Below are 97,360 nucleotides of genomic sequence, written 5' to 3'. Positions count from 1 at the left end.
CCTGTCCGGTTCTTCCTGGCAACACCAGGGAGAACCGGACAGGCGCTCTACTTCGCGGAAGCTGGTCAGTGGTGGGCTACCACCTGGATGTGGAGCAGGCCCAGGGCCGCGGCCACCGCCTGCGGGTCCTCGACCATGCTCATGTGGCCGGCACCCGGCACCAGCGTCAGGGCGGCGTCGCCCGCCGAGAGACCGAACGGCGCCGCTGCCGCCCGCACCATGTGCTCGGCGTCGGCCAGCGGCGTGATGGCGTCCTCCGCGCCCACCACGACGGCGACCGGCGCGTCGAAGCGCTTGAGCACCGCCGTCCGGTCGGGGCGGGACGCCATGGCCCGCTGCGCCCACGCGACGCCCGCGGGCGACTGCGCCCGGATCCACGAGTCCAGCACGGGGAACAGGTGCCGCCGCCTCTCGGTGCTCGTGGCGCCGACCAGGGCGGCAGGCATGCTGAGCACCGCGTCCACCGTCTGGCTCGCGTCGGCGGCTGCGGCGATCCGCAGGCGCTTGGCGCGCGCCTCCTCGGTATCGGCGGTCGACTTGGTGTCGACGAGCCCCAGACCGGCGACGAACCCCGGGTGCCGCTCGGCCAGGGCGAGGGCCACGTACCCGCCCATCGAGTGCCCGACCACCACGGCGTTGCCCTCGCCCGCCTCGACCATGGTCCGGTAGACGCTGTCGGCCGCGTGCTCGATGCTCGGCGGGTACCCGTCCAGGTCGCTGTGCCCGGCCCCCGGCAGGTCGACGGCGATGGCCCGGATGCCCGGCGGCAGGCACTCCGCGCAGGCCGCCCACATCCGGTGGTCGAGCGGGAAGCCGTGCAGGAGCACGAGCGGCAGGCCGCCACCGTCGTGCAGGGTGAAGGTGGCCAGTCTCGCGGTGGCTTGTGAGGTCATCGTCGTCCTCCTGTGGTGGGTGCTGTAGTGGTGAGGCCGCTCAAGAGGCGCCCAGCGGTCCGTCCCAGTGCGTCGGCAGCGGAAGCGGGTGGCCGGGCAGGACGTGGGCGACGATCTCGTTCAGCGCGCGGGCGACCGCCGGTTCCCCGACCCACAGGTGCTTCGCCCCGTCGACGCCGATCACCTCTGCCTGCGGGACGCGCGCGAAGCGGCGGCGGGCCTCGTCGGGCCGGAGGTAGTCGTCGAGCTCGGGCACCAGGACGACGAGCGGCTTGCCGAACGCGGCCCAGCGGTCCAGGTCCTCGTCGGTCGCGCGGTGCAGCGGCGGCGACAGGAGGATGGCGCCCTCGACGCTCGGGTCGGCGCCGTGCTTGAGGACCAGCTCCGTGCCGAACGACCAGCCGACCAGCCATGGTCGGGGCAGCCCGCGGAACTCCGCCAGCTCGATCGCGGCCGCGACGTCGTACTTCTCGGCGTCGCCGCCGTCGAACGTGCCCTCGCTCGTGCCACGCGGGGAGGAGGTGCCGCGCGTGTTGAACCGCAGGACGGCGAGGTCGGCCAGCGCGGGCAGGCGCCAGGCCGCCTTGCGGTACACGTGGGAGTCCATGAATCCGCCATGCGTGGGCAGCGGGTGGAACGTCAGCAGGCTGGCCGCCGGTTCGCGGGCCTCGGGCAGCGCGAGCTCACCGACAAGGGCGAGGCCGTCGGCGGTGTGCAGCTCGACGTCCTCCCGCTGCGCGGGCAGGACGGTGAGCGAACGGATCTGGTGGGGCTCGGCTTCAGTGGTCATCGACCCCATTGTCTCCCTCACCTTCGTTGTGAGCGACGGGCGGTCAGCGCAGGTTGGCCCGTCGCTGCCAGCAGCTGGTGTGCCAGTGCCGACGGCCGTCCAGCCCGGCCTCGGGTCCGCCGAGCGCGTCCGTCTGCCACGCCACGACGTGCGCCGTTCCCGGCGTGACCTCCTGGCGGCAGGCCGGGCAGACGTAGGTCTTGTCGGACGAGCGGATCCGCTGCACCACCCACTCGCCGTCGGCCGCGGACTCGCTGCGGCGGCCGCCCGTTGCCCGGTCCACGTCGAGAGGGACGTGGTCCGCGGCATAGGGACGCTTGCTGGAGCGACGATTCGACGGCATGGCAACTATTCTCCCGCAGGGCAGAACGGGCGGCTCGATCCTGCCCGAAAACAGCGTGCAGTGCGCACCACACTGCCTGGGAGCCGCACCCATGTCGGCCCGCTAGAGTGTGGCGGTCCCCAGCAAGGCGCAAACCCTACCGAAGGATTACTCGTGAAGCACCGCACCACTGCCGGCCTGGCAGCCGTCGCGCTGGCATCCATCGCGCTCACCGGCTGCGCAAGCAGCGACAGCGGAGACGGCAGCGCTGCCGCCTCCGACGGAAACGTCTGCGAGGTGACTCCGGCCGCCGCGCCGTCGCCCGCGCCGAGCCCGTCCGAGGCGGACGTCAAGGCCGTCGAGGGGATCGAGGTCGCGGGCCCGGTCGGCAAGGAGCCGAAGGTCACCTTCAAGGCGCCGATCAAGGTCACCAGCCCGACGTCCCGCGTGGTCTCCGAGGGCACCGGCGAGGAGCTCACCGAGGGCGCCCAGGCGACCATCAACTACGTGGTGATCGCGGGCAAGGACGGCTCGACGAGCGGCTCCACCTGGGAGACCAAGAAGCCCGAGTCGTTCACGCTCGGCGACCCGCAGTACGACCTCCTCAACGACCGCCTGATCGGCCAGAAGGTCGGCACGCGCATCGTCATGGCGAGCACCGCCATGGACCAGACCATCCAGGTCACGATGGTGGAGGTCTCCGCGGTCAAGGAGATCCCTACGCGTGCCGAGGGCACCGCCGTGGAGCCGAAGGAGGGCCTGCCCGCCGTCGAGCTCACCGACGACGGCCAGCCGACCGTCACGATCCCGAAGAACTTCAAGGCGCCCACCGACCTGGTGGTCCAGCCCCTCATCGAGGGTGACGGCGCCAAGGTGACCAAGGACCAGACGGTCACCGTCCAGTACGCGGGCTGCCTGCTCGACGGCACGTCGTTCGACTCCTCGTGGAGCCGCGGCACCCCGACGTCGTTCCCGCTCAACGGCGTGATCCCCGGCTGGACCAACGGCATCGCCGGTCAGAAGGTCGGCAGCCAGGTGCTGCTCGTCATCCCGGCCGACCAGGCCTACGGCGACCAGGAGCAGAACGGCATTCCCGCGAACTCGACCCTCGTGTTCGTGGTCGACGTCCTCGAGGCCAAGGCCGCCTGATCCTTCCCCGTCGGCCCGTCCACGGGCCGGCGCGAGATCTCACGCACGTAATGTGCGCATCGCCGTAGATCACGGCACAGACGTGGCGGGCACCCGAGCCGGGTGCCCGCCATTTCTCGTAGTGTCTTCCCATGACGTCGACAGAACTGCCCGCCGCTGAGTCCGCTCCTGTTCCGGAGCGTGAGGTACTCACCTGGGAGACCTTCCCCGTCGCGGTGCGCGACCTGGCCCATAAGGTGGTGGACAGCGGGTTCGTGCCCGAGGTCGTGGTCGCCGTCGCGCGGGGCGGCCTCGTCCCGGGCGGTGCCATGGCGTACGCGCTCGGCACCAAGGGCGTGGGCACGTTGAACGTCGAGTTCTACACGGACATCGGCAAGACGCTCGACGACCCGCGCGTGCTGCCGCCGCTCATGGACACATCCGACCTCCCCGGCGCCAAGGTCCTCGTGGTGGACGACGTCGCCGACTCCGGCCGCACCCTGGCCCTGGTCATGGACCTGCTGGAGAAGAAGGGTGCCGAGGCCCGCTCCGCCGTGCTCTACACCAAGCCGCGCACGATCATCCAGCCCGACTACTCGTGGAAGGACACCGACCTGTGGATCACCTTCCCGTGGTCCGCCGAGCCGCCGGTGACGGGCGCGAGGTCGATCGACGCATGAACCGCTGAGCACCGGCGTGCACGGTCGGGCCCACGAGTGGCGACGTCGACCTCGCGGCACGGGCGCTCCTCGGCGACCAGGAGCTTCACCATCTCGCTCGCCGCGTACGCGGCGAGGCGGCGCTCATCGCTGCGCACGCCCAGACCGCGAGCTAGCGCTCAACAGTTCTTCATCCGGTCCGCCCCTTCCGGTTCGTAGCCTTACGCCGTAAGGTCGCCTTACGTCGTAAGGTTCACGAGAGGGAAGCCATGAACACGCCCACGCTGCACCCACGCACGGCACGAACGACCGGTCTGCTCTACCTGGCGGTCGCCGTCCTCGCCATCCCGGGGTTCCTGATCATCCGCCCGATGCTGTTCGATCCCGATAGCCCGGCAGCAACGCTCGCCCACCTGATCGAGAACGAGTCGGTCGCGCGCCTGGGGATCGGCCTGGAGCTCGCGCTCGTCGCAGTCCAGGCACTGGTCGCCCTGTGGTTCTACCGCCTGTTCCACCGTGTCGACGCGTTCGCGGCTGCAGCACTGGCCGCGTTCGGCCTGGTCAACGCGGTAGCGATTCTCGCCAGCGCGGCGTGTCTGGGTGCGGCGCTGGACACCGCCCTCGCGCCACCGTCCGCCGATGCCGCCGGCGGAACGCAGCTCCTGTATGTGCTCGGCGGCAGCTTCTGGGACGTCGGCTCGCTGTTCTTCGGGCTGTGGCTGATCCCGATGGGTGTCCTCGCCCTGCGATCGGGTCTGCCGCGCGCACTCGGCTGGATCCTGGTGTCCGGCGGTGTCGGGTACATCGCCGGCGGCTTCCTCACCTACCTGGCGCCTGCTGCCACGCCGGTCGCGGAGGCGCTCCCGTTCCTCGCCACCATCGGCGAGATCTGGATGATCGGCTGGCTGCTGTGGTACTCGTTCCGGGGACCCAGGAGTCACACGGCTCCGACGAGCTCGGGCAGCGCGTCGTCCTTGGCGTAGATGGGGATTACGTCGAGGTCTGCCGCGCGGCGAGCGTTCGCCCTTGCTCTTACTTCTCAGGGATCAGCCGCCACTGCTGGTGCCCACCACCGTTGTGGTCCCACTGGTCGAGAACGGTGCCGTCCGCCGTGGACGCGCCCGGTACCTCCAGCACCCGTTGGCTCAGCCGGTTGGTGAGCAGAGAGTACCCACCGCCAACCGGCGTGACAGCCCAGTGCTGCTGGTGGACGTTCGCGTCCCCCCAGATGTTCATGGTTCCGCCGTTCACCCGGGACCGGCCGCCGACCTCCAGCAGCTTGCCGCTGTTCTGGTCACGGATCTTGAAGTACCCGTCCCCGGTGGAGACGAAGAGCCACTTCTGGTTCGCGCGGTTCAACCACGGCCACTGCTGCACCGGGGTGTTGTTGGCCGTCCCGGAAGACAGGACGTCGAGCACCTTGCCACTACTCCTCGACTCGATGCGGTAGACGGTGTTCGCCACAGGGAAACGCGAGATCAACTGGGGACGGGCGCTCCGACCCCCGATGTGCACGCCGTTGATGTTGACGTACCCACCGGTGGCGGCCGTGACGTGGACGCGCACGAAGCCGACGTTCCGGTTGGTCCACTCGGCGAGCTTGAGCCGGCCGTCCGCGGCCCAGTTCACGGTGGCCACCGTGGTGAAGGTGACGCCGTCGGTGCTGGTGGCGATCGTGGCCGCGGTGATATCGCCGTCGGTGGAGTTGGTGCGGTTCCACTGCTTCGGCAGGTATTCGAGCGTGGAGACGTTGCTCCACACCCCGCCGAGGTCGATCGTGATCGCCTGCGGCAGCGTGCGACCGCCGCCCCAGGTCGACCAGCACGTCTCGAGGTCGCGGTCGCTGCGGTTGTCGATCGCGTTGTACGCGAACTCGCCGGGGTTGTAGGACGAGGCGTAGGCCGCCACCGCGTTCACCGGCCATTCGACCCGCAGCGGCTGGGCGGGCAGCGGCGGGCGCGAGGTGTTCGGGCTCCACGCCGCGCCGACCTCCGCCAGCCGGTCGACGATGTTGGGGTCCAACCTGCCGCTGCGGTTGGGCGGGCAGTTCAACAGGTGCGAGGTGTACTTCGGCTCCAAGTCCCTGAGGTCGGCCACGATGGCGTCCACGCTGCGCGGTGCCTCCGTCGGCGTGTGCGGGTGCCAGAACCAACCTCGGCTGATCGTCTCGCCCTGGATGCCCGCGAACGTGTTCCCCGCCGGCGCTCGGATGCCCAACGGGGCCTCGAAGTAGATCGCGTCGCCGAGCCAGGGCTGTGCCAGGGCGCCGTGGTCGACCAGCACGCAGTTCGGTTGCAGCGACTTCACCAGGTTGCGGACCTCCTGGTAGGAGATCTGCTGCTGGCCCATCTGCCAGGCATAGCCGTCGGTGACGAACACGTCGATCGTGCCGTAGTTCGTCAGCAGCTCGCGGATCTGACCGAGCACCACGGTCATGTCGCCCGGCTCGATGGCCTGGTACGGGTCGCTGACGTGACCGCCGTACGCCTGGATGGTGTGCGTGCGGTCCCAGACCGAGTAGTACAGCCCGACCCGTAGGCCTTTGGCGCGAAACGCGTCGACGTACTGGCGCACGATGTCCTGCTTGTAGCCCGAGTAGGCCACGTTCTGCGTGCCGAACGCCGTGGGCCACAAAGAGAAGCCGTCGTGGTGCTTGGTGGTGAGCACGCCGTAGCTCATCTTCGCGGCGGCAGCGGCCGCCGCCCACTGCGCGCAGTCCACGGACGGCGGCGCGAACTTCAACGGGCTCTGGCCACCCGCCGCCCACTCCTCGTCGGTGAACGTGCCGAGGTTGAAGTGGTTGAACATGCCGAACCGCAGGTCTACCAGTTTCGACAGGTCGGTCTGAGTGTCCGCCGCCCAAGCCTGCGGCGAGTGCCCAGTCAAACCGGGTACCGCGGCCGAGGTCGCTGCGATACCGGTGGCCGCCAGGAAACCCCGGCGCGACCATCCCGATGTGTGTGCCATGTTGCCACCGCCCTTATGAGGTGACGCGGTGGAAGGTCCACCGCTGGTTGGAGCCGCCGGTGTCGCGGTACTGGATCAGCGCGACACCGTCGGCCGTGCTGCCCCCGCTGACGTCGAGGACCTTGCCGCTGTGGCGGTTGACCACGAGGAACACGCCATCACCCTGCGGACGCAGCTGCCACTGCTGGCTCGCCCGGCCGTCGGCGGTCGTCTGCACGACCGCCGCGCCGTCCGCCGTCGAGGACCCCGCCACGTCGAGCACCTTGCCGCTGCCGACGCAGGTGATGGTGTGATAGCCGTCCGCCGTGGACTGGAAGGCCCATTGCTGGTTCGGTCGGCCGGTGTCGGGCCACTGGATCACGGTGGCGCCGTCCGCCTTGGACGAGCCGGAGACGTCGGCGACGTTGCCGCTGCGCACGCTGACGCAGGTGTAGGCCCTGGTGGGTGTGATCGTGTACTGCACCGAGTCGACGTCGACGTAGCCGGTGCCGTTCGGGTTGTAGGTGTAGACGCCGACCCGGTCACCGCGGTAGCCGCCCCAGGTGAGCTGGTAGGTGCCGCCGAACGAGGTGAACGCGTTCCCGTCGAGGCTGTAGGAGAACCGGCTGACTCCGTTGCCGTCCCACGAGGTGCGCAGCCATACGGCGTCCTGCGTGATCGCCGGACCGTTGGTCAGGCTGCCGCCGACGTTGAGCGCGATCGTGGTGGTGGTCCCGGAGCGCCGGACACCCAGCCCGGCGTAGGTCGCCGCGTAGTGGCACAGCCCGGCGTGCTGACCATCGGTGAGCCCGGCCAGCTCGAGGCGGACGGTGACCGTCGCTCCGCCCGCAGTGCGCAGCACCCGCTGGGTGAGCGTGTTCCCGGCCTTGGTCAGGTTGTTCGCCGCCAGCGGTGCGAATGCCTTCAATCGCAGGTAGCCGGGTCGTTCGGTGAGCGACCACCGGTCCGCGCGCGGCTGGTAGTGCCACTCCCACTGCGGCTTCAGGCGGGTGTCGGTGAACAGGTCGCTGGTCACCACCTGGGGCAGTGCGTCGACCGGCAGACCGGGCGTGCCGCCGGCGGGCACACGGCCCGTCCACACCATGTTGCCGACGCCGTCCGCGCCCACCTCACCCAGGATCGGCCAGCCGTCCACCCAGGTCACGGGCAGCAGGGACAGCACGCGCCCCTCCCAGCCACCGTGGCCGTGGTGGGTCACGAAGTGCCAGCCGCCGTCGGGAGCCTGCACCAGCCCGCCCTGGTTGGGCTCCCGGTCCACCGAGGTGTTGACGTGCAGCAGCTGCCTGGTCTCGAACGGGCCGTAGAGGCTGGAGCCGCGGTTCATCATGAGCACGCGGCCCTCGGACTTCACCTCGCTGAAGAGGTGGTAGTACGTGCCGTCGATCTTGTACAGCTTGTTCGCCTCGCTGCCCGGCGACTGATGGATGACGGTGGACGGGCCGTCGAGCGACCTCCCGTCCGCGGACAGCTTGTACAGGTGCACCTTGTAGGCGTCCGCGTAGTGCGTGGTGACCAGGTAGCCCTGGCCGTCGTCCTCCCAGAACGGGCAGACGTCGTTCCAGCCGCTGGTCCGCCAGATCGCGTGCAACGGCTCCCACGGCCCGGTCGGCGACGGGGCCGAGGTCATGAAGAAGCCCTCGTCAGGCGTGTTGAAGTACACCCAGTACCGCCCCGCGTGGTGGCGGATGGACCCGGCCCACACGCCACGGCCGTAGCGGTTCATCCGGTCCCAGTTCAGCTCCGGCCCGATGCGGGTGACATCGTCGACCGCGCCGCCGAGCGTCCGCCAGCTGACCAGGTCCTTGGAGTGCAGGACGGCCATGCCGGGCGAGTAGCCGAACGTGCTGGTGATGCCGTAGTAGTCGGAGCCCACCCGGATGCAGTCCCAGTCGCTGAGGTCGGCCGGGATGATCGGGTTGACGTAGGTGCCGTCACCCTGGTCACCCCAGGTGCCGGCCGGAGGTACGGCGGCCGCCGCCGTGCTCGGTGGCAGCAGGCCCGGCAGTAGAAGCGCCCCTGTGCCGACCGCGGCGAGACTGCCGAGCTGTCGTCTGGTGATGTCCACGATTCTCCCTACGCCGGGAAGGGCACGCTGGAGAAGGCGTCCAGCGCACACACCGTGTTGGTGGACGCCGCGTTCTTGGTGCCCTTGCACACGACCTTGATCGTGTGCGGCCCGGCGGGCAGGTCCGTCTTGCGGAACAGCGCGACCTGCTTCGTCACGGAGGGCGCGTAGGCGTCGATGTCGGCCTGGACGAGCGTGCCGTCGAGGTAGACGTCGACCTTGCCCATGTTGGGCTGCTTCATGCTCACGTACTGGACGCCGGCACCCGTGAACGTGTACTCGGCGGAGTTGCCCGCCTGGGTGGTGTAGCGCTCCGAGCCGTGGAAGTCCTTGGTGTCGTTCCAGCTCCTCCACGTGCCGGTGTAGGTCACGCGGGCGTCCTTGTCGTCGGCGTGGGTCCAGGACTGCCGGACGACCGACGTCGACTCCGCGGACCGGTTGCCCTGGGCGTCCACGACGTACAGCTTGTAGTCGCCGGGCGACTCCGGGATCGCGATGGAGGTCGCGGTGCCGCCAGCTCTGGTCATCGTGGGGCCGGCGGTGAAGCTGGTCGTGCCCGCGGGGGCCAGCCAGATCGTCCTGCTGGCGTCGCCGGTGCTCCTGATCGGGATCGACCACGCGCCGGCGTCGTTGAATGTGCTGGCCGGCAGTACCCAGTCCGGGGTGGTCGCTCGGTTGCCGGGCAGGATGTCCCGGTACGCCGCCTCGAGGCCGGCGTTCACGGTGATCTGGTATGCCGCCGTCGGCCAGACGTTGTCCGGGTAGACGCGTACGTCCTGGATGGTGCTGTTCGGCACGTTCTTGTTGGCGATCTTGCCGACCGTGGCGTACGTGTTGGTGATGTTCAGGTCGTGCTGGCGTCCCCAGGTGCCCGAGTTGATCGTGTACGCCACGTCCGGCGACAGGTTCAGCACGTTGTCGTGGTGGTTGATGAACGCCGAGCCCTCGTCGGGGTGCATCCCGTACTTGTGCCCGGCGGGGACGCCCTGGAGGTAGTTGTTGCTGATGGTGGTGCCGGGCTGGCTGCCAAGCGTGTAGATGGGCGCCGAGTCGTTCATTCGCTGCATCGTGTCGACGATCTGGTTGTAGCTGATGTCGTTGTTCCTGGCCGTCGTGGTCGGCTCGTTCGGCACTATGGAGTTCGCCGAGCCGTCGAAGTTCCACCAGCCCCACCCGAGCGTGACGCCGTTCCACGGCGCCTTCTCGATCAGGTTGTGCCGCACGGACAGCGTGTCGACGAAGTAGGCCGAGATCGGGCTGCTGCCGTTGAACAGCACCGCGCTGTCGTGAAGGTAGTTGTTCGTGATCTCGATGTTCTTGCAGACGCCCTCGGCCGAGGCGGGGTACTTCTCGTTGTTCGTGCTGGTGTGGTCCCCGATGTAGATGTGCTGCGGATGCCCGACGTTCACCGCCGACCCGGCGATGTCGTTCGTGTAGTTGCCGATCAGCTTCGAGTCCCGCACGTCGTTGTTCAGGGTGATGCCGTCGGCGCCCGCGTGCTGCACCTTGTTGCGCTCCAGCACGATGCCGTCCGCGTTCTCGAGCCGGACGATGCCGGGCGGCAGCTCGATGTTGCGGTAGAAGTACGCGTGGAAGTTCTTCCTCCCGTAGACGAGGTCGCCGCCGTTGCCCTGCTGGGCCTGCTTGAAGGATGAACCGGCCACGTCGAACAGGTTCCAGTCCGAGTGCTGGACCGTGATGCCGCTGAAGGTCAGGTTGCGAACGTGGCTCGAGGTCGACGTGCCGGCGATCTTGAGCACCGTGGCCACGTTGTTCGGCGCCCAGACTGACGCGGTCGCCATGTTCTCGGAGTCGGCCTTGTAGTAGTAGACCGTCTTGCTGGTCCGGTCGAAGAAGAACTCGCCTGGGGTGTCCAGGAACTCGTAGGCGTTCATGATCTTCTGGCTACCGGTTGCCTGGAAGTCGCCGTTGTACGCGCCCTGGGCGATGGCCGCGCCGGGCTGCTGGAACAGCGCGACACGGTTGGCGCCGTCAGAGCTCGTGGTGATCTGCCGGACGCCCACGATGGCCGTGGTCCACGTCGTCGCCGTCTCGATCTCGACGTCGCTCTGGTTCGTCGCGATCGCGGGCAGGTCGGACAGGCTGTACTTGGACCCGTCGCACTCCGAACCGGACTCCCACGCCCACGGGGCCTGCCCGGCGGTGATGGTGTAGGTGCCGTAGCAGCCGGCCGAGGTGATCGTCTTGGACGCCATGGACGCGCGCTTGTCGTTGACATAGAGCGCACGGAGCTTGTTGGCGCGGTTGAGCGGGGCCTTCCAGATGTTCCCGCTGTGCTGCGTCCACCCGGTCACCTGGACGCCACCGTTCAGGACCGGCGTCTCACCGGGGTAGGCGGAGTAGAGCACCCGGTGGCCGTTCGTGCCCGAATCGCCCGGTCCGAACTCGATGGTGCTCGTCACGGGGTAGTTCCCGCCGCGCAGGTACACCTGGATGTCGCCGGTCATGCTCGAGCTGACCGTGCGGACCACGTCCCGCGCGCGCTGCACCGTCCGGAACGGCGCGGCGATCGTGCCGGGGTTGGAGTCGTTGCCGGACGGCGAGACGTAGTAGGTCGCCTGGGGGGCGGCTGTCGCCGACTGTGCGGACCCCCCGAGGAAGAGCGCGAACAACGTCAACGCCAGCAACGACGACAGCGTCCGCCTGAACGATGACAATATCCGCCTGGCACGAAAGAGCGAAGCCATTACCGGTTCCTCTCGTGAATCTCCATTGATTCGGGCAGCAACCGCGACCGCGGGTGTCATCTGGGGAGAGCGCGTTGGGCCGACGGCGGCGCACTTAACATAGGACATATCACACGTGTCGTCAATGGTGACCCGTCGGCGACATGTCGCAAACGTCCTCCATCTCCGGCTCCTGTGCTCGTGGGGAGCCGGCACGCGAAGAGGCCCGGATCCGCAGTGGCTCGAGCCCTGCGCGGCTGCGGCCAAGGGGACGCCATCGAGCCTCGGGGGACAGATTCAGAGGGTGGCTAGCAAGTGGCTGCCCGTCACGAAGTGGTAGCCACGGAGCGTCAGGGTGCTCAGGATCTCGGGTACTACGGCCACCGATGTGGGGTTGGTGTCGTGCATCAGGATGACGGCGTTGGGCTCGGCGTTGGAGATGGCGGTCCGCGCGACCTTGGCGGCGTCGCGGGACTTCCAGTCCTCGGTGTCCACGTCCCACAGAACGGGCGAGAGCCAGGGCTGACGGCGACCCGGTCCGCGGGGCGGTCGTCTTCAAGGCCGCTACCCCGGGCAGCGCCGTCGTACCGGGGTCGGACGCTCAGGCGTCATCGTGCCGCCGGCCGGCTACCTGCGGGGTGTCCGTAACGTCTGCAGCCGTCACGGGATCGTCTTCATCGCCGATGAGAGGTCGGAGGCCTGCGACCAGATCGCGCCGTCGTAGTAGCTGTACCAGCGGCCGGAGGTGGGGTAGCAGTCGGAGCCTACGGTGACGGAGTCGGCGTCGCGCTTGAGCACTACCTCACGGGTGTCGCAGTTGTTGCCCTGGCTGATCCAGTGCGGGAAGAGGTCGCGGGAGTAGCCGGTCATCGACTCCTCCGTGCGGACGGTCAACGCGTTGAGCTCGGACTGTGCGGTGGCCTTGGACGGCGTCCCGGGCGGCAAAGCACCGGCGGGCGGTGCGGCGACGAGCGCCACGGCGGCGAACAGCAGCAGCGCGACGACGGCGGCGAGCAGGCCGCGCAGCGGGATTCTCTCGAGAGCGTCATGGGTGAACCACGGTCGCCAACCGGGCATGAACGGTTCATACTCCACGGAGCGCCCTGGTCCACGGGGAAGGAGTTGGCTGCGCCCCGGTCAGGGCAGCCCGTTGAGCGCCTTCACGAAGAATGCGTCGAGCTTCGGGCCGAGCAAGACGAGCGTGGCGACGATCGCCAACGCAACGAAGCCGGCGAGGAAGGCGTACTCGACAGCGGTCGCACCCCGGTCCTTCTTCTGGCCGTGGGAGCGGTCCATGAGTACATGGAGTGTGGTCATGAGGACAGCAGCAGCACGAGGCATCATGGCGGGTTCCTGGCGGTCGGCGCTCCAAGGCCGGAGCGGTTCTGGTGGCTGCGATCTGCATCCAAGAACGACAGTATGGCAAACATGCGCCATGCGCAATCTTCACCCCCAGGCATTATTGCTTATTGTGCAGTCCTGGCTGCCGGACCACCAAGCGCGCCAGGCCCCGCCACACACCCCGCAAAGATCGCCGCCGGGCAGGTCGGGCGCCCGGGAGGCTATCCACATGCCAGGCATGTTATGCCCTCCCCACGCCTCGAAAGGCGCGCAGTGGCAGACCTCGATGGCGCGCCGAACAAAATCCGGTCGGCGGACCACCCCGCGCTCCCGTGTCAGGTGCGCATATGCCACCTGACAACTCCGAAAGGCCATTCCTGTCCATCTCCGACCTCCTATGTCTCTGGAAGTCGGCACGCAAAGAGGCCCGGCACCGCGGGTTTCCGCGGTTCCGGGCCTCTGGTCTGCCGCTACGGGCGACGGGGGGTCAGAAGTCCCAGTCGTCGTCCTCGGTCTCCACGGCCTTGCCGATCACGTACGACGAGCCGGACCCCGAGAAGAAGTCGTGGTTCTCGTCCGCGTTCGGCGACAGCGCCGCGAGGATGGCCGGGTTGACGTCGGTGTCCTCCTTGGGGAACAACGCCTCGTAGCCCAGGTTCATCAGGGCCTTGTTGCCGTTGTACCGCAGGAACTTCTTGACGTCCTCGGTCAGCCCCAGCTCGCCGTACAGCGAGTCGGTGTACTCCACCTCGTTCTCGTACAGCTCGAAGAGCAGGTCGAACGTGTACGCCTTGAGGTCGTCCTGCTCGGGCTGCGTCAGCTGCGCGAGGCCCTTCTGGTACTTGTAGCCGATGTAGTACCCGTGCACCGCCTCGTCACGGATGATGAGGCGGATCAGGTCGGCGGTGTTCGTGAGCTTCGCCCGCGAGGACCAGTACATCGGCGCGTAGAAGCCGGAGTAGAACAGGAACGACTCGAGCATCGTCGAGGCGACCTTGCGCTTCAGCGGGTCGTCGCCCCGGTAGTAGTCGAGGACGATCTCCGCCTTCTTCTGCAGGTTCGCGTTGTTCTCGGACCACTCGAACGCGTTGTCGATCTCCGGCGTGGACAGCAGCGTGGAGAAGATCGAGGAGTAGCTCTTCGCGTGCACGCTCTCCATGAAGGCGATGTTGGTGTACACCGCCTCCTCGTGCGGGGTGAGCGCGTCGGGGATCAGCGACACCGCTCCGACCGTGCCCTGGATGGTGTCCAGGAGGGTCAGCCCGGTGAACACCCGCGAGGTCATGGTCTTCTCGTGCGCCGAGAGGGTGTTCCACGACTGGATGTCGTTGGAGACCGGGACCTTCTCGGGCAGCCAGAAGTTACCGACGAGACGGTCCCAGACCTCGAGGTCCTTCTCGTCCTCGAGGCGGTTCCAGTTGATCGCTGTCACGCGATCGATGAGCTTGAGCTTCCCTGTGGGCGACATCTTCGTTCTTCTTCCGATGTACGACGGCGGCTGCGGCCGGGCTGATCATGGTCGGTGCGGGCGCGCCAGGACAGGCGCCGCCTTAATGCTCTAGAGCATGCAGCTTACGCAGTTGTCCACCTCAGTGCCCTCCAGGGCGAGCTGGCGCAACCGGATGTAGTACAGGGTCTTGATGCCCTTGCGCCACGCGTAGATCTGCGCCTTGTTCACGTCACGCGTGGTCACCGTGTCCGGGAAGAACAGGGTCAGCGAGAGGCCCTGGTCCACGTGCTGCGTCGCCGCGGCGTACGTGTCGATGATCTTCTCGTACCCGATCTCGTACGCGTCCTGGTAGTAGTCCAGGTTGTCGTTCGTCATGTACGGCGCCGGGTAGTAGACGCGGCCGAGCTTGCCTTCCTTGCGGATCTCGATCTTGGCCGGGACCGGGTGGATCGACGACGTCGAGTTGTTGATGTAGCTGATCGAACCCGTGGGCGGCACGGCCTGAAGGTTCTGGTTGTAGATGCCGTGCTCCATGACCGAGGCCTTGAGCGCGCGCCAGTCGTCCTGCGTCGGGATCGCCACGCCGGCGGCGGCGAAGAGGCGCGCGACGCGCTCCGTGGCCGGCTTCCACTCCTGCTCGACGTACTTGTCGAAGTACTCGCCGGTGGCGTACTTCGAGTCCTCGAACCCACCGAACTTCTTCTTGCGCTCGATCGACAGGCGGTTGGACGCCGCGATCGCGTGGTAGGCCACGGTGTAGAAGTAGATGTTCGTGAAGTCGACGCCCTCGTCCGAGCCGTAGTAGATGCGCTCGCGGGCGAGGTAGCCGTGCAGGTTCATCTGGCCAAGGCCGATGGCGTGCCCCTGGTCGTTGGCCAGCTTGATCGACGGGACCGACTCGATCGACGTCTGGTCGCTCACCGCGGTCAGCGCGCGGATCGCGGTGTCGATGGTGCGGCCGAAGTCCGGCGAGTCCATCGCCTTGGCGATGTTCAGCGAGCCCAGGTTGCAGGAGATGTCCCGGCCGACCTGGTCGTACGAGAGGTCCTCGTTGAACGTCGACGGGGTCGAGACCTGCAGGATCTCGGAGCACAGGTTCGAGTGCGTGATGCGGCCCTTGATCGGGTTCGCCGCGTTCACCGTGTCCTCGAACATGATGTACGGGTAGCCGGACTCGAACTGCAGCTCCGCGAGCGTCTGGAAGAAGTCGCGCGCGCTGATCGTGGTCTTGCGGATGCGGTCGTCGGCCACGAGCTCGTCGTACTTCTCCGAGATGGAGATGTCGGCGAACGGCTTGCCGTAGACGCGCTCGACGTCGTACGGGCTGAACAGGTGCATGTCCGCGTTCTTCTTGGCCAGCTCGAACGTGATGTCCGGGATGACGACGCCGAGCGAGAGCGTCTTGATGCGGATCTTCTCGTCCGCGTTCTCGCGCTTGGTGTCGAGGAACCGCATGATGTCGGGGTGGTGCGCGTGCAGGTACACCGCACCGGCACCCTGGCGCGCGCCGAGCTGGTTCGCGTAGGAGAAGGAGTCCTCCAGGAGCTTCATCACGGGGATGACGCCCGACGACTGGTTCTCGATGTGCTTGATCGGCGCGCCGTGCTCGCGGATGTTGCTCAGGAGCAGCGCCACACCGCCGCCGCGCTTGGAGAGCTGCAGCGCGGAGTTGATGCCGCGCGCGATCGACTCCATGTTGTCCTCGATGCGCAGCAGGAAGCAGGACACGGGCTCACCGCGCTGCGCCTTGCCGACGTTGAGGAAGGTCGGCGTCGCCGGCTGGAACCGCCCGGAGATGACCTCCTCGACGATGTCGCGCGCCGTCTGCTCGTCGCCGTCGGCCAGGCCGAGCGCGACCATGGCGACGCGGTCCTCGAAGTGCTCCAGGTACTTCTTGCCGTCGAACGTCTTGAGCGTGTACGAGGTGTAGTACTTGAAGGCGCCCAGGAAGGTCTCGAAGCGGAACTTCTTCGAGTACGCGAGCTGGAACAGCTCCTTGACGAACGCGCCGGAGTACTTCGCCAGCACGGTGGGGTCGTAGTACTTGGCCTCGACGAGGTGCTCGAGCTTCGCCTCGAGCGACTCGAAGTCGACGGTGTTCGGGTTCACGTGCTGCAGGAAGTACTGGCGGGCCGCCTCGCGGTCCTTCTCGAACTGGATCTTCCCGTCCGGCCCGTACAGGTTCAGCATGGCGTTGAGCGAGTGGTAGTCCATCTGGATGCTCTCCAGGGGGATCTCGCTCAGGCCCTCAGTCAGGCTGACAGGCTCAGTGGTTGTTGCTGCCAAAATCGTCCCAATCCGTTGCGGACGCGCGCGACGTCCTGCGCGGTACCCAGTAGTTCGAAGGCGTAGAGGTACGGGACATCGCACTTCGCAGCGATGATGTCCCCGGTGATGCAGTACGCAGCCCCGAAGTTGGTGTTCCCCGCGGCGATGACGCCGCGGACGAGCGACCGGTTGTGTTCGTCGTTGAGGAACTTCCTCACCTGCCGCGGGACGGCCCCGCCCTCGTTGCCGCCACCGTAGGTGGGGGCCATGAGGACGTAGGGCTCGTCCACGCGCAGGAAGCCGTCGGCCGGGCGCAGCGGGATCCTGTGCACCGACATCCCCAGCTCTTCGAGTGCGAGCTTCTGGACGAACCGGTGCGTGTTCTCCGACACGCTGGAGAAGTAGACGAGAGAACCCACGTCACGCCTCCTTGCCGACGTTGCTGTCCTGCAGGTCAGGCCGAGGTGGCCTGCAGCGCGGCGACCGCGCTGATCTGGTCGGGGCGAAAGCCTGACCAGTGAGTGTCACCGGCTACGACGACCGGCGCCTGGAGGTATCCGAGACCGCGAACCATCTCGAGCGCCTCGGCGTCCTGCGTGATGTCGACGACCGTGTACTCGACACCCTTGCGATCCAGTGCCCGGTACGTCGCGTCGCACTGGACGCATGCCGGCTTGCTGTAGACCGTGACGCTCATGTCCGCCTCCTCTGACCTCGAAGGACACCCGTGAAATTGCACCGGTGTGCTTTGTTTGCGGGTCTGCGTCTCCCGCTGCACCAAACACTACACCTGGTGTCTGACATTCGCTCGCCTACGACATGTTGTGGTTGAGGGCGAACGAACCACCCTGCCAATCAGATATCGAAACCGCCCGAGACGCTCATGGACCATGCTCCCACGAGCCTCTGACACTGCCTGGGAGGCGGCGTGCCGCGGTTCGCGGGCGCCGTCGGGAGGGCCGCGCCGGGCGCCAGAAAGTGCACCTCACGCGCCCCCGAGAGCGTCCGCGAGACCCGAAAAGTGATCTGAGTCAGCGGCGTGTCGCGACGCTTGGGCGTGTCCCGCCGGACACCCGTCGGACACCCGCCCGTCACCCAGCGGAGCCCGGGCGGTGCCAGCCTCGCCGGTCGACTCCGCCGGGCACGGCCGTGGCCGGATCGTACGGCGCGCGCGTGAAGTGGAAGGTGCCTACGTCCAGCGCGGGGGCCCCGTCCCCGGCGTCGCGCACCTCGAACCGCTCCCCCAGCCAGTAGCCGCCCTCGACGCCGCGCAGCTCGCCTCCGACGTCGTCGAAGACGGTGCCGCGGCCGCCGTCAGGGGACCGCAGATCGACGCGGCCCGCCGCGTCGACGCTCACGGTGTGCGGGAACGGCCCCCAGTACCAGGTGCCGGTGATCGCGCCCCGCCCGACGGCGTCGCCCGACCCGCGGAGCGGCAGCAGCACAGGTGGCGCGGCACCCTGCAAGGCCGCGAGCAGAGCGGCCCCACCGCCGATCCCGTGCGTCGACGAGCCGCAGACCGCCACGACGTCGCCCGTCGCGGCGTCCGCCCGGAGATCCGCGGTGAAGCCCGGCACCGACCCGCCGTGGCCGATCGTGCGCACCGTGCCGTCCTGGCGCACGCGCACGCCCAGACCGTGGGCGGTGGGCCACGGCCCGCCGGCCGGCCCGGCGTCGTCGACGACCACGCGCGGGACGGCCATCTGGCGGCGCAGGGCGAGCGGGAGCACCGCCTCACCGGCGTCGCGGTCGGCCTCGCCGCCCACGAGCCACATGCCGAACCGCACCAGGTCCGAGGGGGTGGACCACACCTCGCCGGCGGGCCCCGCCGCCCGGTACTCGGCCACGGGCTCGTGGTGTACCAGGTCCGCGTGCGGGTGGACCGCGTACCCCGTGACGTGCGGGCCTACGGGTACGCGGCCGGTGGCCGTCATGCCCAGCGGGCCCCACAGCTCGTCACGGAGCACCGTGTCCCAGGCGCGGCCGCGGACCACCTCGACCAGCCGGCCCAGCACCGCGAAGCCCGGGTTGCTGTAGTGATACTGCTCGCCCGGGTCCCAGATCTGCTCGACGCCGGACCGGACCAGCTCGTCCCACGTGGGCCCGCCGTGCCGCTCCCACCACGGGCCGGGGAACTCGGCCTGCAGGCCGCTCGTGTGCGTGAGGAGCTGGCGGACCGTGGCGTCCGGGGCGGGCGCGTCCGGCAGGTGCCTGCCGACCGGGTCCGCGAGCGCCACCGCGCCTTCGGCGACGAGCCGGAGCACCGCCACGGCGACCATGGGCTTGGTGACCGACCCGATGCGGAAGGCGTGCTCGGGCGTCGGGCTGCCGGCCCACGGGGCATGGGCGACGCCGGACCAGGCCACCTCGCCCGCGCGGCCCGCGGCCGCGGACAGGGCGGGGACCCGTGCGGCGGTCTGCGTGCGGGCGAGCGCGCCGCTCAACGTCACGCCCAACGACCCGTTCTTCGTCATTCCCTGAAAGTACCGAACCTCAGTTGTCAGATTCTCGCGGAGGTGTCAGACGTACAGGTCACCCAAGTGACCTGTACGTCTGACAGCTGCTCGGGGGTCTGACAACTAGGCCGGGGAGACCTCGTCCGTGCCGGGGAGCACGCCCGTCGTCGCCAGGCGGCGGTACCAGTACGCCGAGTCCTTCCAGGTGCGCTCCTGGGTCTCGTAGTCGACCCGGATGATGCCGAACCGGCGGTCGTACCCGTAGGCCCACTCGAAGTTGTCGAGCAGCGACCACGCGAAGTACCCGCGCACGTCCACGCCCTTGTCGCGCGCGAGGCCGAGGGCCTCGACGTGGTCGTGCAGGTAGGACACGCGCAGCGCGTCGTGCACCCGCGCGACGCCGTCCTCGACGGTGACCTCGTCGTCGAACGCCGCGCCGTTCTCGGTGACCATGAGCGGCTGGTCCGGGTAGGTGTCGCGCAGCGAGATCAGCAGGTCCGTGAGACCGGACGGCTCGATGTTCCAGCCCATGGCGGTGTACGGGCCGGGCTGCGGCAGGAACTCGACGTCGTCCGCCGCGATCCAGGGGGTGCCGGCGGAGTCCTTGTGGCCGTCGGCCTGCTGGCGCTCCCCCTGCCCGGAGAAGTGCCGCACGCGCGCCGTCGAGTAGTAGTTGACGCCCAGCACGTCGAGCGGCTGCTGGGTGATCTCCAGGTCGCCATCCTGCACGAACGACCAGTCGGTGACCGACGCGGTGTTCTCCAGCAGGTCGGCGGGGTACGCGCCGTCCAGGACCGGCCCGAGGAACGCCCGGTTGGCCAGTGCGTCGACCTTCCGGACGGCGCCCTGGTCCGCTTCGGACGACGGGTCGTCCGGCCGGAACACGTGCAGGTTCAGGGTGATCGACGTCCTCGCGGCGTCGCCGAGCACCTCGCGGATCTGCTGGACGGCGAGGCCGTGCGCCAGGTTCAGGTGGTGCACCGCCTGCAGCGCGGCCAGGGGCTCCGTGCGGCCCGGTGCGTGGACGCCCGAGCCGTAGCCCAGGTACGCCGTGCACCAGGGCTCGTTGAGCGTGGTCCAGACGTCGATGCGGTCGCCCAGCTCCTCCGCCATCCGCCGCGCGTACCGGCCGAAGGCATAAGCGGTCTCGCGGTTGGTCCAGCCGCCGGCGTCCTCCAGCTCCTGCGGCAGGTCCCAGTGGTAGAGCGTGACCACGGGCTTCACGCCCGCGGCGAGCAGCCCGTCGACGAGGTCGGAGTAGAACCGGATGCCCTCGGCGTTGAACTCGCCCGAGCCGCCCGGCTGCACGCGCGGCCACGCGATGGAGAACCGGTACGCGCCGAGCCCCAGGTTCTTGATGTGCTCGACGTCCTCCTGCCACCGGTGGAAGTGGTCGTCCGCGACGTCGCCCGTGTCACCGTTCAGCGTCTTGCCGGGGGTGTGCGAGAACGTGTCCCAGATGGACGGGCCGCGCCCGCCCTCGCTCGCGCCGCCCTCGATCTGGTACGACGCCGTCGCCGATCCCCAGAGGAACTCCGTGGGGAATGTCCGTGCGCTCACAGTGTCACCTCTCCCGGGCCGGTGGCCCGAACGATCTTTCCGTCATTCTCGACGCTCCACTCGCCGGGCGCGTCGTCGCTGGTCACCTGCACGACGCCGGATGCGTACCGCACACGGAACGTCGCCGGGGCGCCGGTGCCGCCGGGTACCAGGACCTCCTCGTCGAACCCCTCGGGCAGACGTGTGCAGCGTAGCGTCACGCCCTCGGCCCACGCGTAGTCGGGCCGGTCGTCCCGCGCGCCGACGGGCAGCACCGTGCCGGGCCGCACGAGCACCGGGAGGGTGTCGAAGCCGTGCTCCTCGGCGACCCAGCGCGAACCAGTGACGGTCGGTGCCAGGCCGGCCGCGGCCACGTCCGGCAGGCGGGTCCACTCACCCTCCGGCAGGTAGTACTCCGCGCGGGACTCGTGGAAGACGGGCGCGACCAGCAGCGACGGCCCCAGCATGTACTGGGTGTCGACGGACGCGGCGGTCCGGTCCTCGGGGAACTGCAGCACCATCGGGCGCATGACCGGCGTGCCCTCCTCGGCGGCCACGTGGCCGAGCCGGCCGAGGTACGGCATGAGCCGCAGCTTCAGCTTCGTGAACTTCCGCGTGACGTCGACGGCCTCGTCGTCGAACGCCCACGGGACGCGGTAGGAGCTGGACCCGTGCAGCCGCGAGTGCGAGGACAGCAGGCCGAACGCGGCCCACCGCTTGAACACCGCGGGGTCGGGCGTGCCCTCGAACCCGCCGATGTCGTGGCTCCAGTAGCCGAACCCGGACAGCGACAGCGACAGGCCGCCGCGCAGGGACTCCGCCATGGAGACGAACGTGGACTCGCAGTCGCCGCCCCAGTGCACCGGGTAGGCCTGCGTGCCCGCGGTCGCGGACCGCGCGAACACCACGGCCTCGCCGTGCCCCCGCTCCTCCTCGAGGAGCTCGAAGACGACCTTGTTGTAGAGGCTCGCGTAGTAGTTGTGCATCCGCTGCGGGTCGGACCCGTCGTGCCAGACGACGTCCGTGGGGATGCGCTCGCCGAAGTCGGTCTTGAAGGCGTCCACGCCCTGGCCCAGCAGCACGCGCAGCTTGTCCCGGTACCAGGCGGCGGCGTCGGGGTTGGTGAAGTCGACCAGGCCCATGCCGGCCTGCCACTTGTCCCACTGCCAGACGTCGCCCTCCGGCGTCTTGACCAGGTACCCCTTTTCCTGACCCTCGCGGAACAGGTGCGAGCGCTGGGCGATGTAGGGGTTGATCCACACGCAGACCTTCAGGCCGCGGTCGTGCAGCCGGGCCAGCATGCCCTCGGGGTCCGGGAACGTCGCCGGGTCCCACACGAAGTCGCACCAGTGGAACTGCCGCATCCAGAAGCAGTCGAAGTGGAAGACAGTCAGCGGGATGTCCCGCTCGGCCATGCCGTCGATGAAGCTGTTGACGGTCTCCTCGTCGTAGCTCGTGGTGAACGACGTCGACAGCCACAGCCCGTACGACCAGGCCGGGACGACGGCGGGCCGCCCGGTCAGGGCCGTGTACCGGCGCAGGATGTCGGCCGGCGTCGGGCCGTGGATGACGTAGTACTGGAGCGACTGCCCGGGCACCGAGAACTGGGCGCGGCTGACCACCTCGGAGCCCACCTCGAACGACACCCGCTCGGGGTGGGCCACGAACACGCCGTAGCCGCGGTCGGTCAGGTAGAACGGCACGTTCTTGTACGCCTGCTCGCTCGCGGTGCCGCCGTCCTCGTTCCAGACGTCGACGCTCTGGCCGTTCTTCACGAACGCGCCGAACCGCTCGCCCAGGCCGTAGACGTGCTCGCCGACGCCGAGCCCGAGCTGCTCGTGCACGAAGTCGCCGTCCGGCGTGCTCGCGATCCCGACGCTCCGGTCGGAGGAGGAGGTGAGCACCTCGCCGTCGGCCACGAAGTCGACGTGCCACGGGCCGTCGGTCGAGACGCGCGCCGTGAGCCCGCCGGAGACCAGCTCTGCGGGGCCCTCGCCCAGCTCGCCGGGCACGACGACCTTGACCGCGCCCGGCTCCCGGTTGACCGCGAAGTGCGGGCCGGGGTCGCGGCGGCCCTGGTGGTGCTCGATCCGGACGCCGATCACGTCGTCCGCCGGGGCGTCGAACGTCACGGTCACCACCGGGCGGTTCAGGGTGTCGCCGCGCCGCGTGATCGGCGCCGTGGGCGCGTACACGGTCAGGGTGTCGGTGCCCGCCTCGACCGAGTCGATGTCGCGGGGACGGAGCATCTCGACGCCGGGGCGCAGATTCCAGTAGCCGTCGGTGAATCTCATGGCTGAAGCCTCACTCGTTTCTGTTCGGCGTTATGGGACGGGCTCACTTGACCGCCCCGGCAGTCACGCCCCGGGTCAGGGTGCGCTGGAAGATCAGGAAGAACACGACGGCCGGCACGAGGGAGACGAGCGAGCCCGCGTTGATGGTCGGTGCGTCCATCATGCGATCGCCCTGCAGGGAGGCCAGGGCGATGGGGATGGTCTGGGTGTCGTTGCTGGTCAGCATCACCAGCGGGATGAAGAACTCGTTCCAGGTCCAGATGAAGAAGAAGATCATCAGGACCGAGAGCGTCGGCCGCACGATCGGGAACACGACCTGCCAGAGGATGCGCCACCGGGTCGCGCCGTCGAGCGCCGCCGCCTCCAGGAGCGCGGGCGGGAACGTGCCCAGCACCGAGGACAGCAGATAGGTACCGAACGCCGACTGGATGACCGTGAAGATGATGATCACCGACCACTGCGAGTTCGACAGCCCGACGGACTGCGCCATGGTGAACAACGGGTAGATCAGCGCCTCCTGCGGCAGCATGTTCGCCAGCAGGAACAGTGCGACGATCCACAGCCGCCCCTTCACCCGGCCGATGCCTATCGCGTACGCGTTGAGCAGGGACAGCAGCGCCCCCAGCACGGCCACTACGCCTGCGATGAACACCGAGTTCCAGAGCTTGACCGGGAAGTCGGTGCGCTCCCAGAAGGCCACCACGCCGTCGAGGTAGAGGCCCGACGGCAGGGACAGCGGCCCGTTCGCCGCGTAGTCCTGCGGCGACTTGAACGCGTTGAGCAGCATGATCCCGAACGGCGCGAGGACGGCGAGGCCCACGAGCACCGCGGTGGCCAGGACGAGCCAGCGGCCCGCGCCGCGCCGGTACCGGGAGTCGATCGCGGTGGCCCGCACCTGGGTGGGCCGCAGGTCTGTGGCGACGGCCATGTCAGACCCCCTCCCTCTCACGTCGTTCGGCCCGGTTCTGCAGGCCGAGGATGATCAGCGCCACCGCCACGATCACGAGCGTGAGCACCGTGGCGATCGCGGACCCGTAGCCGACCTGCGACTTGTCGAAGAAGTTCAGGTACGAGTAGTAGCTCGGCACGAGGGTCGAGCTCTCGGGCCCGCCGCGGGTCAGCACGTAGATGGGCCCGAACACCTTCAGGGCCGCCACCGTGCAGGTCAGCGTCACCACGAAGGTCTCCGGCCGGATCTGGGGCACGGTGATGGCCCGGAACCGGTCCCACCAGCCGGCGCCGTCGAGCTCGGCCGCCTCGTAGAGCTCCGGGTCCACGCGCTGCAGCGCGGCCATGAAGATGACCACCGGGTAGCCCATCTGCACCCAGATCAGCACGAGCATCACCGACGGCAGGGCCGTGCTGGGATCGCCCAGCCAGTTGGGCGGCGTCTCGACGCCGATCCCGCGCAGGATCACGTTGAGCGCGCCGGTCTGGGAGTTCAGGATCCAGTTCCACAGCACGCCCGCCACAGCGACGGGCAGGATCTGCGGCAGGTAGTACGTGGCCCGCAGCACCGACGAGACGCGCTCGCCGAACCGCCGTCCGAGGTAGTCGAACAGCACCGCCGCGAGCACCAGGCCCAGCAGCGTGGGCACCAGCACCATCGCGACGATCATCGCCAGCGAGTTGCCGAACGACGTCCAGAACTTGTCGTCGCCCAGCAGGTCCACGTAGTTGCCCAGCCCGTTCCAGCGCAGCGGCGCCATGCCGCCGCGCCACTTGAACAGGCTGAAGTACACGTTCGTCACGAGCGGGTACCCGATCACCACGATGAACGCGGCCGCGCCGGGCAGCAGGTAGGGCAGGTACCCCACCCACGCTGCCCGACGGCGGCGCGTCCCGCGCGAGGCTCGCGGGCGGCCGGCCGCCCGCGAGCGCTCTTCGGTCAGGGTGCTGTCAGCCATCGAGCAGGTCGGCCTTGCCCTCGTCGTACGAGCTCTGCAGCCCGTCCAGCACCTCGGACGGCGTCTTGGACCGGTTGACCAGGGACTGCAGCTCGCTGACGATCACGTCGTAGTAGCCGGCCACCGGCCAGTCCGGGTAGAACGCGAGGCCGTCGTCGTCCAGGATCGCCTGGAAGTTCTCCGTGAGCTCGCGCGTGCGCTCGTCCTTGATCACCGACGCGTCGCCGGCCACGGGCAGGCCGCCCTCCTCGGCAAGCACGTTCTGCACCTCGGGCCGCAGCGTGATGTCGATGAACTCCTCGGCCAGGCTCGGGGAGTCGGCGTTGGTCGGGACCACCCAGAGGTTTCCCGACGAGCCCGTGTGCAGCGTGTTACCCGGGAAGTTGAACTGGCCCCAGTCGGCCTTGGTCTCCGCGACGAGGCGGCCGAACCACCAGGACCCGCTGACCATGAGCGGGTACGTGCCGTCGATGAACGAGACGCCCATGTCCTCGGCGGTGAGCGCCGCGGAGTCGGAAGCGATGTAGCCCTTGTCGATCCACTCGTCGAGCTTCTCGGTGGCCTTGGTCATCGCCTCGTTGTGGAAGTCGACGTCGTTCTTGAAGAGCTGGTAGTCGTCGACCAGGGCGCGGTCGCCGTAGGCGAGCACGAGCTCGTACCAGAGCTGGCCCAGCGGGTACTCGGCGCCGGCCTCGGCCAGCGGCGTGATGCCCTTCTTCTTGAAGGCGGCCAGCACGTCGTCGAACTCGTCGAGGGTGGTCGGCACCTCGAGCCCCTGCTCGGCGAACATGTCCTTGTTGTAGTAGACCCCGACGAACTCGCCGTAGTTCGGCACCCCGTACCACTCGCCGGAGCCCATGAGCCCCTGCTCGTCGTACGTCGCGGTGGTCGCGAGCGAGCCGGTCAGCTTCTCGTCCCAGCCGCGCTCGGTGGCAGCGTCGGTCAGCGGGGTCAGGAGGCCCTGCGCGGCGAGCTGGCCCGCCGTCGCGTTGCCCTTGTTGAACTCCATGACGTCGGGCACGTCGTCGCCCGTGAGCACGATCTTGGCGTTCTTCTGGATCTGCTCGAACGTCTGCTTCTCGACGTCGACCGTGACGTCCGGGTTCTCCTCCTTGAAGATCTCGATGGCCTTGGCCCACGCCTGGCCCATCGCCGAGTCCTCGTTCTCGTAGTGCCAGATCGTCAGCGTGCTGTCATCGGTGTCGCCGCCGGCGGCGCTCTGGCCGGTGCAGCCAGTCAGCGCCAGGGCGCCGGCCAGCGCGGCCGCCACGGCAGTCATGGTCCGCTTGTGCTTCATTGCATCTCCTTGGTTCACAGAGCCCACAGGGGCTCGGACGATCCAACTGCTGCGCCAGGATCGTCGAAGCGTTTCAACACGCTAACCCCAGGCATACACACGTGTCCAGTAGCGATCTGAGACAAAATGACTAGACTATCGTCGAAGCGCTTCCCTAACGTGCGACACACTTGTGTCCGGCGCGCCGTGGTCACCACCTGCCACTGCACCAGGCACACTCACACAAATACACTGCGATGCCGGACCGAAAGGAGCACTGTGGCTACGATCGACGACGTCGCCAAGTCGGCGGGGGTCTCGACCTCGACCGTGTCGTACGTGCTGTCGGGCAAGCGGCCCATCTCCGCGCCCACGCGGGCTCGCGTGGAGCGCGCGATCGAAAAGCTCGGCTACCGACCGCATGCCGGGGCGCGGGCGCTGGCCTCGTCCCGCACCAACGTCATAGCGCTCATGGCGCCGCTGCGCGTGGGGGTGAGCGTGCCCGTCATCATGCAGTTCGTCGCGGGCGTGGTCACCCGTGCGCGGGACTTCGACCACGACGTCCTGCTGCTGACCCAGGACGACGTGAGCGGCCTCGACCGCGTGACCGGCGGCTCCATGGTGGACGCCCTGGTCATGATGGACATCGAGGCCGACGACCCGCGCGTGCCGCTCGTGGCCGCCGCCAAGCAGCCCACCGTGCTCATCGGCCTGCCGCAGGACCCGGAAGGGCTGAGCTGCGTCGACCTCGACTTCGAGGCCGCAGGCCGGCTCGCCGTCCGGCACCTCGCGAACGCCGGCCACACAGACATCGCACTCATCGGCTCGCCACCCGAGGTGCTGCGGCGGCACACGTCCTACGCCGAGCGGCTGATACGCGGGCTGCGCAACCAGGCCACGAGCTCCGGCGTGACGGTCAAGGTAGAGGCGTGCGACACCACGCCGTCCGGCGCATCGGAGGCCGTGGACACGCTGCTGGCGACCGCTCCGGACACCACGGGGATCATCGTGCACAACGAGGCGGCGCTCCCCCACGTCCTGGCGCGGCTGGCCGATCGCGGCATCGTCGTCGGCGCCGACATGTCTGTCGTGGCGGTGTGCCCCAGGGACGTGGCACTCTCCCAGCGCATCCCGATGACCAGCATCGACCTGCCCGCCGAGGACATCGGCAAGGTGGCCGTCGACATGGTCATGGCACGTCTCGAAGGCGAGCAGCCGTCCGAGACCCGGCTGCTCGCCCCCGTGCTCACCGAGCGCGCAAGCTCGGCGTTCGGACCCGCCGCCGCGAGCGGCTGACGGCGGGCACACCCCGTTGCTCACCCCTTGATGGCGCCGAAGATGACGCCCTTCGTGAAGTGCCGCTGTACCAGCGGGTACACCACGAGGATCGGCACGATCGCCAGTATCATCACCGCCATCTTCACGGGCAGGCCGGTCACCGCGCCGGCGTCAACGTCGACCTGGCCCACGCCGCTGCCGGGGAGCGTCACCCCCTGCAGCACATAGGACCGCAGCACAAGCTGCAGCGGCCACTTCGCGTTGTCGTTGATGTAGAGCATCGCGTTGAAGAACGCGTTCCAGTAGCCGACGCCGTAGAACAGCGAGACCACCGCTATCACAGCCCTCGACATGGGCAGGACGATCTGCCCCAGGATGCGCCAGTCCCCCGCGCCGTCGATCCGGGCGGCGTCGATGATGGACTGGTCGATTCCCATGAAGAACGCCCGCAGGATGAGTACGTTGAACGCGCTCACCGCCCCCGGGAGGATGAGCGACCAGTAGCTGTCGATCAGCCCGAGGTTGCTCACCAGCAGGTAGGTCGGGATCATCCCCGCACCGAAGAACATGGTGACAAGGAAGATGAACAGCACCGGCCGGTGGGCGAAGGAGCCCGGTCTGCTCAGCCCGAACGCCCCGAGCACGGACACCGTGGTGGAGAGCACCGTACCGACCACCGTGATCCCGATGCTGACGATCGTGGCCCGCGTGACGATCCCGCCGGACAGGATCTGGCTGTAGGCCGACAGCGTCAGGCCGCCGGGCACGGTGACGAGGCCACCGGCCCGGGTGATGTCCGCCTGGGTGGAGATGCTGGTGAGCACCACCGTGTACAGGGGGTAGATCACCGTACCCACGATGAGCAGCAGCGCCACCGCCTTGACGAGAAGTCCCAGCGGGCTGGGGTCCTCCTCCCAGACCGGCCTGTTCTTGCCGCGCAGCAAGGCGCGGTATCGGGCCGAGCGCTGGGGTGGTCGCTTCGACGGCCGCCGCTCCGGCTGCTTCGGCGCGTGCTTCTTGGTGTGATTCTCTGTTCGGATTGTCATGCGCGCTGGTACACCCCCGCCTCGCCCACGAGGTGGGCGAGCTTGTTGGCCCCGAGCACCAGGGCGAGCGAGACCAGGCCCTTGACGAGCCCGGCGGCGGCGGCGAAGGCCCAGTCGCCGTTCACGACGCCCTGGTAGTAGACGAATGTGTCGAGCACCTCCGCGACGTCGGTCCCGACGGCGCCGCGCTGGAGGATGAGCTGCTCGAACCCGACGGTGAGCGAGTCGCCCAGCCGCAGGATCAGCAGCAGGATGATCACCGGCCGCATCGCAGGGAGGGTCACGTGCCACATGCGACGCCACCGGCCGGCGCCGTCGACCACCGACGCCTCGTAGAGCTGTGGGTCCACGGTGGCGAGCGCCGCGAGGAAGATGATGATCCCCCAGCCGGCGTCCTTCCAGACGGACTGCGCCGTGATGAGCAGCAGGAACGTGTCCGGATTGGTCATCAGGTCGAACCCCGAGTACCCCGCCTCACGCAGCCGGGTCGACACGACGCCGGCACCGCCGAAGATCTGCTGGAAGATCGTCACGACGATCACCCAGGAGAAGAAGTGCGGCAGGTACACGATCGACTGGATGGTGGAGCGCAGGCCCGGGGTCAGCACGCTGTTCAGCAGCAGGGCCAGCACGATGGGCACCGGGAAGAAGAAAACCAGCTGGAACGCGGTGATGATCAGCGTGTTCACCACCGCGTCGAGGAACAGCGGGTTGGTGAACACGCGCGCGAAGTTGGCCCACCCCACGAACGGGCTCTCCTGGATCCCGATGTACGGGGAGTAGTCCTGCCAGGCCACCACGTTGCCGAGCATCGGCACGTAGGCGAACACGGCCAGCAGCAGGACGGCCGGAGCCACCATGATGAGCAGCGAACGGTCCCGCCGCGCCCGCGTGGTCCAAGGTATCTTGCGGCGCGGCGGACCACTGACCGTCGATTTCGTGGCACTCACTGCTTGTCCAGGATGTCCTGGTAGAACGCGCGCAGTTCCTCACCGCCGGAGCTGCTCCAGGTCGCTACGGCGGCATCGAGGTCCTTCATCGTCTTGCGCCCGCGCGCGATGTCCTTCTCGAGGTCCTCGAACGGCGTCTTCAGCGCCGCGTACTGGGCCGGCTCGGAGATCTGCATGCCATAGAACGGCGGGTCGGCGAGGTACTGGGCGCCGTCGGCCATCCACGTGCAGAATGCCTCGACGAAGCCCGGGTACTGCACCGTGGAGTTCACCACCGGCGGGTCCACCAGGAAGATGTACGACCCCTGCACCTCGGTGGCCGCGAGCTCGGTCGGGACCGGCAGGCCCTGCTTGTCGAGCGTGTAGTGCGTGCCTTCCTCGCCGTATCTGATCAGCGCGTACTCGGTGGTGCCGAACGGCGCGGCCAGGAAGTCGGCCACTGCGAGCAGCTCCTCGATCTTCGCCTTGTCGTCGTTCTTCTTCAGGAACGAGAAGATGCCGACCGGCTGGCCCCTCCAGATCACCGGCGTGCCGCCGTCGGCGGCGAACGGTGCGAAGGGGCGCTGGTCGTAGTCCGGGTTCACCTCCTGCATCCGGCCCAGCGCCTCGGCCCAGCCGCCGACGCCGTCGGCGGTGATCAGGACCTGGCCGGACTCGAAGTTCGGCTTCTGCGCCTCCGGGTGGTCGGCCACGGCGTCGGGGTGCACCGAGCCCTGCTTGTACAGCTTGATCTGCCATTCCAGGGCGGCCCGGTACTCCTCGGTCTCGATCCTGTGGATCAGCGAGCCGTCGTCTGCCAGCTTCCAGAGGTTCGGCACCGCGAACATCATGCCCGCGGCCGTCCACAGGTCGTTGGCGCCCCACTGCTTCTTGCCGGGGTCGGTGAGCTCCTTGCACAGGTCGAGCAGGTCCTGGGCGCTGGCTGGCAGCTCGGTGATGCCCTGCTCCTCGAACAGGTCGGCGCGGTAGAAGATCGCGTTCCCGATGACGTCTCCCGGGAACGGCAGGCCGTAGAGCTTGTCCTCGAAGACGCAGAACTTCCAGGCGTCCGTCGGGATGTTGGCGAGGTTCTTGTACTTCTTCACCTTGTCGCCGGCCAGGAAGGGCGTGAGGTCCTCGAACACCCCCTCGACGGCCTGGTTGAACCGCGGCGGGACGTTCCACGTGGGCACGCACACCCAGTCCGGCACGTCCTTCGGCGACGCGAGCACGGCGGCGAGCTTGTCGCCGTAGGTGTTGCCGTCCGAGATCTGGAACTTGATCGTGGTCCCGGCCGCCTCGTTCACCGCGTCGAAGTACCGGTTGCCCTCGGTGGGCGGGAGCGCCGCCCACAGCGGCGTCATCGCCGTGTAGGTGCCGCCCGAGCCGGGCGGCGAGTCGAAGACGGTGACGAGCTCCTCGGGCATGGTGGCGTAGCCCGCGGTGGAGCCGTTGACGCTGGGGAAGTCCGGCTTCGCGTACTCCACGGGCACGTAGGCGGGCAGGTTTCCGGCAGTCACGACCCCAGGGGCCGCAGAGGACCCGCCGGCGGTGGTGCACGATGTGAGCAGCGACGGTACGCCGACGACGCCGGCTCCGACCGCCAGGAAGCCGAGGAACGACCGTCGGTCCAGCCGACCGGTCAGCAGGGATGCTGTCATGGCTTTCACTCCTTCGTGGGCAGCGCGGCACGTCAGTGTGCCCGGTCAACGACGGAAGGCGGCCGAATCAATGTCGAAGCGCTTCGACCTCCGTCGACATCACGACAGTAGGGCAGAGGGCGCAGGGGAGGCAACGACTTGTCCGGACTGGAAGACGGCGCCCGCCCTCAAGCACGCCCTCGGGCACGTAGGTGTCAGCGTGCCCGTCATCATGCAGTTCGTCGCGGGCGTGGTCACCCGTGCGCGGGACTTCGACCACGACGTCCTGCTGCTGACCCAGGACGACGTGAGCGGCCTCGACCGCGTGACCGGCGGCTCCATGGTCGGCGCCCTGGCCATGATGGACATCGAGGCCGACGACCCGCGGTCATGATGCTGGTCTTCGGGATGCGCTGTCGCCGTCGACGTGGGTCATGGCGTGCCTCGAGGGCGAGCAGCCGTCCGCTACCCTGCTCTCCGCCGTGCTCACCGAGCGGGAGAGCTCCGCGTTCGGGCCGGCCGGCAAGCCCGACTGACAGCCGCGCACGCCGGCACCTTCCTGACCACTCTGCCCTCCTGACCTCGCGGAACGACCGAGCAGCACCCCAGCTCGCGACGGTTCGACAACGAACGCTCCTGACGTTCGTTGCCGAACCGTGAACTTTTGGTCATTGCACGGCAAGGCGCATCTCTGGTAAAAATATCGAAGCGCTTCGACGGGGCTGGCCTCTTCCAGCTCGCCGTCGCGCCGCCACATCGATGTGGCCGATCACGAGGGAGTGACACGTGAGCCTTACCCAGGGAGCGCCGCAGGAGGTGCTCGGTGCGCGCACGTCGCCGGATGCCGGACCCGCCGACGCGGACAGGGGCGGTGGTCGCGGCCGGCGCAGACAGGCGCCGGCCCACGGCAAGAGCTCGCGGTCGATGTTTCTCGTCATCCTGCCCTTCCTCGTGCTCGTGTTCGTGTTCTCGTACCTGCCGCTGCTCGGCTGGGTGACAGCGTTCTACGACTACAAGCCGGCCCTCGGCCTGGGCGGCAGCGAGTTCGTCGGGTGGCAGTGGTTCCAGATCCTGGTCTCGTCCCAGACGCAGCTCGAGCAGATCGGGCAGGTCATGGCGAACACCCTCGCCATGAGCTTCCTCGGCATCGCGACGTCGCTGCTGCCGGTCTTCTTCGCGATGCTGCTCAACGAGGTCCGGGCCAGCTGGTTCCGGAACGCGGTGCAGACGCTCACGACGCTCCCGAACTTCATCTCGTGGGTGCTCGTGTACATGATCGCGTTCTCGATGTTCTCGACGTCGGGCCTGGTCAACACCACGCTGCACGACTGGGGGCTGATCACGGTCCCGATGAAGTTCCTGGACAGCGACCAGCACATCTGGCTGACCATGCTCGCCTGGAGCCTGTGGAAGGGCCTGGGCTGGGGCGCGATCATGTACCTCGCTGCCATCGCCGGCATCGACCAGTCGCTGTACGAGTCGGCCCGGATCGACGGCGCCAACCGGTTCCAGCTCATGCGCTACATCACGTTCCCAATGCTGATGCCGACCTACGTGGTGCTGCTGGTCCTCTCCATCGCCAACATCCTGAACAACGGCATGGAGCAGTACTTCGTCTTCCAGAACGCCTTCAACAGGGAACACATCCAGGTGCTCGACCTGTACGTCTACAACGTCGGTATGACCGGGAACAGCCTGTCGCTGGCGACGGTCCTCAGCATGCTCAAGAGCCTGATCTCGCTCGCACTCCTGCTCGCCGCCAACGCGATCGCCAAGCGCGCCCGCGGGTCGTCGATCATCTAGGAAAGGACCGACGTCGTGACCACTACGGACACTGGGCCCCGTCTGCGCCGCGCCCGCGGCGACATCCCGTTCGCCCTCACCAACTACGCCGGCTTCCTGCTCTTCGCGCTGGTGTGCGGCTACCCGTTCTACTACCTGATCATCAACTCGGTCAGCGCGAACGACCTCAGCGCGCTCGGCGACGTGCGCCTGTGGCCGGTCGGCCTCCACCTGTCGAACTACGAACAGATCCTGGGGCTGCCAGGGCTGACGAGCTCGATGATGGTCTCGATCGCGCGCACCGTGATCGGCACGGGGACCACGGTCCTCGCGTCGGCGTTCCTCGGCTTCATGTTCACGCAGGAACGCCTCCGGAACCGCTCCCTCTGGTATCGGCTCGTCATCTTCACGATGTACTTCAACGCCGGCCTCATCCCGGTGTACGTCACGATCCACACGCTCGGGCTGACCAACAACTTCTGGGTCTACATCCTCCCGGCGATCGTGCAGCCCTTCAACATCATCCTCGTCAAGACGTACGTGGAGTCGCTGCCGCAGTCGCTGCAGGAGGCCGCCGAGATCGACGGCGCCGGGATCGTGACGATCTTCTTCCGGATCATCCTCCCGAACATGACGCCGATCCTCGCGACCGTGGCGATCTTCTCCGCCGTGGCCCAGTGGAACTCGTTCCAGGACACGCTGCTCTACGTCACGGACCAGAAGCTCTACCCCCTGCAGTACACGCTCTACACCTATCTCAACCAGGCCAACAGCCTGGCCACGGCGGCACAGAACGCGCAGGGCAACCTCGGCGCGATCGTCTCCGCCGCCACGACACAGACGCCGACGTCGATCCGTATGACGGTCGCCGTGATCGTGGTCCTGCCGATCATCTTCGTCTACCCGCTGTTCCAGCGGTACTTCGTCAAGGGCATCATGCTCGGCGCGGTCAAGGGCTGACCGCTTCTCGCGCAACACAGTTCTCGCGCAACACAGTTCCGTGCAACACAGTTCCGTGCAACACAAAGGAGTGTCATGAGATCACACAAGGCCACAGCGATGCTGGTGGCTCCGCTGCTGGGAATTCTGTCCCTCACCGCCTGCACGGGGTCGGGCACGCCGGACACCGAGGCGGTGTCGCTCGACCAGGACTGGTCCAAGGCCGAGCCCCTCACGATCGACGTCTTCGACGGCCCGGCCAACTACCAGGGCATCCAGGGCGGCTGGTTCGGCAAGATCGTCAAGGACAAGTTCAACATCGAGCTGAACATCCTCGCCCCGAACGTCGCGGGCGGCGGCGACACGCTCTACAACACCCGCGTCGCGAGCGGCGAGCTCGGCGACCTCATCATCGTCGGCAAGGGCAAGCAGGCCGACGAGCTGGTCGAGGGCGGCCTCATGCTCGACGCATCCCCCTACTACGAGTCCATGAAGAACGCCTCCGCGTACGACACGGCGGTCCAGAACCTGAACGAGGGGAAGGACGGGGTCTACGCCTTCCCGACCACGGTCTCCACGATCAAGCCGACCGAGCCGGGCGAGAGCATCGACCCGACGTTCGGCCCGTACCTGCGGTGGGACTACTACGCCGACGCCGGCTACCCCGAGATCGGCACCCTCGAGGACCTCCTGCCGGTGCTCAAGGAGATGCAGGACGCGCACCCGAAGGCCGACAACGGCAAGCCGGTCTACGCCGTCTCCCTGTTCAAGGACTGGGACGGCAACATGATGGTGATGGGCAAGCAGCCGACGACCCTCTACGGCTACGACGAGATGGGCTTCGTGCTCGCCAAGGCCGACGGCTCGGACTACCAGAGCATCATCGACACCGACTCGCAGTACGTGCGCGCGCTGAAGTTCTACAACAAGGCGAACCAGATGGGCCTCGTCGACCCGGAGTCGACCACGCAGAACTACGACACGATGTTCGCCAAGTACCAGGCCGGCCAGGTCCTGCTGTCCTGGTGGCCGTGGCTGGGCCAGTCGGCGTACAACACCGAGCAGAACATGGCCAAGGGCAAGGGCTTCGAGCTCGTGCCGATGGAGGACCAGAAGATCTTCACGTACGGCGCCGAGGCCTACGGCGGCGGGCTGGTCTACGGCATCGGCTCGAAGGCCGAGGACCCGGCTCGCATCGCGGCGTTCATCGACTGGCTCTACTCGCCGGAGGGTGTCCAGTCCACCTCCGCCGACACCATGGGCAACACCGGTCCTGAGGGCCTGACCTGGGAGGACGGGCCTGACGGACCGAAGCTCACCGATTTCGGCCGGAAGGCCCTCCTGGAGGGCGACGCGGACGTGCCGGCCGAGTGGGGCGGCGGAAAGTACAAGGACGGCGGCTCGGCGCTCAACGTGTCGGCGGTGCTGCCCGCCGAGGTGAACCCGAACACGGACTTCCCGTACGCCTACAAGTACTGGCCCAGCTACCAGGAGACCGTCGCCAACCCGCTGACGGAGGACTGGTCCAAGCGCATGGGCGCGACGACCACCATGCAGTACCTGCAGGACAACGACCAGCTCATCGTGGCGCCGGGGTCGGGTTTCGCCGCCCCGACGGACGACTCGGAGATCGAGACACTGCGCAACCAGGTCAAGGCCAGCATCGTCGAGTACTCCTGGAAGATGGCCTTCGCCAAGGACGACGCCGAGTTCGACAGCCTGCTCGCCCAGCTGCAGGAGACGGTGAACGGCCTGGGCTACGAGAAGGTCCTCGATGTCGACATGGCCAACGCCAAGGCGCAGAACGAGGCCCGCGTCGCGGTCGCCGACGAGCTCGGCTGAGCGCCCACCGCGTTCCGTGACAACACAGTTCCGCGCACACAGTTCCGTGCCACACAATTCCGTGCCACACAAGGGAGTGTCATGAGATCACGCAAGGCCATAGCGATGCTGGCGGCTCCGCTGCTGGGGGTGCTGTCCCTCGCCGCCTGCACGGGGTCGGGGACGTCGGACGACGTCGAGGCGGTGTCGATCGACCAGGACTGGTCCAAGGCCGAGCCGCTGACGGTCGACGTCTTCGACGGCGTAGCCAACTACAACGGCATCCAGGGCGGCTGGTTCGGCAAGATCGTCAAGGACAAGTTCAACATCGAGCTGAACATCCTTTCCCCGAACGTCTCGGGCGGCGGTGACACGCTCTACAACACCCGCGTCGCGAGCGGCGAGCTCGGCGACCTCATCATCGTCGGCAAGGGCAAGCAGGCCGACGAGCTCGTCGAGGGCGGCCTCATGCTCGACGCGTCGCCCTACTACGAGTCCATGAAGAACGTCTCCGGCTACGACACGGCGGTCCAGCATCTCAACGAGGGCAAGGACGGCGTCTACGCCTTCCCGACCATGATGTCCTCGATCAAGCCGACCGAGACGTCCGACGGCGTCGAGCCGACGTTCGGCCCGTACCTGCGGTGGGACTACTACGCCGACGCCGGCTACCCCGAGATCGGCACCCTCGAGGACCTCCTGCCGGTGCTCAAGGAGATGCAGGACGCGCACCCGAAGGCCGACAACGGCAAGCCGACGTACGCCATGTCGCTGTTCAAGGACTGGGACGGCAACGTGATGACCATGGCGGGGCAGCCGCCGGCCCTCTACGGGTACGAGCACATGGGCTTCGCCGAGTCCAAGGCCGACGGGTCCGACGACCACGGCGTCCTCGACTCCGGCTCGCAGTACGTGCGTGCGCTGAAGTTCTACTATGAGGCGAACCAGATGGGTCTCGTCGACCCGGAGTCGACGACGCAGAACTACGACACGATGTTCGCCAAGTACCAGAGCGGCCAGGTCCTGCTGTCCTGGTGGCCGTGGCTGGGCGCGGCGGCGTACAACACCGAAGAGAACATGGCCAAGGGCAAGGGCTTCCAGATCGTGCCGATGCAGGACCAGAAGATCCTCTCCCGCGGCGCCGATGTGTATGGCAGCGGGCTGGTCTTCGGCATCGGCTCGAAGGCCGAGGACCCGGCTCGGATGGCGGCGTTCATCGACTGGCTCTACTCGCCGGAGGGCGTCGAGTCCAACTCCTCCGACAATGCGGGCGCCGGTCCTCAGGGCCTGACCTGGGAGGACGGGGCCGACGGGCCGGAGATGACCGAGTTCGGCCGGAAGGCCCTCCTGGAGGGTGGCGGCGAGGAGCTGCCGGCCGAGTGGGGCGGCGGTACGTACAAGGACGGCGGCTCGACCCTGAACATGAGCGGCGTCCTGCAGAACTCCGAGGACCCGCGAACGGGCTACCCGTACAACTACAAGTTCTGGCCGAGCTACCAGAAGACGGCGGTCAACCCGCTCACCGAGGACTGGTCCAAGAAGATGGGCGGCGCCAAGACGCCCATGGAGTACCTGCAGTCCAAGGACCAGCTGCTGGTCGCACCGGGCGCGAGCTTCACCACCCCGACGGACAGCTCCGAGATCGAGACCTTGCGCAACCAGGTCAAGGCCACGATCGTGGAGCACTCCTGGAAGATGGCCTTCGCCAAGGACGAGGCCGAGTTCGACGCCCTGCTCGCCGAGATGCAGGAGACGGCGAACGGCCTGGGCTACGAGAAGGTCCTCGAGGTCGACCTGGCCAGCGCCAAGTCCCAGAACGAGGCCCGCGAAGCGGTCGCCAACGAGTTCGGCTGAGCCCTGAGCGGTAGATAGCGGCACACGAAAGCGGTCCGCGAAGTAGAGCGCCTGTCCGGATGTCCCCTGTGTTTGCCGAGGGAGATCCGGACAGGCGCTCTACTTCGCGGACCGCTTTCGCTCTACTCGCCGGAGTGCGGGCTGACCGGGTCGAGCGCCGTGGGATCTCCACTGCGCCGCCGGAACACGCTCTGCAGCACGAGCGCGTCCACGTACGCGCCCACCGAGAACCCAATCGTCACCACGAGCACCACAGCCTGCGGGTACACGTACAGCAGGCTCACCGTCGCGACCGGCCGCAGCAGCAGAGCGAGCGTGCGCAGCGGCTCGGCGAGCGGCAGCAGCAGGGCGTTGCGCACGATCCGGCCGATCGGTTCGGCGAACCGCGCGACCAGCGCCAGGCCGAACAGGAGCGCGGCTGCCAGGTAGGCGGTGAGCAGCACCGCGACCGTGCCGACCGCGGTCCCGACGGCGCTGCCGAGCGCCAGCCAGAAGGCCGCGGCGAAGGCCGCCATCGCGATCGGCACACCGAGCAGCAGCCCGACGGCGGTGCCCCGCCACACGTTGCGCCGCAGCGCGAGGAAGAACCCCGAGATCAGGTAGCCGCGTTCCTCGTCGGCGTACCGCAGCGCCACCTCGTAGAGCGCGGCGGTAGCGGCCCCGGCGGTCACCACCGGCAGGCAGGCCACGAGGTACAGCAGGTTGAGCGCGACGAACTGCAGGAACGTCGTCAGTCCCTGCACGCTCCGGCTGTCGGGGTCGATCCTCATGCTGTCGTCCTCACGCGGTCGTCATCCTGCCGTAGTCCTCACGCCGTCGCGCCAGTCACGGTCAGCTCGCCGCGCACCGGCAGGTCCGTGCTCGACGCCCCGGCCGCCACCGTGTAGGTCGCGGCCGGCACCCGGAGGTCGCCGTCGAGCAGGCCGGGCGCGCCGTCCGACGGCGCCGTCCCGTGCCACAGCGCGAGGCGCGCGACGTCGAAGGGCACCGCCACCGACACCGTCTCGCCCGGGTCGAGCCGGACGCGACGGTAGCCGAGCAGCAGCCGCTCGGGCGAGTCCGTTCCCGGGGCCCCGAGCGAGTACACCTGCACCAGCTCCTCGGCAGGCCGGTCACCGCCGTTGCGCACGGTCACCGAGGCCGTGACCACACCAGGTCCGGCCGGGTCGCGCGGCGTCAGCGGCGGGTGGTCGCCCGTCGGCGCGGGGGCCGCGACCTCGGCCGCGGAGAGCGAGAGCCCGTCGTACGCCACGGACGAGTAGGTCAGGCCGTGGCCGAACGCGAAGGTGGGGACACCGGCCTGGCCCGCCGGGAGGTGCCGGTAGGTGACCTGCTGGCGGCGGGTGTCGTAGTCGAAGAGGTCACCGGCCTGCTCCGGCCGCGCCGGCCACGTCTGGGCGAGCCGCCCGGAGGGCTCGACGACGCCGGTCAGCACGTCGGCCAGGCCGTGCCCGAGCTCCTGGCCCCCGTGGCTGCTCCACACCACGGTGGGGGCGTCGGCGACGCCGGGACCGAGCACGTACGGGTAGCTCGACACGATCGTCAGCACGGCGCGCGGGTTGGCCTCGACGGCCGCACGCCACGTCTCCACGGCGGCGTCGGGCAGCCGCAGGTCGGGCCGGTCCTGCGTCTCGCGCCCGTTCAGGTGCGGGTCGTTCCCGACCACGACGACGACGGCGTCGCACTCGGCCGCCGTCCGGGCCACCCGGGCCGCGCCGGACTCCAGGACGCGCGGCACGAACCGCTCGGCGTCCGCGAGCGTGTGCCCGTCGGCGCCCACCAGGCCGGTGTCGCGCTGGACGCGCACCCACCGCCCGGACCCGAGGTGCAGCAGGGACCACGAGCCGTCGTCGTGCACGTGCTTGCGGAAGCTCTCCTGGACCTCCCAGCCCCCGACCCGCTCGGCGTCGGCTCGCAGCGGCCAGGCGCCGCCGGTGAGCAGGCGCCCCGACGCTCCCGAGCGCAGCGTGAGCACTCCCCCGCCCCAGTCCGTGACGGCCAGGCGCGCGCCGGGTCCGGCCTCGGCCGAGTCCGCGACGACCGTCGCGCCGTCCGCCGCGACGGAGACGTATCGCCCGTTCGTCGCGCGCAGGGCGACGACGTCGGCGCCGTCGGCCACCACCACCCGGTCCGCGCCGAGCGCGGCGCGCAGGCCGTCCGCCGGGGTGACGGCGTACGGCGGGGTGCCGGAGTACCAGTCGGTGAGTACTGCCTCGGCCAGCGGTCCGATGACGGCGACCGAGCGGGCGGCCGGCAGCGGCAGCAGGCCGGCGGAGTTGCGCAGCACCACCACGGAGCGGGCCGCCGCCTCCCGGGCGAGCGCGCGGTGCTCGGGCCGGTCGAGGTGGTCCGGCGTGATGCCGGCGTACGGGTCGGCGTCGCCGTCGAGCTCGCCGCTGCGCAGGCGCAGCTCGAGGAGCCGCAGCACGGAGCGGTCGACGTCGTCCATGGTGAGCAGGCCACGGTCCAGGGCCTCCTGGAGGCGCTGGATGGTGGGCGCGGAGTCGGCGTCGTCGTCGGTGAACGAGTCGACGCCGGCGCGGACCAGCGCGGCGTTGCCGGACGCGCGGTCGGGCGCGGCGCGCTGCACCGTGACCACGAACATCGGGGCGGCGGCGTCGGAGACGAGCGCGACCGACCCGTCGGTCCAGGACCGCAGCTCGGCGAAGAGGTCGGTCTGCAGGTGCGCCGGGGTGCCGTTGACCTGGTTGTACGCCGGCATGACGCCCGCGGCGACGCCCGCCTCGATCGGCTCGCGGAAGGCGGGGAGCTCCTCCTCGTGCAGCGTGACCGGGGTGAGGTTGGAGCTCGTGGACGAGCGGTCGGTCTCGTTGTTGTAGGCGAGGAAGTGCTTGAGGGTGGGGGTGGTCCTCCAGACCCGCTCATGGTCCCCGCGCAGGCCGCGGCAGTAGGCGGTGGCGAGGTGCGCCGTGAGGTGCGGGTCCTCGGAGTACCCCTCCTCGTTGCGGCCCCAGGCCGGGTGCCGGAGCGTGTTCACGACCGGCGCCCAGACGTTCAGGCTCACCGACGGGTCCGCCGCGCGCTTGGCGCGGACCTCGGTGGAGACGACGTCGCCGACGCGGCGCACCAGCTCAGGGTCCCAGGTCGCGGCGAGGCCGACCGGCTGCGGGAACACCGTGGCGAGTCCCAGCCAGGCGACGCCGTGCAGCGCCTCGGCCCCGGTGTGGAACGGGCCGAGACCCAGCCTGTCCACGGCCGGCTGGTGCTGGTGGAGCATCGCCAGCCGCTCCTGGGGGGTAAGCCGACTGAGCAGGTCGCGGGCGCGTGCGGGCACGGGCAGGGCGGGATCGCGGAAGGGTGACACGTCCATGGGTTCCTCCTTCGGGCGCCGCGGCGGTGCGGCGGGGGGTGCAGCTGAGGCACGGTAGGGCGGTGCGCTGGCGGCGAATTGTCGAAGCGCTTCGATGGACGGTACCTGGCCGAGGGTGGCGAGCGCTACCCCGTCTCGGTCCGCGCGAGGGACGCGACCGGACGGGGCGGTGCGGGCGGTGCGGGCGGCGCGGGCTTGCCGGGCGCCGGGCGCGGTGGTCGGAGGTGTTACGCGAGCTCCCGGTCGAGGATCGCGTAGACCACCTCGGTGGACCACGCGCCGTCGCGCAGGTCGCTCTCGACCAGACGCGCCTCCTGGCGCATGCCGAGCCGCTCCGCCACCCGGACCGAGGCGAGGTTCTCCTCGTCGATGCGGGCGTACACGCGGTGGAAGCCGTACGTGGCGAAGGCGAGCCCGAGGGTCGCGCGGGCGGCCTCGGTGGCCAGGCCGCGCCCTGCGACATCGGGGTGCAGCGCGTAGCCGAGCTCGGCCTGCCGCGGGCCGGCGGCCCACTTGAGCATGGCTTCGCCGACGACGTCGCCGTCCAGCTCGACCGCCAGCACGAGGACGTCGCCGACGTCCTCGAACGGCGCGCTCGACCAGGTGCGGAGCTTCGCCCGAGCCGTCTGCAGGTCCCACGGCGGCTGGTACATGTACCGCACCACGTCGGTGCGCGAGCGCCAGCCGAGGAACGCCTCGGCGTCGTCCGGGGCGACTGGGCGGAGCGTGAGGCGGCCGGTGGTCAGAGGCCACGCGGGGTCGGCGCGATAGGCGACGGTCTCGGCCGGGAGCGGCTGGGCTGGTCTCAGAGTGGATCCGGGTTCAGAAGGCCTGGGGGCGGGCGCGGAAGAGGGCACGCTCCGACCGTAGCGCTCAGGAACCAGGATGCCACCGGAAATGCAGGGGTATTGCCGGGCGAATCGGTCGTGGTGCGCGCCGTCGTTCGCGACGTGGTTCGCACCGTCGTTCGCGACGTGGTCAGCGCGCCTCGAAGGGCACGCTCTCCCAGGCGGCGGGCAGCTCGCGGGGCGACCACGACGTGTCGGGCGTCCAGTCGGCCCAGGCCTTGTCCCACCAGAGCTCACCGGCGTCGAGCAGCCCGGCGATCCGGGCGCCCTCGGCACGGATCTGCTCCATGCGGCCGGGGTAGCGCGCCGGCCCGGTCTCCTCGAACTCGGCGACGTCCTTGAACTCGTACGTCTCGGCGTCGGCGGCCCACCAGACGTCGAGCTCGTGGTCGAGCGTGTCGAACCCGATGGCGGTGCGGCGGGGCGCGTCCTCGAGGTTGAAGTACCAGCCCTGGAACGCGCGCTCGGGGCCGTCCCAGAACAGGAAGAGCGAGTGCTCCACCCCTGCCCAGTGCAGCTCGAGCCGCCCGTGGCCGCGCCAGTAGGTGCTCCCCGCAGTCTTCCAGGGGTGCTCCCCCACCGGGAAGGTGCCCGCCTGCGGGTACACCAGCGGCGTGCCGCCGGGGGTGTAGGTGACCAGGAGGTCGCCGTCGTCCTGGACGCACACCTGCGGGATGGCTATCCACGGCTCGCCCCGCATGATCTCGCGGCGCACCACCGTCTGGCCGGGCTGAAACAGGGTAGACGTCATGCCCGGCACGCTAACAGCGGCGGGTTACGCGCCTGCGACATCGACGTCAACACTGTGGCGGTTGCGCGCCATCCAATCCACCGCGAAGTCCACGAGCGGCCGCTGATCCATGAGCCGGGCGGCGGCGGACCCCACCTGCCCGACCGTGACCGCTCCGGTCTCCTCGAACGCCGCGCCGACCTGGTCGAAGTCGTCCTCGCCGGTGACGAGGTCCGTCCAGGTCACCCAGCGGCTCGTCCCGTCGGCGTTGCTGATCGCCGCGCCCGTCTCGCCCATCGGGGGTGCCACCTGGCGTCGCTCGGCAAGATGCAGCGACGTGTTGGAGTCGTGGGCGCAGCCGAGGAGCAGGATCTTGCCGCCGAGCCGGTAGACCGCACCGATCGGTGACCTCTCGCCGTGCGACTCGGTCAGGTCGTGCCCCGCGGTCACCTCCCGGGCGTGGGCGCCGAGAGCGGCGCAGGACACCTGAGGATGATCGCTGCGCAGGGCGCCGGGCCAGGTTCGGACGGCCTCGGGAAGGACACCGACCCAACGGCTGGGCGAACGCGCTGGGTCGAACCCGGGCGCCTCGGACCGGATCACCGGCCACCAGCGCTCGGGGACGGGCGGGTTCTGCCAGCCGGCAGGATCGGTGTTCTCCGACGTATGTGTCGGGACGACGAGGGTGCCCCCAGGCCCCACCGCCGACAGCAGCGCCTCGACGACGGCCTGCACCCCGCCCGCGACGAAGCCGAGGCTCTTCACGGACGAGTGCACCAGGAGCACGTCACCCGGGACCACGCCCAGCGCCCGTAGGTCGCCCGTCAATGTGGCCGCGGTGTGCGGCTGAGCTTGATCCATCCGGCGAGCGTAGGTCCGCGCACGGGCTACGCGCCCAGGAATTTCTGCCGCCCGCGGTACCCGTGGCGAGCGCTCGGCGTTCAGGGCTGGCCGAGAACGATTCCCCGGCCGGCATAGAAGCGGTCGACGTCGTCCCAGAGGACGCTGCCCCGCATGGCCGGCTTGACCGCCGGCTCCGCATGAGAGCCGTCAACAATCGATCACGCCTCAGCGACACCGACGTCGATACCGACGTCGACACCATGGCGCAGCACCCGGACCGGGCGCAGCTCCGCGTCGGTGACCAGCACGTCTGCGCGGGCTCCGGGCCGCAGGCTGCCGACCTCACCGGTCAGCCCCAGCACACGCGCCGGCACGGCGGTGGCGGACCGGACGGCGTCGACCAGGGACACGCCCCCGGCCACGGCGCACCGCACGACGTCGATCAGGTGCGCGGTGCCACCCGCGATCGGCCCCTCTCCCCCGGCGGCCTCCGAGGTCCCGGCCTCCGGGACGACGCGCGCGACGCCGTCGAGCACCACCACTGACATCGGCCCCAGCTCGTAGCGGCCGTCGGCCACCCCGGCCGCCGCCATCGCGTCGGTCACGAGCATCACCTGGTCCGAGCCGACCATCTCGAACACCGTGCGGACCGTCGCCGGGTCGAGGTGCACGCCGTCGCCGATGAGCTCCACGATCATGTCGCCCCGGGCGGCCGCGGCCAGGCACGCGGCGATCGGGCCGGGCTTGCGGTGGTGCAGCGGGCGCATGCCGTTGAACAGGTGCGTGGCCGTGATCGGCCCGAACGTGGCGCCCGCGGCGGCCAGGGCCGCGGTGACCTGCGCGATCAGCGCCTCGGCCTGCTCGGTGCTGCCATCGGTGTGCCCGAGGGAGGGCAGGACGCCCGCCTCGACCAGCGCCTCGGCGACGCCGCCGGGGCCGGCCACGCCGGGCACCTCCGGCGCGATCGTCATCGTGCGCAGGTACCCGCGGGAGGCCTTGACCAGGTCCCTGACCAGGTCGACGCTGCCTTCTTGCAGGTCAGCCGGGTTGTGAGCGCCCCGCCGGCGGAGCGACAGGAACGGCCCCTCCGCGTGCAGGCCCTCGATCTCCCCGGCCGCGGCCAGCTCGGCCAACACGGCCGCCCGCTCCAGCAGCACCTCCGGCTGGGCGGTCACGAGCGACGCGAGCAGGGTCGTGGTGCCGTGGCGGCGGTGCTCGACCACGCCGGCCAGCGCCTCGGAGGCCGAGGCCACGTCCGGGAAGGACACGCCGCCGCCGCCGTGGTTGTGCAGGTCCACGAGGCCCGGCAGCACGTACGCCTCGGGGGCGGGCGGGACCTGGCCGACGGCAGGGCCGTGGCCGGCCGCCACGGCGTCGGGCAGGGAGCCGGCGAAGGTGACGCGACCGCCCGAGGTGACGACGACGCCGTCGTCCACCACCGAGGAGGGCTGGACCAGGCGACCGCGCACGACGAGAGCACCGGAATCAGTCATGCCGACATCCTGCCAGGGTCGCGCCCCGCGCAACCCGCCACGGACCCCTGCTGGACCGAGCCTTGACAGCCGTCTTTTCGCCCGACAATGATGCTACCTATTTATCGAAGCGCTTCGCAGAGCGGCGAGGGCGCTCACCCACCACGTCAAGGAAGATGTGCACCATGCGCAGGAGCGGCGGGTTCAAGGGATGAGCGCCGCCATGGTCAGCCGTCCGCTGGGGACCACCGGGCTGCGCGTGCCCGCCGTCGTCCTCGGGACGTCCTCCCTGGGTCGCCGGCTCGTCGCCGCCGGCGCGGACGCCGTGCTCCGCGCGGCCGCCGCCGCCGGGTGGCGCACGTGGGACACGAGCAACGAGTACGGGGACGCCGAGACGTTTATCGGCTCCGCGCTGGCCGGACCCGACGGCCCGGCCAGTCTCCTGGCCGGACTCGAGGAACCCGTCCAGGTGTTCACCAAGGTCGACCCGGCGCCTGGCTCCGCCGACTTCTCGGGCGACCGGGTCCGGGCGTCCGTCGCCGAGTCCCTCGACCGCCTGGGCCTCGACCGGCTGCCGCTGGTGCACTTCCACGACCCGGAGCGCATCACGTTCGCCGACGCCATGGCGCCCGACGGGCCCGTCCGCGCGCTGCTCGACCTGCGCGAGGCGGGCACCATCGAGCACCTCGGAGTCGCCGGAGGGCCGATCGGGCTCCTCCGGCAGTACGTCCGCACCGGCGAGTTCGAGGCCGTCGTGACGCACAACCGCCTCACGCTCCTGGACCGCTCCGCCGAGACCCTGCTCGACGACTGCGCCGACCGCGGTATCGGCGTCCTCAATGCGGCCCCGTTCGGCGGCGGTGCCCTGGCCGACGACGACGGGCCGGTGCGCAGCTATCACTATCGCGCCGTCGACCCGGTCCAGGAGGACGCGGTCCTGAGGATCCGCGCGATCGCCCGCGCGGCCGGCGTCCCAGTGGGTGCGCTCGCCCTACGGGCCGGCAGCCGCGACCCACGGGTCGCGGGGACGATCGTCGGCGTGACGAGCACGGCCCAGCTCGCCCAGGCCGCGGCGTGGGCCGCCGCCGACGTGCCGGACGACGTCTGGCCGGAGCTCGACGCCGCGCTGCCCGACCCGGCCCACTGGACCGGCGAGCTCGGCCGCTAGCGGCTCCCCCGACCCATCGATCTACCGACTCATCGACCCCGAGGACGACCCATGACGGTTCCCTTCGCCCCTGCCCGCCTGCTCTTCGGCGGCGACTACAACCCCGAGCAGTGGCCCCGCGAGGTCTGGGCCGAGGACATGGCGCTCATGCGCCGAGCGGGCGTGAACACGGTGACGATCGGCGTCTTCTCGTGGGCCACGCTCGAGCCCCGCGAGGGCGAGTACGACGCGGGCTGGCTGGACGACGTCGTCGCGCTGCTGGATGCCAACGAGATCGGCTTCTTCCTCGCGACGCCCACCGCGTCGCCGCCGCCGTGGTTCACCCGGGTGTACCCGGACGCGATGCCGGTGCGGGCCGACGGCGCCCGCCTCTCCCACGGCTCGCGCGACACGTACGCGATCAGCGCCCCCGCGTACCGCGACGCCGCGCGACGGGTCGCGAGGTTCCTCGCCGAGCGGTACGGCGCCCACCCGCGCCTGCGGGGCTGGCATGTGCACAACGAGTACGGCTCCGTCGACCACGGCCCGCACGCGGCGGCCGCCTTCCGGCGCTGGCTCCGGGAGCGGTACGGCACGCTCGAGGCGCTGAACGACGCCTGGTACACGGCGTTCTGGTCCCAGCGGTACGACGACTGGGAAGAGGTGCTGCCGCCCCGCGCCACGCAGTACCTGGCCAACCCGGCCCACGCGGTCGACTTCAAGCGCTTCTGCTCCGACGAGATGCTCGCGGCCTGCACCGAGCAGCGCGACGAGATCCGCGCGGCCGGCTCGACCGCGCCGGTCACGACGAACTTCATGCACCCCACCTGGGACCACCTCAACCAGTGGGACTGGCAGGAGCGCCTGGACCTGGTCTCCGTCGACCACTATCTCGACACGGCCGGCCCGGACGGCGAGGCCCACGCCGCGTACGCCGCCGACCTGACCCGCTCGTGGGGCGGCGGCCCCTGGCTGCTCATGGAGCAGGCCGCCGCCGGCATCCGGGACGGCGCGCGCCACGCCTTCAAGGACCCCGACCGGGTGATCCGCAACTCCCTGGGCTACGTCGCCCGGGGCTCCCAGGGCGCGCTGTTCTTCCAGTGGCGAGCGTCGGCCGGCGGCTCCGAGACGTGGCACAGCGCGATGGTGCCGCACGTGGGCCCACGGAGCCGGACGTTCGAGGGCGTCGTCGAGCTGGGCGCCCTGCTGGGCCGCCTCCAGGAGGTCGCGGCACCGCCCGCGGACGGGCCGGTCGTCGAGGCCGACGTCGCGGTCCTGTGGGACGCCAACGGCCGGTGGTCGCTCGAGACGCCGCACCTCCCGCACGACGACCTCGACTACACGACCGAGGTCCGCGCGGTGCACCGCGCCCTGTGGCGGGCGGGGGCCGCCGTCGACTTCGTGCGCCCCGGGGCCGACATCGCCCGCTACCGGGTGCTGTTCGTGCCCACCCTGATGGCGCTGGACGCCGACACGGTCGCGTGGCTGACCCGGCACGTCGAGGCTGGCGGGCACCTCGTCGTCGGGCGGTTCACCGGCGTCGCGGACGAGCACCAGCGCGTGGTGCCGGGCGGCTACCCGGGCCGGCTGCGGGACCTCCTGGGTGTCCGGGTCACCGAGCACCTCCCTCTCGCCCCGGACGAGACCCAGGAGCTGAGCGACGGGTCGGCGGTCGACCAGTGGACCGAGCGGATGGACCCGCCCCAGGCGGACGTCATTGCCACCTACGCCGGCGGAGTCCTGGCCGGTTTGCCCGCCGTCACCCGCCGGAGCGTCGGCGACGGCAGCGCCACGTACGTCTCGACGCGGATGGTCCAGGAGTCGTGGGACGCGTTCGTCGCGGCGCTGCTGGCGGAGCGCGGCGTGCGCCCCGTCGTCCCCGAGGCGGTCGGCACCGGGCTGGAGGCGATCCGACGGCGCGGCGCCGACGCCACGTACCTCTTCCTGCTGAACCACGGCGAGCAGCCGGTCCGGGTGGCCGGCCCGGGGCACGACCTGGTCACCGACGCCTCGACGGATCCTGGTGTCGACGTGCCCGCGGGCGGCTACGCGGTGATCCGCGAGGCGACGGCCGCCAAGTGGTCCGTGACGCCTCTGTAGGCGCGTAGACGGCGGTCGAGCTTGTCGAGGCCCTGGGGCCTCGACAAGCTCGACCAGCGAACGGGTCAGAAGAGGCGGGAGGTCGGGTCGTCGGCGCCGCGCATCGCGTCGTAGTCCAGGAGGAGGGTCGCGATGCCGCGGTCCTTGGCGAGCACGCGAGCCTGCGGCTTGATCTCCTGCGCGGCGTACACGCCGCGCACCGGGGCCAGCAGCGGGTCCCGGTTCAGCAGCTCCAGATACCGCGTGAGCTGCTCGACGCCGTCGATGTCGCCGCGGCGCTTGATCTCCACCGCGACCGAGGCGCCCGAGCTGTCGCGGGCGAGGATGTCCACCGGGCCGATGGCCGTCGGGTACTCGCGGCGCACCAGGGTGTGCCCGTCGCCCAGCAACACTATCTGCTCGGCGAGGAGCTCCTGCAGGTGCGCCTCCACGCCGTCCTTCACCAGGCCCGGGTCGATGCCCAGGTCGTGCGCGGAGTCGTGGTGCACGGTGAACAGCTCGACCTCGAGCCGGTCGTCCGACTTCGCGTGCTGCACCGTCCACACCTCGGTGACGCCGCGCTCCGCGGCCTCCTCGGACGGCTCGCGCACCGTCAGCGTGCACGGGGGGCTCATCCAGTTCAGCGGCTTGTACGAGCCGCCGTCGGAATGAATCAGGACGCTTCCGTCTGCCTTGACCACGAGCAGCCGGGTAGCCGGCGGGAGCATCGCGGTCAGGCGGCCCGTGTAGAGGGCGGAGCAGTCGGCGACGACCAGCCGCATCAGAGAACCAGATCCTGTCGTCCGGGAGGGGCGGCCTCGAGCCAGGAGGCGAGGCCGAAGTAGTCGCCGGCGGCGAGATCGAGCTCGAAGTCGAGCCCGTCGTACCGGCACTGGACGAGGTAGTGGTCACCCTGACCACGCTCGTCCGGGTCCAGCGGGGTGCGGCCCGTCACGGTCAGCCGCTCCCGGTACCAGGTGCGGGCCGGACGGGGTGACAGCGACCAGCACCGCCACCACTCGATCCGGCCCACTGCGTACTGCGCGATGCCCGGCGTCCAGGAACCCTCGGGGTTACCGGTCGGCCGGGCATTGCAGTCGAACGAACCCACCCTGTGGGACAGGGCTCGCAGACGCGAGATGCCTGCTGCGATCACCAGCGCGAGCGCGCCGAGCACCGCTACCGCGATCCATATGACGCCCGGCACCCGCGCTCGCCCTCAGACCAGGGAGACCTCGTCGACCACAAGGGTGACGAGATTGTTGTCCACGGACACGAAACCACCGGTGACATGGGCCTCGACGGCCGGCCCCGACGTCGTCGCCACCCTGATCGTGCCCGGGCGAAGCACCGCCAGCAGCGGCGTGTGGTTCGCCAGGATGCCGACCTCGCCGTCCACGGACGGCGCGATCACCCGGGTCGCCGCGCCGCTCCAGACCTTACGGTCGCGGGACACGAGATCCACGTTCAGCTCTGCCACGAGAGCTCCTTCCGATGTAGCGGGCGCGATGCCGCCCCTTCCGGGCTGCCCTGCGGGGCGGCATCACGCACGGGGTTGCGAAGCCTCAGGCTCCGTACTCCTTCTGGATTCGTGCCCAGTTCTGCTCGAGCATCTCAAGCCCACCGATGTTGTAGAAGGCCTGCTCAGCGATGTGGTCGAACTCACCGTCGGCGATCTTCTTGAATGCCTCGATGGTCTCCGACAAAGGCACCGTCGAGCCCACCACACCTGTGAACTTCTCAGCCATGTACGTGTTCTGGGAGAGGAACTGCTCGATGCGGCGCGCGCGGGCCACAACGGTCTTGTCCTCTTCCGAGAGCTCGTCCACACCGAGGATAGCGATGATGTCCTGCAGCTCCTTGTTGCGCTGCAGGATCGACTTCACGCGTGTCGCGACATCGTAGTGCTCCTGGCCCACGTAGCGCGGGTCGAGGATGCGGGACGTCGAGGCCAGCGGGTCGATCGCCGGGTACAGACCCTTCGACGCGATCTCGCGGGAGAGCTCGGTCGTGGCGTCCAGGTGGGCGAACGTCGTCGCCGGGGCCGGGTCGGTGTAGTCGTCGGCCGGCACGTAGATGGCCTGCAGCGACGTGATGGAGTGACCACGCGTCGAGGTGATGCGCTCCTGGAGGAGGCCCATCTCGTCGGCCAGGTTCGGCTGGTAGCCCACGGCGGACGGCATGCGGCCGAGCAGCGTGGAGACCTCGGAACCGGCCTGCGTGAAGCGGAAGATGTTGTCGATGAAGAGCAGGACGTCCTGCCCCTGCACGTCACGGAAGTACTCCGCCATCGTCAGGGCCGACAGGGCCACGCGCAGACGCGTGCCCGGCGGCTCGTCCATCTGGCCGAAGACGAGGGCCGTCTTGTCGAAGACGCCGGCCTCGTCCATCTCGGCGATCAGGTCGTTGCCCTCACGGGTACGCTCGCCGACACCGGCGAACACCGACACACCACCGTGGTCCTGGGCCACACGCTGGATCATCTCCTGGATGAGGACCGTCTTGCCGACGCCCGCACCACCGAAGAGACCGATCTTGCCACCCTGGACGTACGGGGTCAGCAGGTCGATGGACTTGATGCCCGTCTCGAACATCGTGGTCTTCGACTCGAGCTGGTCGAACGCCGGCGCCTTGCGGTGGATCGGCCAGCGCTCGGTGACCTCGAACTTCTCGCCCGGGGCGAGGTTCAGGACGTCGCCCGTCACGTTGAAGACCTTGCCCTTGGTGATGTCACCGACGGGCACGCTGATCGGCTCGCCCGTGTCGGTCACCACGGCACCGCGGACCAGGCCGTCGGTCGGCTTCAGCGCGATGGCGCGCACCAGGGAGTCGCCCAGGTGCTGCTCGACCTCGAGCGTGAGGGTCGTCTTGCTCTCGCTCGCGCCCTTGCCGGACAGGTCGATCTCGACGGTGAGCGCGTTGTAGATCTCGGGGATCGCGTCGTCAGGGAACTCGATGTCCACGACGGGGCCGATCACCCGGGCGACCCGGCCGATGCCGGGGCCGCTCGTGTGCTCGACCGTGGATTCCACGGTGGTGGCGGTCATACTTGCCTCGCTTCGGTGGGCCGGAGGGTCCTCCGGCGGGGAGTCTTTTCGGTCTGTTCAGGACGCCAGGGCGTCAGCACCGGAGACGATCTCGCTGATCTCCTGGGTGATGTCGGCCTGACGTGCCTGGTTGGCCAGTCGGGTGTAGTTGCGGATCAGGTCCTCGGCGTTGTCCGTCGCCGTGTGCATGGCGCGCTGGCGGGCGGCCAGCTCCGACGCGGCGGCGTCGAGCAGCATCGCGTAGATGCGCTGCTCGATGTAGCGCGGGAGCAGCTCGTCCAGCACGGCCTCGGGCGACGGCTCGAAGTCGTAGAGCGGCAGGACCTCGTGCTCCGCGGCCTCGGTCACGCCCTCGACCACCTCGAGCGGCAGCATGCGCACCACGTGGGCGCGCTGCGTGACCATGTTGACGAACAGCGTCGAGACCACGTGCAGCTCGCTGACGCCGCCGTCGGGCTCCTCCGCGAGGAAGACCTCGAGCAGCGTCTCGGCGATGTCCCGGGCCGCCTCGGGCGTCGGCTTCTCCGAACCGTACGACCAGCTCTTGGCGATGTCCCGTCCGCGGAACGTGTAGTACGCGATGGCGCGGCGGCCGGCCACGTAGAGCACGACCTCCTTGCCCTCGGCCGTGAGCTGCCCGACGAGCCGCTCGGCCTCGCGGACGATCGCCATCGGGTACGAACCGGCCATGCCCGCGTCGGAGGAGACCACGAGCACCGCGGCGCGGTTGCCACCCTCCTCCTGCGTGAGCGGGTGGTCGATGTCCGTGTGCGACGCGACGGCCGACACCGCGCGGGTGATCGCCTGCGCGTACGGTGCCGCCGCCGCTGCCGCCGCACGAGCCTTGCCGATGCGGGACGCGGCGATCAGCTCACGCGCGCGGAAGATCTTCTTCAGCGACTGCGTCGACTTGATCCGCGCCTTGTAGACGCGCTGAGCTCCACCGGCCACGGGTCAGGCCTTCTTCTTGACGACGATCTGCGCCTGCTCGACGTCGACGGGGCCGCCCTCGACCTCGCCACCGACGAGCGGGGTGCCGTCGCCCTTCTGGAAACCGGCCCGGAAATCGTCGACGGCGGCGCTCAGCGCCTCCTCCGTGTCGGACTCCAGCTTGCCGGACGAGAGGATGGTCTCCAGGACGTCCGTCTTGCGGCGCAGGTGGTCCAGCAGCTCGGACTCGAACCGCTTGACGTCCTCGACCGCGACGTCGTCGAGCTTGCCCTTGGTACCGGCCCACACCGACGCGACCTGGTCCTCGACCGCGTACGGCGAGTACTGGGGCTGCTTGAGCAGCTCCGTCAGGACGGCGCCGCGCTGCAGCTGCGCGCGGGACGCCGCGTCGAGGTCGGACGCGAACATCGCGAACGCCTCGAGCGAGCGGAACTGCGCCAGCTCCAGCTTCAGCGTGCCGGAGACCTTCTTCATCGCCTTGATCTGCGCGTCACCACCGACTCGGGAGACGGAGATACCGACGTCCACGGCGGGACGCTGGTCGGCGTTGAACAGGTCGGACTGCAGGAAGATCTGCCCGTCCGTGATGGAGATGACGTTCGTCGGGATGTACGCCGAGACGTCGTTCGCCTTGGTCTCGATGATCGGCAGGCCGGTCATCGAGCCCGCGCCCAGCTCGTCCGAGAGCTTCGCACAACGCTCGAGCAGACGGGAGTGCAGGTAGAAGACGTCACCCGGGTAGGCCTCGCGGCCCGGCGGGCGGCGCAGCAGCAGCGACACCGCGCGGTAGGCCTCGGCCTGCTTCGACAGGTCGTCGAAGATGATCAGGACGTGCTTGCCCTGGTACATCCAGTGCTGGCCGATGGCCGAGCCGGTGTACGGGGCGAGGTACTTGAAGCCCGCCGGGTCGGACGCCGGAGCCGCGACGATGGTCGTGTACTCGAGCGCGCCGGCCTCCTCGAGGGCGCCACGCACCGCGGCGATGGTCGAGCCCTTCTGGCCGATCGCGACGTAGATGCAGCGCACCTGCTGGTCCGGGTCGCCGGTCTCCCAGTTCGCCTTCTGATTGATGATCGTGTCGACCGCGATCGCCGTCTTACCGGTCTGGCGGTCGCCGATGATCAGCTGACGCTGACCACGGCCGATCGGGATCATCGAGTCGATGGCCTTGATGCCGGTCTGCAGCGGCTGGTGCACCGACTTGCGCTGCATGACGCCGGGCGCCTGCAGCTCGAGGGCACGGGTCGCCTCGGTCTCGATGGAGCCGAGGCCGTCGATGGGGTTGCCCAGCGGGTCGACCACGCGGCCGAGGTAGCCCTCGCCCACGGCGACCGAGAGCACCTCGCCGGTGCGGCGGACCTCCTGGCCCTCCTCGATGCCGATGAACTCGCCCAGGACGACCACACCGATCTCGCGGACGTCGAGGTTCTGCGCGAGGCCGAGCGTGCCGTCCTCGAAGCGCAGCAGCTCGTTCGCCATCACGCCCGGGAGGCCCTCGACGCGGGCGATGCCGTCCGCGGCGTACGCGACGCGGCCCACCTCCTCGGCGACTGCTTCCTTGGGCTCGTAGGCCTTCACGAAGCTGTCCAGTGCGGCCCGGACCTCGTCCGGCCGGATCGTCAGCTCAGCCATGCTCTTCTCCTGTCGTGGCCGCGCAAAGCCGCGGCGGAAGGTTCTTGTTCACGTTTTCAGCCGGCCAGACGACGCTGAGCGTCAGCAAGGCGCGACAGGACGGTGGAGTCGACGACGTCCGCGCCGACCTGGATTCGCATGCCCCCGACGATGGCGGGGTCCACGGTGACGTTGAGCTGCACGGGCCTGCCGTACGAGCGCTCGAGCACCTCACTGAGGCGCTGCTCCTGCTCGCGGGTGAGCACCGTCGCGCTCGTCACGGCGGCAACGAGGCGCTTGCGACGCTCCGCCGCGATCTCGCCGAACCAGCCGAGCGTCTGCACGAAACGCCGGCCGCGCAGCGACGACGTCGCACGCTGGGCCAGGTTCTGGGTCACGGTGTCGACCTTGCCGCCGACCAGCGCATCCACGAGCGCCACCCGGCGCTCGGGGGCCGTCGTGGCATCCGAGAGGACCAGCTTGGCGTCCCGCTGGCCGACGAGCGCCCGCGTGACCCGGAACAGCTCGTCCTCCACAGTCTCGAGCGCGCCACGCGCCTCGGCGGACGCCAGGACGGCGTCCAGGCCGAGCCGCTCGACGGCGTCGGTCAGGTCGGAGTCGCTCGCCCAGCGGGACCGGACGAGACCGGACACCAGGTCGACCACGCGCTCGTCGAAGCCGCTCAGCAGGCCGGCCACCAGGCCGGCCTTGGCCTCGCCCTCGCGCGAGGGGTCGGCGAGCGAGCGGCGCAGCGCGGCGGATTCGTCCAGCGCCGACACCAGGGTGAGCAGCTGCTCACCCAGCGTCAGTGCGTCCGCACCCGCGGCACGCAGCACCGGCTCGAAGCGCTCCTGCGCCGCTGTCAGCGATGCCCCGCTCGATCCCCGCATCACGCCTCCTGGGTAGTTGCCACGGCCTGGTTGCTCGCCGCAGCCTCGCTCGCCTCGAGCTCGTCGAGGAAGCGGTCCACGACGCGCGACTGCCGGGCCGAGTCCTCGAGGGACTCGCCGACGATCTTCGACGCCAGGTCCGTCGCGAGTGCGCCGACCTCGGCGCGCAGGGACACGGACGCGGCCTGGCGGTCGGCCTCGATCTGGCGACGGGCCGTCTCGGTGACGCGCTCCGCCTCCTCGGTCGCCTTGGCCCGGAGCTCCCTGACGATGGCGGTGCCCTCGGCACGCGCCTCCTCACGGACCTGGGAGGCGTGCGCGCGGGCCTCGGCGAGCAGCGCCTGCTGCTCCTCGACCGCCCTGTCCGCCTGCGCCTGCACCTCGGCCGCCTTGGCGATGCCGCCCTCGATCTTGGCCGCACGCTCGTCGAACACCGCCTGGAACCTCGGCAGGACGTACTTCGTGAAGGCGACGGCGATGATCACCGTCACCACCAGCGACCAGACGATGTCGTAGGTCTCCGGGAGCAGCGGGTTCTGTGCCTCCTCCGCCGCAAGGAGGGTGCCGTTGAGGGTCGTCATCGGATGACCCATGATCACGACAGGAAGAACGGCGTGACAAGACCAAGCAGCGCGAGCACCTCGATGAACGCGAGGCCCGTGAACATCGTGGTGCGCAGCTGGCCGGCCATCTCGGGCTGGCGCGCGATGCCCTCGATCGTCTTGCCGAAGAGAATACCGAGGCCGATGCCCGGGCCGATGGCGGCCAGGCCGTAACCGACGGTCGAGAGGCTGCCGGTAACTTCGGCGAGGGTGGTTGCGTCCACTGGATTTCCTTCCGTTGGGCGCCCGTCCGGTGCGGGCCGGGCGTCTCATCTCTGACTGTTCAGAATCAAGCAGATGGGAGGCGAGCGCGGTGCCGCGCCGCCGGGGTCGGTCCGGCGGTCAGTGCTCCGACTCGACGGACATGTTGATGTACAGGGCGGTGAGGATCGCGAAGACGTAGGCCTGCAGCACGCCGACGAAGATCTCCAGGAGCGTGACGGCGAACCCGCCGGCGAAGGTGACGACGCCGAACAGCTTCATGCCGCCCGCTGCCTCGAGGAGCAGGAAGTTCGTCGCGGCGAAGGACAGGGCGAGCATGAGGTGCCCCGCGATCATGTTCGCGAGCAACCGGATCACGAGAGTCACGGGCCGGATCACGAAGACCTGGAGGAACTCGACCGGGGTGAGCAGCACGTACAGCGGCGCGGGCACGCCCGGCGGGAAGAGGCTGGTCTTGAGGAATCCCCCGAAGCCGTGCTCCCTGAAACCGGCGGCGAGATAGGTGACGTACACCCAGGCCGCGAAGACTATCGGCAGGCCGATCAGGCCGGTGCTGGCGATGTTGAGCCCCGGGATCACACCCGTGAGGTTGAAGAAGAGGATCGCGCAGAAGATCGTGGTGATCATGGGCACGTACTTGCGCCCGCGCTCCTCACCGAGGACCTCGTACACCAGCGAGTTGCGGCAGAAGTCGAGGACGTACTCGATGGCCGCCTGGAACCGGCCCGGCACGACACGTGCCCGGCGCGCCGCGATGACGAACACCAGGAGCAGGGCGAGCGCTGCGATCAGGCGAACCAGCATGAGACGGTTGAGCTCGAACGCCGTACCTTCGAACAGAACCGCCGGGGGGTAGAAGTCCGCGATCGACGGCGCATGGAAGCCGCCCTCGCCCTCGCCACCAGTAGCGGCAGCAAGAACTACGGAGTTCACAAGCGTGGACAGGATGACTCCCAGGTGGTCTGAGGCCCGGGTACGCACACCGCCGGAGGGGGCGGTACGGGCGCACCATCGGGCCTGGCCGTCATGGATTCAGTCGTAGCCTAACCTATCTTTTGCCCTGATCCGACCGAAGAACGGCCTGGCACGGCGCCTTGTGACGTATTGCGCAATCGCCGCGCGCGATTCAGTCGCCCACGTAGGGGACGCGGCCGTTGCGCACCGCCCGGTAGTCGAGCAGGGCCGTGCCGATCGCGCCGATCGCCACGACTCCGAGCACCACCCCGCGGACGCCGGGGGTCAGCCACTCGTCCACGGTGCCCTTGAGCACCGTCAGCACCGCGATCAGGACGACCACCTTGGCGATCCAGCTCCCCATGACCACCGCCGCGAGCGTCGGCAGCGGCTTGCCCACGGTGGCCCACATCGACCACACGGTGGTGCCGCAGAACACGGCCACGACCCCGGCGCCGATCAGGGCGATCACCAGGCCCGGCAGGCCCCCGACCAGGAAGCCGACGACCGAGCCCAGGACCGCCAGGCCCGCGACCAGGATCAGGCCGTCCCGGGCGGCGGAGCGCAGCACCGCGCGCTCGGCGGCGCTGGCGTCGCCGTCGGACTTCGGGACGACGGGATTCTGCTCGGTCATTCGACGGTCTCCTTGGTCTTGGGGGCGGCGCTCCGGCGAGCGGCGGGCTGCGGGACGGTACCCCGCGAGGTCGCGCTCTGCGCCGAGGTGCTCGGCGCCGGCGCGCTCGGCGCCGGGGTGCTCCGCTTCGGTGTGCTCGACGTCGACGCGCTCGGCGCCGGGGTACTCGGCGCCGGGGCGCTCTGCGCTGCCGCGGCGGGCTGCGGGACGGCGGTCGGGGCTCCGACCGCTGCCGGGACCTTCGGCACCTGGCCGGAGAGCGCGACGTCGTCGTCCAGGAACCGGCCGCGGTGACGCAGCGGGCCGAGGGTCGCGAGCAGCGCGAGCACGACGAACACGGTGGTCCAGACCAGCACGATCTCCCACTCCCACTGGATCAGCGCGGCGGCGCTGAACGCGAAGACGGCAGTCCACACGTACAGGATGACCACGGCGCGGCGGTGGGAGTGGCCCAGGGCCAGCATGCGGTGGTGCAGGTGCATGCGGTCGGGCGCCATGGGCGACTTGCCGGCGGCCAGGCGCCGGATCACGGCCAGGCCCATGTCGAGCAGCGGCAGCATGAGCACCGCGACCGGGAGCAGCAGCGGGATGAACGCGGGCAGGGCCTGCGCGCCGGTCATGACGTCCGGCTGGACGTTGCCCGTCACGGTGATCGCCGCGCCGGCCATGACGAGGCCGATCAGCATGGAGCCGGCGTCGCCCATGAAGATGCTCGCCGGGTGGAAGTTGTGCGGCAGGAACCCGATGCACACGCCCACCATCACGGCGAGCATCAGCGACGCGAGGCTCGCGTAGTCGTCAGGCGACGCCTGCTGGGTGAGCCCGTACGTGTACAGGAAGAACGCGGAACCGCCGATGGCGATGATGCCCGCGGCCAGCCCGTCGAGCCCGTCGACGAAGTTCACCGCGTTCATCGCGATCACGACCACCAGGACCGTCACCACGAGCGACGTGCGCGACGACGTGATGGTCAGCCCGCCGATCGGCATCGTGATGAGCTGGACGCCCTGCAGCGCCATGAAGCCGGCGGCCAGCACCTGGCCCGCGAGCTTGGTGACCCAGTCGAGGTCCCACTTGTCGTCGGCCCAGCCCAGCGCGCACACGATCGCGGCGCCGCCGACGATCCCCCATGCCTGGCGGTCCACGAAGACCCCCGACAGGAACGGCATCTGCGAGGCCAGGAGCACCGCGACGACGATCCCGATGAGCATGGCGAGCCCGCCCAGGCGGGGCGTCGGCACCAGGTGGACGTCGCGGGACCGCACTGCCGAGATGGCCGAGGACTTGAGCGCCACCCAGCGGGCAAAGGGCGTGGTGAGGAACGTGACCGCGGCGGCCACGAGCATAAGGAGCAGGTACACCCTCACTCGTCGTCCTCCGGGGCACCGGCCGGGGGCTCGCTCGGGTCGTCCTCGGGGGCCACCTGGGGACCTTCGACGTCGGTCACCTCGCGCAGCGCCTCGAGCGTCACCGCGCCCTCGCGGACTATCCGCAGGGTCGGGCCCGTGGCGTCCACGATCGTGGAGGCGACGCCGCCCGGCGCCTGCCCCCCGTCGAGGTAGACGGACACCGAGTCGCCGAGCTGGCGTTCGGCGTCCGCGACGTCCTGCGCGGCCGGGCTGCCCGACTTGTTGGCGCTGGACACGGCCAGCGGGCCGGTGCGCTTGAGCAGGGCGAGCGCCGCGGGGTGGTCCGGCATGCGCAGGGCTACCGTGCCTCCCGTGTCGCCGAGGTCCCACTGCAGCGACGGCTGCGCGCGCAGGATGACGGTGAAGCCGCCGGGCCAGAAGGCCTCGACGAGCCGGCGGGCGTCGTCGGGCACGTCGGTGGCCAGGCCGTCGAGGGTCGCGACCTCCCCCACCAGGACCGGCGGCGGCATCTGCCGGCCGCGGCCCTTGGCCGCCAGCAGGGCGGCCACGGCTTCCTCGTCGAACGCGTCGGCGCCGATGCCGTACACGGTGTCGGTGGGCAGGACGACGAGGCCACCACGGGAGATCGCGTTCACTGCCTCGTCGATCGCGGGGCCCCAGGTCTGCGGGTCGGTGGCGTCGAGCACGGGCTGCACAGGCACACTCACGCGGACCAGTCTTTCACGATCCGGGCCCGAGGCGATGCCTTCGTCGCCTGGGACCGGCGCTCCGCTCCGGGCGAGTGCCTCGCAAGCTCGGCCCTCACCCTGCGCTGCGCTCTGTTCCCAGGCGGCGCGCGACGACCATGCGGGGCCGGCCCGTCAGGTCCTTGCGGGTCTCGGGCTCCCCGAACACCGGCCGCCCGTCGGCATCGCGGGCCGCGGCGACCATCTCCCGGGCCGCCTCGGCCTGGACCTCGGCGTGCTCCATGACATAGAGCCCGCCGGGCCGCAGCAGGCGTGCCGCGGCGTCGGTGATGCCGCGCGGCACCTCGAGCCCGTCGGGACCCAGCCCGTACAGGGCGACGGCAGGGTCGTGCTCGGCGACCTCCGGGTCCATGGGCACGGCGTCGGACGGCACGTACGGCGGGTTCGACACGACGACGTCGGCCATCCCGTCGATCCCGTACAGCGCAGTGCGGGCGTCGCCCTTGACGAGGCGCACTATCCGCTGGGGCGGGTCCTGGTCCTGGGGCGTGGCGCCGGGGTCGAGGCCCGCGGCGACGGCGCTCAGGGCGTCGACGTTGCGCTCGGCCCAGGCGTGCGCGTCCTTGTCCAGCTCGACGGCGTGCACCCGCGCGCCGGGCACCTCGGTGGCCACGGCCAGCGCGATGGCGCCGGACCCGGTGCACAGGTCGACGACGACGGCGCCCGCGCCGTCCCGCTCGGCGATGACTTTGGCCGCCTCGTCGATGGCCACCTGCGCCACCTCCTCGGTCTCCGGCCGGGGCACGAAGACCCCGGGGCCTACCGCCAGCTCGAGGTGCCGGAACGCGGCGACGCCGGTCAGGTGCTGCAGCGGCTCGCGCGCCGCCCGCCGGGCGATGAGGCCCTCGAAGGCGCGCGCGGCGTCGTCGGGCACCTCGCGGCCGAGGACGGCCAGCCGCCGCACCTCGCCGCGGTCCACCCCGAGGGCGTGCGCGAGCAGCGCCTCGGCATCGGCCTGAGGCGACGCCACCCCGGCGTCAGCCAGCTCCTCATGGGCCCACTTCAACAGCTGTGTACTCACCGCGCTTCTCCGACCACTAGCCCAGCCTGCCGCTCATCCGCCCCGGCAGGCAATACCGGCTGCAATACGTCCCGCTGGACCGCTCGGACCGGGGCGTCAGGCACCGGAAGCCGCCGCGAGCCGCGCCGCCTCGTCGGCGTCGATCGCCGAACGCACCACGGGGCCCAGGTCGCCGTCCAGCACCTGGTCGAGGTTGTACGCCTTGAACCCGGTGCGGTGGTCGGCTATCCGGTTCTCGGGGAAGTTGTACGTCCGGATCCGCTCGGAGCGGTCGACCGTGCGCACCTGCGAGCGGCGCAGCTCGGCGGACTCGGCCGCCGCAGCCTCCGCCTGCGCCGCCAGGAGGCGGGCGCGGAGCACGCGCATCGCCTGCTCGCGGTTCTGCAGCTGCGACTTCTCGTTCTGCATCGAGACGACGATGCCCGTGGGCAGGTGGGTGATGCGCACCGCCGAGTCCGTGGTGTTGACGGACTGGCCGCCCGGCCCGGACGACCGGTAGACGTCGATGCGCAGGTCGTTCTGGTCGATCTCGAGCTCCCCCGGGTCGTCGACCTCGGGGAACACGAGCACGCCGGCCGCCGACGTGTGGATGCGGCCCTGCGACTCCGTGACCGGCACCCGCTGCACGCGGTGCACGCCGCCCTCGTACTTGAGGCTGTGCCAGACGCCGTCCTCGGGCCCCTGGACGTTCTTCGCCTTGATGGCGACCTGCACGTCCTTGTACCCGCCGAGGTCGGACGCGGTGGACTCCAGGAGCTGCGTGGACCAGCCGCGCTGCTCCGCGTAGCGGAGGTACATGCGCAGCAGGTCGCCGGCGAACAGCGCCGACTCCTCGCCGCCCTCACCGGCCTTGATCTCGAGGATGACGTCGCGGCCGTCGTCGGGGTCGCGGGGAACCAGCACGCGGCGCAGCTTCTCCTCCGCCGCCGCCTCGGCCTCCCTGAGGCTCGGCAGCTCCTCGGCGAACGACGCGTCGTCGGCGGCCAGCTCGGCCGCTGCCTCGGCATCGTCGTGCGCCTGCTCCCACGCGCGATAGGCGCCCACCACCTGGTTGAGCTCCGCGTACCGCCGCCCGAGCGTGCGGGCGCGGCCGGGATCGGCGTGCACCGCGGGGTCGGCGAGGGCCGACTCGATCTCGGCGTGCTCGCTGATCAAGGGCCCGACCCCGGCAAACGCTGACTCGGTCACAGTTCTCCTAGCTACGGCAGCCGTTGAGTGCTGGGTATTTGTCGTCTCAGCGGTGCCAGGACGACAAATACCCAGCACTCAACGAAGGGATGGAAGCTGGTGGGGAAACGACAGCGCCGGTGGTCCGCGCCCGACTGCCCCTGGAGAGGTTGTCGGGCCGGACCACCGGCGCTGCGAAGTCGCTACTTGTCGGCGGTCTTCTTGCCGTAGCGCGCCTGGAACCGGGCCACGCGGCCACCGGTGTCCATGATCTTCTGCTTGCCCGTGTAGAACGGGTGGCAGGCGCTGCAGACGTCGGCGCTGATCTTGCCGGACGTCTCGGTGCTGCGCGTCGTGAACGTGTTACCGCAGGTGCAGGTGACCTGGGTGACGACGTACTCGGGGTGGATTCCAGCCCTCATGTTGCTCCTTGGTGTGATGCCGCTGGGTCGTCCTGCGGAAGAGCAGGGACGTGAACCAGCGAGCCAGCCAATCATTCTGCCACTACCTCGCCCGTGCGGGCGAGGGAGACTGGTGTGACGTGGGTCGGTGCGGCTTCCGAGCCGGAGGCTCAGACGGTCTCGCCGACGTTCTCGTCCTCCGTCAGACCGCCCGGCGTCGTCTTCTGCACGTGCAGCAGGAACTCGACGTTGGTCTTGGTCTTCCGGAGCTGGCCGAGCAGGAGCTCGGCGGCCTGCGTCTGGTCGAGCGCGCCCATGACGCGGCGCAGCTTGTAGACGATGGCGAGCTCGTCCTTCGACATGAGGATCTCCTCGCGCCGGGTGCTCGAGCCGTTGACGTCGATCGCCGGGAAGATACGCTTCTCGGCCAAGGACCGCGAGAGCCGTAGCTCCATGTTGCCGGTGCCCTTGAACTCCTCGAAGATCACCTCGTCCATCTTCGAGCCGGTCTCGACCAGCGCGGTCGCCAGGATGGTCAGCGAGCCGCCGTCCTCGATGTTGCGGGCCGCGCCGAAGAACTTCTTGGGCGGGTAGAGCGCCGCGGCGTCCACACCACCGGACAGGATGCGGCCCGACGCCGGGGCGGCCAGGTTGTAGGCGCGCGAAAGACGGGTGATGCCGTCGAGCAGCACCACGACGTCCTGGCCCAGCTCCACGAGACGCTTGGCCCGCTCGATGGCGAGCTCGGCGACCAGCGTGTGGTCCGAGGCGTGCCGGTCGAACGTCGAGGAGATGACCTCACCCTTGACCGAGCGCTCGAAGTCGGTGACCTCCTCAGGACGCTCGTCCACCAGCACGACCATGAGGTGGACCTCAGGGTTGTTGGCGGTGATCGCGTTGGCGATCTGCTGCATCATCAGCGTCTTGCCGGCCTTGGGCGGCGCGACGATGAGGCCACGCTGGCCCTTGCCGATCGGCGCGACGATGTCGATCACGCGCGGCGTGAGCTTGGTCGCCTCGGGGTTCTCCAGGCGCAGACGCTCCTGCGGGTAGAGCGGCGTCAGCTTGGTGAACTCGGGGCGCTCGAGCGCCTCGTCCGGCGTCATGCCGTTCACGGAGTCCAGGCGCACCAGGGCGTTGAACTTGTTCACGCGGGCGTTCTTGGCGGCGGGCTGCTGCGGCGGCTCCTCGCCGTCGCGCGGCTGGCGCACGGCCCCGACGACGGCGTCGCCGCGGCGCAGGCCGGCCTTCTTGACCTGGTTCAGCGACACGTAGACGTCGTTGTTGCCGGGCAGGTAGCCCGAGGTCCGCACGAACGCGTAGTTGTCGAGGATGTCGAGGATGCCAGCGACGGGCAGCAGCACGTCGTCCTCGCGCACCTCGACGTTCTCGAGACCCGCGACGTCCGGTCCCTGGCGGCCGCGGCCGCGCTTGCGGTCCCGGCCCCGGTCGCGACCCCGGCGGCGGCGCGAGTTGCGGTCGTCGTCCAGGTCCGTGGTGCGGTCGGTCGTGCGGTCGCTCGCGCGATCGTTGGTCCGCTCGGCGGTGCGGGTGGTGCCGCGCTCGTTCCGGTCTGCGGTCCGCTCGGCGCCGCGCTCGCTCGCTCGCTCGTTGCTCCGGGCGTTCTGCCGGCCGTTGCTGGACTGGCCGTTGCGGCCCTTGTCCTCGGCGTTCCCCTCGGGAGCGCCCTGGCCACGGCCCGCACGGCGTCCACCCTGCTCGCGCGGGGCCGCTACGGCGTCCGCGAGCTGTGCCAGGCGAGCGGCCTTCTCGGCGTCCGGGCTCGCGTCGGCGCGCACGCCCGAGGTGGTGACCTCGGCGGCTGCGACCGGCGCCTCGGCGCGGGCGGGCTTTTCGTTGTTGGTGGGCTGCTCCGCGTTGCTGGTGGGCTGCTCCGCGGTGGAAGCTGCACGGCTCGGACGCTTCGTCGCGCCGCCCGTCTTCTCGCGGATGGTGTCCACGAGGTCGCTCTTGCGCATCCTGGAGGTGCCCTTCACGCCCAGGTCTCCGGCCAGTGCCTGGAGCTCGGCGAGGCGCATGCTGCTCAGCGCTCCGGTCCCGGCCGTGCGGCCAGCGGTTGACTGAGCGTTTTCGGTGGTGTCTGTCACGAAGGACCCTTCCCCCTCGAACTGCGGCTGGTCGCGTGATCGCGGGCCGCGGGATGTTGGGCGCCCGGCGCTGAATGGCCGGAGCGCGGAAAACCTCGCATCAGTGGTACGACGACGGCTGACGGGGGCGTTGTCTGCCTTCTCGCGAGATGCGGTGGCCGTTGGTCACGGCCTGCAACGGGCACGGCTGAGCAGCTGAGGCTCTACTGGTTCAAGAACTCTCTGCCGGATCAGGCGGTGAGGAACCGATGTTGAATCCGAGTTCCCGCCACCATGGCTCAGGACGTGCGATCCCGAAGGTTCACTGCATACTACCACCCCGTACTGCTGGCGATCCTGGTACGACATGACTCCCGGTTGCACCTGACGAGCCGGACGATAGCGCACCAGTGTTTCCGGTAATCCTCCTGGCGCGTGCACCGGTCAGGTCGATCCCCGGGCTCAGCCGTCGCCAGCCCGCCGTCTCGTCCACGAGGTCCGCCAGGACGGCGTCGCGACGGGCCCGGTGCTCCGGCCCGGCGAGCACCAGGACCGTCGGCCCGGCACCGGAGATGGTGGCGGGCACGCCCGCGTCCCGCAGGGCCCGCAGGAGCTCGCTGGAGGCCCCCAGGACGGCCGCGCGGTAGGACTGGTGCAGGCGGTCCTCCGTGGCGTCGAACAGCAGCTCCGGACGGCGGGCCAGCGCCTCCACGAGCAGCGCCGCCCGGCCCGCGGTGAACGCGGCGTCGGCGTGCGACACCCGCGCGGGCAGCGCGGCCCGCGCCCGGGCGGTCGCCAGCCGGGCGTCCGGGACCAGCACCGTGGCCTCGATCGACGGGTCGACGTCCAGGCCGACGGCGCGCGGGCCGTCGTCGGTGGTCCAGGCAACGGTGGCGCCGCCCTGGATGGCAGGCGCCGCGTTGTCGGGGTGGCCCTCGAACTCGGTGGCCAGCGCCAGCACCGTGGCGGCGTCGACGGCGCGCGGCTCGGCCAGCAGGGCGCGCGCGGCGACGATCCCGGCCACCACCGCGGCCGACGACGACCCCAGCCCCCGGCCGTGCGGGATCACGTTGTGGCACGTCATGTGGATGCCGGTGGGCACGGCGCCGGCCAGGTCCATGGTGCGCCGCAGCGCCCGGACGACCAGGTGGTCCTCGCCGAGGGAGACCTCCCCGGCGCCCTCACCCTCGACCTCGACCACCACCTCGTCGGCCGCCACGAGGCGTACCTCGACCTCGTCGTACAGGGCGAGGGCGAGGCCGAGGGAGTCGAACCCCGGGCCCAGGTTCGCGCTCGTGGCGGGCACCCTGACCCGCACGTGGTCGGCGCCGAGCTGCATCAGAGTGAGAGAGCGTCGGCGATCGACACGACGTCGGCGGACACCCGCACGGGCTCCACGTCGCCGCCGTCGGGCGTCCGGAGCGCCCAGCTCGGGTCCTTGAGCCCATGGCCGGTCACCGTGATGGTGATGCGCGCGCCGGCGGGCACCAGGCCGCGCTCGTGGCGCGCCAGGAGGCCCGCGACGCCGGCCGCGGAGGCCGGCTCGACGAACACGCCCACCTCGGCCGAGAGGATCCGGTGCGCGGCGAGGATCTGCTCGTCCGTCACGGCCTCGATGACGCCGCCGGACGCGTCCCTGGCCTCCTCGGCGAGCTCCCACGAGGCGGGGTTGCCGATCCGGATCGCGGTGGCGATGGTGTCCGGCTCGTCGATCGGGTGTCCCTTCACGATCGGGGCGGCGCCTGCGGCCTGGAAGCCCCACATCGCGGGGGTCCGGCTCGCCACCCCGGCGTCGGCGTACTCCCGGAAGCCCTTCCAGTACGCGGTGATGTTGCCGGCGTTGCCGACGGGCAGCAGGTGGATGTCCGGGGCGTCGCCCAGCGCGTCCACGATCTCGAACGCTGCGGTCTTCTGGCCCTCGATGCGGTCCGGGTTCACCGAGTTCACGAGCTCCACCGGGTGGGTGTCCGCGAGCTTGCGGGCCGCGACGAGGCAGTCGTCGAAGTTGCCGTCCACCTGCAGCAGGCGCGCGCCGTGCGCCACCGCCTGGCTGAGCTTGCCCATGGCGATCTTGCCGTCCGGCACGAGCACCGCGCAGACCATGCCCGCGCGCGTCGCGTACGCGGCGGCCGACGCCGACGTGTTACCCGTCGACGCGCACACCACGACCCGGGCGCCGCGCCCCGCGGCTGCCGAGATGGCGGTGGTCATCCCGCGGTCCTTGAACGAGCCGGTCGGGTTCATGCCCTCGACCTTGACGTAGACGTCGGCGCCCGTGCGCTCGGACAGCGCCGGGGCCGGGACCAGCGGCGTGCCGCCCTCGCCCAGCGTCACGATCTTCTGCTGCACGTGGGCGGGCAGGCGGTCGGCGTACTCCGCGATCACGCCGCGCCACAGGCGCGAGGTGGGGGCCGCGCCGGGGGTTGCGGACGGGAGGTTCGGTTCAGCAGGCAGTACGGGCACGGTTCAGCCTTCGACTCTCAGGACGGACGTGATCTCGCGGACCGGCTCGAGCTTGCGCACGGCAGCGATGGTGGCGGCCAGCGACGCCTCGCGGGCGCCGTGGGTGGTCAGGAGCAGCTCGGCCGTGCCCTCGGAGGGGCCGGTCTGGCGCACGGTGTCGATCGAGACGCCGTGGTCGCCCACCACGCCGGCGACCTGGGCGAGCACGCCCGGCAGGTCGGCGACGAGCAGGCGGACCTGGTAGCGGGTCACCGCGGCGTCGGCAGGCAGCAGGGGGCGGGCCGCGTAGGTCGACTCCTGCGGGCCCTTGCCGCCGAGCACGCGGTGGCGCGCCGCCGCGACGACGTCGCCCAGGACCGCCGACGCCGTGGGCCGGCCGCCGGCGCCCTGGCCGTAGAACATGAGTGGGCCCGCGGCGTCGGCCTCGACGAAGATCGCGTTGAACGCGCCCTTCACACCCGCCAGCGGGTGCTCGAGCGGCACCAGCGCCGGGTGCACCCGCACGGAGACGCCCTCGCCGGTCTGCTCGGCGATGGCCAGCAGCTTCACGGCGTGGCCGGTCCGGGCCGCCCAGGCGACGTCGTCGGACGTGATGCCCGTGATGCCCTCACGGGCGACGTCGTCCGCCGAGACGCGGGTGTGGAAGGCGAGGCTGGCGAGGATCGCGGCCTTCGCGGCGGCGTCGTACCCCTCGACGTCGGCAGTCGGGTCCGCCTCCGCGTAGCCGAGCTCCTGCGCCTGCTTGACCGCCTCTTCGAGGTCGAGGCCGCTCGTGGCCATCTGGTCCAGCACGTAGTTCGTGGTGCCGTTGACGATGCCCAGGACGCGGCGCACGTGGTCGCCCGCCAGGGACTCCCGCACGGGACGCACGATCGGGATGGCGCCCGCGACGGCGGCCTCGTAGTAGATGTCGACCCCCGCGGAGTCGGCGGCCTTGTAGAGCGTGGGGCCGTCGGCGGCCAGCAGCTCCTTGTTGGCCGTCACCACTGCCGCCCCGCCCTCGATGGCGCGCAGCAGCAGCCCGCGCGCGGGCTCGATGCCGCCCATCACCTCGACGACGATGTCCGCGCCGTCCACGAGCGACTCCGCGTCCTCGGTCAGGAGGTCGCGCGGGACCGCCGGGTCGCGGGGCCGGTCCGCGTCGCGGACCGCTATCCCGGCGAGCTCCAGCGGGGCGCCGACCCGGGCGGCGAGGTCCGCGCCCTGCTCCAGGAGCATCCGGGCCACCTCCGTGCCCACGACGCCACAGCCGAGCAGGGCTACGCGCAGCCCGCGTGCGGGCTCGGGGACGTGGACAGGCACGGCGATCCTGCTTTCGTTGGGGGGAACGGTCCGGTCCGGCGCAGGTCCACACGGGAGTTCCGGACGATGCGATCAGGCTACCCGGAGCCTCCCACACTGACTCACCTGTCTCACCCCGGGGTCTGTCGAAGTAGAGCGGGTGTCCGAGGCTCCCTGGAGTGACCAGGGAGTCTCGGACACCCGCTCTACTTCGACAGACCCGGGGGAAGGAGGGGGTCAGGTTTCGTTGACGCCGTGGCAGACCTTGTACTTCTTGCCCGAGCCGCACGGGCACTGCGCGTTGCGCGGCGTGCCGGGGAACGTGCGGCCGTCGCTCGTCGCGGCGGTCGCCTCGCCGTGCAGCGCGGCGCGGCGTCGGGCGCCGTCGGGCGACTGCATGAAGGCCGAGCCGGTGCCGTCCTCGTTCGGGGCCGAGTACGTCAGCGGCTGCTGCCGAGGCGTGTCCAGGCCCTTCGCGAGCAGGATCGGCTCGGTGGCGGCGCCTGCCGCGCGGCGCTGCCGGGGCGGAGGCGCCTGGCCCGGCTGGCCCTGCCGCGGCAGGGAGGCGGGCTGCACCGCGGGGATCTGCGCGGTCGGCGGGGCGTCCGGCTGGCCCGTGCCCAGGCGGCCGCGCGGCGGGACCGGCCCGACCGCCGGCAGCTCGGAGCCGCCGTCGACGGCCTGCTCCGCGCCGGGCTGCTGGACCGTGACCTCGAGGTTGAACAGGAACCCTACCGACTCCTCCTTGATGGCGTCGGTCATCGCCTGGAAGAGCTGGAAGCCCTCGCGCTGGTACTCGACCAGCGGGTCGCGCTGCGCCATGGCGCGCAGCCCGATGCCCTCCTTGAGGTAGTCCATCTCGTAGAGGTGCTCGCGCCACTTGCGGTCCAGCACCGACAGCACCACGCGGCGCTCGAGCTGGCGCATGGCCGGGGACGTGAGCTCTTCCTCGCGGGCCTCGTAGGCCACCCGCGCGTCGGACAGGATCTCGTCCAGCAGCATCTCGCCGGTGAGCCGGTCGATCCCGCCGGCCTCCTCGGCGACCTCGTCGGGCGTCAGCGACACCGGGTACACGGCCTTGAGCGCCGTCCACAGGCCGTCCAGGTCCCACTGCTCCGGGTGGCTGCCGTCCGCCGTCGCGTTGGTCACGTACTCCGTGATGGTGTCCGTGAGGAAGTGCTGCACCTGCTCGCGCAGGTCCTCGCCCTCGAGCACGCGCAGGCGCTCGGCGTAGATCACGCTGCGCTGGCGCGAGAGGACGTCGTCGTACTTGAGGACGTTCTTGCGGATCTCGAAGTTGCGGGCCTCCACCTGGCCCTGCGCGGACATGATGCCGCGGGTGACCATCTTGGACTCCAGCGGCATGTCGTCCGGGAACCCGGCGCGGTTCATCATCGACTCGGCGAGACCCGAGTTGAACAGGCGCATCAGGTCGTCCTGCATCGACAGGTAGAACCGGGACTCGCCCGGGTCGCCCTGCCGGCCGGAGCGGCCGCGCAGCTGGTTGTCGATACGGCGGGACTCGTGGCGCTCGGTGCCGAGCACGTACAGCCCGCCGGACTCCTTGACCTCGTCGTGCTCCGCCGCGACGCGCGCCTTCGCCTTCTCGAGCGACTCGGGCCAGGCCGCCTCGTACTCCTCCGGCGTCTCGACCGGGTCGAGGCCCCGCTCGGCGAGCTCGGCCACCGCGAGGTACTCGGCGTTGCCGCCGAGCATGATGTCGGTACCGCGGCCGGCCATGTTGGTGGCGACCGTGACGGCACCCTTGCGGCCCGCCATCGCGACGACCGCGGCCTCGCGCTCGTGCTCCTTCGCGTTGAGCACGTTGTGCGGCACGCCGGCCTTCTTCAGCTTGGCGCTCAGCAGCTCCGACTTCTCGACGCTGGTGGTACCCACCAGGACCGGCTGCCCGTAGGCGTGCCGCTCCAGGATGTCGGCCACGACGGCGTTGAACTTGCCGTCCTCGTTCTTGTAGACGAGGTCGGGCTGGTCAAGGCGCTGCGGCGCCCGGTTCGTCGGGATCGGCACGACGCCGAGCTTGTACGTGCCCTGGAACTCGGCGGCCTCGGTCTCGGCAGTACCGGTCATCCCGGAGAGCTTGCCGTACAGGCGGAAGTAGTTCTGGAGGGTGATCGTGGCGAGCGTCTGGTTCTCCGCCTTGATCTCCACCCCCTCCTTGGCCTCGATGGCCTGGTGCATGCCCTCGTTGTAGCGCCGGCCCGCGAGGATACGGCCCGTGTGCTCGTCGACGATCATGACCTCGCCGTTCAGCACGACGTAGTCCTTGTCGCGCTTGAACAGCTCCTTCGCCTTGATGGCGTTGTTCAGGAACCCGATCAGCGGCGTGTTGAGCGACTCGTAGAGGTTGTCGATGCCGAGGTAGTCCTCGATCTTCGCGATGCCCGGCTCGAGCACGCCGACCGTGCGCTTCTTCTCGTCGACCTCGTAGTCCACGGTGGGCACCAGGCGGCGCACGACCTTGGCGAACTCGTTGTACCAGCGGTTCGCGTCGCCGGCCGCGGGGCCCGAGATGATCAGCGGCGTACGGGCCTCGTCGATGAGGATCGAGTCCACCTCGTCGACGATGGCGAAGTTGTGGCCGCGCTGCACCAGGTCGTCGACGGACCAGGCCATGTTGTCGCGCAGGTAGTCGAAGCCGAACTCGTTGTTCGTGCCGTACGTGATGTCGGCGGCGTACATCTCGCGCCGCTGCGCCGGTGTCTGGCCCGACAGGATCACGCCCGTCGTCATGCCCATGAACCGGAAGACACGGCCCATCAGGTCGCCCTGGTACTTGGCCAGGTAGTCGTTGGTGGTGATGACGTGGACGCCGTCGCCCGTCAGCCCGTTGAGGTACGCGGCGGTCGTCGCCACCAGGGTCTTGCCCTCACCGGTGCGCATCTCGGCGATGTTGCCGAGGTGCAGCGCCGCACCACCCATGATCTGGACGTCGAAGTGCCGCTGGCCGAGCGTGCGGTGAGCCGCCTCGCGGATCGCCGCGAACGCCTCCGGCATCAGCTCGTCCAGGGTCGCGCCGTGCTCCAGCCGTTCCCTGAACCGTGCGGTCTCCTCACGCAGCTCGGTGTCGCTCAGCTCGACAAAGCTGGGCTCCAAGCGGTTCACCTGCTCAGCCACGGAATGCAGCTTCTTCAGGACACGTCCTTCGCCTATGCGTAGGACCTTGTCGAGGATGGACACGCGGGTTCTCCCAGCTCGAGGTCAAGTTTCGCCGTCGTCCATCGTAGGCCGTAAACCTGGGCACGTGGCCCCAAAGACCGACGGCGGACCGGCAGGTTCGCTCCAGGGGTAACGTCAGCGAGGCTCGCCGAGTTCCGTCGGGGTCCGCGACGGCGCGTCGGCGAACGGTCCCGATGCCGCCGGACGTTCCGCCTGCGCGTCCCGGCGTTCCGCTTGCACGTCGCGCATCCCCTCGGCCACGGTGTAGCCGAGCGCCGCCTCTGCCGCCTCGTCGGCGAGCGCCTGACCGGCGGTGCCGTACAGGTGGAACACCGCGTCGGCGCCGTGCCGTTCGAGCTCGGCCGCGTCGTCGTCGTACCGCGCGACGGCGGCGACCGTGCCCTCGAAACCGCTCGCCCGGAGCTGGGACAGCGCGATGAGGTTGGCCGCGTGGAAGGGCATGGCCAGGATCGCGAGCCGGACGGCGCCGGCGCTGCGCACTCGGCCCCAGAACTCGATGTCGGTGGCGTCGGCCTGCACCACGGTGAAGCCCTCGGTACGCAGGGTCGCGACACGAGCCGGGTCGTGCTCGACCCCCACGACGTTCATGCCGTAGTCCTCCCGCAGCTGGCGGACGGCGCCGCGGCCCACGCGCCCCATGCCGAGCACCAGCGCCTCGGCGCCGGACACGTCGATGAGCCGCTCCTCGCGGTGCAGCCACTCGTTGGGCTTGGACGGGAAGCGCTTGGCGAGCGCAACCGCGTACTCGTTGCCGCGGGTGTTGACCGCCGAGGACAGCACGAAGCTCGCGGCCACGGCGACGGCGAGCACGACCAGCCACTTCTCGTCCAGCAGCCCGGTCTGGGAGCCGACCGCCACGACGATCAGGCCGAACTCGGAGTAGTTGGCCAGCACGAGGCCCGAGAGGATCGCCGTCCGCTTGCGCAGGCGCATCAGGCGCAGGAGCACCGCCGTCACTATCCCCTGCAGGGGCAGCATCAGCAGCAGGAGCAGCCCGATCGCCGCGGCCTGCCAGCTGAGCTCGCCGGAGAAGCCGATCGACACGAAGAAGCCGACGAGCAGCAGCTCCTTGACGGTGAACAGGTTGCGCGACAGCTCGGTGGCCGCCGGGTGGCCGGCCAGGAGCATGCCCATGACGAGCGCGCCAAGGTCGCCCTTGAGCCCGACGGCGTCGAACAGGGCGTACCCCGGGCCGAGTGCGACGGCCACGCCAAACAGCGCCTGCAGCTCGCCGTGGCCCACCTTCGACCACACCTTGCGCAGCAGCCAGGCCCCCGGGATCAGCAGCACGAGGGCGAACGCCCACGGGCCGGGCGGGTGGTCGGAGGACACGGACAGGAAGACGACTGCGATCAGGTCCTGCATGACCAGTACACCGATGGCGATCCGGCCGTAGAGGGCGGACTGGTCGGAGCGGCCGTCGAGCACCTTGACCACGAACACCGTCGAGGAGAACGACAGGGCGAGCCCGAGCAGCGCGAGGACACCCAGGCCGTCGCCGTCGAGCAACGAGAACCCGATCACCGCGAGCAGGCCGAGGAATCCGACGGCGATGGCGACGCTCATCACGAGGTGCGCCATGGTGGTCAGCCACACGTCCTTGCGCAGCAGCGTCTTGACGTCGAGCTTGAGCCCGATGCCGAACAGCAGCAGCGTTACGCCCAGGTCGGCCAGGGTCTCGAGGTAGCTCGGCGCGGCCATACCCGCCGCGTGGAGTGCGAACCCGGCCACCAGGAATCCCACGAGGGGAGGCAGCCGGAGCAGCACCGCCCCGAGCCCGGCCGCGACCGTAGCTGCCAAGAGGATCGCCGCGGTGACCATGCCCCGAGTTTAGTTGCCGCGTGTTTCACGAAATGGACGTCGCCGCTCGCAGTGCGGGCGAAAGAGCGCCCTTGGCCTCGACAGTCACCCCGTCGAGCCCGAGCCACCGCGCCATTTCGCGGAGCTCCGCCGCGAGGCGTGCCGGGGTGTTCTCGGTCAGGGACGCCTCGGCGTGCGCCGACTGCACACGCAGCAGCCCGGCCGCGCGGTCCGCCTTGAGGTCGACCCGTGCGGTGAGCTGCGAGTCCTCGAGGAACGGCAGCACGTAGTACCCGTCCACGCGCTGCGCCGCGGGGGTGTAGATGCCGATCCGGTAGCGCATCCCGAACAGGCGCTCCAGCCGCTTGCGCTCCCACACCAGCGGGTCGAACGGCGCGAGCAGCGCCTGGCCCGCGGCCCGCCGCGGGCGGGCGGCGTCGCGGTGCAGGAACCACTGCTCGGAACCACCTCGGACCGTGGCGGGCAGCAGCACCCCGTCGTCCACGAGGTCGGCCAGGGCCTGGTCCGCCACCGGTCCCTTGAGCCGGTAGTAGTCCTTGAGGTCGCGCGCGGTGCCGATCCCGTGCGCTCGCGCGCCGAGCTCGAGCAGGGCCTTCTTCGCCTCCGCCTCGGGCAGCTCCCCGAGGGCCGACGGCGGCAGCACGCGCTGCGGCAGGTCGTACAGCCGCTCGAACTGCGCGTTCCGCCCCGCCGAGACCACCTCGCCCGTGAAGAACAGGTGCTCCACCACCCGCTTCTCGGTGCTCCGGTCCCACCACGTGCCCCGTTTGTGGCGCACGGAGCGCCCCTCCGACACGAACCGGTCATGGATCTGGGAGGCCGACAGCGGTCCCTCCGCGGCCACCAGGCTGCGCACCTCCTGGACCTGCGGCGCGTCGGGCAGCCGGACGCCGTCCAGCTCCCGCCAGTCGTACTCCTGCGCGAACCACCGGCGCCGGAAGGCCAGGAGCGGCCAGGCGCGTGGCGGCACGTAGGCCGCGACGTGCGCCCAGCTCTCGACGAGCCGGCGATCCTCGGCCGCGCGCCCGCCGCTCCGCAGGGCGTACCTGCCCGACGCCGTGGCGCGGTCGAGCAGACCCGTGTCGTACGGGCCCAGCCGGGAGAACAAGGGCAGCAGGTGGGCCCGCGCGAGGACGTTCACCGAGTCGATCTGGAACAGGCCCAGCCGGTCGATCACGGCCTGCACGTGCCGCATGGTGCGCGGCCCGTCGGCGCGGGGGCGATGGAGGCCTTGGGCCGCGATCGCCACGCGGCGGGCCTGATCGAGAGAGAGCGAGATCGGTTGCACGGACCCCATCCTGCCCGCCACCACTGACACTCCCCCCGTCCCCGTTGAGTGCTGGGTATTTGTTGGATTGAGGCGCCTCATCCCACAAATACCCAGCACTCAACGGGGACGGGGGGTTGGGGGTGTGGACAAGCCGCCGGACGGTGCTCGGGAGGGGAGAGTGGTGGGGTGCAGATCGTTCGTCAGCTTGGTCGGTTGTTGCTGCCCGTCGCCTGTCCGTGCGGCGAGCTCGACGTGCGCTGGTGCGCGCGGTGCGCCGCCCTCCTGGCCGGCCCGCCCGTGCGGGCCGAGCAGGGCGCGCCCCGGCTGGACCGGCTCGACGGCGTCCCGCCCGTACCCGTGTGGGCGCTCACGCCGTACGCCGGGCCGGTGCGGGACGTCGTCGTGCACTGGAAGGACCGGGGGCGGGCCGACCTCGACCACCTGCTGGGGCCGGCACTCCGGCGGGCCGCCGCCCGCCTCGGCCCGGCTCTCTCGCGAGCGGCCCACGGCTCTCCCGGCGACGCGCCGCTCGCCGTCGTACCGGTACCGTCGACCGGTGCCGCACGGCGGGCCCGGAGCCGCGAGCCCGTCGCCGTCCTGGCCCGGGCGGTGGCCGTCGGCCTGCACGACGCCGGGATCCCCGCGCGCGTGGTTCCCGCGCTCGCCCGCCGCGGTTCCGGACGGGACCAGGTAGGCCTCGGCGCCCGGGCCCGCGGACGCAACCTCACGGGCGCCGTCCGCATGACGAGACGTGGAGGCCGGTCCCTCGGACAAAGATCCGTATGCATTCTTGTGGACGACGTCCTGACGACGGGGGCCACCCTGGCCGCCGCCGAACGGACGCTGGAACGGCACGGGCACGACGTGCTCGGAGCAACTGTGCTGGCAGCGACCCCGCCTCCCCGTACGAGCGGCCAGGACGGCACGGCGAGCCCGCGTCGGACATGGGCTGAAGTCTGATCAGAACCTGAATGTCTGCCAGATTTCAGTCACAGCGTTCACTAAATGTTGGGGCTGTCGTTACCCAGGCGACGGAGTTAGCCTGAACATTCCACGCCAGACCCGTCCCGGCGACGACGACGGGGCAGACGCGACGGGAGGTGGTTCGTGCCCGGCACCGGCAGCAGCAGGTGCCAAGACCAGTCCAGCAGAGACGGGCACGCGCCGCCGGCAAGGGACGGCGTGGCCCAGAGTTCCCGGAGCGGAGTTACGCACATGGAAATTGTCGTTGTCGGCAGGCACACGGACGTGGCAGACCGGTTTCGCCAGCACGTGGAGGAGAAGCTCGCCAAGGTCGAGCTCCTGTCTCCCTACGTACGCCGGGTGGACGTGGAAGTCACGCACGAGAACAACCCGCGACTGTCCGAGAATCGGGAACGTGTCGAGCTCACACTGCGCGCGAAGGGTCCGGTGATCCGCGCGGAAGCCGCAGCGGACGACCGCTTCGGCGCCCTGGACCTCGCCATCGACAAGCTCAACGAGCGGCTGCGCCGCGCGCGCGACCGGCGCAAGGACCACCGGAACAACAAGGTGCTCGCTCCCGTGGACGTCCGCCCCCTCGACGAGATCCTGACCGACGAGGGCAGCGGGGCCGCCAACGCACCCGAACCGCAGATCTCGACCCCGGCAGCGCTGTCCGCGCCGGGCGACTCCGTGGAGACGACCATCGGCGACTCGCCCGTGGTGATCCGGCAGAAGCTCCACCACGCCGACCCGATGACGCTCGACGACGCGGTCTACGAGATGGAGATGGTGGGCCACGACTTCTACCTGTTCATCGACAAGGAGACGTCGCGCCCGTCGGTGCTCTACAAGCGCAAGGGCTGGTCGTTCGGTGTGATCCAGCTCGACAACCCGTGCGGCGCGGCCCCGGTCACCGACCTGAACTGACCGGCCTCGATCCGTGAGGTAGAGCGCCTGTCCGAGCTTCGCCTGGTGGTCACCAGGGAAGCTCGGAAAGGCGCTCTACTTCGCGGATCGAGAGGCGGGTCAGCCTGGGTAGGTCACGAGGTCGACGTCCTCGGCGAACGGCTGCCAGACGCCGGTCTCCTCGTGCTCCAGGTGGCCGCCCTCGGTGACCACCAGCATCCCCTGGTCGGTGACCCCTGCCGCGAGCTGCTCGACGTCGGTGAGCCCCGGCAGCTGCCGGGCCGCTCCGCCGGTGCCGGCCAGCCCGCCCACGCCCGCGGTCCAGACGCCGGTCACGCCCTCCTGGTCCCTGGTCAGCAGCGCCAGCGTCGTGATCCCGGCCCAGCGAGCCTCGGCGATGTCGTCGACCGACGCGGCGACCGAGAGCGGCGCCGCGAGGTCCATCGGGGTGCCGTCGCTGTCGCGCACGATGCCCGCCACCTGCACCAGCGTGCCCGACGGCGCCTCGCTCACGATCGCGACGCGCGAGCCCTCCGGCGCCACCGAGACGCTGATCACGGTGCGCCCACCCAGCCATTCCGGCTTCAGGGTGACCTCTTCCAGGCCGGAGTCGTGCTCGGGGGCCACGCGCAGCTTCCCAGCGCTTCCGCTGGTCCACGTGTTCCCGAACTTGTCGACGGACGGCGCAGCAAGGTCCGCGCCCTCGAACAACGACACCGGGCCGTCCTCAGCGGTGACGTCCCAGATCTGGTCGTCGCCGTCCCGTACCACTATGGGCTTCGCCCCGGGCCGCACGGCGAGCGCCGTCGGGTCCATGCCGGACAGGTCGACGGACTCTTCCGCGTCGTGGCCCCAGGGCTCGAGCGCGCCGTCGGACACGAGGTAGAGGTCGTGGCCCTTCAGCGCCATCGGCTCGGTGAGCGTGACCGGCAGGTCGACGTCGGCCGCGTCGACGGAGAGCCGGTTCTGCCCGCTGTACATATCGACGGGCACGACCCGGCCAGCACCCTCGGAGAGGGTCGCCGAGAGCTGCGCCGCGATCACCGCGCGCTGGTCGGCGGGAGCGTCGCTGATCTGCTCGGTGAGCCGTACCGCGACCGCCTCCTCGCCGTCCGTGTCCCGGACCGACGGTGAGGCGAGCTGCGTGCCCTCGGGCACCAGGGACTGGGTCGCTCCCTGCAGCCACTCGGGTGGCCCGGCGAGCGTCTGCTCCACCGCGACGGTGCGCCAGGAGCGGCGGGCGAACCAGCGGAGGTCGGGGACAAGGCTCGTCATGTCGCCCTCGGCCGGGAAGAACAGGCGAGTCGCGCGGTACTGGTTCGCGAACAGGTTCGCGGGTACGAGCACGCCGTCGTCGAGCGCGGAGATGCGCCACTGTCCGCCGGTCCGCACGAGGGTGAACCGGTAGCCGAGCTCGCGCGGGTCGCCCACCTCCGTGTACGCGCCGGCGCTGTCGAGGGTCGCGATGGTCGTCGCGCGCACGACGACCTCGACGGTGTCGTCGCCCTCGACCTCCACGCCACGTTCGAACGGCTGGGGCACCGGCGGCTCGCGGACCACCCGCACCGCCGCCTCGGGGTCCCACTTGACCGCGACGTCGTCGGTCAGGAACTCTCGGGCGGTCTGGAACTCGTTGGGGGACGTCGTCGCGGCCACCACCGCACCCAGGAAGCCGGACACGATGCCCTGCGGGTCCGCGTCGGAGATCGGGCCCTGCGGCACTATCGCGATGTCGGCCTGCGGCTCGACCTCCGCGTTGCCCACCCGCACGGGCCCGGACGTCGGGATCTGGGCGCAGGCCCCCAGCGCGCCCACGCTGGACAGCGCGACGACGGCGACGACGACGGCGGTCGCGGCTCTGCGCATCAGTGCACCTCTACGTCGGTCGTAGCGGGCCGGCCCGCGGGGTCCGCTGCGACGGAGCCGGCGTCGGCATCGCCCGGATCGGCATCGCCCGAATGAGCATCGCCCGAATGAGCATCGCCGGAATGGGCATCGCCGGAATGGGCATCGCCCGAATGAGCATCGCTCGGATCGGACAGGTCCGGGATCGCCGTCGGCGTCGGCCCGGTCGGCGGGCGCACCACGGGGATCTGGCCCGTGCGGACCCCCGGCTCGTGCGACGCGGGCGCCATGGTGATCGGCGGCTCGACCACCTGGACGCCGGCGCTGCGCGGCAGCGTGAGCCGGAAGCTCGCGCCCTGCCCGGGCCGGCCCCACGCGTCGAGGCGCCCGGCGTGCAGGTGCGCGTCCTCGAGCGCGATCGCCAGCCCCAGGCCGGAGCCTCCGGTGGTGCGGGCGCGCGCCGGGTCGGCCCGCCAGAAGCGGTCGAACACGTGCTCGACCTCCTGCTTCGTCATCCCGACGCCGTAGTCGCGCACGACGACGGCGACCGCGCGGTCGTCCTCGGCGACGGTCACCTCGACGGGCCGCTCCTCGGCGTGCTCGATCGCGTTGACCACGAGGTTGCGCAGGATGCGCTCGATGCGGCGCGGGTCGAAGTCGGCCGCCGCGTCGGCGTCGGGCAGGCGCACCGAGACGCGGACGTCCTTCGTCTCCGCGAGCGGGGCGGCCTGCTCCACGACCGACATGACGACGTCACGCAGATCGCGGCGCTCGGCGTCGAGCACCGCGGCGCCGGCGTCGAACCGGCTGATCTCCAGCAGGTCCGCCAGCAGCGACTCGAACCGGTCGATCTGGCCGAGCAGCAGCTCGGCCGAGCGAGCGGTGTCCGCGTCCATCTGGTCGCGGGACTCGTGGATGATCTCGCTGGCCATGCGGATGGTGGTCAGCGGAGTGCGCAGCTCGTGCGACACGTCGGAGACGAACCGGCGCTGCATCGCGGACAGCTCCTCCATGCGCCGGATCTGGTCCTGCAGGCTCTCGGCCATCTCGTTGAAGGAGCGCGCGAGGCTCGCCATCTCGTCGGTGCCCCGGGCGCCCGGCATGCGCTCGGACAGGTGCCCCTCGGCGAGGCGCTCGGCGACGGTCGCGGCCCGCGTCACGGGCGTCACCGTCTGCCGCGCCATGGTCCAGGTGACGACGCCGAGCAGCGCCAGCATCCCGAAGCCGCCCGCGAGCAGCACGCGGTGCACGAACGACAGGGTCTCCTGCTCGGGCTGCAAGGAGTAGAGGTAGTAGATCTCGTACTTGGCGTCGGGCGAGGCCTGGACCGTGGAGCCCACGATCACGCCCGGGCTGACGATGCCCGGGTCGTCGCGCGACGGGATGCCCACCGCCTGCAGCACCTGGTCGTCCTCGGACGCGAGGTTCGCCTCGCGCAGCTCGTCGGAGATCAGCACCTCCGTCAGGTCCGGCCGGGTGGTGACGTCGTTCACCTGGGACGTCGTGCCGAGCTCGTGCATGAGGAAGTACTCCTCCGCCGTGGAACCGCTCGTGACCCCCAGCGTCGAGATCGTGTCCAGCAGGAGGGTCTGCAGCTCACCGTTCGACGTCGTCGCCGTCTCGGAGAAGTTCTGCGACACCTGCGCGGTCAGCGCCGCCGCCTCGTTGTCGATCGACGCGAGCCGCTGGTCGTAGATGCCGTCCCGGACCGACGTCGACAGGTACAGCCCCAGCACGGCGATCGCCGCGAAGCCGATGGCGAGCGCGGTGGTCACGACGCGCAGCTGCAGCGAGGCGCGCCACTGGGCGATCCCCCGGCGGGTGGACCGCACAGAGACCACCCGTGCCCGGGACCCCACCCGGCGCAGCCGTGCGACCAGGCCGTGCGGCATCAGCGTGTCGCGCCCGCCTTGTAACCGACGCCGCGCACCGTCAGGACGATCTCCGGGTTCTCCGGGTCACGCTCGATCTTGGAACGCAGGCGCTGGACGTGGACATTGACCAGGCGCGTGTCGGCGCTGTGCCGGTAGCCCCAGACCCGCTCCAGCAGCACCTCGCGCGTGAACACCTGCCACGGCTTGCGGGCCAGCGCCACGAGCAGGTCGAACTCCAGCGGGGTGAGCGCTATGCGCTCGCCGTCGCGCATGACGGTGTGGCCGGTGACGTCGATCTCGACGTCGCCCACCACGAGGCGCTCCGGGCCCGGGTCCTCGCTGCGGCGCATGCGGGCCTTGATCCGGGCCACCAGCTCCTTGGGCTTGAACGGCTTGGACACGTAGTCGTCGGCGCCGGACTCCAGGCCCACCACGACGTCGAGCGTGTCCGACTTGGCCGTCAGCATGATGATCGGCACGCCGGACTCGGCGCGGATCTCGCGGCAGACCTGTACGCCGTCCTTGCCCGGCAGCATCAGATCGAGCAGCACCAGGTCCGGCTGATGGGTGCGGAACATCCCCAGCGCCGAGTCGCCGTCGGCACAGAACACGGTCTCGATCCCCTCGCCCTTGAGGACGATGCCGATCATTTCGGCAAGTGCTGTGTCGTCGTCGACGACGAGAACTCGTACCTTCATGCCCTCCAGTGTGCCAGGCTGGTCCAGGAAACCCGGCTGCACAGGCCGTGACCAGCCATCTTCACCCCGGTTGGCAGGCCGTCGTGCGCCGGCCGACCCCGCCACCGGGCGGGGGACAACCCCCGTTCAAGAGGGCGGTCGGCACCCTGTCGCGGGCAGCACGCCAGGGGCGATCCTGGCAGCATGACCACCATGACCGTCGAGCCGCGCGCGGCCGGCCCCGCCGCCCGGGGCCCCACGGCCCGCCCGAGCTTCCTCACGGCCCCGTTCGCGACCCGCACCTGGCGCGAGCAGGGCTACCTGGCCCTCGTGCTCCTGCTCGCCCCGTTCGCCTTCGGCTACGCGGTCTTCACCGTGAGCCTCACCGCCGTCGTCGCCGTCACGGTGGTCGGGCTGTTCGTGTCCGGCACCGTCCTGCTCGGCGGGCGCGGATGGGGCAGCGCCTACCGCGGCCTCGCCCGCGACCTGCTCGACGTCGACGTCCCGGTCCCCGCCCCGTACACGCGGCCGCGCGGGTTCTGGCGCACCGTCGGCTCCCTGCTCGGCGACGCCACGGCGTGGCGCGCGCTGCTCTTCATGTTCGTCACGTTCCCGCTGACGCTGCTGTCCTTCGTCACGAGCGTCGTGTTCCTCGTCGTCGGTCTGGGCGCCATCACCTACGGGATCTGGTACCGGTTCCTCCCGCCGCAGCTCGGGACCGGCGGCGAGATGCACGTCGGCGCGCAGCTCGGCCCCTCCTACTACGTGGACACACCCCCGCGCATCGCGCTCGCCGCGCTGGCCGGCGTGCTGGTGTTCTTCTGCTGGCCGTGGCTCCTGCGGATGTTCACGCTGCTCTTCCGCGCGCTGACGGTCGCCCTGCTGAGCCCCACCCGGGCGAGCCTGCGCGTCGCCGAGCTGGAGCGCTCCCGCACCGGCGCGGTCGACGACGCCGACGCCCGCCTGCGCAGCATCGAGCGCGACCTGCACGACGGCACGCAGGCCCGTCTGGTCGCCGTCGCCATGCAGCTCGGCGAGGCACGCGAGCACCTGGCCGACGGCGGCGACGTGGCCCAGGCCGCCGAGCTCGTCGACACCGCCCACGCCTCGACCAAGGACGCGCTCACGGAGCTGCGCGAGCTGGCCCGCGGCATCCACCCGCCGGCCCTCGACAGCGGCCTCACCGTCGCGCTCGAGACCCTCGCCGCACGGTCGGCGCTGCCCGTCACCGTGGACGTGGACCCGGGCGTGGAGGCGGGCGGCCGCCTCGCCTCGGCACTCGAGTCGATCGCGTACTTCACAGTCGCCGAGCTGGTCACCAACGCCGCCAAGCACGCCCGCGCGACCGGCGTCTACGTGCTGGTCGAACGGGTGGACACCACCCGCTCCGGCCGCGGCACGGTCAGGATCCGGGTGCGGGACGACGGCCGCGGCGGCGCGCGGGTCGTGCCGCCGGACGGCTCGGGCCTGCGCTCCGGCCTGGCCGGGCTGGCCGAGCGGGTGCGCTCCGTCGACGGCACGTTGGACCTGTCCAGCCCCGCCGGCGGGCCTACGGTGGTGTCCGTGACCCTGCCGACGACCAGCCCCTCGGGCCGCGCATGACCGGGCCGAACGATCCGCCGTCCGACCTCCGCGTGCTGCTCGCCGAGGACTCAGCGATCCTCCGGGACGGCCTCGCCGCGCTCCTGACCCGGCGCGGCCACGCCGTGACCACCGTCGAGGACGGTGACGCCCTGGAGGACGAGGTCGCCCGGCTGGTGCGCGAGGAGTCGCTGCCCGACGTCGTCGTCGCGGACATCCGCATGCCGCCCAGCTTCACCGACGAGGGGCTGCGGGCCGTGCTCAGCCTGCGGTCCCGGCACCCGGACCTGCCCGTGCTGCTGTTCTCACAGTACGTGGAGACCCGGTACGCGAGCCGGCTGCTGGCCGGCGACGCGCGCGGCGTCGGGTACCTGCTCAAGGACCGGGTGGCCGACGTGCGGGACTTCGTCGACGCGCTCGGGCGCGTGGCGCGCGGCGCGACCGTGCTGGACCCCGAGGTGGTCTCGCAGCTCATGGGCTCCGCCCGGCAGGACGACGACCTGGAGCGCCTCTCGGCCCGGGAGCGCGAGGTGCTGGGGTTGATGGCGCAGGGCCGGTCGAACGGCGCGATCGCCGAGCTGCTGCACCTGTCGTACGGGGCCGTCGAGAAGAACGTGGCGGCCATCTTCACCAAGCTCGACCTGCCGCAGGACGCCGCGGACCACCGCCGGGTCCTGGCCGTGCTGCGGCACCTCGGGGTGTGACTTGTCCGCCGAGGCCCCACGTGGGGACCCCTCCCCACGGATCTTGGCTACCCTCTCCCTCGATCGCCAATAGATCGGATAAACCGGTCAAAAGTGACAGGGGAGATTGCATGGGCAGAACTCAGAGGTCGCGCCTGGTGGCAATGGCAGCCACCGTGACCGTCATCGCGACGGCGACCTATGTCCCGGCGGCCTGGGGCGCAGGCGACGGCGGAGCGTCGGCTGATACGGCCAAGGTGGCCGACGCCGCAGCGGCGGAAGCCGCCGACAGCGAGATCGTGTCGACCGTCGCGCCGGTGCTGAAGCCGAACGGCACCTCGTCGCGCACGTACTCGACGAACGAGATGCGGCAGATCGAGACGGAGGGCGGAGACCCCGCCGTGCTGGAGTACTGGACGCCGGAGCGGATGGCCGCGGCCAAGCCGCTGGACGCCCCCGGGGACCCCGCGCTCGTGAAGAGGATGGCGCAGGACCTCGCGGCAGACCTCGCTGCGGGCTCGACGGCGGGCCCAGCGAGCACCCTGCCGAGCAGCCCGGCAGGCGACTTGGCCGAGGGCGGCACGACGGTCACCCGCCCGGTGGGTCCCGAGGAGTCCGACGGCGCGGCGACCAACTCGATCAACCGGTGGCCGATCACCGTGGGCAAGCTGTTCATCGGCGGGTACGGGAGCGGGAGCTACTGCTCGGCCTCGGCGCTCAACACCAAGTCCAAGCGGGTGGTCATCACCGCCGGGCACTGCGTGCACAGCGGGCGGGGCGGTAGCTGGCGCAGCAACCTGGTCTTCGTGCCGAGGTTCAACGGCGAGGCGGAGAACAAGACGCCGTACGGGACGTTCCAGGCTCGCACGCTGCACACCTTCAGGACCTGGATCGAGAAGGGCGGCACGAACCAGGGCTGGTACCGCGACGTCGGGATGATCACGACGTACGCGAACGGGCGGGGCCAGCGCGTGGTCAGCGCGGTCGGCGGCAACGGGCTGAAGATCGACCAGTACTACCGCTGGCCCACGACGACGTTCGGCTACCCGTACAACCTGGACGACGGCCAGGTGATGTGGGGCTGCCAGGACATGACGCGCAAGAGCGGCGTCGCGCCGCGCACCTCGCTGATCAGCGGGTGCAACTTCGGCGAGGGTTCCTCCGGCGGACCCTGGGTGTGGCACTACAGCGACCGCACCCGCCTGGGATATGTCCGGGGCGTCACCTCGTACGGGACCCCGCAGAACCGCTCCATCGGGTCCCCGCACTTCGACAGCGCCGTCCGCCGGCTCGCGGTGTCGACCAACGGCTGACCTGAGTCAGGTTCGATCCGCGAAGTAGAGCGCCTGTCCGGCTCTCCCTGGTGACACCAGGAAGACCCGGACAGGCGCTCTACTTCGCGGATCGAACCTTCGGGCGTCAGAGCCGGCCCGCCGCCTTCAGGGCCAGGTACTCGTCCGCCAGGCGTGGGGCCAGGTTGTCCGGCAGGGCCTCCACGACGTCGGCGCCGTAGCGGCGCAGCATCGTGGTGACGGCGGTGCGCTCCAGGTCGCCGCGCGCGGCGGCCGCGGCGTCGTACACCTCGGCGACCGTGTCGCGGCCGGCGCGCAGCCCCGCCACCTCCTCGTCCGCGACGGAGGCGACGACGACCGTATGGTCGCGGGCGAGCTGGTCCACGACGGGCAGCAGGCCGTTCTCCACAGCCGCCGGGTCAAGGGTCGTGAGCAGCACCACGAGCGCGCGCTGCGTCATGCGGGTCCGCACCTGCGTCACCACGCCGGGCCAGTCGGTCTCCAGCAGCACCGGTTCCACGGTCGCCAGCGACTCGGCCATGGCGGGCATGAGCCGAGGCCCGGCCGCGCCGGCCACGCGGGAACGCACGGTGCGGTCGAACGCCACGAGCTCGACCCGGTCGCCCGCGTGCCCGGCCAGTGCCGCGAGCAGCAGCGCCGCCTCGATGCTGGCGTCCAGGCGGGGCGCGCCCGTCGAGTCCGCGGCGCCCACCCGGGCCGCGGACGTGCGGCCCGTGTCCAGGACGATGAGCACCCGCCGGTCGCGCTCGGGGCGCCAGGTGCGCACCACCACCTCGCGGCGGCGGGCGGTGGCGCGCCAGTCGATCGAGCGGACGTCGTCGCCCACCACGTACTCGCGCAGCGAGTCGAACTCCGTGCCCTCGCCGCGGATCTGCACCGCCGCGCGGCCGTCCATCTCCCGCAGCCGCGCCAGCCGCGAGGGCAGGTGCTTGCGGCTCGCGAACTCCGGCAGCACGCGCAGGCGCCCGGGCACCGGCAGCGTGACCTGGCGGCCCGCCAGGCCCAGTGGGCCCACGCTGCGGATCGTCACGCCGCCCGCCGCGCGGTCGCCGCGCCGCGTCGGCACGAGGGTCGTGGGCAGGCGCGCGGCCTCGCCATCGGGCAGGTTCACGTGGTGGCGCCCCGATCCGCCCGACGCCGGGCGTACCCGCTCACCGCTCCCCCGCCCCGGACCCGCGCCGGCCGACGGCCCCCACGCGTCCCGGACCACGGCGCGCAGCCGCCGTCCGGACACGTTGCGGACCACCAGCTCGCTGGTGGCCTCCGAGCGCAGCCGGACCGAGCCCGGCACCCGCCGCTGCACGCCCACCCGACGCGGCGACGCGGCCAGCACGATGTCCACCACGCACGCGAGGACCACCACGGTCGCCCACACCAGCACCGTGCCGTTCGCCGGCAGGAGCAGCACGGGCACCACGCCGAGCCCCATCAGGGCGGCGGCCCGCCACGTCACGACCATCGGGCGCCCTGGGTCTCGACGAGCGGTTCCTGAGCCTGTCGAAGGGCGATCACCGGAAAGGCAGGCACGACCACCGTCGTCACCGCGGTACCGGCACGGAGGCCAGCACCGTGTCCAGCACGCCCTCGGCGGTGACGCCCTCGAGCTCGGCCTCGGCGCGCAGCTGCACGCGGTGCCGGAGCGTCGGGTGGGCGAGCGCCTTGATGTCGTCGGGCGTCACGAACGAGCGTCCCGACAGCCAGGCCCAGGCCCGGGCCGTGCGCAGCAGCGCGGTCGCGCCACGCGGCGAGACGCCGAGCGACAGCGACGGCGAGAAGCGGGTGGCGCGGCAGACGTCGACGGCGTAGCCGAGCACCTCGCGGGACACCTGGACGCGGGCGACCTCGGCGCGGGCACGCTCCAAGATCGTGGCGTCGGCCACGGGCGTGACGCCGGCGGCCGCGAGGTTGCGCGGGTCGAAGCCCGCTGCGTGCCGGGCCAGGACCTCGACCTCCTGCTCGCGCTCGGGCATCGGGAGCACGAGCTTGAGCAGGAACCGGTCGAGCTGGGCCTCGGGCAGCGAGTAGGTGCCCTCGTACTCGACGGGGTTCTGGGTCGCGATCACCAGGAACGGGTCGGGCAGCGGGCGGGGCTTGCCGTCCACCGACACCTGCCGCTCCTCCATCGCCTCCAGCAGCGACGCCTGGGTCTTGGGGGGCGTGCGGTTGATCTCGTCCGCCAGCACCAGGTTCGTGAACACGGGGCCCTCGCGGAACGAGAACTCGGCGGTGCGCGCGTCGTAGACGAGCGAGCCCGTCACGTCGCCCGGCATGAGGTCGGGCGTGAACTGGATGCGCTTGGTGTCCAGCTTCAGGGCCGCCGCCAGGGTGCGGACCAGGAGGGTCTTCGCCACGCCCGGCACGCCCTCCAGGAGCACGTGCCCCTGGCAGAGCAGGGCGATGAGCAGGCTGGTCACGGCCGCGTCCTGCCCGACGACGGCCTTGCCCACCTCCGTACGGACCGCCGCCAGGGCGGAGCGCAGCTCCTGCGACGGGGCAGGCGGCTCGGGCGCTGCCTGCGGCTCGGGCGCTGCCTGCGGCGCGGGCGTCTGCTCAGCGGACGCCTGCTCGGCCGGCGCCTGCTCGGCCCGCACCTGCTCGGCGGGCTGCGGCATGGGCGTCTCCACGGCCTGCTGCGGGGCGGGCTGGTTCGGGAAGGCTGGTTCGGTCACGGTCGGTGGACCTCGCTCTCCAGGATGTCGAGTCGGCGCGCGAGCTCGGCGAGCGCGGCGTCGTCAGCGGGGGGTGGGCCGTAGAGCAGGTCTGCCACCTGCTGCGACGGGCGGTTGGTTGCGGCCACTACGGCATCGACCACGGTATTCGCATCGGAGGAGCGGGCCAGGCCGAGGCGGGAGGCGATCCGGTCGGCCGTCGACGCGCGCAGGCCCGCGGCGGCGTGCCCTCTCGCGCGGGCGGCCCGGTACAGGCGGGCGCGCCCCCTCGTCGCCTCGGCGGACCGGACGAGGACGGGCAGGTCCTCGACGACCAGCGGGCCCATGCGGCGCACCCGCCAGAACGCCAGCAGCACGGCGGCGAGCACGGCCACGAGGGCGACGGGGGCGGAGCCCGGCGGCATCAGCTCGTTCACCTGGCCGCGCTCGGCGGGCGTGGGCTCGTCGTCGCCGGTGCTGACGTCCATCGGGCTCGGCACCAGCCAGACCAGGTGCTCGTTCTGCCCCAGCATCCACAGCGCGAGCGCCGCGTTGCCCTCCTGCAGGACCGAGTCGTTCCGGATCACCGCCGGGTCGCTGACCATCGTCACCGAGCGGTTCGGGAAGTCCAGGCGCGCGTAGGCGGCGGCGCCCGTGCCGTCGGGCCAGCACAGGACCGGGCGGACGTCGTCGCCGCCGGTGGACGTGTCGTAGAGGCCGGGCGTCAGCTCGACCGCGCCCGCCGCCTGGGCCGACGGGTCGTCGCACTGGGGCTGGACCGGGCCGCTCGACTCGCCGTACGTCGAGTCGACGGTGTCCCGGCTCACGCCCGCGACCAGACTGAAGTCGGGCTGGACCACCACGAGGTCGGCGCCCGTGCGGCTGAGCGACGAGATCTGGTCGTCGGCGAAGAACGCCGGGTTGGGCGTCACCAGGAGCGTGCTGTCCGGCCCGGCGGCGGCCACGGCGTCGGCCACCGTGGTCACGTGCGTGACGCGCACGCCCTGGTCCTTCAGCACCTCGGCCACGGCCATGGCGCCGCCCGCCTCCGGGTTGTCCGGGGCGTACGGGTCGGCCGACGTCGGCGTGCGCACCACCGCGAGGAACAGGACGAAGAGGGCGAGCACGACGAGCACCACGAACGGCCAGCGCATCCGGCGCCAGGTGCTGGCGGCGCGCGTCCGGCCGGTGGTGTCGTCACCGATGACGACCGGCGGCTCGTCGACCGGGCCGGACGGCGCCACCGAGACCGCAGCGGGCGGCGTGGGGGCGGGCAGGGTCGAGGCAGGCGACGCCGGGGCGGCGGGCGGCGGGGGCGAGGACCGCGCGGTCATGCGGCGACCTCGGGCCGGGCCGCGTTGACCTCGGCGTCGAGCGCGCGCAGGGCCGCGTCGTCCTCCGCGGTGGCCACCCGGTCGCCGTACTCGACGCCGTCGAACAGGTCGGCGCCCGAGCGCAGGCCTGCGGCCTGGGCCGGCAGGCGCTCACCGGCGTCGGCGGCGGCCTCCTGTGCCGTGCGGCCGGGTCGCGGCTCGATGATCACGCGTTCCTCCAGGGAGCGGACGACGGCTCGGAAGCGCTCGACGGCAGCGGTCCGCCACTCGCCCGAGGCCGCCGCCGCGTCGGCTGCCCGGCGCATCTGGGCGGCGGTACGGGCGTCGTCGGCGTCCAGGACCTCGGCGGAGCCCGCACGCTCGCGCCCGAGCCGCACCGGACCAGCCACCAGCCACGCGATCACGAGGACCACCACAGCGATCACCGCGATGACCGTGCCGAGCTGCGGGCCGGACATCGACGTGTCGGGCCACTCGATGTTGTTCAGCCAGTCCAGCGCCCAGTTGATCAGGCGCGTCAGCAGCGACTCGCGCTCCGCGTACTCGGACCCCTGCAGCTCGCTGCTGAGCCACTCGCGTGCGGTGTCCCGGTCCGGGACGACGGGTACGTCGAACCTCATGTCACTTGTCCGCCGCGGCCGAGGCCGCGGCCTGCAGCTGCACGTCCAGCCCCTCGCGTCGCATCCGGGTGTCGATGTAGAGCAGAGCCATGACGCCACCGAGGAACAGCACGCTCATGCCGCCGGTGATGACATAGGTGATCCCGTAGCTGACCGCGAGGCCCACGCCGCTCTCCAGCACCATGAACAGGCTCAGGAGGAGGCTCACCGGCACGGCGACGATCTGGCCGATGACGCTGAGGATGACCGAGGTGAGCAGGTAGATGCCGAGCACTCGCCAGAAAGTGCCGTGCGTCAGCCTCCAGGCGCGTCGGCACGTGGCCCAGAAGCCGCCGCCCTCGACGGCGAGCGCCGGCGGGATGAGGGTGACGCGGGTGAACGCCCATACGCCACCGACCACGAGCGCGACGAACAGCAGCAGCCCGACAATCACGCCGGTGGCCGCGTCCACGTAGACGACCAGGAGCGCGACGATCCCGGCGGCCAGCAGGTAGGCCACGAGCACGACGGCGGTGCTCAGGAGCGAGAAGCCGATCAGGAACCACCAGCGCTTGCCGGCGCGCTGCCAGGCCTCGGACACCGAGATCTTGCGCCCGATGACCGAGTCGCTGACGGAGATGGCCATGACGCCCATGGCGAGCGGGGTGGCGAGCGTGAGCAGCATGCCGGTGCCGAGCGCCGACCCGTAGGTCACGCCCAGCATGTCCTGCGTGAATCCGAGCCCTTCGAGCGCGGGGTCGTCCCCGATCTGGGCGAACAGGGACGCGAACAGGTCGGTGAACACCGTGGTGAGGGGGATGCTGATCAGGGTCCCGACCGCGACGGCGGCGACCACGATGATCGCCGTCAGTCCCAGCGTCACGCCCGGGTTGTGCCGGACGGCGCCGAACGCGCCGTCGTACAGCTCGCCCAGGGTGAGCGGGCGCAGCGGGACGATGCCGGGCTTGTCGGCCGGGGGCCGGTAGCCGGACGTCTGCGAGGAGTACGGGGAGTACTGCCCGTACTGGCTCTGGCCGTACTGCCCGCCCGCCGGGCCGCCCTGCGGCGTCCCGTACTGCGGTGTGCCCTGCGGCTGGCCGGCCGCCGGCTGCCCGGGCGCGGGCGGCGCCGCCGGGTCGTACCCGGGCGCGTACTGCCCGTACCGCGGCGGCTCGCCCCAGCCGGCGGGCTGGGACCCTCCGGGCTGCGGGGGCGTCGGCTGCGCCGGCTGGTCGGGTGCGCTCTCGGGCGTCGTCATGGGGCGTGCTCCGGATGTCGTCTCAAGTCGTGCCTGCCCGGCAACCCTAGTACGGGAGGCTGACAACGAGCCGCGATATTCATCCCGCGGCGGCCGCCGCGCGCAACCGTCACCCAGCCGTGACCACCGTGGCGCCCGCCTCGTGCTCGGCGAGGTCACCGGTGGCGCCGGCGCGGACCGCCCGGCGGCCCAGGACGTACACGTAGGTCCAGAACCCGGCGAGCACGATCGCGCCGATCACGATCTTGAGCCACCAGTACAGCTCGGACCCGGTGACGAAGCCCTCCACGAGGCCGGAGACGCCGAGCGCCACCGCGAGGCCGATGACCGTCGTGATCAGGGCGCGGCCCTCGGCGGCCATGGCGACCGAGCGCTTGCGGTGGCCCGGGTCGATCAGGGTCCAGAAGAGCCGCAGGCCCGCCGCGCCCGCCACGAAGATGCACGTCAGCTCCAGCAGGCCGTGCGGCGCGATGAGCGTGAGGAACAGGTCGAGCTCGTCGTGGGCGGCCATCATGCCGCCGGTGGCGCCGACCTGCACCGCGTTCTGCCAGAGCACCATCAGGGGGAAGAAGCCGGTGATCCCGCCGCCGACAGCCTGGGCGGCGATCCACGCGTTGTTCGTCCACACGACCGCGGCGAACCCGATGCCCGGGTCGTAGTAGGACGCGAACGCGTTGTTCACGTAGTCCTCCTGCGCGGAGGGCGTCATCAGCGAGTTCATCGCATCGGCGTCGCCGGCGATGTAAACGCCGGCGATTATCGCGATGAGCAGGCAGGCCGCGGTCACCGCGTGCGACCACCACCGGATCCGGTAGAACGCCGCGGGCAGCGACACGACCGCGAACCGCACGACCTCGCGCCAGGCGGGCTCGTGCGTGCCGGCGATGCGGGTGCGCGCGCGGTTCAGGACGTCGGACAGGCGGGTGACCAGCGCCGGGTCCGGAGCAGCCGACCGGACCGTCGACAGGTGCGTGGCCACCGACTGGTACAGCCGGACCAGCTCGTCGGACTCGGCGCCGTCCAGACGGCGCCGGGACGAGAGCTCCTTGAGGCGGTCCCACTCTGCGGCGTGCACGGCGGTGAAGGCGTCGATGTCCACGGCGGTAGTCTGCCGCACAGGAGTTACGGAGTGATCCCCAAGGCCCCGCACCCGACCGGAGGAACCGTGCAGGACGGCATAGTCATCGGCGAGGGCGTGGTGCTGGACGCGCGCCCGGCGTCGTTCATCACGCGCGCCATGGGCGCCATGCTGGACTTCCTGATCATCGGCGCCGTCATCGTGACCGCGCTGGTCGTGGGCGGCGTCTGGTTCCTCGACAACGCCGCGCTGGGCGAGGACATCGCCCTGGTGGTCTACGTGGTCGCGACCGTCGTGGTCATGGTGGGCGTACCCGTCACCGTCGAGACGCTGTCCCGCGGCCGGTCGGTCGGCAAGCTCGCCTGCGGCATCCGCGTGGTGCGCGACGACGGCGGCCCGGTCCGGTTCCGGCATGCGCTGGTCCGGGCCCTGGTCGGGGTGATCGAGCTGTGGCTCACGTTCGGCGGCATCGCGGCCGTCGCGTCGCTGGCCAATGCGAAGGGCAAGCGCCTCGGGGACATCGCGGCGGGCACCTACGCGGTGCGGGTGCGGGGCGGCAGGCCGCCGTCGGCCCCGGTGGTGATGCCCCAGGCCCTGGCCTCGTGGGCGCACACCGCCGACATGCGGCGCCTGCCCGACGGGCTGGCGCTGGCCGCACGGCAGCTCCTCGGCCGCGCCGCACGTCTCGCGCCGGAGTCCCGGGCGCGGCTCGCCGACGACCTCGCCGGCCGCATCGAGCCCTACGTTGCCCCCGGGCCGCCGCCGGGTACGCACCCCGAGGCGTTCCTGCACGCCGTCCTCGCCGAGCGGCGCGAGCGCGAGCTCGGCGCCGGCCGGCGGGAGCGCAAGCGGGCCGAGGAACAGGCCGAGCTGCTGCACCGCCTCCCGTTCGCCGTGGCGGACCCGCCCCGCTGAGCGCGCCGACCCCGCGGCCCCGTCCGCGTCAGCGTCCCCGTCAGGTGCGGACCTGGTCCCACGCGCGCATCAGGCCGCGCGAGCGCAGCGCGTACGAGCAGCGCAGCAGCCCGGCCTGCACAGCCCGGCGCAGCCGGGCCGACGTCGGGCGCTCGACGCAGTAGTGGATCGCCACGGCCAGGACCAGGCTGAGCGCGCCGGCCGTGAAGAGCGCGACGGTGCGGGTGGTCTCGGGGGCGAGCAGGTCGATCACGGCGTACCCGAACTGCGTGTGCACCAGGTACACGGGGTAGGTCAGGGCGCCGACCGTGCCGAGCACCGCCGCCACCCGCCGGGGCGGGGCGGTCCTGCCGCGCAGCGTCGTCGCCCAGACGGCGGCGACGCTGGCCAGCATGATCAGCACCGCGATGACCGGGTCCACCCGGACGCCCTGCAGGTCGGACGCGCGGCCGGAGGCCTCCAGCACCCGCAGGACGCACAGGCCCAGGCCTCCGGCGAGCAGCGTGCTCGTGATGAGGTCGAACCCGTCGCGGTAGGCGAGGAACAGCAGCATGCCGACAGCGAAGTACGGCGCGTAGTCCGGCACCAGCAGGTCGGCCAGCCAGTGGGCGCCGAGCTCCTGGGCGGCCCAGCCGGCAAGCGGCCAGACGGTGGCGAAGGCCAGGACCCGGTTGCGCGTCAGCGGGCCCAGCGCCAGCACCACGAACACGAGCAGGTAGAACTTGAGCTCCACCAGCAGGGTCCAGAACACCACCTGGACCCCCGTGACCTGGAACAGGTCCTGCACCATCGTGAGGTTGACGAGGGTCTCGGTCAGCGTCGTCCGGCGTCCGCCCGACCACACCTGCTGCAGGCCCGCCGTCAGCACTATGCACGCCCAGTACGCCGGGAACAGCCGGCCCACCCGGGAGGCGACGAACCCCGCGATCCCCCGGCCGTCGGCGCTGAGCAGGATCACGAACCCCGAGATCATGAAGAACAGCTCGACGCCGAGCCAGCCGTATCGGGTGACCTCGTTGAGCAGCGGGAACGCCTGCACGGGGTCGGTTCCCCAGTAGCTGGTCGCCGACGAGGTCGCCGTGAAGTGGTAGAGCAGCACCGCCGCCGCGGCGGTGAAGCGCAGGCCGTCCATCGCCACGAGCCGACCGGAAGTCTTCCGGGCCGGATCGCCCGTGGTCGTGGAGGTCGCCTCGGGCACGTTGGGCGAGATGTCAGGACGAGTCATCGCCGCCGACCCTAGATCACGGAACGATAACGGTCAAAAATCACCTTACCAAAGGTGGCAGAAGCGCGTCCGTCGAGGGATCAGCGTGGTAGGGCTTCCGGTTCCGCAGTCCGGGCAGCGCCGACCGTCCGGAGCGCTCCGGCCGACCGGGCCCGGTCGACGGCGTCGTCGTACAGGTCGAGCATGCGGCGGGCGTGCGTCTGCGGCGCGAACTCGGCGCGCGCCTGCTCCGTCGCCCGGGACGCGGCCACCACCCGGTCGGGATGCTCGACGAGGTCCACCAGCGCGGCGGTGATCTCCGCCTCGGCAGCCGGCACCTGGATTCCCGGCCCGGACAGCCCCTCGCTGAGCGCGGGGTCGCAGTAGACGACGCCGCGCCCGGCCGCGACCGCCTCGACGATGGTCATCGGCTGGTTGTCGAAGCCGTACGAGGTCAGCGCCACCAGGTGCGCCTGCGCGAGGAGCTCCGGGATCCGGTCGTGGTCCTGCCTGCCGAGCAGGTCGATCTCGGCGTCCGCCGCGATCTGCCGCGCCTCGGCGAGCTGGCTCCCGTCGCCGACGACGACGCCGTGCAGCCGGCCCGGCCCGAGCGTGCGCTGCGCGGCGACGAGCGCCCGGACGAAGGGCAGGATCCGCTTCTCCGGCTCGCACCGACCGATCCAGATGATCCGCAGCGGGCCCTCGACCCGGTCGAGCACCCGCGCCGCGCGCTCCGACGCCGCGCCCGGCGCAGTGCCCAACGCCGTGCCCGGCGCCCTGACCGTGTTCGGCACCACCGCCACCCGGTCGAGCCCGGCGGCGCGGAGCCGTTCGGCCTGGTGGGCCGACGGCGAGACCACCTGGTCGGCCCGCCGGGCGACGCCGAGGGTCATGTTGCGCAGCGCGCTGTCCGCCGCCCGGTCGGCCAGGTCGGCCCGCGTCGGGCGCCAGCCGGTGATCGCGCGGTGGAAGGCGCGGACGAGGGCGGCGACGAGGCGCTGCGGCCGGAGCGACGTCTGCCAGAAGAACGTGTGCACCGTGTGGACCACCGGGAGACCCATCTCTCCCGCGACGGCGATCGCACCGGCCGCCACGCCGAACTCGGAATGGAGCTGGACCACCTCGGTCCGGTGCTCGGCGAAGACCGCGGCCAGCACGCGCCGCACCCGCGCCGAGTTCATGACCACCGGCAGTTCCAGGCCGGGCAGCACCCACCGGGCCGGGACCTGCGCATAGGTCACACCCTCGCCGAGCCCCGCCCGCGCCGCGGCAGCGGCCGACGACGGCGCGACCATCACCACGTCGGCCCCGGCGTCGGTCAGCGCCGCGACCTGCTCGACCAGGGCGGTCTGGGCGCCGCCGAGATAGTCCAGCGCGTAGTCGCACACCACCGCGACGCGCCGGGCGGCGGGTGGGGCAGCGGGTGGGGCAGCGGGTGGGGCAGCGGGTGGGGCAGCGGGCCCGGCGGCGGGCTGCGCAGTCACGGGCACAGGCTCGGGCGGTCGCACGATGCTCACGCGGCGACCGGCGCCCCGCTCATCACCTTCTCGTAGAGCGCCTCGAAGATGCCAAGGGTCGCGCCCATCGTGTGCGCCTCGATCAGCTCGCGCCCGGCGGTGCCGTACCGCTCGCGCAGGGGCACGTCGGTCAGCAGCGTCCGGAGGTGCCCGGCCAGGCCGTCGACGTCGCCGGGCGTGAACAGCTCGCCGTTGGTGCCCGGCCGCACCAGGTGCGGCAGGGCCATCGCGTCGGCAGCCACCACGGGCAGCCCCGCCGCCATCGCCTCCATGGTCACGATGCTCTGCAGCTCGGAGACCCCGGGCATGCAGAACAGGTCGGCCGTCGCGTAGGCGGCCAGGAGCTCGTCGTCGGACACGCGGCCGCGGAAACGCACCCGCTGGGTCACGCCGAGCTTGTCCGCGAGCGCCTCCCAGGTCCCGCGGTACGCGCCGTCGCCGACCACCTCGAGGCGGCCGCGCACGTCGGGGGCGATCCGGGCGAACGCGCGGATCAGCTCGTCGACCCGCTTCTCCTGGTCGAGCCTGCCGACGAACAGCACCGTCGGCTCGTACAGCGTGTCGGGCCCGCCGGGCGTGCCCCGGCGGGCGACGACCGCGGCCCGCGCCTGCTCGTACGCGGTGGCGTCGATGCCGTTGGACACCGGGAACGCGGCGGTCAGCCCCGCCCGGCGGTTGATCAGGTCGACGGCGCGCGGGGTCGGCGCGGTGACGGCGTCGGCCTTGGAGTAGACGCGGCCGAGGTCGCGGTACATCCACTCGGCGAACGCCGCGCGCAGCGGCCCGAACAGCGGCAGGTAGCCCACGATGTTCTCCGGCATGAGGTGGTTCGTCGCGACCACCGGCACGTCGGCCCGCAGCGCGGACTGCACGACGGCCCGGCCGAGCAGCATGTGCCCGTTCGTGTGGACGACGTCGGGCTGCACCCGCGCGAACACCTTCTTCACCTCGGGCGACGTCTCCCACGGCAGGGACACGCGCATGGCGTCCAGCCCGGGCATGCGCCGGGACGCCATGCGGTGGACGACGACGCCGTCCCGCACCTCGGTGCCGGCGCGCCCGGTGGGCGAGGGCGCCAGGACGTGCACGTCGTGCCCGCGCGCGGCCAGCCCGGCGGAGAGCCGGTCCGCGAAGCGCGCTGCGCCGTTGACGTCGGGGGCGAACGTGTCGGCGGCGACGAGGATCCGGAGCATGTTCACTGTAGGGACTCCCATGATTCCGCCCCGGGCGGGGCTGGTTCTGGACAATTGTCTTGTTCAGGCTTCAGGCGAACAGGGTCGACAGCTCAAAAGGAGATCGTCCGGGTCAGGCCCGGACGGCGACGGAGCCTTCCCGCTCGGCACGGGCGGCCACCGCGTCGGGGTGGTGGTGGGCAAGAGTGAGGACGCCGACGGTCGCCGTGAGGGCCGCGGCGCCGAGCAGCACCCAGGCGCCGACCGGCGTCGTCGACCCTTCGCCGAGCAGCACCGCGCCGAGCACCACGGCCACGATCGGGTCGGCGACGGTCAGGCAGGCGATGACGATCTCCGGGGCGCCCGCGTGGTAGGCATGCTGCACGAGCCAGGCGCCGGCGGCGAAGGCGACGAGCGCTCCGGCCGCGCAGCCCAGCACGAGCGGCGACAGGATCCCCGTGTCGGCGGCCGCCTGGGCGGCGACCCGGACGAGCGCGGAGAGCAGGCCGTACGCCGCCGCGACGGCGCTGGCCAGGGCGAGGCAGCGCAGCGGTCCGCGGCCGTGCCGCGCCAGCCCGGCCGCGCCGAGCACGACGACGAGCGCCGCGACGACCAGCCCGGCTGTAAGCGTCGCCCTGGCCGACGGCGTGTGGGTGGTGGCTGAGCCGGCCGACGCCACGACGAACACCGCGACGCCCCCGACGGTCAGGGCCGCGCCGAGCAGCACACCGGCGGAGGGCCTGCGGCGCGCCTTGGCGGCCGACAGCAGCACGGCCAGCGGGACGGCGAGCACGCCGACCGGCTGCACCACCCGCAGCGGGGCCATGAGCAGGGCGACGCCGTTGACTATCGACCCGATCGCGGCGAGGCCCGCGCCCTGGAGCCAGCGCCTTCTCCGGACGATCGCCAGGAGGTGCCGCGGGCTCAGCGGGCGCGTCCCGGCGGGCTCGACGAGCTGCCCCGTCTCGTCGGCCCTGCCGACATCATCGGGGTGCTCCGTGGTCGTCACGGCGTGATGCTGAAGCACCGAGGCCACCGCGAAACACACGGCGCCGATCAGCGTCAGGCCGATGGCGAGGATGGTCATGGGCTCCATCTTGACTGTCTCAGCACTCGCCAACCATAGGGGTCTCCCCCTATTCATCAGGGGTTCACCCCCGACCTTTTCGTGGGGTTCACCCCCACCTTGTCCCGTAGTTCCCGGAAGGTCGGGTGATGGTGCCTGTTTCAGGGTTCCCAGTGGTTAGGCTCGCGACAATGGCACGCCAATCGCTCCCCTCGCCGTACACGGCGCTGGTCTCCGGTACTCCCGTGACCCGCGCGCAGGTCGCCCTGCGCGGCGGCACCACGCACCTGTGGCGGTACGGGTCCGACGACGACGCCGCCGACCAGCTGGTCATGCTGCACGGATTCCGGGGCGACCACCACGGGCTCGAGCCGATAGTGGCCCACCTGCTCCGCGAGCGCCCGGACCTCCGGATCACGGTGCCCGACCTACCCGGGTTCGGGGCGTCCCCCCCGCTGCCGGACGGAGGGCACGACGTCCCCGGCTACGCCGCCTGGGCGCGCGACCTCTTGGGGGAGGTGGCCCCGGGCGGGGCCGCGGCGCTGGCGGGACACTCGTTCGGGTCGGTGGTCGCGGCGGCGACCCTCTCCGGGGCCGCGTCCGCCGGGTCGGAGACCGACGGAACCCCCGCGGCTCCGCTCGCGCGCGCCCTCGTGCTGATCAACCCCATCCCCCGGCCCCCGCTGTCGGGCCGCGGCCGGATGGGGGTCGGCGCCACCGCCGTCGTGCACGACCTGGCCGGTGCGCTGCCCGAGGCGACCGGCACCACCTTGCTCAGGCACGCCGCGCTGACCCGCATCGCGAGCGTCGCGATGGTCCGTACGCCGGACCGGGCGCTGCGCCGCTGGATCCACGAGGAGCACGACCGGTATTTCGCCGGGTTCGGAACGCGGCGGTCGCTGCTGGAGGCGTTCCGCGCCTCGATCACAGGCAGCGTCCGGGAGTGGGCGGCGGGCATCGACGTGCCCAGCCTGCTGGTCGGCGGCGCGCGGGACGATCTCGCCCCGGCGTCCGACCAGCAGGACCTGGTGGCCCTGTTCGACGACGCGCGGCTCGTGCTGGTCCCCGGCGTCGGGCACCTGACCCACTACGAGACGCCCGGCGCAGTGGCGACCGAGGTAGCCGCCTTCCTGGACGACCACGCCGCGGCCTCCGCGGCCGCCTGATCGCTCCGGTGGTCGAGCTTGTCGAGACCTGGTCTCGACAAGCT

At 70.8% G+C, this 97,360-nt stretch carries 81 protein-coding genes and 1 pseudogene; 18 read left to right on the top strand and 64 right to left on the bottom strand.

Annotated features, from left to right (window positions below; genetic code table 11):
- Positions 1–65 precede the first annotated feature (65 nt).
- The 3 genes from ACFT2C_RS11710 to ACFT2C_RS11700 are packed head-to-tail and all read right to left on the bottom strand — an operon-like array spanning position 66 to position 2,026.
- On the bottom strand, positions 66–893 hold the full coding sequence (locus tag ACFT2C_RS11710) for an alpha/beta fold hydrolase (RefSeq protein WP_377207222.1): 828 nt from the start codon (positions 891–893) through the stop codon (positions 66–68).
- 40 nt (positions 894–933) lie between these two features.
- Positions 934–1,692 (bottom strand): alpha/beta hydrolase, encoded by a 759-nt coding sequence (locus ACFT2C_RS11705; RefSeq protein WP_377207221.1) that lies wholly within the window; start codon positions 1,690–1,692, stop codon positions 934–936.
- 34 nt (positions 1,693–1,726) lie between these two features.
- Positions 1,727–2,026 (bottom strand): hypothetical protein, encoded by a 300-nt coding sequence (locus ACFT2C_RS11700; RefSeq protein ID WP_377207220.1) that lies wholly within the window; start codon positions 2,024–2,026, stop codon positions 1,727–1,729.
- Positions 2,027–2,179: 153 nt separating this feature from the next.
- Between ACFT2C_RS11700 and ACFT2C_RS11695 the strand changes: the two genes are divergently transcribed.
- The 3 genes from ACFT2C_RS11695 (at position 2,180) to ACFT2C_RS11685 (ending at position 4,775) form a co-directional block, all read left to right on the top strand.
- On the top strand, positions 2,180–3,154 hold the full coding sequence (locus ACFT2C_RS11695) for an FKBP-type peptidyl-prolyl cis-trans isomerase (protein WP_377207219.1): 975 nt from the start codon (positions 2,180–2,182) through the stop codon (positions 3,152–3,154).
- 131 nt (positions 3,155–3,285) lie between these two features.
- The gene (locus ACFT2C_RS11690; protein WP_377207218.1) at positions 3,286–3,813 is read left to right on the top strand and encodes a phosphoribosyltransferase; all 528 of its coding nucleotides are present in this window, start codon (positions 3,286–3,288) and stop codon (positions 3,811–3,813) included.
- Between the two features lie 248 nt (positions 3,814–4,061).
- Positions 4,062–4,775, top strand: coding sequence for a DUF4386 domain-containing protein (locus tag ACFT2C_RS11685; protein WP_377207217.1), 714 nt, complete (start codon positions 4,062–4,064; stop codon positions 4,773–4,775).
- A 49-nt stretch (positions 4,776–4,824) separates the two neighbouring features.
- On the opposite strand, the gene ACFT2C_RS11680 is transcribed toward ACFT2C_RS11685, so the two are convergent.
- The 16 genes from ACFT2C_RS11680 to ACFT2C_RS11605 form a co-directional block, all read right to left on the bottom strand.
- Positions 4,825–6,759: an alpha-L-fucosidase gene (locus tag ACFT2C_RS11680; protein ID WP_377207216.1), complete on the bottom strand. Its 1,935-nt coding sequence runs from the start codon at positions 6,757–6,759 to the stop codon at positions 4,825–4,827.
- Positions 6,760–6,772: 13 nt separating this feature from the next.
- Complete coding sequence (locus tag ACFT2C_RS11675; protein WP_377207215.1) at positions 6,773–8,824, bottom strand: family 43 glycosylhydrolase; 2,052 nt, start codon at positions 8,822–8,824, stop codon at positions 6,773–6,775.
- A gap of 8 nt (positions 8,825–8,832) precedes the next feature.
- Positions 8,833–11,472 (bottom strand): right-handed parallel beta-helix repeat-containing protein, encoded by a 2,640-nt coding sequence (locus ACFT2C_RS11670; protein ID WP_377207214.1) that lies wholly within the window; start codon positions 11,470–11,472, stop codon positions 8,833–8,835.
- 336 nt (positions 11,473–11,808) lie between these two features.
- Complete coding sequence (locus ACFT2C_RS11665) at positions 11,809–12,006, bottom strand: hypothetical protein (protein ID WP_377207213.1); 198 nt, start codon at positions 12,004–12,006, stop codon at positions 11,809–11,811.
- A gap of 165 nt (positions 12,007–12,171) precedes the next feature.
- The gene (locus ACFT2C_RS11660) at positions 12,172–12,588 is read right to left on the bottom strand and encodes a hypothetical protein (protein WP_377207212.1); all 417 of its coding nucleotides are present in this window, start codon (positions 12,586–12,588) and stop codon (positions 12,172–12,174) included.
- A 60-nt stretch (positions 12,589–12,648) separates the two neighbouring features.
- On the bottom strand, positions 12,649–12,828 hold the full coding sequence (locus ACFT2C_RS11655; protein ID WP_377207211.1) for a Flp family type IVb pilin: 180 nt from the start codon (positions 12,826–12,828) through the stop codon (positions 12,649–12,651).
- 511 nt (positions 12,829–13,339) lie between these two features.
- Complete coding sequence (gene nrdF, locus ACFT2C_RS11650; protein ID WP_377207210.1) at positions 13,340–14,320, bottom strand: class 1b ribonucleoside-diphosphate reductase subunit beta; 981 nt, start codon at positions 14,318–14,320, stop codon at positions 13,340–13,342.
- A 90-nt stretch (positions 14,321–14,410) separates the two neighbouring features.
- The gene (gene nrdE, locus ACFT2C_RS11645) at positions 14,411–16,516 is read right to left on the bottom strand and encodes a class 1b ribonucleoside-diphosphate reductase subunit alpha (protein ID WP_377207227.1); all 2,106 of its coding nucleotides are present in this window, start codon (positions 16,514–16,516) and stop codon (positions 14,411–14,413) included.
- A 38-nt stretch (positions 16,517–16,554) separates the two neighbouring features.
- On the bottom strand, positions 16,555–16,989 hold the full coding sequence (gene nrdI / locus ACFT2C_RS11640) for a class Ib ribonucleoside-diphosphate reductase assembly flavoprotein NrdI (protein ID WP_377207209.1): 435 nt from the start codon (positions 16,987–16,989) through the stop codon (positions 16,555–16,557).
- 35 nt (positions 16,990–17,024) lie between these two features.
- Positions 17,025–17,267 (bottom strand): glutaredoxin-like protein NrdH, encoded by a 243-nt coding sequence (gene nrdH, locus ACFT2C_RS11635; RefSeq protein ID WP_377207208.1) that lies wholly within the window; start codon positions 17,265–17,267, stop codon positions 17,025–17,027.
- Positions 17,268–17,661: 394 nt separating this feature from the next.
- On the bottom strand, positions 17,662–19,044 hold the full coding sequence (locus ACFT2C_RS11630; protein ID WP_377207207.1) for a serine hydrolase domain-containing protein: 1,383 nt from the start codon (positions 19,042–19,044) through the stop codon (positions 17,662–17,664).
- A gap of 105 nt (positions 19,045–19,149) precedes the next feature.
- A complete protein-coding gene (locus ACFT2C_RS11625; RefSeq protein ID WP_377207206.1) occupies positions 19,150–20,586 on the bottom strand; it encodes a GH1 family beta-glucosidase in 1,437 nt (478 codons plus the stop codon).
- Positions 20,583–22,859 (bottom strand): alpha-xylosidase, encoded by a 2,277-nt coding sequence (gene yicI / locus ACFT2C_RS11620; protein ID WP_377207205.1) that lies wholly within the window; start codon positions 22,857–22,859, stop codon positions 20,583–20,585. The genes ACFT2C_RS11625 and yicI overlap by 4 nt, the downstream gene beginning before the upstream one ends.
- Before the next feature lie 43 nt (positions 22,860–22,902).
- Positions 22,903–23,787 carry a carbohydrate ABC transporter permease gene (locus tag ACFT2C_RS11615; protein ID WP_377207204.1) on the bottom strand — a complete coding sequence of 295 codons (885 nt, stop codon included), beginning with the start codon at positions 23,785–23,787 and terminating at the stop codon, positions 22,903–22,905.
- 1 nt (position 23,788) lies between these two features.
- Positions 23,789–24,766 carry a carbohydrate ABC transporter permease gene (locus ACFT2C_RS11610; RefSeq protein ID WP_377207203.1) on the bottom strand — a complete coding sequence of 326 codons (978 nt, stop codon included), beginning with the start codon at positions 24,764–24,766 and terminating at the stop codon, positions 23,789–23,791.
- Complete coding sequence (locus tag ACFT2C_RS11605) at positions 24,759–26,063, bottom strand: ABC transporter substrate-binding protein (protein WP_377207202.1); 1,305 nt, start codon at positions 26,061–26,063, stop codon at positions 24,759–24,761. Before ACFT2C_RS11605 ends, ACFT2C_RS11610 begins: the two co-directional genes overlap by 8 nt.
- A 258-nt stretch (positions 26,064–26,321) precedes the next feature.
- Here ACFT2C_RS11605 and ACFT2C_RS11600 point away from each other — a divergent pair, with 258 nt between their 5' ends.
- A complete protein-coding gene (locus tag ACFT2C_RS11600; protein WP_377207201.1) occupies positions 26,322–27,338 on the top strand; it encodes a LacI family DNA-binding transcriptional regulator in 1,017 nt (338 codons plus the stop codon).
- A gap of 20 nt (positions 27,339–27,358) precedes the next feature.
- On the opposite strand, the gene ACFT2C_RS11595 is transcribed toward ACFT2C_RS11600, so the two are convergent.
- From ACFT2C_RS11595 to ACFT2C_RS11585, 3 genes are read right to left on the bottom strand one after another with little or no spacing between them, the layout of a single operon-like run.
- Positions 27,359–28,366: a carbohydrate ABC transporter permease gene (locus ACFT2C_RS11595; protein ID WP_377207200.1), complete on the bottom strand. Its 1,008-nt coding sequence runs from the start codon at positions 28,364–28,366 to the stop codon at positions 27,359–27,361.
- Entirely contained in the window at positions 28,363–29,316 is a 954-nt protein-coding gene (locus tag ACFT2C_RS11590) for an ABC transporter permease (RefSeq protein ID WP_377207199.1), read from the bottom strand. The genes ACFT2C_RS11595 and ACFT2C_RS11590 overlap by 4 nt, the downstream gene beginning before the upstream one ends.
- Positions 29,313–30,956: an extracellular solute-binding protein gene (locus ACFT2C_RS11585; protein ID WP_377207198.1), complete on the bottom strand. Its 1,644-nt coding sequence runs from the start codon at positions 30,954–30,956 to the stop codon at positions 29,313–29,315. Before ACFT2C_RS11585 ends, ACFT2C_RS11590 begins: the two co-directional genes overlap by 4 nt.
- 187 nt (positions 30,957–31,143) lie before the next feature.
- Between ACFT2C_RS11585 and ACFT2C_RS11580 the strand changes: the two are divergent.
- The 5 genes and pseudogenes from ACFT2C_RS11580 to ACFT2C_RS11560 all read left to right on the top strand — a co-directional run.
- Positions 31,144–31,323: pseudogene (locus ACFT2C_RS11580) on the top strand (LacI family transcriptional regulator); the annotation flags it as partial.
- Between the two features lie 398 nt (positions 31,324–31,721).
- Entirely contained in the window at positions 31,722–32,738 is a 1,017-nt protein-coding gene (locus ACFT2C_RS11575; RefSeq protein ID WP_377207197.1) for an ABC transporter permease subunit, read from the top strand.
- A 15-nt stretch (positions 32,739–32,753) separates the two neighbouring features.
- A complete protein-coding gene (locus ACFT2C_RS11570; protein ID WP_377207196.1) occupies positions 32,754–33,677 on the top strand; it encodes a carbohydrate ABC transporter permease in 924 nt (307 codons plus the stop codon).
- Between the two features lie 75 nt (positions 33,678–33,752).
- On the top strand, positions 33,753–35,498 hold the full coding sequence (locus ACFT2C_RS11565) for an ABC transporter substrate-binding protein (RefSeq protein WP_377207195.1): 1,746 nt from the start codon (positions 33,753–33,755) through the stop codon (positions 35,496–35,498).
- 81 nt (positions 35,499–35,579) lie between these two features.
- On the top strand, positions 35,580–37,331 hold the full coding sequence (locus ACFT2C_RS11560) for an ABC transporter substrate-binding protein (RefSeq protein ID WP_377207194.1): 1,752 nt from the start codon (positions 35,580–35,582) through the stop codon (positions 37,329–37,331).
- Between the two features lie 122 nt (positions 37,332–37,453).
- Here the strand turns inward: ACFT2C_RS11560 and ACFT2C_RS11555 are convergent, their stop codons facing one another.
- The 6 genes from ACFT2C_RS11555 to ACFT2C_RS11530 all read right to left on the bottom strand — a co-directional run bounded on the left by ACFT2C_RS11555 (position 37,454) and on the right by ACFT2C_RS11530 (position 44,576).
- Positions 37,454–38,101, bottom strand: coding sequence for a DUF624 domain-containing protein (locus ACFT2C_RS11555; protein WP_377207193.1), 648 nt, complete (start codon positions 38,099–38,101; stop codon positions 37,454–37,456).
- A gap of 38 nt (positions 38,102–38,139) precedes the next feature.
- Entirely contained in the window at positions 38,140–40,662 is a 2,523-nt protein-coding gene (locus ACFT2C_RS11550) for a glycoside hydrolase family 3 C-terminal domain-containing protein (RefSeq protein WP_377207192.1), read from the bottom strand.
- Positions 40,663–40,889: 227 nt separating this feature from the next.
- Positions 40,890–41,519, bottom strand: coding sequence for a GNAT family N-acetyltransferase (locus ACFT2C_RS11545; RefSeq protein ID WP_377207191.1), 630 nt, complete (start codon positions 41,517–41,519; stop codon positions 40,890–40,892).
- Positions 41,520–41,640: 121 nt separating this feature from the next.
- Positions 41,641–42,261, bottom strand: coding sequence for a DUF402 domain-containing protein (locus tag ACFT2C_RS11540; protein WP_377207190.1), 621 nt, complete (start codon positions 42,259–42,261; stop codon positions 41,641–41,643).
- A 24-nt stretch (positions 42,262–42,285) separates the two neighbouring features.
- Positions 42,286–43,101: an aminoglycoside N(3)-acetyltransferase gene (locus ACFT2C_RS11535; protein ID WP_377207189.1), complete on the bottom strand. Its 816-nt coding sequence runs from the start codon at positions 43,099–43,101 to the stop codon at positions 42,286–42,288.
- Positions 43,102–43,301: 200 nt separating this feature from the next.
- Positions 43,302–44,576 carry an N-acetylglucosamine-6-phosphate deacetylase gene (locus ACFT2C_RS11530; RefSeq protein WP_377207188.1) on the bottom strand — a complete coding sequence of 425 codons (1,275 nt, stop codon included), beginning with the start codon at positions 44,574–44,576 and terminating at the stop codon, positions 43,302–43,304.
- A gap of 190 nt (positions 44,577–44,766) precedes the next feature.
- On the opposite strand from ACFT2C_RS11530, the gene ACFT2C_RS11525 reads away from it, so the two are divergent.
- Together ACFT2C_RS11525 and ACFT2C_RS11520 are read left to right on the top strand one after the other, a co-directional pair.
- The gene (locus tag ACFT2C_RS11525) at positions 44,767–45,723 is read left to right on the top strand and encodes an aldo/keto reductase (protein WP_377207187.1); all 957 of its coding nucleotides are present in this window, start codon (positions 44,767–44,769) and stop codon (positions 45,721–45,723) included.
- A gap of 51 nt (positions 45,724–45,774) precedes the next feature.
- Positions 45,775–47,802, top strand: coding sequence for a beta-galactosidase (locus ACFT2C_RS11520; protein ID WP_377207186.1), 2,028 nt, complete (start codon positions 45,775–45,777; stop codon positions 47,800–47,802).
- A gap of 65 nt (positions 47,803–47,867) precedes the next feature.
- Here the strand turns inward: ACFT2C_RS11520 and nucS are convergent, their stop codons facing one another.
- The 23 genes from nucS to ACFT2C_RS11405 form a co-directional block, all read right to left on the bottom strand.
- Positions 47,868–48,563 (bottom strand): endonuclease NucS, encoded by a 696-nt coding sequence (nucS, locus tag ACFT2C_RS11515; RefSeq protein WP_377207185.1) that lies wholly within the window; start codon positions 48,561–48,563, stop codon positions 47,868–47,870.
- Positions 48,563–48,988 carry a DUF2550 domain-containing protein gene (locus tag ACFT2C_RS11510; protein ID WP_377207184.1) on the bottom strand — a complete coding sequence of 142 codons (426 nt, stop codon included), beginning with the start codon at positions 48,986–48,988 and terminating at the stop codon, positions 48,563–48,565. The genes nucS and ACFT2C_RS11510 overlap by 1 nt, the downstream gene beginning before the upstream one ends.
- Before the next feature lie 12 nt (positions 48,989–49,000).
- Complete coding sequence (locus ACFT2C_RS11505) at positions 49,001–49,261, bottom strand: F0F1 ATP synthase subunit epsilon (RefSeq protein ID WP_377207183.1); 261 nt, start codon at positions 49,259–49,261, stop codon at positions 49,001–49,003.
- 85 nt (positions 49,262–49,346) lie between these two features.
- Positions 49,347–50,828, bottom strand: a complete 1,482-nt coding sequence (gene atpD, locus ACFT2C_RS11500) for a F0F1 ATP synthase subunit beta (protein WP_377207182.1) — start codon at positions 50,826–50,828, stop codon at positions 49,347–49,349.
- A 57-nt stretch (positions 50,829–50,885) separates the two neighbouring features.
- Positions 50,886–51,779 carry a F0F1 ATP synthase subunit gamma gene (locus ACFT2C_RS11495; protein ID WP_377207181.1) on the bottom strand — a complete coding sequence of 298 codons (894 nt, stop codon included), beginning with the start codon at positions 51,777–51,779 and terminating at the stop codon, positions 50,886–50,888.
- A gap of 3 nt (positions 51,780–51,782) precedes the next feature.
- Positions 51,783–53,411 carry a F0F1 ATP synthase subunit alpha gene (gene atpA / locus ACFT2C_RS11490; RefSeq protein ID WP_377207180.1) on the bottom strand — a complete coding sequence of 543 codons (1,629 nt, stop codon included), beginning with the start codon at positions 53,409–53,411 and terminating at the stop codon, positions 51,783–51,785.
- A gap of 56 nt (positions 53,412–53,467) precedes the next feature.
- Positions 53,468–54,280 carry a F0F1 ATP synthase subunit delta gene (locus ACFT2C_RS11485; protein ID WP_377207179.1) on the bottom strand — a complete coding sequence of 271 codons (813 nt, stop codon included), beginning with the start codon at positions 54,278–54,280 and terminating at the stop codon, positions 53,468–53,470.
- Positions 54,280–54,861 (bottom strand): F0F1 ATP synthase subunit B, encoded by a 582-nt coding sequence (locus ACFT2C_RS11480; RefSeq protein ID WP_377207178.1) that lies wholly within the window; start codon positions 54,859–54,861, stop codon positions 54,280–54,282. Before ACFT2C_RS11480 ends, ACFT2C_RS11485 begins: the two co-directional genes overlap by 1 nt.
- Positions 54,862–54,875: 14 nt before the next feature.
- Entirely contained in the window at positions 54,876–55,106 is a 231-nt protein-coding gene (gene atpE, locus ACFT2C_RS11475; RefSeq protein ID WP_377207177.1) for an ATP synthase F0 subunit C, read from the bottom strand.
- Positions 55,107–55,224: 118 nt separating this feature from the next.
- Positions 55,225–56,037 (bottom strand): F0F1 ATP synthase subunit A, encoded by an 813-nt coding sequence (atpB, locus tag ACFT2C_RS11470; RefSeq protein ID WP_377207176.1) that lies wholly within the window; start codon positions 56,035–56,037, stop codon positions 55,225–55,227.
- 193 nt (positions 56,038–56,230) lie between these two features.
- Positions 56,231–56,692 (bottom strand): hypothetical protein, encoded by a 462-nt coding sequence (locus ACFT2C_RS11465; protein WP_377207175.1) that lies wholly within the window; start codon positions 56,690–56,692, stop codon positions 56,231–56,233.
- Entirely contained in the window at positions 56,689–58,053 is a 1,365-nt protein-coding gene (locus ACFT2C_RS11460) for an undecaprenyl/decaprenyl-phosphate alpha-N-acetylglucosaminyl 1-phosphate transferase (protein ID WP_377207174.1), read from the bottom strand. The genes ACFT2C_RS11465 and ACFT2C_RS11460 overlap by 4 nt, the downstream gene beginning before the upstream one ends.
- A gap of 2 nt (positions 58,054–58,055) precedes the next feature.
- Positions 58,056–58,763, bottom strand: coding sequence for an L-threonylcarbamoyladenylate synthase (locus tag ACFT2C_RS11455; RefSeq protein ID WP_377207226.1), 708 nt, complete (start codon positions 58,761–58,763; stop codon positions 58,056–58,058).
- Positions 58,764–58,863: 100 nt separating this feature from the next.
- A complete protein-coding gene (gene prmC, locus ACFT2C_RS11450) occupies positions 58,864–59,829 on the bottom strand; it encodes a peptide chain release factor N(5)-glutamine methyltransferase (RefSeq protein WP_377207173.1) in 966 nt (321 codons plus the stop codon).
- A gap of 96 nt (positions 59,830–59,925) precedes the next feature.
- A complete protein-coding gene (prfA, locus tag ACFT2C_RS11445) occupies positions 59,926–61,017 on the bottom strand; it encodes a peptide chain release factor 1 (RefSeq protein WP_377207172.1) in 1,092 nt (363 codons plus the stop codon).
- A 182-nt stretch (positions 61,018–61,199) separates the two neighbouring features.
- The gene (gene rpmE, locus ACFT2C_RS11440) at positions 61,200–61,418 is read right to left on the bottom strand and encodes a 50S ribosomal protein L31 (RefSeq protein WP_253837736.1); all 219 of its coding nucleotides are present in this window, start codon (positions 61,416–61,418) and stop codon (positions 61,200–61,202) included.
- A gap of 149 nt (positions 61,419–61,567) precedes the next feature.
- Positions 61,568–63,505: a transcription termination factor Rho gene (gene rho / locus ACFT2C_RS11435; RefSeq protein WP_377207171.1), complete on the bottom strand. Its 1,938-nt coding sequence runs from the start codon at positions 63,503–63,505 to the stop codon at positions 61,568–61,570.
- Between the two features lie 301 nt (positions 63,506–63,806).
- A complete protein-coding gene (thrB, locus tag ACFT2C_RS11430; protein WP_377207170.1) occupies positions 63,807–64,823 on the bottom strand; it encodes a homoserine kinase in 1,017 nt (338 codons plus the stop codon).
- A complete protein-coding gene (gene thrC, locus ACFT2C_RS11425; RefSeq protein ID WP_377207225.1) occupies positions 64,823–65,938 on the bottom strand; it encodes a threonine synthase in 1,116 nt (371 codons plus the stop codon). The genes thrB and thrC overlap by 1 nt, the downstream gene beginning before the upstream one ends.
- 12 nt (positions 65,939–65,950) lie before the next feature.
- Complete coding sequence (locus ACFT2C_RS11420) at positions 65,951–67,249, bottom strand: homoserine dehydrogenase (protein WP_377207169.1); 1,299 nt, start codon at positions 67,247–67,249, stop codon at positions 65,951–65,953.
- A gap of 216 nt (positions 67,250–67,465) precedes the next feature.
- Positions 67,466–70,426, bottom strand: a complete 2,961-nt coding sequence (gene secA / locus ACFT2C_RS11415) for a preprotein translocase subunit SecA (protein ID WP_377207168.1) — start codon at positions 70,424–70,426, stop codon at positions 67,466–67,468.
- 114 nt (positions 70,427–70,540) lie between these two features.
- The gene (locus ACFT2C_RS11410; protein WP_377207167.1) at positions 70,541–72,247 is read right to left on the bottom strand and encodes a cation:proton antiporter; all 1,707 of its coding nucleotides are present in this window, start codon (positions 72,245–72,247) and stop codon (positions 70,541–70,543) included.
- Between the two features lie 25 nt (positions 72,248–72,272).
- Positions 72,273–73,544: a winged helix-turn-helix domain-containing protein gene (locus ACFT2C_RS11405; protein WP_377207166.1), complete on the bottom strand. Its 1,272-nt coding sequence runs from the start codon at positions 73,542–73,544 to the stop codon at positions 72,273–72,275.
- A 159-nt stretch (positions 73,545–73,703) separates the two neighbouring features.
- Here ACFT2C_RS11405 and ACFT2C_RS11400 point away from each other — a divergent pair, with 159 nt between their 5' ends.
- Positions 73,704–74,477 (top strand): ComF family protein, encoded by a 774-nt coding sequence (locus ACFT2C_RS11400; RefSeq protein WP_377207165.1) that lies wholly within the window; start codon positions 73,704–73,706, stop codon positions 74,475–74,477.
- A 255-nt stretch (positions 74,478–74,732) separates the two neighbouring features.
- Positions 74,733–75,407 (top strand): ribosome hibernation-promoting factor, HPF/YfiA family, encoded by a 675-nt coding sequence (gene hpf / locus ACFT2C_RS11395; protein ID WP_377207164.1) that lies wholly within the window; start codon positions 74,733–74,735, stop codon positions 75,405–75,407.
- Positions 75,408–75,506: 99 nt separating this feature from the next.
- Here hpf and ACFT2C_RS11390 read toward each other — a convergent pair whose 3' ends face one another.
- The 3 genes from ACFT2C_RS11390 to mtrA are packed head-to-tail and all read right to left on the bottom strand — an operon-like array spanning position 75,507 to position 79,803.
- Positions 75,507–77,252 (bottom strand): LpqB family beta-propeller domain-containing protein, encoded by a 1,746-nt coding sequence (locus ACFT2C_RS11390; RefSeq protein WP_377207163.1) that lies wholly within the window; start codon positions 77,250–77,252, stop codon positions 75,507–75,509.
- Entirely contained in the window at positions 77,252–79,063 is a 1,812-nt protein-coding gene (gene mtrB, locus ACFT2C_RS11385) for an MtrAB system histidine kinase MtrB (RefSeq protein WP_377207162.1), read from the bottom strand. The genes ACFT2C_RS11390 and mtrB overlap by 1 nt, the downstream gene beginning before the upstream one ends.
- Positions 79,064–79,122: 59 nt before the next feature.
- A complete protein-coding gene (gene mtrA / locus ACFT2C_RS11380) occupies positions 79,123–79,803 on the bottom strand; it encodes an MtrAB system response regulator MtrA (protein ID WP_129786616.1) in 681 nt (226 codons plus the stop codon).
- 183 nt (positions 79,804–79,986) lie between these two features.
- Between mtrA and ACFT2C_RS11375 the strand changes: the two genes are divergently transcribed.
- From ACFT2C_RS11375 to ACFT2C_RS11365, 3 genes are all read left to right on the top strand, one after another.
- A complete protein-coding gene (locus ACFT2C_RS11375) occupies positions 79,987–81,384 on the top strand; it encodes a sensor histidine kinase (protein ID WP_377207161.1) in 1,398 nt (465 codons plus the stop codon).
- Positions 81,381–82,067 carry a response regulator gene (locus ACFT2C_RS11370; RefSeq protein WP_377207160.1) on the top strand — a complete coding sequence of 229 codons (687 nt, stop codon included), beginning with the start codon at positions 81,381–81,383 and terminating at the stop codon, positions 82,065–82,067. Before ACFT2C_RS11375 ends, ACFT2C_RS11370 begins: the two co-directional genes overlap by 4 nt.
- Before the next feature lie 110 nt (positions 82,068–82,177).
- Complete coding sequence (locus ACFT2C_RS11365; protein WP_377207159.1) at positions 82,178–83,359, top strand: trypsin-like serine peptidase; 1,182 nt, start codon at positions 82,178–82,180, stop codon at positions 83,357–83,359.
- A 106-nt stretch (positions 83,360–83,465) separates the two neighbouring features.
- On the opposite strand, the gene ACFT2C_RS11360 is transcribed toward ACFT2C_RS11365, so the two are convergent.
- From ACFT2C_RS11360 to ACFT2C_RS11335, 6 genes are all read right to left on the bottom strand, one after another.
- Entirely contained in the window at positions 83,466–84,818 is a 1,353-nt protein-coding gene (locus ACFT2C_RS11360) for a DUF58 domain-containing protein (RefSeq protein ID WP_377207158.1), read from the bottom strand.
- Between the two features lie 79 nt (positions 84,819–84,897).
- Positions 84,898–85,971 carry an AAA family ATPase gene (locus ACFT2C_RS11355; protein ID WP_377207224.1) on the bottom strand — a complete coding sequence of 358 codons (1,074 nt, stop codon included), beginning with the start codon at positions 85,969–85,971 and terminating at the stop codon, positions 84,898–84,900.
- A gap of 53 nt (positions 85,972–86,024) precedes the next feature.
- The gene (locus tag ACFT2C_RS11350; RefSeq protein ID WP_377207157.1) at positions 86,025–87,341 is read right to left on the bottom strand and encodes a DUF4350 domain-containing protein; all 1,317 of its coding nucleotides are present in this window, start codon (positions 87,339–87,341) and stop codon (positions 86,025–86,027) included.
- Entirely contained in the window at positions 87,338–87,961 is a 624-nt protein-coding gene (locus ACFT2C_RS11345; RefSeq protein WP_377207156.1) for a DUF4129 domain-containing protein, read from the bottom strand. The genes ACFT2C_RS11350 and ACFT2C_RS11345 overlap by 4 nt, the downstream gene beginning before the upstream one ends.
- Before the next feature lies 1 nt (position 87,962).
- Positions 87,963–89,198, bottom strand: coding sequence for a hypothetical protein (locus tag ACFT2C_RS11340; RefSeq protein WP_377207155.1), 1,236 nt, complete (start codon positions 89,196–89,198; stop codon positions 87,963–87,965).
- A gap of 109 nt (positions 89,199–89,307) precedes the next feature.
- Entirely contained in the window at positions 89,308–90,297 is a 990-nt protein-coding gene (locus tag ACFT2C_RS11335; RefSeq protein WP_377207154.1) for a stage II sporulation protein M, read from the bottom strand.
- Between the two features lie 66 nt (positions 90,298–90,363).
- Here ACFT2C_RS11335 and ACFT2C_RS11330 point away from each other — a divergent pair, with 66 nt between their 5' ends.
- Positions 90,364–91,191: an RDD family protein gene (locus tag ACFT2C_RS11330; RefSeq protein WP_377207223.1), complete on the top strand. Its 828-nt coding sequence runs from the start codon at positions 90,364–90,366 to the stop codon at positions 91,189–91,191.
- A 40-nt stretch (positions 91,192–91,231) separates the two neighbouring features.
- On the opposite strand, the gene ACFT2C_RS11325 is transcribed toward ACFT2C_RS11330, so the two are convergent.
- The 4 genes from ACFT2C_RS11325 to ACFT2C_RS11310 form a co-directional block, all read right to left on the bottom strand.
- Positions 91,232–92,416, bottom strand: a complete 1,185-nt coding sequence (locus ACFT2C_RS11325; RefSeq protein ID WP_377207153.1) for an acyltransferase family protein — start codon at positions 92,414–92,416, stop codon at positions 91,232–91,234.
- Between the two features lie 80 nt (positions 92,417–92,496).
- Complete coding sequence (locus ACFT2C_RS11320) at positions 92,497–93,879, bottom strand: glycosyltransferase family 4 protein (RefSeq protein WP_377207152.1); 1,383 nt, start codon at positions 93,877–93,879, stop codon at positions 92,497–92,499.
- A gap of 29 nt (positions 93,880–93,908) precedes the next feature.
- Complete coding sequence (locus ACFT2C_RS11315; protein ID WP_377207151.1) at positions 93,909–95,126, bottom strand: glycosyltransferase; 1,218 nt, start codon at positions 95,124–95,126, stop codon at positions 93,909–93,911.
- Between the two features lie 91 nt (positions 95,127–95,217).
- Positions 95,218–96,171, bottom strand: coding sequence for a hypothetical protein (locus ACFT2C_RS11310; RefSeq protein ID WP_377207150.1), 954 nt, complete (start codon positions 96,169–96,171; stop codon positions 95,218–95,220).
- A 170-nt stretch (positions 96,172–96,341) separates the two neighbouring features.
- Here ACFT2C_RS11310 and ACFT2C_RS11305 point away from each other — a divergent pair, with 170 nt between their 5' ends.
- The gene (locus tag ACFT2C_RS11305; RefSeq protein WP_377207149.1) at positions 96,342–97,316 is read left to right on the top strand and encodes an alpha/beta fold hydrolase; all 975 of its coding nucleotides are present in this window, start codon (positions 96,342–96,344) and stop codon (positions 97,314–97,316) included.
- Positions 97,317–97,360 lie beyond the last annotated feature (44 nt).

The organism is Promicromonospora sp. NPDC057138 (genome assembly GCF_042670845.1).
In the GTDB taxonomy this organism is placed as follows: domain Bacteria; phylum Actinomycetota; class Actinomycetes; order Actinomycetales; family Cellulomonadaceae; genus Promicromonospora.
Note: the sequence above shows the minus strand (reverse complement) of the source record. Positions and strands in the feature narration are given on the sequence as shown.

Coding starts and splice junctions, on each gene's coding strand:
- ACFT2C_RS11365 (WP_377207159.1), top strand. CDS start 82,178: ATGGGCAGAACTCAGAGGTCGCGCCTGGTGGCAATGGCAGCCACCGTG.
- ACFT2C_RS11410 (WP_377207167.1), bottom strand. CDS start 72,247: ATGGTCACCGCGGCGATCCTCTTGGCAGCTACGGTCGCGGCCGGGCTC.
- ACFT2C_RS11630 (WP_377207207.1), bottom strand. CDS start 19,044: ATGACGAAGAACGGGTCGTTGGGCGTGACGTTGAGCGGCGCGCTCGCC.
- ACFT2C_RS11325 (WP_377207153.1), bottom strand. CDS start 92,416: ATGACTCGTCCTGACATCTCGCCCAACGTGCCCGAGGCGACCTCCACG.
- ACFT2C_RS11705 (WP_377207221.1), bottom strand. CDS start 1,692: ATGGGGTCGATGACCACTGAAGCCGAGCCCCACCAGATCCGTTCGCTC.
- yicI (WP_377207205.1), bottom strand. CDS start 22,859: ATGAGATTCACCGACGGCTACTGGAATCTGCGCCCCGGCGTCGAGATG.
- ACFT2C_RS11355 (WP_377207224.1), bottom strand. CDS start 85,971: ATGCCGCAGCCCGCCGAGCAGGTGCGGGCCGAGCAGGCGCCGGCCGAG.
- ACFT2C_RS11690 (WP_377207218.1), top strand. CDS start 3,286: ATGACGTCGACAGAACTGCCCGCCGCTGAGTCCGCTCCTGTTCCGGAG.
- ACFT2C_RS11465 (WP_377207175.1), bottom strand. CDS start 56,692: ATGACCGAGCAGAATCCCGTCGTCCCGAAGTCCGACGGCGACGCCAGC.
- rpmE (WP_253837736.1), bottom strand. CDS start 61,418: ATGAGGGCTGGAATCCACCCCGAGTACGTCGTCACCCAGGTCACCTGC.
- ACFT2C_RS11305 (WP_377207149.1), top strand. CDS start 96,342: ATGGCACGCCAATCGCTCCCCTCGCCGTACACGGCGCTGGTCTCCGGT.
- ACFT2C_RS11710 (WP_377207222.1), bottom strand. CDS start 893: ATGACCTCACAAGCCACCGCGAGACTGGCCACCTTCACCCTGCACGAC.
- ACFT2C_RS11605 (WP_377207202.1), bottom strand. CDS start 26,063: ATGAAGCACAAGCGGACCATGACTGCCGTGGCGGCCGCGCTGGCCGGC.
- ACFT2C_RS11480 (WP_377207178.1), bottom strand. CDS start 54,861: ATGACGACCCTCAACGGCACCCTCCTTGCGGCGGAGGAGGCACAGAAC.
- ACFT2C_RS11310 (WP_377207150.1), bottom strand. CDS start 96,171: ATGACCATCCTCGCCATCGGCCTGACGCTGATCGGCGCCGTGTGTTTC.
- ACFT2C_RS11560 (WP_377207194.1), top strand. CDS start 35,580: ATGAGATCACGCAAGGCCATAGCGATGCTGGCGGCTCCGCTGCTGGGG.
- nrdF (WP_377207210.1), bottom strand. CDS start 14,320: ATGTCGCCCACAGGGAAGCTCAAGCTCATCGATCGCGTGACAGCGATC.
- ACFT2C_RS11375 (WP_377207161.1), top strand. CDS start 79,987: ATGACCACCATGACCGTCGAGCCGCGCGCGGCCGGCCCCGCCGCCCGG.
- ACFT2C_RS11350 (WP_377207157.1), bottom strand. CDS start 87,341: ATGACCGCGCGGTCCTCGCCCCCGCCGCCCGCCGCCCCGGCGTCGCCT.
- atpA (WP_377207180.1), bottom strand. CDS start 53,411: ATGGCTGAGCTGACGATCCGGCCGGACGAGGTCCGGGCCGCACTGGAC.
- ACFT2C_RS11595 (WP_377207200.1), bottom strand. CDS start 28,366: ATGACAATCCGAACAGAGAATCACACCAAGAAGCACGCGCCGAAGCAG.
- ACFT2C_RS11700 (WP_377207220.1), bottom strand. CDS start 2,026: ATGCCGTCGAATCGTCGCTCCAGCAAGCGTCCCTATGCCGCGGACCAC.
- ACFT2C_RS11540 (WP_377207190.1), bottom strand. CDS start 42,261: ATGACGTCTACCCTGTTTCAGCCCGGCCAGACGGTGGTGCGCCGCGAG.
- ACFT2C_RS11525 (WP_377207187.1), top strand. CDS start 44,767: ATGAGCGCCGCCATGGTCAGCCGTCCGCTGGGGACCACCGGGCTGCGC.
- ACFT2C_RS11315 (WP_377207151.1), bottom strand. CDS start 95,126: ATGGGAGTCCCTACAGTGAACATGCTCCGGATCCTCGTCGCCGCCGAC.
- ACFT2C_RS11360 (WP_377207158.1), bottom strand. CDS start 84,818: ATGGTCGTGACGTGGCGGGCCGCCGCCCTGATGGGGCTCGGCGTGGTG.
- ACFT2C_RS11660 (WP_377207212.1), bottom strand. CDS start 12,588: ATGCCCGGTTGGCGACCGTGGTTCACCCATGACGCTCTCGAGAGAATC.
- ACFT2C_RS11555 (WP_377207193.1), bottom strand. CDS start 38,101: ATGAGGATCGACCCCGACAGCCGGAGCGTGCAGGGACTGACGACGTTC.
- ACFT2C_RS11520 (WP_377207186.1), top strand. CDS start 45,775: ATGACGGTTCCCTTCGCCCCTGCCCGCCTGCTCTTCGGCGGCGACTAC.
- ACFT2C_RS11585 (WP_377207198.1), bottom strand. CDS start 30,956: ATGACAGCATCCCTGCTGACCGGTCGGCTGGACCGACGGTCGTTCCTC.
- ACFT2C_RS11550 (WP_377207192.1), bottom strand. CDS start 40,662: ATGGACGTGTCACCCTTCCGCGATCCCGCCCTGCCCGTGCCCGCACGC.
- ACFT2C_RS11530 (WP_377207188.1), bottom strand. CDS start 44,576: ATGACTGATTCCGGTGCTCTCGTCGTGCGCGGTCGCCTGGTCCAGCCC.
- ACFT2C_RS11485 (WP_377207179.1), bottom strand. CDS start 54,280: ATGCGGGGATCGAGCGGGGCATCGCTGACAGCGGCGCAGGAGCGCTTC.
- nucS (WP_377207185.1), bottom strand. CDS start 48,563: ATGCGGCTGGTCGTCGCCGACTGCTCCGCCCTCTACACGGGCCGCCTG.
- mtrA (WP_129786616.1), bottom strand. CDS start 79,803: ATGAAGGTACGAGTTCTCGTCGTCGACGACGACACAGCACTTGCCGAA.
- nrdH (WP_377207208.1), bottom strand. CDS start 17,267: ATGAGCGTCACGGTCTACAGCAAGCCGGCATGCGTCCAGTGCGACGCG.
- nrdE (WP_377207227.1), bottom strand. CDS start 16,516: ATGGACTACCACTCGCTCAACGCCATGCTGAACCTGTACGGGCCGGAC.
- ACFT2C_RS11615 (WP_377207204.1), bottom strand. CDS start 23,787: ATGGCCGTCGCCACAGACCTGCGGCCCACCCAGGTGCGGGCCACCGCG.
- hpf (WP_377207164.1), top strand. CDS start 74,733: ATGGAAATTGTCGTTGTCGGCAGGCACACGGACGTGGCAGACCGGTTT.
- ACFT2C_RS11370 (WP_377207160.1), top strand. CDS start 81,381: ATGACCGGGCCGAACGATCCGCCGTCCGACCTCCGCGTGCTGCTCGCC.
- ACFT2C_RS11390 (WP_377207163.1), bottom strand. CDS start 77,252: ATGCGCAGAGCCGCGACCGCCGTCGTCGTCGCCGTCGTCGCGCTGTCC.
- ACFT2C_RS11610 (WP_377207203.1), bottom strand. CDS start 24,766: ATGGCTGACAGCACCCTGACCGAAGAGCGCTCGCGGGCGGCCGGCCGC.
- ACFT2C_RS11655 (WP_377207211.1), bottom strand. CDS start 12,828: ATGACCACACTCCATGTACTCATGGACCGCTCCCACGGCCAGAAGAAG.
- ACFT2C_RS11405 (WP_377207166.1), bottom strand. CDS start 73,544: ATGGGGTCCGTGCAACCGATCTCGCTCTCTCTCGATCAGGCCCGCCGC.
- thrB (WP_377207170.1), bottom strand. CDS start 64,823: ATGCAGCTCGGCGCCGACCACGTGCGGGTCAGGGTGCCCGCCACGAGC.
- ACFT2C_RS11685 (WP_377207217.1), top strand. CDS start 4,062: ATGAACACGCCCACGCTGCACCCACGCACGGCACGAACGACCGGTCTG.
- ACFT2C_RS11535 (WP_377207189.1), bottom strand. CDS start 43,101: ATGGATCAAGCTCAGCCGCACACCGCGGCCACATTGACGGGCGACCTA.
- atpD (WP_377207182.1), bottom strand. CDS start 50,828: ATGACCGCCACCACCGTGGAATCCACGGTCGAGCACACGAGCGGCCCC.
- ACFT2C_RS11345 (WP_377207156.1), bottom strand. CDS start 87,961: ATGAGGTTCGACGTACCCGTCGTCCCGGACCGGGACACCGCACGCGAG.
- ACFT2C_RS11680 (WP_377207216.1), bottom strand. CDS start 6,759: ATGGCACACACATCGGGATGGTCGCGCCGGGGTTTCCTGGCGGCCACC.
- ACFT2C_RS11340 (WP_377207155.1), bottom strand. CDS start 89,198: ATGACGACGCCCGAGAGCGCACCCGACCAGCCGGCGCAGCCGACGCCC.
- ACFT2C_RS11565 (WP_377207195.1), top strand. CDS start 33,753: ATGAGATCACACAAGGCCACAGCGATGCTGGTGGCTCCGCTGCTGGGA.